Annotated in this window: 101 protein-coding genes and 1 pseudogene (2 of these 102 only partly in view); 14 read left to right on the top strand and 88 right to left on the bottom strand. The window is 41.7% G+C overall.

Annotation, left to right across the window (positions count from 1 at the left end):
- From IGI96_RS16030 to istA, 15 genes are all read right to left on the bottom strand, one after another.
- A protein-coding gene (locus IGI96_RS16030) for a conjugal transfer protein (protein ID WP_438785357.1) crosses the window boundary here: on the bottom strand, window positions 1-418 show its start. Its footprint begins 494 nt before the window's first position; the window shows 418 of its 912 coding nt (coding positions 1-418); it begins with the start codon at window positions 416-418; its stop codon lies beyond the left edge, outside the window.
- A gap of 18 nt (window positions 419-436) precedes the next feature.
- On the bottom strand, window positions 437-1,441 hold the full coding sequence (locus IGI96_RS16025) for a bifunctional lytic transglycosylase/C40 family peptidase (protein ID WP_438785356.1): 1,005 nt from the start codon (window positions 1,439-1,441) through the stop codon (window positions 437-439).
- Complete coding sequence (locus IGI96_RS16020) at window positions 1,438-3,561, bottom strand: CD3337/EF1877 family mobilome membrane protein (RefSeq protein ID WP_438785355.1); 2,124 nt, start codon at window positions 3,559-3,561, stop codon at window positions 1,438-1,440. The genes IGI96_RS16025 and IGI96_RS16020 overlap by 4 nt, the downstream gene beginning before the upstream one ends.
- A 4-nt stretch (window positions 3,562-3,565) precedes the next feature.
- Window positions 3,566-6,013 carry an ATP-binding protein gene (locus tag IGI96_RS16015; protein ID WP_231419133.1) on the bottom strand — a complete coding sequence of 816 codons (2,448 nt, stop codon included), beginning with the start codon at window positions 6,011-6,013 and terminating at the stop codon, window positions 3,566-3,568.
- A complete protein-coding gene (locus IGI96_RS16010; protein ID WP_231419136.1) occupies window positions 6,000-6,389 on the bottom strand; it encodes a conjugal transfer protein in 390 nt (129 codons plus the stop codon). The genes IGI96_RS16015 and IGI96_RS16010 overlap by 14 nt, the downstream gene beginning before the upstream one ends.
- Before the next feature lie 65 nt (window positions 6,390-6,454).
- Complete coding sequence (locus IGI96_RS16005) at window positions 6,455-7,558, bottom strand: UvrD-helicase domain-containing protein (protein WP_178982633.1); 1,104 nt, start codon at window positions 7,556-7,558, stop codon at window positions 6,455-6,457.
- The gene (locus tag IGI96_RS16000; RefSeq protein WP_311894505.1) at window positions 7,555-9,198 is read right to left on the bottom strand and encodes an ATP-dependent nuclease; all 1,644 of its coding nucleotides are present in this window, start codon (window positions 9,196-9,198) and stop codon (window positions 7,555-7,557) included. Before IGI96_RS16000 ends, IGI96_RS16005 begins: the two co-directional genes overlap by 4 nt.
- A 79-nt stretch (window positions 9,199-9,277) precedes the next feature.
- The gene (locus IGI96_RS15995; protein ID WP_178982635.1) at window positions 9,278-9,781 is read right to left on the bottom strand and encodes an antirestriction protein ArdA; all 504 of its coding nucleotides are present in this window, start codon (window positions 9,779-9,781) and stop codon (window positions 9,278-9,280) included.
- Between the two features lie 11 nt (window positions 9,782-9,792).
- Window positions 9,793-10,014, bottom strand: coding sequence for a hypothetical protein (locus IGI96_RS15990; protein ID WP_002298822.1), 222 nt, complete (start codon window positions 10,012-10,014; stop codon window positions 9,793-9,795).
- Window positions 10,015-10,018: 4 nt separating this feature from the next.
- On the bottom strand, window positions 10,019-10,156 hold the full coding sequence (locus IGI96_RS15985; RefSeq protein ID WP_104681195.1) for a DUF3789 domain-containing protein: 138 nt from the start codon (window positions 10,154-10,156) through the stop codon (window positions 10,019-10,021).
- Window positions 10,153-11,337: a MobT family relaxase gene (mobT, locus tag IGI96_RS15980; protein ID WP_438785354.1), complete on the bottom strand. Its 1,185-nt coding sequence runs from the start codon at window positions 11,335-11,337 to the stop codon at window positions 10,153-10,155. Before mobT ends, IGI96_RS15985 begins: the two co-directional genes overlap by 4 nt.
- A gap of 255 nt (window positions 11,338-11,592) precedes the next feature.
- Complete coding sequence (locus IGI96_RS15975; RefSeq protein WP_231419148.1) at window positions 11,593-11,883, bottom strand: hypothetical protein; 291 nt, start codon at window positions 11,881-11,883, stop codon at window positions 11,593-11,595.
- Window positions 11,873-12,931 (bottom strand): DNA (cytosine-5-)-methyltransferase, encoded by a 1,059-nt coding sequence (gene dcm / locus IGI96_RS15970; RefSeq protein ID WP_438785463.1) that lies wholly within the window; start codon window positions 12,929-12,931, stop codon window positions 11,873-11,875. The genes IGI96_RS15975 and dcm overlap by 11 nt, the downstream gene beginning before the upstream one ends.
- A 220-nt stretch (window positions 12,932-13,151) precedes the next feature.
- On the bottom strand, window positions 13,152-13,880 hold the full coding sequence (gene istB, locus IGI96_RS15965) for an IS21-like element helper ATPase IstB (protein WP_195958049.1): 729 nt from the start codon (window positions 13,878-13,880) through the stop codon (window positions 13,152-13,154).
- Complete coding sequence (istA, locus tag IGI96_RS15960; protein WP_438785462.1) at window positions 13,877-15,286, bottom strand: IS21 family transposase; 1,410 nt, start codon at window positions 15,284-15,286, stop codon at window positions 13,877-13,879. Before istA ends, istB begins: the two co-directional genes overlap by 4 nt.
- Before the next feature lie 249 nt (window positions 15,287-15,535).
- Here istA and IGI96_RS15955 point away from each other — a divergent pair, with 249 nt between their 5' ends.
- Entirely contained in the window at window positions 15,536-16,723 is a 1,188-nt protein-coding gene (locus tag IGI96_RS15955) for an IS110 family transposase (protein ID WP_438785353.1), read from the top strand.
- A 123-nt stretch (window positions 16,724-16,846) separates the two neighbouring features.
- Here IGI96_RS15955 and IGI96_RS15950 read toward each other — a convergent pair.
- From IGI96_RS15950 to lepA, 10 genes and pseudogenes are all read right to left on the bottom strand, one after another.
- Window positions 16,847-16,984: pseudogene (locus IGI96_RS15950) on the bottom strand (DNA cytosine methyltransferase); the annotation flags it as partial.
- 78 nt (window positions 16,985-17,062) lie between these two features.
- On the bottom strand, window positions 17,063-17,230 hold the full coding sequence (locus IGI96_RS15945; protein WP_002298811.1) for a hypothetical protein: 168 nt from the start codon (window positions 17,228-17,230) through the stop codon (window positions 17,063-17,065).
- Window positions 17,223-17,897: a zeta toxin family protein gene (locus IGI96_RS15940; RefSeq protein WP_438785352.1), complete on the bottom strand. Its 675-nt coding sequence runs from the start codon at window positions 17,895-17,897 to the stop codon at window positions 17,223-17,225. The genes IGI96_RS15945 and IGI96_RS15940 overlap by 8 nt, the downstream gene beginning before the upstream one ends.
- 85 nt (window positions 17,898-17,982) lie before the next feature.
- Complete coding sequence (locus IGI96_RS15935) at window positions 17,983-19,326, bottom strand: FtsK/SpoIIIE domain-containing protein (protein ID WP_231419151.1); 1,344 nt, start codon at window positions 19,324-19,326, stop codon at window positions 17,983-17,985.
- A gap of 69 nt (window positions 19,327-19,395) precedes the next feature.
- Complete coding sequence (locus IGI96_RS15930) at window positions 19,396-19,740, bottom strand: damage-inducible protein J (protein WP_231419161.1); 345 nt, start codon at window positions 19,738-19,740, stop codon at window positions 19,396-19,398.
- Window positions 19,741-19,749: 9 nt separating this feature from the next.
- Window positions 19,750-20,124: a YdcP family protein gene (locus IGI96_RS15925; protein WP_231419153.1), complete on the bottom strand. Its 375-nt coding sequence runs from the start codon at window positions 20,122-20,124 to the stop codon at window positions 19,750-19,752.
- A 12-nt stretch (window positions 20,125-20,136) separates the two neighbouring features.
- Window positions 20,137-20,451 carry a YdcP family protein gene (locus IGI96_RS15920; protein ID WP_081118559.1) on the bottom strand — a complete coding sequence of 105 codons (315 nt, stop codon included), beginning with the start codon at window positions 20,449-20,451 and terminating at the stop codon, window positions 20,137-20,139.
- A 112-nt stretch (window positions 20,452-20,563) separates the two neighbouring features.
- A complete protein-coding gene (gene fss3, locus IGI96_RS15915) occupies window positions 20,564-23,791 on the bottom strand; it encodes a fibrinogen-binding MSCRAMM adhesin Fss3 (RefSeq protein ID WP_438785351.1) in 3,228 nt (1,075 codons plus the stop codon).
- 90 nt (window positions 23,792-23,881) lie between these two features.
- Window positions 23,882-24,793, bottom strand: coding sequence for a helix-turn-helix domain-containing protein (locus tag IGI96_RS15910; RefSeq protein WP_438785350.1), 912 nt, complete (start codon window positions 24,791-24,793; stop codon window positions 23,882-23,884).
- A gap of 195 nt (window positions 24,794-24,988) precedes the next feature.
- Window positions 24,989-26,824 carry a translation elongation factor 4 gene (gene lepA / locus IGI96_RS15905; protein WP_154694447.1) on the bottom strand — a complete coding sequence of 612 codons (1,836 nt, stop codon included), beginning with the start codon at window positions 26,822-26,824 and terminating at the stop codon, window positions 24,989-24,991.
- A 145-nt stretch (window positions 26,825-26,969) separates the two neighbouring features.
- On the opposite strand from lepA, the gene IGI96_RS15900 reads away from it, so the two are divergent.
- The 4 genes from IGI96_RS15900 to IGI96_RS15885 all read left to right on the top strand — a co-directional run bounded on the left by IGI96_RS15900 (window position 26,970) and on the right by IGI96_RS15885 (window position 29,849).
- Entirely contained in the window at window positions 26,970-28,184 is a 1,215-nt protein-coding gene (locus tag IGI96_RS15900; RefSeq protein WP_438785349.1) for a GNAT family N-acetyltransferase, read from the top strand.
- 51 nt (window positions 28,185-28,235) lie between these two features.
- On the top strand, window positions 28,236-28,721 hold the full coding sequence (locus tag IGI96_RS15895) for a nucleoside 2-deoxyribosyltransferase (RefSeq protein WP_010748216.1): 486 nt from the start codon (window positions 28,236-28,238) through the stop codon (window positions 28,719-28,721).
- On the top strand, window positions 28,722-29,387 hold the full coding sequence (locus tag IGI96_RS15890) for a hypothetical protein (protein ID WP_016609503.1): 666 nt from the start codon (window positions 28,722-28,724) through the stop codon (window positions 29,385-29,387).
- Window positions 29,388-29,663: 276 nt separating this feature from the next.
- Window positions 29,664-29,849, top strand: a complete 186-nt coding sequence (locus IGI96_RS15885; RefSeq protein ID WP_005226019.1) for a hypothetical protein — start codon at window positions 29,664-29,666, stop codon at window positions 29,847-29,849.
- 61 nt (window positions 29,850-29,910) lie between these two features.
- On the opposite strand, the gene lepB is transcribed toward IGI96_RS15885, so the two are convergent.
- The 4 genes from lepB to clpB form a co-directional block, all read right to left on the bottom strand.
- Entirely contained in the window at window positions 29,911-30,480 is a 570-nt protein-coding gene (gene lepB / locus IGI96_RS15880) for a signal peptidase I (protein ID WP_005226018.1), read from the bottom strand.
- 166 nt (window positions 30,481-30,646) lie between these two features.
- Window positions 30,647-31,600 carry an ABC transporter ATP-binding protein gene (locus IGI96_RS15875; protein ID WP_005226017.1) on the bottom strand — a complete coding sequence of 318 codons (954 nt, stop codon included), beginning with the start codon at window positions 31,598-31,600 and terminating at the stop codon, window positions 30,647-30,649.
- A complete protein-coding gene (locus tag IGI96_RS15870) occupies window positions 31,597-33,138 on the bottom strand; it encodes an ABC transporter permease/substrate-binding protein (RefSeq protein ID WP_438785348.1) in 1,542 nt (513 codons plus the stop codon). The genes IGI96_RS15875 and IGI96_RS15870 overlap by 4 nt, the downstream gene beginning before the upstream one ends.
- Window positions 33,139-33,305: 167 nt before the next feature.
- Window positions 33,306-35,909, bottom strand: a complete 2,604-nt coding sequence (gene clpB / locus IGI96_RS15865) for an ATP-dependent chaperone ClpB (protein WP_438785347.1) — start codon at window positions 35,907-35,909, stop codon at window positions 33,306-33,308.
- Window positions 35,910-36,218: 309 nt separating this feature from the next.
- On the opposite strand from clpB, the gene IGI96_RS15860 reads away from it, so the two are divergent.
- A complete protein-coding gene (locus IGI96_RS15860) occupies window positions 36,219-37,745 on the top strand; it encodes an ABC-F family ATP-binding cassette domain-containing protein (RefSeq protein ID WP_010748209.1) in 1,527 nt (508 codons plus the stop codon).
- A gap of 38 nt (window positions 37,746-37,783) precedes the next feature.
- On the opposite strand, the gene IGI96_RS15855 is transcribed toward IGI96_RS15860, so the two are convergent.
- The 12 genes from IGI96_RS15855 to IGI96_RS15800 all read right to left on the bottom strand — a co-directional run bounded on the left by IGI96_RS15855 (window position 37,784) and on the right by IGI96_RS15800 (window position 48,013).
- Window positions 37,784-38,815 (bottom strand): lysylphosphatidylglycerol synthase transmembrane domain-containing protein, encoded by a 1,032-nt coding sequence (locus IGI96_RS15855; RefSeq protein ID WP_438785346.1) that lies wholly within the window; start codon window positions 38,813-38,815, stop codon window positions 37,784-37,786.
- Window positions 38,816-38,842: 27 nt separating this feature from the next.
- The gene (locus IGI96_RS15850) at window positions 38,843-39,115 is read right to left on the bottom strand and encodes a DUF1294 domain-containing protein (protein WP_010748207.1); all 273 of its coding nucleotides are present in this window, start codon (window positions 39,113-39,115) and stop codon (window positions 38,843-38,845) included.
- Between the two features lie 33 nt (window positions 39,116-39,148).
- Window positions 39,149-40,057 carry a diacylglycerol/lipid kinase family protein gene (locus IGI96_RS15845; RefSeq protein WP_010748206.1) on the bottom strand — a complete coding sequence of 303 codons (909 nt, stop codon included), beginning with the start codon at window positions 40,055-40,057 and terminating at the stop codon, window positions 39,149-39,151.
- A 99-nt stretch (window positions 40,058-40,156) separates the two neighbouring features.
- Window positions 40,157-41,389: a peptidase T gene (pepT, locus tag IGI96_RS15840; protein WP_438785345.1), complete on the bottom strand. Its 1,233-nt coding sequence runs from the start codon at window positions 41,387-41,389 to the stop codon at window positions 40,157-40,159.
- Between the two features lie 11 nt (window positions 41,390-41,400).
- On the bottom strand, window positions 41,401-42,519 hold the full coding sequence (locus IGI96_RS15835; protein ID WP_288722814.1) for a Nif3-like dinuclear metal center hexameric protein: 1,119 nt from the start codon (window positions 42,517-42,519) through the stop codon (window positions 41,401-41,403).
- A complete protein-coding gene (locus IGI96_RS15830) occupies window positions 42,516-43,211 on the bottom strand; it encodes a tRNA (adenine(22)-N(1))-methyltransferase (protein WP_430616297.1) in 696 nt (231 codons plus the stop codon). Before IGI96_RS15830 ends, IGI96_RS15835 begins: the two co-directional genes overlap by 4 nt.
- Window positions 43,212-43,306: 95 nt before the next feature.
- Entirely contained in the window at window positions 43,307-43,768 is a 462-nt protein-coding gene (locus IGI96_RS15825) for a hypothetical protein (RefSeq protein WP_430616296.1), read from the bottom strand.
- Window positions 43,769-43,792: 24 nt separating this feature from the next.
- A complete protein-coding gene (gene dnaI / locus IGI96_RS15820; RefSeq protein ID WP_005226006.1) occupies window positions 43,793-44,722 on the bottom strand; it encodes a primosomal protein DnaI in 930 nt (309 codons plus the stop codon).
- A complete protein-coding gene (locus IGI96_RS15815; RefSeq protein WP_438785344.1) occupies window positions 44,722-46,098 on the bottom strand; it encodes a replication initiation and membrane attachment family protein in 1,377 nt (458 codons plus the stop codon). Before IGI96_RS15815 ends, dnaI begins: the two co-directional genes overlap by 1 nt.
- A 13-nt stretch (window positions 46,099-46,111) precedes the next feature.
- Entirely contained in the window at window positions 46,112-46,582 is a 471-nt protein-coding gene (nrdR, locus tag IGI96_RS15810; RefSeq protein WP_005226004.1) for a transcriptional regulator NrdR, read from the bottom strand.
- Window positions 46,583-46,785: 203 nt separating this feature from the next.
- On the bottom strand, window positions 46,786-47,427 hold the full coding sequence (locus IGI96_RS15805) for a FusB/FusC family EF-G-binding protein (protein ID WP_015509634.1): 642 nt from the start codon (window positions 47,425-47,427) through the stop codon (window positions 46,786-46,788).
- 247 nt (window positions 47,428-47,674) lie between these two features.
- Window positions 47,675-48,013, bottom strand: a complete 339-nt coding sequence (locus IGI96_RS15800) for a hypothetical protein (protein WP_016609515.1) — start codon at window positions 48,011-48,013, stop codon at window positions 47,675-47,677.
- 168 nt (window positions 48,014-48,181) lie between these two features.
- On the opposite strand from IGI96_RS15800, the gene IGI96_RS15795 reads away from it, so the two are divergent.
- Complete coding sequence (locus tag IGI96_RS15795; protein WP_438785343.1) at window positions 48,182-48,961, top strand: ABC transporter ATP-binding protein; 780 nt, start codon at window positions 48,182-48,184, stop codon at window positions 48,959-48,961.
- A 174-nt stretch (window positions 48,962-49,135) separates the two neighbouring features.
- On the opposite strand, the gene coaE is transcribed toward IGI96_RS15795, so the two are convergent.
- From coaE to IGI96_RS15660, 27 genes are all read right to left on the bottom strand, one after another.
- Window positions 49,136-49,729 carry a dephospho-CoA kinase gene (gene coaE, locus IGI96_RS15790; RefSeq protein ID WP_438785342.1) on the bottom strand — a complete coding sequence of 198 codons (594 nt, stop codon included), beginning with the start codon at window positions 49,727-49,729 and terminating at the stop codon, window positions 49,136-49,138.
- A complete protein-coding gene (gene mutM, locus IGI96_RS15785; RefSeq protein WP_223597355.1) occupies window positions 49,726-50,568 on the bottom strand; it encodes a DNA-formamidopyrimidine glycosylase in 843 nt (280 codons plus the stop codon). The genes coaE and mutM overlap by 4 nt, the downstream gene beginning before the upstream one ends.
- A gap of 15 nt (window positions 50,569-50,583) precedes the next feature.
- Complete coding sequence (gene polA, locus IGI96_RS15780) at window positions 50,584-53,229, bottom strand: DNA polymerase I (RefSeq protein ID WP_438785341.1); 2,646 nt, start codon at window positions 53,227-53,229, stop codon at window positions 50,584-50,586.
- A 125-nt stretch (window positions 53,230-53,354) separates the two neighbouring features.
- Complete coding sequence (locus tag IGI96_RS15775; protein WP_010748195.1) at window positions 53,355-54,047, bottom strand: Bax inhibitor-1/YccA family protein; 693 nt, start codon at window positions 54,045-54,047, stop codon at window positions 53,355-53,357.
- Window positions 54,040-54,513 (bottom strand): MaoC family dehydratase, encoded by a 474-nt coding sequence (locus tag IGI96_RS15770; protein WP_005225996.1) that lies wholly within the window; start codon window positions 54,511-54,513, stop codon window positions 54,040-54,042. Before IGI96_RS15770 ends, IGI96_RS15775 begins: the two co-directional genes overlap by 8 nt.
- Before the next feature lie 141 nt (window positions 54,514-54,654).
- The gene (gene murC / locus IGI96_RS15765) at window positions 54,655-55,989 is read right to left on the bottom strand and encodes a UDP-N-acetylmuramate--L-alanine ligase (protein ID WP_005225995.1); all 1,335 of its coding nucleotides are present in this window, start codon (window positions 55,987-55,989) and stop codon (window positions 54,655-54,657) included.
- Between the two features lie 114 nt (window positions 55,990-56,103).
- On the bottom strand, window positions 56,104-56,568 hold the full coding sequence (locus IGI96_RS15760; RefSeq protein WP_060792050.1) for a SprT family protein: 465 nt from the start codon (window positions 56,566-56,568) through the stop codon (window positions 56,104-56,106).
- Complete coding sequence (locus tag IGI96_RS15755; RefSeq protein ID WP_438785340.1) at window positions 56,565-58,751, bottom strand: Tex family protein; 2,187 nt, start codon at window positions 58,749-58,751, stop codon at window positions 56,565-56,567. The genes IGI96_RS15760 and IGI96_RS15755 overlap by 4 nt, the downstream gene beginning before the upstream one ends.
- A 137-nt stretch (window positions 58,752-58,888) precedes the next feature.
- On the bottom strand, window positions 58,889-59,623 hold the full coding sequence (locus tag IGI96_RS15750) for a metallophosphoesterase family protein (RefSeq protein ID WP_118215247.1): 735 nt from the start codon (window positions 59,621-59,623) through the stop codon (window positions 58,889-58,891).
- A 165-nt stretch (window positions 59,624-59,788) separates the two neighbouring features.
- A complete protein-coding gene (locus IGI96_RS15745) occupies window positions 59,789-60,160 on the bottom strand; it encodes a VOC family protein (RefSeq protein WP_218212968.1) in 372 nt (123 codons plus the stop codon).
- A 22-nt stretch (window positions 60,161-60,182) separates the two neighbouring features.
- Window positions 60,183-60,596, bottom strand: a complete 414-nt coding sequence (locus IGI96_RS15740; protein WP_005225990.1) for a DUF1149 family protein — start codon at window positions 60,594-60,596, stop codon at window positions 60,183-60,185.
- A 92-nt stretch (window positions 60,597-60,688) separates the two neighbouring features.
- Window positions 60,689-61,741 carry a SepM family pheromone-processing serine protease gene (locus IGI96_RS15735; RefSeq protein ID WP_142972960.1) on the bottom strand — a complete coding sequence of 351 codons (1,053 nt, stop codon included), beginning with the start codon at window positions 61,739-61,741 and terminating at the stop codon, window positions 60,689-60,691.
- A complete protein-coding gene (gene coaD / locus IGI96_RS15730) occupies window positions 61,731-62,225 on the bottom strand; it encodes a pantetheine-phosphate adenylyltransferase (protein ID WP_005231326.1) in 495 nt (164 codons plus the stop codon). The genes IGI96_RS15735 and coaD overlap by 11 nt, the downstream gene beginning before the upstream one ends.
- A 1-nt stretch (window position 62,226) precedes the next feature.
- Window positions 62,227-62,781 (bottom strand): 16S rRNA (guanine(966)-N(2))-methyltransferase RsmD, encoded by a 555-nt coding sequence (gene rsmD, locus IGI96_RS15725; protein WP_005225987.1) that lies wholly within the window; start codon window positions 62,779-62,781, stop codon window positions 62,227-62,229.
- 100 nt (window positions 62,782-62,881) lie between these two features.
- Window positions 62,882-63,226, bottom strand: coding sequence for a YlbG family protein (locus IGI96_RS15720; RefSeq protein WP_005225986.1), 345 nt, complete (start codon window positions 63,224-63,226; stop codon window positions 62,882-62,884).
- Entirely contained in the window at window positions 63,213-63,641 is a 429-nt protein-coding gene (locus IGI96_RS15715; protein ID WP_005225985.1) for a YlbF family regulator, read from the bottom strand. Before IGI96_RS15715 ends, IGI96_RS15720 begins: the two co-directional genes overlap by 14 nt.
- Window positions 63,628-64,758, bottom strand: a complete 1,131-nt coding sequence (locus IGI96_RS15710) for a CAP-associated domain-containing protein (RefSeq protein WP_438785339.1) — start codon at window positions 64,756-64,758, stop codon at window positions 63,628-63,630. The genes IGI96_RS15715 and IGI96_RS15710 overlap by 14 nt, the downstream gene beginning before the upstream one ends.
- Window positions 64,759-64,773: 15 nt before the next feature.
- Window positions 64,774-68,202: a pyruvate carboxylase gene (locus IGI96_RS15705; protein ID WP_115232269.1), complete on the bottom strand. Its 3,429-nt coding sequence runs from the start codon at window positions 68,200-68,202 to the stop codon at window positions 64,774-64,776.
- Between the two features lie 22 nt (window positions 68,203-68,224).
- Entirely contained in the window at window positions 68,225-69,388 is a 1,164-nt protein-coding gene (locus IGI96_RS15700) for an FtsW/RodA/SpoVE family cell cycle protein (protein WP_005225982.1), read from the bottom strand.
- 2 nt (window positions 69,389-69,390) lie between these two features.
- Entirely contained in the window at window positions 69,391-69,690 is a 300-nt protein-coding gene (locus tag IGI96_RS15695) for a YlaN family protein (protein ID WP_010748186.1), read from the bottom strand.
- Between the two features lie 371 nt (window positions 69,691-70,061).
- On the bottom strand, window positions 70,062-71,096 hold the full coding sequence (locus IGI96_RS15690; RefSeq protein ID WP_010748185.1) for a diacylglycerol kinase: 1,035 nt from the start codon (window positions 71,094-71,096) through the stop codon (window positions 70,062-70,064).
- A gap of 10 nt (window positions 71,097-71,106) precedes the next feature.
- The gene (gene gatB / locus IGI96_RS15685) at window positions 71,107-72,537 is read right to left on the bottom strand and encodes an Asp-tRNA(Asn)/Glu-tRNA(Gln) amidotransferase subunit GatB (RefSeq protein ID WP_005225979.1); all 1,431 of its coding nucleotides are present in this window, start codon (window positions 72,535-72,537) and stop codon (window positions 71,107-71,109) included.
- Complete coding sequence (gatA, locus tag IGI96_RS15680; protein ID WP_010748184.1) at window positions 72,534-74,006, bottom strand: Asp-tRNA(Asn)/Glu-tRNA(Gln) amidotransferase subunit GatA; 1,473 nt, start codon at window positions 74,004-74,006, stop codon at window positions 72,534-72,536. Before gatA ends, gatB begins: the two co-directional genes overlap by 4 nt.
- A complete protein-coding gene (gatC, locus tag IGI96_RS15675; RefSeq protein WP_005225977.1) occupies window positions 74,006-74,311 on the bottom strand; it encodes an Asp-tRNA(Asn)/Glu-tRNA(Gln) amidotransferase subunit GatC in 306 nt (101 codons plus the stop codon). Before gatC ends, gatA begins: the two co-directional genes overlap by 1 nt.
- 215 nt (window positions 74,312-74,526) lie before the next feature.
- Window positions 74,527-76,557: an NAD-dependent DNA ligase LigA gene (gene ligA, locus IGI96_RS15670; RefSeq protein ID WP_438785338.1), complete on the bottom strand. Its 2,031-nt coding sequence runs from the start codon at window positions 76,555-76,557 to the stop codon at window positions 74,527-74,529.
- 13 nt (window positions 76,558-76,570) lie between these two features.
- Entirely contained in the window at window positions 76,571-78,814 is a 2,244-nt protein-coding gene (gene pcrA, locus IGI96_RS15665; protein ID WP_438785337.1) for a DNA helicase PcrA, read from the bottom strand.
- A gap of 211 nt (window positions 78,815-79,025) precedes the next feature.
- Window positions 79,026-80,492: an alpha-amylase gene (locus tag IGI96_RS15660; RefSeq protein ID WP_015509620.1), complete on the bottom strand. Its 1,467-nt coding sequence runs from the start codon at window positions 80,490-80,492 to the stop codon at window positions 79,026-79,028.
- A gap of 205 nt (window positions 80,493-80,697) precedes the next feature.
- Here IGI96_RS15660 and IGI96_RS15655 point away from each other — a divergent pair, with 205 nt between their 5' ends.
- The 3 genes from IGI96_RS15655 to IGI96_RS15645 are packed head-to-tail and all read left to right on the top strand — an operon-like array spanning window position 80,698 to window position 84,306.
- Window positions 80,698-81,453, top strand: a complete 756-nt coding sequence (locus IGI96_RS15655; protein WP_005225973.1) for a DeoR/GlpR family DNA-binding transcription regulator — start codon at window positions 80,698-80,700, stop codon at window positions 81,451-81,453.
- A complete protein-coding gene (gene pfkB, locus IGI96_RS15650) occupies window positions 81,450-82,367 on the top strand; it encodes a 1-phosphofructokinase (RefSeq protein WP_271773341.1) in 918 nt (305 codons plus the stop codon). The genes IGI96_RS15655 and pfkB overlap by 4 nt, the downstream gene beginning before the upstream one ends.
- 13 nt (window positions 82,368-82,380) lie before the next feature.
- Window positions 82,381-84,306: a PTS fructose transporter subunit IIABC gene (locus IGI96_RS15645; protein ID WP_010748178.1), complete on the top strand. Its 1,926-nt coding sequence runs from the start codon at window positions 82,381-82,383 to the stop codon at window positions 84,304-84,306.
- A 42-nt stretch (window positions 84,307-84,348) separates the two neighbouring features.
- On the opposite strand, the gene IGI96_RS15640 is transcribed toward IGI96_RS15645, so the two are convergent.
- Complete coding sequence (locus tag IGI96_RS15640; protein ID WP_060792063.1) at window positions 84,349-85,680, bottom strand: hypothetical protein; 1,332 nt, start codon at window positions 85,678-85,680, stop codon at window positions 84,349-84,351.
- 128 nt (window positions 85,681-85,808) lie between these two features.
- Between IGI96_RS15640 and IGI96_RS15635 the strand changes: the two genes are divergently transcribed.
- The gene (locus tag IGI96_RS15635; protein ID WP_015509616.1) at window positions 85,809-85,985 is read left to right on the top strand and encodes an SPJ_0845 family protein; all 177 of its coding nucleotides are present in this window, start codon (window positions 85,809-85,811) and stop codon (window positions 85,983-85,985) included.
- A 113-nt stretch (window positions 85,986-86,098) separates the two neighbouring features.
- Here the strand turns inward: IGI96_RS15635 and IGI96_RS15630 are convergent, their stop codons facing one another.
- From IGI96_RS15630 to IGI96_RS15595, 8 genes are all read right to left on the bottom strand, one after another.
- Window positions 86,099-86,980, bottom strand: coding sequence for a helix-turn-helix transcriptional regulator (locus tag IGI96_RS15630; RefSeq protein WP_074934001.1), 882 nt, complete (start codon window positions 86,978-86,980; stop codon window positions 86,099-86,101).
- A 171-nt stretch (window positions 86,981-87,151) separates the two neighbouring features.
- Window positions 87,152-87,736 (bottom strand): ribosome biogenesis GTP-binding protein YihA/YsxC, encoded by a 585-nt coding sequence (gene yihA / locus IGI96_RS15625; RefSeq protein ID WP_153883147.1) that lies wholly within the window; start codon window positions 87,734-87,736, stop codon window positions 87,152-87,154.
- Window positions 87,737-87,805: 69 nt separating this feature from the next.
- A complete protein-coding gene (gene clpX, locus IGI96_RS15620; RefSeq protein WP_010748174.1) occupies window positions 87,806-89,050 on the bottom strand; it encodes an ATP-dependent Clp protease ATP-binding subunit ClpX in 1,245 nt (414 codons plus the stop codon).
- A 226-nt stretch (window positions 89,051-89,276) separates the two neighbouring features.
- Window positions 89,277-90,560 carry a trigger factor gene (tig, locus tag IGI96_RS15615; RefSeq protein ID WP_438785336.1) on the bottom strand — a complete coding sequence of 428 codons (1,284 nt, stop codon included), beginning with the start codon at window positions 90,558-90,560 and terminating at the stop codon, window positions 89,277-89,279.
- 119 nt (window positions 90,561-90,679) lie between these two features.
- On the bottom strand, window positions 90,680-91,627 hold the full coding sequence (locus tag IGI96_RS15610) for a hypothetical protein (RefSeq protein ID WP_015509612.1): 948 nt from the start codon (window positions 91,625-91,627) through the stop codon (window positions 90,680-90,682).
- Between the two features lie 37 nt (window positions 91,628-91,664).
- Window positions 91,665-92,495 carry an RDD family protein gene (locus IGI96_RS15605; RefSeq protein WP_086295249.1) on the bottom strand — a complete coding sequence of 277 codons (831 nt, stop codon included), beginning with the start codon at window positions 92,493-92,495 and terminating at the stop codon, window positions 91,665-91,667.
- Between the two features lie 2 nt (window positions 92,496-92,497).
- Window positions 92,498-93,529: a signal peptide peptidase SppA gene (sppA, locus tag IGI96_RS15600; RefSeq protein ID WP_005235703.1), complete on the bottom strand. Its 1,032-nt coding sequence runs from the start codon at window positions 93,527-93,529 to the stop codon at window positions 92,498-92,500.
- A gap of 31 nt (window positions 93,530-93,560) precedes the next feature.
- Window positions 93,561-93,851, bottom strand: a complete 291-nt coding sequence (locus IGI96_RS15595) for a hypothetical protein (protein ID WP_005225961.1) — start codon at window positions 93,849-93,851, stop codon at window positions 93,561-93,563.
- Between the two features lie 445 nt (window positions 93,852-94,296).
- Here IGI96_RS15595 and glmS point away from each other — a divergent pair, with 445 nt between their 5' ends.
- A complete protein-coding gene (glmS, locus tag IGI96_RS15590; protein ID WP_438785335.1) occupies window positions 94,297-96,108 on the top strand; it encodes a glutamine--fructose-6-phosphate transaminase (isomerizing) in 1,812 nt (603 codons plus the stop codon).
- Between the two features lie 294 nt (window positions 96,109-96,402).
- Here glmS and glmM read toward each other — a convergent pair whose 3' ends face one another.
- The 4 genes from glmM to nifJ form a co-directional block, all read right to left on the bottom strand.
- On the bottom strand, window positions 96,403-97,758 hold the full coding sequence (glmM, locus tag IGI96_RS15585) for a phosphoglucosamine mutase (protein WP_005225959.1): 1,356 nt from the start codon (window positions 97,756-97,758) through the stop codon (window positions 96,403-96,405).
- A gap of 39 nt (window positions 97,759-97,797) precedes the next feature.
- Entirely contained in the window at window positions 97,798-98,889 is a 1,092-nt protein-coding gene (locus IGI96_RS15580) for a CdaR family protein (protein ID WP_438785334.1), read from the bottom strand.
- The gene (cdaA, locus tag IGI96_RS15575; RefSeq protein WP_005235688.1) at window positions 98,886-99,767 is read right to left on the bottom strand and encodes a diadenylate cyclase CdaA; all 882 of its coding nucleotides are present in this window, start codon (window positions 99,765-99,767) and stop codon (window positions 98,886-98,888) included. The genes IGI96_RS15580 and cdaA overlap by 4 nt, the downstream gene beginning before the upstream one ends.
- Before the next feature lie 268 nt (window positions 99,768-100,035).
- Entirely contained in the window at window positions 100,036-103,719 is a 3,684-nt protein-coding gene (nifJ, locus tag IGI96_RS15570) for a pyruvate:ferredoxin (flavodoxin) oxidoreductase (protein WP_438785333.1), read from the bottom strand.
- Window positions 103,720-103,946: 227 nt separating this feature from the next.
- On the opposite strand from nifJ, the gene IGI96_RS15565 reads away from it, so the two are divergent.
- The gene (locus IGI96_RS15565) at window positions 103,947-104,462 is read left to right on the top strand and encodes a DsbA family protein (RefSeq protein WP_016610143.1); all 516 of its coding nucleotides are present in this window, start codon (window positions 103,947-103,949) and stop codon (window positions 104,460-104,462) included.
- Window positions 104,463-104,548: 86 nt separating this feature from the next.
- On the opposite strand, the gene whiA is transcribed toward IGI96_RS15565, so the two are convergent.
- The 7 genes from whiA to uvrB form a co-directional block, all read right to left on the bottom strand.
- A complete protein-coding gene (gene whiA / locus IGI96_RS15560; RefSeq protein ID WP_005225954.1) occupies window positions 104,549-105,484 on the bottom strand; it encodes a DNA-binding protein WhiA in 936 nt (311 codons plus the stop codon).
- A gap of 18 nt (window positions 105,485-105,502) precedes the next feature.
- Entirely contained in the window at window positions 105,503-106,504 is a 1,002-nt protein-coding gene (locus tag IGI96_RS15555) for a gluconeogenesis factor YvcK family protein (protein WP_010748165.1), read from the bottom strand.
- Window positions 106,501-107,391 carry an RNase adapter RapZ gene (gene rapZ, locus IGI96_RS15550; protein ID WP_005225952.1) on the bottom strand — a complete coding sequence of 297 codons (891 nt, stop codon included), beginning with the start codon at window positions 107,389-107,391 and terminating at the stop codon, window positions 106,501-106,503. Before rapZ ends, IGI96_RS15555 begins: the two co-directional genes overlap by 4 nt.
- Window positions 107,392-107,504: 113 nt before the next feature.
- Window positions 107,505-108,215 (bottom strand): amino acid racemase, encoded by a 711-nt coding sequence (locus IGI96_RS15545; RefSeq protein ID WP_005225951.1) that lies wholly within the window; start codon window positions 108,213-108,215, stop codon window positions 107,505-107,507.
- A 3-nt stretch (window positions 108,216-108,218) separates the two neighbouring features.
- Window positions 108,219-109,472: a carboxylate--amine ligase gene (locus IGI96_RS15540; protein ID WP_016610145.1), complete on the bottom strand. Its 1,254-nt coding sequence runs from the start codon at window positions 109,470-109,472 to the stop codon at window positions 108,219-108,221.
- Window positions 109,473-109,780: 308 nt separating this feature from the next.
- Window positions 109,781-112,597: an excinuclease ABC subunit UvrA gene (uvrA, locus tag IGI96_RS15535; RefSeq protein ID WP_060792071.1), complete on the bottom strand. Its 2,817-nt coding sequence runs from the start codon at window positions 112,595-112,597 to the stop codon at window positions 109,781-109,783.
- 13 nt (window positions 112,598-112,610) lie between these two features.
- Window positions 112,611-114,602: an excinuclease ABC subunit UvrB gene (gene uvrB / locus IGI96_RS15530; RefSeq protein ID WP_015509603.1), complete on the bottom strand. Its 1,992-nt coding sequence runs from the start codon at window positions 114,600-114,602 to the stop codon at window positions 112,611-112,613.
- Window positions 114,603-114,872: 270 nt separating this feature from the next.
- Here uvrB and IGI96_RS15525 point away from each other — a divergent pair, with 270 nt between their 5' ends.
- A protein-coding gene (locus IGI96_RS15525; protein WP_010748161.1) for an amino acid ABC transporter substrate-binding protein/permease crosses the window boundary here: on the top strand, window positions 114,873-115,343 show its 5' end (the start). Its footprint extends 1,683 nt past the window's final position; 471 of the gene's 2,154 nt are visible here — the first part of the coding sequence; the start codon lies at window positions 114,873-114,875; its stop codon lies off the right edge, out of view.

Below are 115,343 nucleotides of genomic sequence, written 5' to 3'. Positions count from 1 at the left end.
AGAGTTTCTGAACATCTAAAATTTTTACTGATTGAACGTCGGAACTAGTGGGAATATCTACTCGAACCATATCTTGGCTCAAAGCGAGTCCTTCTTCTGTAAGGTATTGTCCAAGAGTTGTCATTCTCTTTTCAATTGCTTCTTTATTATTCCTCCATGAGAAATATTCTTTCACAAAATCCTTCGTAAAACTTTCAACGCCAGAAGTGTTTACTACCTTCTCTTTTACAACCACTTTTTCATGAGTTGTATGCTGATCAATGGCCGTGAAATTTTTGTAGATTCCAAAAGCAAGACTGCAAGACAGTAAAAGCCAAAGGGCGAGCACCATTTTCCGATGCTTGCCCACTGAAACTACTCGTTCTTTTTTCTTTTTCGGTGTCTTTTCCTTTTGACTCCGTTCAATTTTTAACTTCATTCTTTTTCCTCTTTTCTCTTATTTATATCGGCCAGCTCCGATAAGATGCTGCTGCCAATAGGATTCGGTTAGATTGGTCCATCCCACTGGATCGCCCGCATGAAACATTCTGTTCTCTCCAGCATAAATCCCTACATGAGTCACATAAGTACCGGCATCATAAGTTGAATGAAAGAAAATCAAATCACCTGGTTTGGCATCCTTTAAATCAATATGTGTCATGGCATCATACTGATCCTGAGCTACTCGGGGAAGTGTTAAGCCAACTTTGGCATAACACCATTGGGTTAAGCCACTACAATCAAACCCTGTTTTGGGACTTGATCCACCAAATACATAAGCCGTTCCTTCATACTTAAACGCCTCGTTAAAAATCCCTTGGACGGTTTTAGCATCAAACTGTGTCGTGGTTAGGTATTGCTTCACTAATAGGCAATAAAACATATTGCCATAGTTATAGCGCCACCCACCATTTTCCTTAATCGCGATTGGATTGGGGTAATCGACTTTTTGGCCGCCCGACTTTTCCTTTGAAAATGATTTCGCCAAAGCAAAACTATGCTTCTTCCCATTTTTTGCGACGTGATCCAAATAACCACCGCCGTAGTTATAGGCCTGAATGATACTATCTTGATCACATCCTAGTTCTTTGGAACGCTTAACCAAAGACGCAAAATAGAGACACCCTTGTTTAATGGATGCCTCGGTACTTAATGAATTCGGTGATAAACCGGCTGACTCAGAACTCTGCATAACGTCTTCCATTGTGCCACCAGATTCTACTTGAATAATGGCCAAAAGAATTGGAACGTACTCTAATATGTCTGATTCTTTGGCATATTTTTCCACCATTGAGCGGTGCTTTAAGACTTCCTCTGAAACACTATTTCCTCCTGGTGATGTCCCAGAACTACTACTTCCTTCACTGTCCTCTCCAAACAACAAACCCACACACATCAAGATGCCCATAAAGGAGATTGTCAGAAAGGTTAACGAAATGATACTCAATTTCTTTAAGTTCATTTTTTCTCACCTGACCTTGGTTTTGGACGAGGGTTCATTCTTTTTTGTACTTTTTGATTGGTTCGCTTGGACAGAGTAGACCTCTGCTTCACTTGTTGAAAGGAATTGCTTTTGCTTAATGGTTTAGTTCTTCCGTTTGGAATGACTTCTTGACTAGAAAGTTTCCGTTTGATTTCAGGATTCGAATGTACTGGTACCCTTGGTTTTAAAGACCTATTTTCTGACATTTCTTTTTTCTGTGGTTTTATCTCCTCCTTTATCAGAACATTTCCTCTTCTTTTTCCATGACGATTTCCTGATTCACTCAATACTTTGCGCTTTTCGTCCATTTTTGCATCTCTTCGTTGCCGTTGCTTTTCACGCAACTTCGCCCTGTCTGCTTTTTCTTGGACAAGTCCGCGCTTAAATTCTTCTGGTGCTTTTTTCGTCTTTTCTACACCTTTATGGAGATTGTATTTCAAATTCGTTGGCGTATTCCTTACCTGATCCTTTACTTGTTTAGTCTTATCTTTCACCAAAGCTTGGGTGTCTAGAACTTTACCGATTTTTCTTCCGGCCAAATTCATTCGAGATTGTTTCTTATTATTTGAAATTAGATTTTCCTTATTCAAGTCAGATGGTACCTCGTGATCGTTAGGTAATCGTGAATCCTTTCGTAGAGAAGAACCGGATGGCCTAAATTTGGATTTTGATTGTTCCTTTGCCAATTTATTTCCGACTGCTGCACCGCCGCCAAAAGCCAAGGTTCGTCCAACATTTCGATTAAGTTGCCGTAGTTTTCGATTCATTAACATCTGTGGTTTTCGCATGACTCGCCTTCCCATTGACTGGCTATCATTACTTTGGAGATTGAACATACTCACAATGTCACCCAATTTGAAATAGATGCCAGCAAAGGTCACAATTTGTAGAAAAGCTACCATAAAGAAGGGATAGGTGGCCGAAATATTGAAAAACATGGTAGAAATACTAAATGCAGTCGTGATGACTAATGTAATTCCCGCTCGCATCATAATCGTATTAAACAAGCGAATAATCGCCTTCTTACCCAAACTTTCATATGTCGGCAACATGGACAATAAGAAGCTAATGGGCAGAAACATCGCAAAGATAATAAACAGAATTTGCGAGAATAACATAATCCCTGTCAGTAAAAATACAAAGAAGGAGATACCAATATTGAACAACACCAAAAAAACCACGGTTCCTAATCGGTTCATGGTCTTGGTAATACTTAGATTCGCATTGTCATTGTCTTCAATCTCGGCTTTAACTGCTTCTTCTCGATCCTTCCCCTTATTTTCATCAGGACTTACAGATAAAATCTTATTGACTCGCTCTTCTCCTATTTCTTCTAGATTGGAATCATCGAATTGCAACAGTAGCCATGGTTGTTGGACTTGGATGGAAAACAAACTATCTCGAATCAAATCCACGCTATCCTTTCCTTGGCTTTCCGAATTTGGTACCACAATCTCAGTTCCAAGGCTAAGTGCCGCCTCGCTAACATCTGAGCTAAAGTCATTGATTTTCGTAATATAGGTAGGTGCATAAGCAATAAAGGAACCTGATAATAGAAAGATTATCACAAAATTGATCACAGACCGGACTGCTTTGGTAGTTTCTCGTTTGAGTAGACCTGTATAGGCAACGTAAACTCCTAATACCAAAACCATCAATAACAGAAACCCAAAGTAGAAACCAGAAGTTTGAAGTCCATTTTCGTTTATACCAGCGAGTGTTTGAATATTCTTCCCGATACTTTCCGCCGTATCCGAAATGAAATCTAACTTGTAAGCCTCTTGAACCACATAACCAGTGGCATTCGACAGATAGAGACTAACCGTCCAAATAAAATTGGTAATGGCATAAAGACCATACATTACGCTCTTTCCTAAGCCATCCCCCCAATTCCAAGGTAGCCAATCCCAAGAACTATCAACAAAGAAATCTAATTGGTAGTTGTTTAGAGAATATTGGGAATAAAGATTTCCGGCTTTCACTGTATCATCAACAAGTCCTGTTGCCTCGGCTACCGTACCGACTAAACTCAATAGGACTGTCAGAGTGACGATGCTAATAAAAACAATTCCCACAATCCGAAAAAGTTTCTTTTTCATCCCCTCACTCCATTCTCTTTTGAACCGGCGGGCGGGTATCAAAGGCATGGAAGAGTTCTTCAAAGACTGGATGAACCTGAACCACACCTACTCGACCATACAAATCTTGCATCAAGCATTGACCGTTTTCCAAATCTCTCAGGCGTTTTTGATTGCTTTCATCTTCTTGATCTAAACCAAAGAATTCCAATGTTTTCTTGATTTCATGAATATCGGTACTACGAAAAGCAAACTTCAACCCGATATTATTCTTCAAGCGCTCATCCAGTAAATCGTCACTGTTTTGCGTAACAAAATAAACCCCGGCATTCATGGCCCGACCAGCACGAACGAGCTTATTTGATAACGTCTTTCCTTGCGCTACTTGAAGAAATGACCAAGCCTCATCCAGGTCCACAATCTTGAAAATTTCTCGGTTGCTATGGATAAAGTCCAAGGCAAAAGTCGAAATGACGATTAACATCGAAACACTAAGCAATTCCATGGTGGTATATTCTTCAAAAGTCGTTTCTGCATCTGGTAAAACCAAATCCGCTACTTGAATGATATTTAACTGCTTGTCTAAACTAATCGATTGGGTAATCGAACCATCTGAGAAAAGCAAATGGGCAAAATCATAATCGGTAAAGGATTCGATATGATCGGCGATATTTTCCGCAACTGGTGAGCCCTCTTTACGCAATTCAACGATTACTTGTAATAATCCTCGTTGATTGCTTTGGGTAACGGTTCGAATGGCCTTGCGTAAAACGGGGAACTTCTCCCCATCTCGACTAGAAATGCCTGTTAAAAAGGTCAGAATATCAATTGCTAGACTTTCCGAGTCTTTCTTTTTCTTCATAATCACATACGGATCAAGCAGGCCTTGATTTTCTGGTTTACTAGTTAAGTTGAGGATATTGATTTCATCCGCGATTTCTGGCAAAGTTTCTTTCCAGCCGCCTCGTTCGCCTTTTGGATCGACAATCACAGCTTGCCCACCAAAAAGGACGGCATAATAGACTAAAAGATTATTACTGAAAGATTTTCCACCACCTAGTGAACCAAGGAAAGCCGCGGCTAGCGCATTGGTAACTGAGCCTTTCACGCCTTGTGAAGCCAAGGCCGGTTTCAGGTAAACATTGCGGCCAGTATCTACGTTATAGCCAAAGTAAATGCCTTCTAACTCTCCTAGCATCTGAGTGGCCCCAAAGCCAAGTCCGGCGAGAAAATCAGAGGTAACATACTGGATATAGTCGTTCATATATCGTTTACTTGAGGGTAAGAATTCTTCATGTAAGCCCATCATATCGCCAAAAGGCCGGACTAGTTTTACATTGGTATCATCATAAAAATCTAAGACCTCATCACAGCGACGCTTTAGTTCATCCACTGACTCCGCACTCACCCGAACTACATAACTCAGTTTGTACATGGATTCTTTTGACTGATCCAAGGTGGTTTCCAATTCATCCACTGAATCCAAGGCATCTAAGACATTGGAGTTGGTTTCGTTATCGGATTGATAGGCATGATTGTCCAAGTCTTTTAGTTCTTTTTTCTTATTACGAACTGTCGCTAAGGCCTTTTTATTCGTCACGATTTCCACATTCATTGAAGTATCAATGGGGAACGTGAATTGTTGTTGCTGGTAATAGAAAAGTTCCGAGGAAGGAAATTCCATCTCTCCTACAATTGTATTGATTGTCAAGTATGCTACATACGATTCATGATTTTCATGTTCCATGTGTAAGTACCGCGGTTTTTCTTCAATCAAACAACGACTGGGACGTAATAAGTCATAACGCTTCACCAAAGTTTCTGATTTCAGCTTTTTCTTTGGTAACTGAAATTCATACTCTTCAAATGGTGTGCCCTTTTCCCCATAGATATGTTCAATCAAATACGTCAGATTACTCGGTGTTACCCGTCTAACTTTAAATCTGCGGGCTAATTTACTTTCCATTAGTTTTTCAAGCTTAGAATAACGGTGAATTTCTTCATTGGACAAGGAAACGAAATCCCCCATCAAATGATGATTCACCCCATAGACAAATTCTTGAAGCCCAGATAAGAAAGACTTTTTGAGACTCTTTAGATTCACTTCTTCATCTGTGGCAATTAATTTGAAGCCAATAAAAAAGCGATAATCAATCTGACTATCGCCAATCATAGATACTAATGCATCTGTCTGTAGGTCAATCCGTTGTTCAGCTATTTCTTTTAATCGACCTGTGATTTCCTTTTTTGAACGTTCTTGCGTGGCTCGAATACTACTTTCTGTGGCAATTTGTAATGCATGGATCTTGCCCTCACGATTCTGGGCAATCAACTGCCGAAAGTTATCATGCACTTGATACTTCTGTTCAGGTGACAAAAAGGAGTAATTGTAAGGCACTAATTCATAGTAGGCAAAACATTCCCCTTCTTGGTTAAAGACGAGATTATTTTCAATATACTTAATCGGGTACATAGTTCACACTCCTTACAAGAGTAATGGGTTCAATCCATCGTTTCTTTTGTTCTTTGACTTTTTTCCCTGCAAAAGTGACCTTAAACCGTAAGTGATAACTGATAAAGGATCGTAAAAATCCCAGTGGTTTCTTGCCGTCAAAGGTCTTTTGCGACATAAACCAAGTGATAGCCACCGGTATGCCTAAGTATTTTAAAAAGGCCCCCTCTATCATAGATAGTGGAGGCACATGGGCAAATACGATGACAATCAGCAAGGATAAAACAAACCAAGCCATCTGGTTAAAAGTCACAGGAAATGGCAACTGAAAGTCATTGATTGCATAGATAACTTTTTCAACTGCCCAGATACTGGTATAGCTTTTTATTTTTTTCATTCCTTCACTCCTTATAAAACTAAAAAAGAGTATCGTATACCGACACTCTCTAAGTAACTTGACTATTATTGATACATAGGTAACACCTCTGTATCAAGATTATCTTTACATACAATTGCAACACTGAACTTTGCTCTAGTGATTGCTACATAAAACTTACACTTTATTTCAAAAGAGCTTATTAGTTTACCTGACAACATCCATTCCAACATTTTTTTTGTTGGGTAAATTATGACTCTATCATAGGTGGCACCTTTTGATTCGCCAAAGTTTTTAATATCATAACCCGAATGGATACCTTTAGTTCTTCTGTCATAGCGTAATTGCAACGGTTTATACTTTTCAAGGTATTTATCTACATCCTTTTCTTTTACGAAAAATACACCGTCATGCTCAGTTGTTTCCTCTTGAAGCGATTCACATTGTGGATGATTAGGGAACAACTTGTTAGCAAACTCACATATTTTTTGATTGTTACGCCAACTTCCCTTAAGAGTATCTGTATCAACAAAACAGTCTATTTTTTTACATTCTGCTGAAATAAACTCTTGAATTTTACCGTCTTTATATTTTTTATACTTGGAAGAAAAATGAGTGTGATAAGTTACTTGCCTCGGATCACCAGCCATTTTTACAAGGGAACTTGAGTCAAGAAGTAATTTAATAAACTCTAGATCATATCCCGCCATATCCTGTACTTCGTCAATAAAAATAGTTGAATACAACGATGAAATTCGTTCAACTACATATCCATTACTTTTTTCATTGCACTTAACCACAAATTTTGACAGCTTATCTGAATATATTTGATAATCTTTTGTAAAGTAATGATTATCTACATCATCTTCGGGATAGTACCGTGGAAACTTCCCTCTAAACATTAATCCTGACTTTTGGTTAACAAGAAGTAGACCCGTAATTTTTTTGTCAGTCATTTTGCCTTGATATGGTTTTGCCCCATGTTCAATCAAAAAAGAGAACCAAGTTTGAATAGTAACATTGGCAGGAATAATTCCATTATTTAATTTCATAAATTTTTTACGAATTTCTTTTTCATTTTCTTCCGTAAAAGTAGTGATAAGAACTTCATTCGAACAAGCTAGTGCTTCTTTTACAAAATAAGTTGTCTTTCCAGCACCCGCTGCGGCAATCAATAGTTGGTTTTTCATTGTACTGCCCTCATAATATATTCTGGATACTTAATATTTGAATGATAGTTGAAAATTTTCAAAGCGCATTCTGTTTTATGTGTTTTCATATATTTGTGAAGGTCCTCTTCAGAGTAATTTGTTTCAAATATCTGATTAAATAACTCTACCGTATTACTCTTGAGTAAAAGCGGTTCTAATGTATTGTAATTAAATGATTTAGGATCTTTTGTACCAATTTTCAAAGTACCAGTAGTTTCGTTTTTATCAAAACAAATTTCTATATTTTTCTTTTTATTTGAACCAATATAATCTTTGTATTTTTTTTCTAACGCGGCTACATTTCCATCGTTATCAGTTACAACCCGAACCGTGGTCTCTAGGTTTTCAGCAATCTCTAAAAATCGTAAGAATGAAGTTCCAACAGATATCACATCAACATTATCTTCAATTGGTAATCGACCATTATGTGTATCCATATATGCTCTTTGTATCACCAACTCATCAGAATCGCCTTCTACCAAAATAGCCTTATCACAAAGTATCAATCGTAAAGTATCATATCCAGCAACTTTCTCAAAAAAATCTTTTGATTTTAGATAATCAAATCGTACAGTCTTCTGCTGATTCAATAATATTAGATTGTTTAAACCGAGCTTATTAGCCACAAAACTACTATGTGTAGATATAATAATTTGCTTATCACCATAATTTGATTTTATACTTTCGAGCAATTGGTTTAGTCGAGCATGGCTTATGTGGCATTCTGGCTCTTCAATCAGGATAACTGATGATGCTTCGGATTTTTTGTTTGATAATGCTAAATCTGTTTTTACGACTGCTTGTTCACCCTTGCCAATATAATCAAAGGGAATCTTATTTAATTGTGTAATAAGACTCCCATCCCAAGTAGAACGGGAGCCCAAATCGACAGTCAACTCAATTTCCTTTTTACTTAATTTTGAAATTCCTGTTATTTTCGTATTGATATTAGCAATAGCGGGATCTTTGGAGAAAAATTCCTTTGCCTTTCGGAAAGCTTGGGCCACTTTTGTTTTTTCATCCATTTCCAAAGTATTTTGTACAATTCTCGATATATAGATATCTGAACCATTTTGGAATTTACTAGAACCAACATCAATGAAGGACGATTTTATCGGAATGCTTCTGGAAGTTAAAGGCTTTCTTGAAAAAGCATACCATTCAACATCATAGTATTCTATTGGTAGACTTACCAATTCGGCACTTTCCAGCAATGATTCATACTCTTCCTTATATTTTTCATCAAAGGCAATTTTTAAAGCAATTCCATTCGTTCTACCCAACCTGCTTTTATCACTAAATCTATCCCCCTCTAATATAGGAAATGTTCCCTCTGATAAGTAAAGCTCTATGAGAATATAGGGAGCCTCATTTATTATTCCTTGCTTAATATCTTTCAGATACTCATCTACAACTTCGTAATTAAATAAATATTGAGATAAGTTTCCCTTAATTGTCTTTCCCCTAAAGACACCACACAAAGCCATATGAATCGCTTCTAGTATTGTAGATTTTCCTGCTTCATTATTACCAACAAGAATATTAATTCCTTGCTTCAAATCTAACTCAAAAGTTCCCTTTATACACTTAAAATTCTCGATCCGTACCTTCTCTATCACTAACCTGTCCCCCTTGTAGAAAGTCATGACTACATTATCCTTCAATTCTTATTTTTCTACAAGATAAGGGAAATATTAATTAACCTAAGAATTCAAAAACCCCACGACTCGTAACCAAATAATTTCCTCCAATCTCCAAGTCTCGACCACAAGCATCAAAATCAATATACGTCTTCAAATGTTCCGGTACTTCGCCAAAATCACCAGCTTCTACAATCAAGTAATACGCTACATCACTCATATCATCGCAGTCCGGATAATAAACAATATCATCCATATGCTCTACCATTTCCTCGAAAGAATTGAAGAAAGCGTGTTGAATCTCAGAAGCAACTTCACCAATCGGCGTTCCTTCAAGCTCCTTCGCTAAGCTACACAACCGATTAATTTCCTCAATTGGTGTATACTCATCAATCTCAAAGGGCAACTCATAATCATGAATTGCATATTCCTCATATTCGTCATTTAACCCAATCCGTTCTTTCACTTCATCAAAATCGACAGGCGGGGTAAACCACGCCCCCACCAACTCGCCCTCGTTGTATCGACCTAAGTTCGCAATATAAATACGCATCTGTTCCATCGTGATACCCCCTAAGCCCCAACAATTCGGTTAAACAAATTGAGTAAGACATCTTTCACACCAGAAGCGTTGAAGACCAGTCCAACCGCAATTAAGGCAATCACCAAAAAGCCAATCAGTTTGGAAAACTCCCGCTTAAATCCTAAAAATAAACCAATGACCACAATTGCCAGTAAGACTAAGGATTGGGCATTGGTTAAAAACCATTGATACAAATTTTGTCCGAAATTCATTTCATCACTTTCCTTTCTTTTCCATTGCTCGATCCGCCGCTGCACTTGCATGCATCAAGCACATCACAGTAACGCCAAGGAGACTGCCACCAAATACCAATAAAATATCTTTTACAATTCCCATCACAATTCCTCTTTTCATATAATCAAGTTTTCAATTGCCATACTTTGTTGCTCCAAAATCTTTTTGTGCCGGTCTGATAAGCGTGCATTCTGTACCATATCCTGGATATACGTTGTCTGATTCAAACGATCCAACTCCTTGGCCATCTTCCACGTAGGCGCAACTTGTCGGCCTAGCCAATTCAAGGTTCGTTCAATGGTATAAGGTTTCGGCTCAGAAGTTAGTTGAATTTCCTTCCGATTCCGTCCAATAAAACGACCCCATTGTTCATTCAACGGCCAGTTGGTTCTTCTTTTCCCTTCCAGCTTATCCGCAAACCGCACATAACGATTGATAATCGAAAACGTGGTACTCTCAATACTGCGATCTTTTAACAAATCTTGAATCGCATGATAGGCACGATCATTTTTTAACCGGATTTCAAAACGATTTTTCGTTTCGGTCTGGTCTAAAGGAATCCCTAACTTGATATATTGTTCATAATCTTTTTCGTACAAACAAAAATAGACCTCGCTTTTGAGACTGCCGATATATAAGGTATTGCCCATGCCGTCCTTTTCATCGGCTTTCAACAACTCCCCGGAACGATAGCTCTTAAAGGTACGGAACAAGGAGATACATTCTTGCTTCTGACATTTTTTCGTTAGCTCAGGAATATCCAATAAGCCAACTCGATCATTGATTGCTAAATCCAAGCGTTTCATCACGCCGCTAGCTTTTAGGCAATCTTCGAAAAAGTCGTACCAACTACGCTTTTGAGCGAGTAAAAAAGTTTCAAATTGGCGACAACCACGCCCTTTAAGTTCTAAAAGTACTCCTTTATCTTTTTCATGAGAAAGCATCACCACAATATCCCCCATGACATATTGTTCTTGATAGGAGTAAAACGCGTAATCCTCATGAAGCATATAATCAAATTTCAAATGAAGAATCTCTTGAATGATTTTCCTCGCATCCGTTGTGGGAAAGCGAATCCTTACATAGTCAAACAGTAACGTTAGAGGTAACTCGGGATTGAAACTTTCCAGTTGGTCAAAAATTTTTCTCATGGTCTTTGCGGATGGTGTTACGCCACCGTTTTCTATCTGATTTAAGTACGGGCGACTAAGTCCGCAAGCCGTAGCCAATTTATTTTGCGAAACACCATATTCGTTGCGTCGGTCTTTTAATAGCCGATAATCTAAATTCCGTTGTGCCAAGTTCTCACCTCCAAATTTAAGGTGTTAACTTTTTCAAATCAGTTAACACCTATATAAGTTGCTTATTATCCTTGATAGGACAGCCATTCCTCATTGTTGCTTGCTTATTTCTTGTGTTTTTGTACCCCCCTGTTAGATACGGGGGGTAAGACATCATGGCCGGCTGGCGCCGTCCATGAACAGGCACAGCACCACGGAGGATTTCTGCTTCGCAAATCCTCCGCGGTCCGCGCCTATCAGTGGTTTATTTGGTTGTTACTCCGCAGTAATACCCTCAATTTCTAGTTCTGCTTTTATCTCGAACAAGTATTGCCGGATATTCGGTTCTTTGGCAAGGTCCGCAATCCGTTCAAACTCTGCAATTACTTGATTCACTTCGATTCGCGCATCTGTCTCCTCGTCCATTACATACGGCTCATCAGGGACTTTCATCCCATTTTTGCGAATATCAAAATTGAGCCGTCGTAGTTCTTCTACCAATTCTGGATCTGTCTGGATTTTTTCAATTATCCAATAGATTTCCCCAATCAATTCATCATAAATCATGTATTTCTACCTCCTTTAACCTTCTGGCAATATCAAAAATGACCGGAACTGTCACTGAGTTTCCAGCCTGTTTATACAATTGACTATCTGAATTTACTTTAGCGGCTCGATCAAAAGCCCAATCGGGAAAACCTTGAAGTCGCCAGCATTCCCTAGGTGTAAGTTTTCGAATCTGATACTGATCTGTGACGACCGCTTGTTGGTCTCCTGTTAGTAAGGTATGCACACTTTGTTTTCCCAGACGTCCTCGACGACTTGTGGAATTAGGAAAAGCCAGGTTCACACTGTCCCCTGGCTTCACCTCTTGATATTCTGTTCCATTTTTCCGAATCATGATCTTCGTTCCCCCTTGTTTCGTTGACAAGGTGGGCGCTGTTCCAGTTACTTCGTAAACTCGATTACCTTGTTCGAAATTTCCCGGCAATAGTCCCGCCACCGAAATCCCATCACTTCCCGGTAGTGCGATTTTGATTCCTTCATTACCGGTTAAGATCGGGGCAACCCCATCTGAACCATAGACTTGTCCACCCATTCCTCGATTGGAAGGATTGATATTTAACAAGTTTCGGATTTTTTGATCAGATGTTGGAGACGATCCAATGATAGGAAATACTTGTTTGGTACATGCGTCTCGAGAATGTCCGATAAGGAAGACCCGCTCGCGGCTTTGGGGAACGTAGGCCTTTGAGTTAAGCACTTGCCATTCCACACCATACCCCAATCCATCCAGCGTTCGGAGGATCGTCTCGAACGTAGCCCCTCCTTCGTGATTGAGCAATCCCCGGACGTTCTCAAGGAATAAAAACTTAGGTCGGAGAAGAGTGGCGAACCGAGCGATTTCAAAGAATAAAGTACCTCGAGTATCGGAAAATCCTTGCCGCTTTCCCGCAATTGAAAAAGCTTGGCACGGAAAGCCACCGCAAAGGATGTCCACTGGTCCGAGGGATTGAACAAACTCGTCTGATACACTTGTGATATCATGCATTTCCACCTCCTTGTATATTAGAGTTAGGGTTTTAACCTTCCGGTTTTGATTGGATAACCCTATGAACCATCGTTATTTTAATTTGGTATTAACTCATTCATTTTGAGATAATATATTTATTGGATTGAGAGGCTATGCCGTTGCCTCCTTGAGTTTTGAAGCTCGTAATCGAAAGACTGGCACCTCTCTCTGATAAGTGGATTACGTATGTGTGTTGTGCAATAGCTTTTAAAAAAAAAATGCAGCCGAAAGTGCAGAGTTTTGCTGCAACTAGTTTTTTCCTTCAATATGATTTAGATAATGAATTTTTCAACCTGAAACTTTCGCCTTTAAAGCTGATAATGTGAGCGTGATGGATTAGCCGATCAACGAGAGCAGCTGTTAAGCGAGAATCCATAAACACTCGATTCCATTGACTGAATTCTAAATTAGAGGTAATAATAATGCTCTTTTGCTCATACCAATCTGAAATCAGTTGAAAGAGCAGTTCAGCTCCTTCTTTCGTCAATGGTAAGTACCCCATTTCATCAAGAATAATTAATTCTGTTGTTTCGAATCGCTTCTTGAAACTGGCTAGCTGTTGTTTTTTTAAGGCACTCTCTAATTGTTCAACGAGATTGTTTACTCGGAAAAATTTGGTTGAAACACCTTCACTACAGGCTTTTCTCCCTAATGCGATCGCTAGATGCGTTTTCCCTGTACCAGGAGAGCCAACACAAACAATGTTTTCTTGCCTTTTTAGAAAATCAAGAGAGACAAGGGTCGCCTTATCTAGATGGGCTGGTAGAAAAATATCTTCGTGCCATTCATAGTTCTTTAGCGATTTTGGTACAGGAAATTTGGCTAATTTTTCCATCCGTTCTAATTTGATCTGCTGTCTGGTCTCAAGCTCTAAACGGAATAAATCGGTAATAAATTGTTCTGGAGCTTCGAAAGAAGCTCTTGGTAAGTTCGTGATGATATGGCTTAATCGAAGCTTTTTGCAATAATCTTCTAGCGTCTGTCCAGTCATTTTTGCACGCCTCCTGATTTTGTTAATGCATCATAGTTTGACCAATTCACATCAAAGTCAGAGGGGGCATCTTCTTGAACAACTAATTCGTAAAATTGTTCATTAATTTGTTGGATATCATAGGTCGCTAATAAACTTAGTAATTGTTTTATCCGTCTGTATTTAAGGTGATTATTATCAATTGCTAGATAATTTTGAAGGCGTGCAGGCAAGTACTTCCAATACCTCGAATAACTAACGACATTCAATTTATTACTCCATTGTTTCAAGATATCACTCCATGGGATCAATCGTTTTTTGTTCATATAGGGGCGATATTCGTTCATTAAGAGGTCTCCATGAGGCGTAAGAACTTTGAATTTATTCCAAGTCAAAACAACGGTCAATTGAGAATATCCATATGCTTTAGGAATATGAATAACCGTTTGATCCAATTTCATTTCGTGATAACGATTTAGTTTAGCTTCTACTTCTTTAAAAATTGGGTAATCCTCTTGGGGAAGAGAATGTAACGCCTTGTTTTCTTTCTTCCACAAATCTTCGATTAATTGATGTTTCGAATAATGCGTCCTTTTTCGATCTGTTTTCAATTGTTCTTCAAGCTGCTTATTTAGGGACTCAAAAGAGTTCATGATTGGCGAAGTCGAGAAGAAATTGTATCGGACATAACCCACTTTATTTTCGACATGTCCTTTTTCATGCCCACTACGTGGGTTACAGACTTGAACATCACAACCATAATGAATGGTGAAACGTAAGAATTCATCGGTTAGTTGTGCTTCTTCAAATTTTGATTTTGTTTTTTTCACCGCTGGAGTTAAGTTATCTATTCTGATCTTTTTTGGAACACCGCCGCATTGATCAAATAGTTGCTTTAATGCTTCCAGGAAACACTCTTGGTTTTGAGCTGGCATGGCACTTGCGAACGTCGCATTACTATAGGGAAATGACATGATAAGAAGTTGTATGTCTTTCATGTGATCTTCGTGCATGACTTCCATTGTTCCAAAATCGACCTGTGCTTCTCCGATCGGATGATCAAGGCGATCGACAGCTTTGTAATTCGTTTCGTCGTACCGCTGTTTTTTCCATTGAGAAATATAGACGCAAACTGTTCGATAGGAGCCAGGGAAACCCAAAGGTTTCAATTGTTCATAGATAGCTTTGGCAGTTCTACGGAGTTTTCTACGTAAGCGTAGGTCTTCTTCTAGCCAACTACCGATAATTTCTCCCCAGCCATCATCCATCATGGATTTATTTTTTCGAGTAGGATCCGTAATGAATAGCTGATCACTGTCGGCGTATTTTTTCGCTGTTCGCCAATTGATATTCATTGCTTTTCTTATCTGATCAATTGACTGATCACGATTATTTCTCAAATGTTTTATCGTTTTAATATCATCCAAAGTTAACAACCTTTCTGTACCTCCATCACTAAGTCACTAAAACTTATGATGGAAGGAAACTAGTTCGCAGTCAAACTACTGCATAGTTGTGTACTTTCGGCTGCATTAGTGTGTAGTTAAATTCTGCCACAAACACGTATGAGTTAGATGTTGAAAGTTTTTGCTTTACTCCGTATCTCGTACAAGGTAGTGACGCTTTTCAGTTGAGCGGGTTTCAATCCAAAATATTTTTTTAGAAAGGTCAAATGTATGTACTTCTTAGGAATTGATATCGGCAAGCGAACTCACGTGGCTTCTTTAATGAGTGAAGAAGGTAAAGTGATCCTAAAAGGTTTTTCTTTCCCTAACACTACTGAAGGAGCTGATTCCCTGATTGAGCGGCTTTCAAAATATTCAGAGACTCCCGCTGACTTTATTGTCGGAATGGAAGCTACGGGTCATTATTGGCTCTCCATCTTTTCATACCTCCACGAATCAGACTTTTTGATTCACGTTGTGAATCCTCTTCAAACCGATGGCTGGCGCAAAGGAACAGAAATCAGAAAACGAAAAAATGATATTATTGATTCTGTTTTGATTGCTGACTTGATGCGTTATGGTTCCTTTGTAGAAACAGTATTGTCTGATGAAAATGTTTTTTCGTTAAAACAACTTTCACGTTACCGAACCTATTTAGTAGGTACCGCAAGCGACTTCAAACGAAAAATCATAGCTGTACTAGATCAAGTGTTTCCTGAATATGCATCAATTTTTTCTAAACAAGGTATTTTCGGAAAAGCGTCTAAAGAGTTATTGCTTGAGTTTAGTTCTCCTATAGAGCTAGAAGAAATTTCGGCAGAAACGTTGGCTCAATACTTAGCTGAGTTAAGCAGGAACCGAATAAAGCCAGAGAAAGCAGATCAATTGAAGCAAGCAGCTTCTAACTCCTTTGGAGTGAAATTTGCTCAAGAAGCTTTTACATTTCAATTACACTCCATGATTGAACAATTGAAATTCATCGAAAGCCAAGTAAAAGAAACTGAAAAAGAAATTAAGCGCATAATGAGTAATTTAGACTCTGTTATTCTCACAATCCCTGGAATCGGCCCTATAAATGGCGCGACAATTCTTGGTGAAATTGGAGACATTCGCAAATTTTCTAATCCGAAAAAACTGGTTGCTTATGCTGGCATAGACGCGTCTGTGTCCCAATCTGGGCAATACGAAGCAACACATAATGTTATGAGCAAGCGTGGATCTCCATACTTACGAAAAACCTTGTTTTCAGCTGCTCTAGTTGCTTCTCGATGTGATCCTGTTTTTCGCGCGTTTTATCAGAAAAAAATTTCTGAGGGAAAGCATCATCTGACGGCCTTAGGTGCTGTTTCTCGTAAGCTTTGTTATGTGATTCATGCTATTTTAACTAAAAATGAACCTTATAAGATTGTTTCCGATTAGCTATTGAACAATCAAAAAAATCTAATAGTGAAAGGTCTATTTGTTGTACTCATTTTTTGGACTTAACTGTTATAAAATATTTTTTTGATTTAGCTAATTTTCACTTGACTCTATATAGTTAGTCTTTCTTGTATCATGGATTGCCTTATAACTCCTCCGAGCAAATTCATCAATTTCACAAAAGCCGATACACTGGTGACCCGCTTGTTCCATGCCTAAGCGAAAACCACCAATCCCGGCGAATAAATCTAAAAATGTCATACATCACCTCATTCATTGCAAAGAAAAAAGCCAAGAACATTTTTGCTCTTGGCTCTTAAAACTATTTCGATTTCAAATTTATTTTTCTTTATCCAACCCAATCAATTCCCGTTGTTTTCGATTGGATTCATCTGCTACAAATTTAAAGACTGTCTTCAGCTCTTTCGCAGAGGCATTCTTTTGTAGTGTAGAAAAGTTACGGTTATACTTCTCCATAATTTCTTCAACTTTTTCTTTCTCAGTCATGTAGCTCTTCCTCCAATCTTTCTTTCGTATAACTGATTGGTAATGCTAGTTCAACATTATCAATATCCATTAGAAAATCAGAAATCGTATTTTGAAAATCCTTCACTAAAATATTGACAGTTACTTTCTCTTGAAATTGTTTTTTCACCTGCATCAAATTTTTTCTCGATTGGAAAAAAGCATTGATAAAACGTTCTTTAGGAACAAAACGGCCTTCAACTTCTTCTCGCTTTTTAGTAAAGTCCCAAGCAATAAATGGATCTTGATAAACATAATAGACAAGCACATTATAATTCTTTTTGAGTGCCCGTTCAATATTTTGATTTACCTTAAAAGTCGCAAAAGTCCCATCAAGAATAAAACTATAACCCTTTTTAAGAACTAAATCGAGAGCCGCATCTACCAAAAGTGCTGATCCTCGCTGAAATTCATCTGAATTATTCCCAACATAGCCTGGGAATAATTCACGAAATTTATCAGCATCGATTACACAAAGATTACTATTCAATGCCGTCAAAGTTTGTGTAGCCTCAGTCTTTCCAGCCCCAGGACTTCCAGCCATAAAAATGGCAGTCTTTTCTTCCTCTTTTTCTTTCCCATCAGTAATAGAAGAAATTAATACTTTTTTGTTCTCTTTAGCATACTGTAAAGAATAATCTTCTGTCATTTTTATTGCACCTCCTGACGCTTTCATCCCTAGTTTATCATACTTTTAGTCCGATACCCTAGAAGACTAAATTTCTCTGTAGCTGTCATTTTTCTTTTGATTGCGCTACTTGTTTGATGGATTCCAAGAAATCATACCCTTTTGGTACAAGTGGCGTATAAAACTCACTAATCACACTGCCCCCTGTATCCACATAGCCTCGCCCCTTAATTCGTTTCATAAAGAAATTTTTATCAACTTCTCCATACATCATGGAATACCCGAGTTCACTCATACGGCCCAAAGCCACACGAAAATTAAACTGATCGCGAATCCCATCTCCTAAATATTTCGCATCGGGTCTTTGACAAGCTAGAATCAGAAAGAAACCCGACTGACGACCTAACATCACGATTTGTTTGAGCTTATTCAAAATCACCGCACTTTCTTTCGTCGTTAACATTTCCATATAAGCCACGTATTCATCAAAGATTAAAAAGTTTGGTGGAAGTCCTAGGTAGGCATAATTCTCTCCTGTTTTGTAGTTGGGCATTTCTTTCATCGCCCTACTACGAGCCATCATGCGCTCATAAAAATCTTCCACACATGAAGAAATCTCTTCTTTTTGGGAATAAACATGAGGCATCACTGTACTTAAATCGGCCAGATCCGCATTTTTTGGATCGAGGATAAACAATTCTGAGTCTGACTTCAATAGTGCTTGGGTAATGGTGAGTAAAAAATAGGTCTTGCCTCCACCGGTACCGCCAGCGATTAACATATGAGGCAAGGAATCATACGCCCATACTTGATTTTTCATCAATCGCAAAGCCCCATTTTCTGCCACTACTTCTTCTATCCCAATTCGATTAGCAATCATATCGTATAACAAGGTGTATTCCACATAGGAGTCTTTGAGTTCCTTTTCTACTAACTCACAATACAGTCCGCTTTCTAACTTCTTTTCCAACTTTAAAAGCTGATCTTGGTATTTCCCAAGTGAAATTTGAACGCGAATAGACAGTAAGCCATCTTTCATTCGATAATAAATTTTGGGGAAGTAACTGATACTCTCTCTGGTCCGACTACTATTCAAATCTTTGAAAAAGCCTTCACTTTGAGTTTGCTTCACTTCATACCAATGATTTTCTAGAATCATCCGAGACAGCTTTTGTCGATGCCATAAACTTCGCCAATGGTCCTGAAAAAAGTGAATATAAAGCAATATCATGCTTCCCGAAAGAGCGAGACTTCCTAATAAGCAAATTAGGTCTGTCATGGACCAAGTAAGCTCAATTTTAGAAAGGGATAGCTTAGAAAGCTCAACTTGTCTAAGCTCTTGAAAATAAAAGACGCCCATCCAAACGATGAACAAAGCAATGATCCAGCCAAGAACAAAGTGATAAACCAAGTGCTGATCTCCTGCGCGTATACGATGCCCTTTGTACATTTTGATGGTTTCCTCCTCCAATAGAAAAAAGGCCAATGTGATTTATTGGGCTAAATTCAAGTATTATTTCTAATCTTCTGTCACAATGGGAAACTGTTTCGTTTTAACCAATTGCTTTAAAAAGGCTCCGATGTCATCTGGCATCTCCACACCGATTTCTTCCAAGACAGATTCTGCTTCTCGACACAGAATTTCATCAATTTCTACAACCATAAAGAAGGAGTCTTCTTCCCCTAACCAATTTAGTACATCGAAATCTTCACCGTCTTCTTCATCTATTTCAAAAAAATCCTGATGCATGAGTAGAAACATTTTTTCATCTGCCGTTAGAGCTTCATTGACTTGTTCTCCAGTCAATTCTCCTTTTCCGTAGCGATTAAAACAATCTAAAATATGTTCCACATCAATTTCCATACTTTTCACCTATTTCTTCCCTTCATTTTGGTTGGTCAGATTCCCTTGATTTGATTGTCGTTTCAAGACTAAATCATCCGCCTTAATAAACCAATTAACGGTAGTTCCTTCTCGGAAAACATAATTGGCGACTGTATCCACAATTGGATTGACCAACTCTACCTCTGCATCATAGGCAAACTCGCGCAAGGGTACATTTGCCGGGATACTAACTTGGATCATTCGACCTTGCGCCGAAGATTTCAAATTGTAGGTCCGTTCTTTTACCTCATTACTAACCGTTCCGTCCTCGTTTTGCTTGCGTACTTCTCGACGTAATGCGGAAAAACGCAACTTGCCAAATGTTAATCCTGAATCTACAACAATACCTTCTGTTAATCTCATCTTCTTTTCCTCCTATGCTTTCACTAAATCATCGACATACAACACGTAATCGGTAAAACCACGATTCTCAATCTCATAGCCTTTGGCAACCAAATGGGGATTCACGGCTTTTAGCGGTTGGTCTTGGTCAAAATCCTTTTCACCGGCTTCCGCAGCTACTACCACCTCAATATCATCGGCCCGTTGCTTACTGGAGTATAGATGATAACTGCGGCCAATCACCGTAGTATTCCGACCATATCCTTCTGTCAAAATTTCGCCTTCTCCGGCATAACTAATCTTTCCGAACGTTTCGGCCATATCTGGCACGACAAATTTCAATTCCATATTTTTTTCCTCTTTTCATTGTTGGTTTTGGATACAAAAATAGCGCGACCACTTTTTTAGGAGGCGGTCGCGCACGTTGGTTCTTCCTATTTACTTGTTTCATCTCATCACCTTAGTTCCGGCGATTCCAGAAATAATAGCCAGCCGTCGCAAAAATCAAGGTAAAGCCAATGAACAGTAGCACATTGGAATTTTTCTCCCCGGTTTGAGGGAATGTCTTCACTGTAGGGCTAGATTCTTGAGAGCCACTTGGAACAGTTGGTGTTTCCGGTTGTTCCCGCGTACTAGGTGTGGTTGGCACTTCTTTTGGTGTTAAGGTTTGAGATTTTTCTTTCAAATCTTCATTGTGTTTCCCATTGATATTTCCATCTTTATCATAGTTAATTTCTTTGAAGGTAAAACTTGTGCCTTCTGGATATTTACTCGTGTCTACTTTTTCCGCAAGCACAGTTTTGGTGAATTCTTTGTCATTCACTTCATACTCAATTTTGCCAGATTTCCAAATTTCTTTGTTCGTACCATCTGGAAGTAATGCATACAGAATTGTTTCAAAAGCTTCTTTTGATCCATCCAGTACATCATGGGTAATCGAGACATCATCAAACATATCCACTACATCACCATGAGTAAAGGTCTGAGAACCGTCTTCTAGATGTGCTTTTGTTTGGATGGAAACATGACGTTCCACCGTACAATTGACAGTTTGGGCTTGATTGTTCAAACTAGCATCTTTCGCCACTGGCTCATCGCCTGCTTCATAGGCTCCCTTGTTTTCATACACATAGTTGAACAAGACGATGGTTTTATCCAAAACTTGTTCGGCGGTTAATTTATGCAGAATTTCCCAAGTTCCTGTTTTCTCTTTGTTCGCCACCGTTTCGCTTATTTCGGAAATTACCACTGGATTGGCTTTTTCATCTTTTTCTTGAGCAGCTTTTGTGACTTCCACATCAATGGCTTGCGCTACGATATACCAGTCTTCTTTGATTCCATGAAGATTGTAACTCAATTTATCAACTAGCTCGGTAGAATCCAGAGTGGTTAATTCTTTGTCTCCATCTTTCCAAGTCGCAAGGGAAGTCAAACTATCTTCTTCCTCAGGTAAATCATAAAGCATCAAACGGTTCAAACTAACGGAGAATTCTTTGTTCGTCAGCTTCTCATAAGGAAAAGTCACCGTCTTAATCGGTTGTTTTTGGCCTTGTTCGGTAATGGTAAAGACATACTCACTCTTGGTGTAATCTTCTTTATTTTCTTTAAAAGTAGAACGGATTTCCAATGGTGTAATCTTTTGAAATCCTTCTGGCGCTTCTACTTCTTCAAGTAAATAATCCCCATAAGGTAAATTTTCAAACTTGCCATAGCCATCAAAGCCTAATTGCTCGTTATAAGCTGTGATCGCTTCATCTTTGGCACCGGTGATTTCATTGGTTCCTTCCAATGGCGACATTTTAAAGGTCAAATCATTGAAGCCAGTTTCGGCAGTGCCCTCAGCTGATCCAGCAAACTTAAAGAAATCAAAGCCAAAGCGAATGACTTGTTCCTTTGCCGTAACATCTCTGGTAATGACCGCATTTTTTTCGTTATCATCAATCTTTTTAATAGATACAGGGTATTTGGTTTGGTCTAAACTATACCCTTCTGGCGCCTTAGTTTCTTGCCAGTAATACTCATTAACCGCTAAATGCTTAACCGCAACTTGATTCTTTTCATCTAAAGCCAAAGTCACTGTTTCATCAGAAGCTTTCGTTCCTTTCACTAATTCTGGTTTAAAAGCCTCACTCCATTTTACTGCCTGACCGTCTTTTGCAGTAAAAAGAGTGTATTTGGCTCCTTTAAACTCAGCTTTCCCTTGAGTTTTATTACCGGTATCTTTGTCTTTTTTCGTCAAAGTAGTTTCACCAGTGATTTCTTGATTTTGACCTTTCACATTACTCGTAACAAGGGCTACGGTTTGATTGGCATACTTCAATTCGACTTTTACTGGTTTGAAAGTATTCACGAAACCATTAGATGCTTTGGTTTCGGTCACGTAATAGGTTCCCAATTCCAGCGCATCGGCAATCTCTTTTGGTGTTTCCGCATGACCGTTTTCATCCGTGGTCATTTCTTGAACGATTTCACCAGTTGGACTGTCTTTGCGAATGGCAAACGTATTGTCAGCTAAAGAGTAATTGTCATTCCAAAGATTACTCCCTGTTTCAATCCCGGTTTTATCCAGAATAATTTGACCTTTTTCTCTCGTATTTTTTGAAGTCACAGAAATGGTTTCACCTGCTTTAATCGTGGTTGTCATCGGAGTAGTATCAATCGTATAAGGCGCCGGTACTGATTTTTCAGTAATGGTTACTTTTGTATCATGAGGAATCCCATCCAATATCGCAATGCCTTCTTTATCGGTAGTCACGTCTTTTGCAGGTAAGTTTTTTCCAAAGCCTAAATGGAAAACTGTTCCTGGTACAATAGCACCCGATTCTTTATCAACTTTCTTGATTTTTAAAGAACCCTCAGTTTCCACATCAATTTTTATCGTGTAAGTGTTCGGTTTATCAATCGCCCCGGCCATTAAGGTCTGTTGCCCGGCTTTTTTATAGGCCACTGGCGTTCCGGTACCAGCAGATTTCTTAAGCATCAACACACCACTTTCTTTTGAATTGGTATTTGGTGTGATGACCAATTGATTTCCATTTACACGATAATCAATGTTTGCGGTATTTTCCACAACTTCATCGAATTCTGACAAGTTTAAATTATTCGTATCCGTTACGGTTGTCGATTGACCTAAAACTGTTTTCACTGTGGAATTATGAAAGCTTGGTTTCTTCTGATAGTCCGCAATCGCTTGATTGATTTTTGCCTCAATGGCTGCGATATTTACGGCACTTCCATCCGATCGTTTGATTGAATAAAGCGTGTAGCCATTGACTTCTTGCCAAATCATCTTCTGTGCCACAATATGAGTATCTACATCTGTGCCGGCTTCCTTCCATAAAACGGAAACTAGTTTCGCTTTCTCCGGCATATCTGGCAATGGATTTTTCTCATAACCTGGAGTAAATTGATTATCAATCGGGACTCCTGGTTCAATACAGAAAATATCTTGTTTCACCCCATTGTACGTAGCATAGTGAGGAACGGTGACTTCTGACATAGGGCGGCCGTCACTAAAAGTTCCTTCGACAGCATATTGATGCGCTAAATCCAATTCCACTGTCACGGTTTGTGGATGAGTAATTTCCTCGGCAAAGGCAATCGTAGAACCAATCACACCACCAAGTGTTTGACCTAATAGAGCCAAAGTCGCAAATAATCGCCAATTTTTAAATCTCGGCTTTTCCATATAATTAATCTCCTTTCCCATTTGGGTAATAAAAAAGAGACATCCCTCTTTGAATGTCTCTAGTGTTTAAAACTATTCTTTTCAAAAATATCAGATACCATATATCAAAAACTCCAAAGAGACTTTTCCTATATAGGCATACTGAATAATGCGATCAGTATTTGGGATATCTTTACCATTCTCGTATTTATCCATCGACCATTTTGTAATCGAAGGTGAAAAAAACTTTCCAAAGTCTTCTCTTTCTAAACGATAATCCCTTCGAATCTTCCTGAATCTTAGTCCCATTCGGAAAGGATCCAACTTTTCAAATTGGTTAATCGTATTTCCCCTTTTCAACATCTTGCTAAAAGTCTCCCCATACAAAATATAAGGAACAGTCACTTTTCCAAGATAGGCAACATGCATTAATCTTTCGATATCAGGAATATTCGTACCCTTTTCCCACCTATTCACAACATTCTTACCCGCTGGTCGAGTAAAGTTCTTACCAAATTTTTCCAGTGTCTCACCTCGATTTTTCCGAATCTCTTGGATTCGTTTTCCCATCGCTATTTTATCGACGATGGGTAATTTAAAAGAACCATCATCTTGTTTTATATCCATCAAAATTTCTTTACCATCGTTAAAGAGAAACACAGCAATTTTTTGCTGCATTTCCTTCGATGGTTTTCTCTTTCCGTTTAAAACATAACTAAGTGATACTTCACTAGTCCCTACTTTAGTAGCCAACTCTTTATTGAGTAACTTGTTCATGTCTCTGTATGCAATAAGTTGATCAATAAGAAGCCCAACTCTATCCTTCTCATCTTTTAATAGAGTTTCTACATTCAGAATTTTACTTAGTGTATCATCTACATCTTTTGGAATTTTCCTTGTTCCTTTTTCATACTTGACTAAAGCACTTTGCGAAATCCCCGCTAAGTCGGCTAGCTTCTTTTGAGACATTTTTTTCTCTTTCCTTAAAGATTTAAGAAATTCACCACTTATATTTTCAGACATGAAAAAAGCACCTCCTATGAGATGCTTTCATCATACGCTGACGGTTAAAAACCTTCAAGGAAAATATTCCATTTTTGTTAATTTTAATACTGCCGTGACAACCGTATGACAGTTTAAACTTTTTTAAACGGGTAAATCACGAATTTTATGCCACTCAAAAAGATTGATTCAATAGGGTTTTCAGTTGATAAAAAGCTATTTCGCGTTATCTTGGTCATCCATCTTCAGAACGGCCATGAAGGCTTCTTGCGGTACTTCGACGGAGCCGATTTGTTTCATCCGCTTCTTCCCTTCTTTTTGTTTCTCTAGGAGTTTGCGTTTTCGAGAAACGTCACCGCCGTAACATTTCGCCAATACGTTTTTACGCAAGGCTTTGATATCGGAACGCGCAACGATTTTTTGTCCGATGGCTGCTTGGATCGGTACTTCAAATTGTTGTCGTGGGATCAATTTTTTCAGTTTTTCAACGATGGCTTTACCGCGTTCATAAGCAAAGTCACGGTGAACGATAAAGCTTAACGCATCTACTTTTTCAGTATTCAGCAAGATGTCCATCTTCACTAGCTTGCTAGTTCGGTAACCAGACATTTCATAATCCAGTGATGCGTACCCTTTGGTGCTGGATTTCAATTTATCAAAGAAATCAAAGACGATTTCCGATAGTGGGATCTCATAAACGACGTTTACACGATAATCATCCAAGTAATCCATCGTGACAAAGTCTCCCCGTTTGCGTTGGGACAATTCCATTACAGCACCGACGTAATCATTAGGCACCATGATTTGTGCTTTGACGTAAGGTTCTTGTACGTTTTCAATCGTGACTGGTTCAGGAAATTCTGCTGGGTTATCAACGACGACCATTGAGCCATCTGTCTTGTTGACATGATAGATTACGGATGGTGCAGTCGTAATCAACTCAAGGTTAAATTCACGTTCTAGCCGTTCTTGCACGACATCCATGTGTAATAGGCCTAAGAAGCCGCAACGGAACCCAAATCCTAATGCTTGAGAGGTTTCTGGTTCAAATTGCAATGCTGCATCATTCAATTGTAATTTTTCCAATGCTTCTCGAAGGTCGTTGTAGCGTGAAGTATCGATTGGGTACAATCCGCAATAAACCATCGGATTCATTTGACGATAACCAGCTAAGGCTTCTTCTGCTGGATTGTTGGCTAATGTCACCGTATCCCCGACTTGGGTATCTTTAACGGTCTTGATGGCAGCAGTGATATACCCAACATCGCCCACCATCAACGCATCTCGTTGAATGGCTTTTGGTGAAAAGACACCCACTTCCGTAACATCAAAGGTCTTGCCATTGCTCATCATTTTGATTTTATCTCCAGGTTTGACCATCCCGTCCATGATGCGGACGTTTAAGACCACCCCACGATAGGAATCGTACACGGAGTCAAAGATCAACGCTTTTAGAGGTGCTTCAATATCACCTGCTGGAGCTGGGACATACTCAACAATTTGTTCCAAAATGTCTTCGATCCCAATACCTGCTTTGGCACTTGCTAAAACAGCTTCACTGGCATCGATACCGATCACATCTTCGATCTCTGTTCGTACTCGCTCAGGATCGGCAGCTGGCAAGTCTATTTTATTAATGACTGGTAGGATCTCTAAATCATTGTCTAACGCCAAGTAGACGTTTGCCAATGTCTGTGCTTCGATCCCTTGAGCTGCATCAACGACGAGCACGGCGCCTTCACAAGCAGCCAAACTGCGGGAAACTTCATAGGTGAAATCGACGTGCCCTGGGGTGTCGATCAAATGGAAGATGTAGGTTTCGCCGTCTTTGGCGGTATAGTTAAGTTCCACGGCATTTAATTTGATTGTGATTCCTCGTTCACGTTCAAGATCCATGGAGTCTAATAGTTGGTTTTGCATTTCTCGTGACGTCACCGTATGGGTTTGTTCCAAAATACGGTCCGCCAATGTTGATTTCCCATGGTCGATATGGGCGATAATGGAGAAATTACGAATCTTCTCCTGTCGTTTTTTCATTTCTTCTATGTTCATGGATACGTTCCTCATTTCTTTTAGTCAGCTTTTCTATTATACCAACGAAACGCCAATAGATAAAGTATTTTTCTTAACCGTTATTTAGACATATTCATTCAGGTTTTGCTATACTAGAGCTAGCAAATAAATTGGAGTTGAAAGAATGGACAATAATTTTCATCAAAATCTACATATTCGAGCGGTGGAAGAAAAAGACGTTGATCAGTTCAACGAACTGTTAAGCTATGTTTTTCAGATCACTGAATCGGATATTGAAGAAAGCGGCTATGAGAGCAAACGGGAAATGATCAAATCTAAGCGCCCGATCTTAGAGCTTTCCAAAGTCTTTGGCTGGTTCAATGAAGACAAGTTGATCTCGCAAATCGCCGTTTATCCTTGTGAAGTCAATATACACGGCAAATTGATCAAAATGGGCGGAGTGACCGGTGTTGGGACCTACCCAGAATATGCCGGACATGGCCTGATGAAAGACTTGATCAAGCTTGCCTTAGAAACGATGCGGGAAGATCAGCAATGGATCTCCTACCTTTATCCATACAATGTGCCCTACTATCGTCGCAAGGGCTGGGAGATCATGTCCGACAAGCTGACCTTCAAAATTCGTGATACCCAGCTTCCGAAAACCAAAGAAGTCCCTGGGATCTTAGAGCGCAAAGAAGTGGATGATCCTGATGTCTTTACTGTCTACAACCAATTCTCCCGCGACAACCATGGTGCCTTGCAGCGGACCTCTTTTCACTGGGAAGAGTATTGGCGCTATGAAAATGAAGAAGAGCGCACCGCGGCTGTTTATTACAATGCCAGTGGTCATCCGACTGGTGTACTTTTTTATTGGGTAGCCGAAGAAGTCTTCCATGTAAAGGAAATGTTCTACTTGAATCAAGAAGCCCGCAATGGTCTTTGGAATTTTATCTCTGCCCATTTCTCAATGGTTTATTGGGTCAAAGGAGACATATATTCAAACGAACCCCTGTCCTTCTACTTGGACGATAGCCAAATCAAAGAAACCATCGAGCCTTATTACATGGCGCGGATCGTCGATGTTGAACAGTTTTTGAAAAACTTCCCATTTGAAGCCTTCCAAACACCCTTTCACTTTGTTGTTTCCGACCCAGTTGCCGATTGGAACAACGGGATCTTCGGTGTCCAATACAATCACGGGGAGATCGTGGTTTCAAGAGAAGCTATCGGAAAAGCGGTCCAACTGGATATTCAGACATTGTCGTGTCTGTTGATGAATTACCGCCGTCCGGCTTACTTAGAGCGTGTGGAACGGCTAAATACCGATTCAGAAACACTGGCATTACTGGAATCGATCATCCCTGATATGGAAGCCTATTTTAGTGATTATTTCTAAACAACGAATCAACAAAACGTACAACTATGAATGATTAAGGAGTGTTTTTGAATGAAACTATATTTTGCTGCTCCCCTGTTTGCTGCTAGTGACCTGCGCTACAACGCCGAACTTGTTGCGTCGATTCGTCAGCAGTATCCGCAGCTGGAGATTTATTTACCTCAAGAAAATGCCGCGATCAATGATAAATCTGCCTATGCGGATAGCAAAATGATCGCTTTGGCAGATACCGAAAAAGTGCTGGAAAGTGATTTGATGATCGCATTGCTGGATGGTTTGACCATCGATGCTGGGGTTGCCTCTGAGATCGGTGTCGCCTATGCAAAAGGCATTCCTGTTTTAGGGCTTTATACGGATAGTCGCCAACAAGGTGCCGACAATCAGCAAAAGCTGGCAGCATTACAAACCGTTGCGGAAAACCAATTCCACTATGTCAATCTTTATACGGTGGGTTTGATCAAGCTAAACGGGGAGATTTACTCCTCTGAAGCAGCCCTTTTAGCTGGCTTAGCCGACTATCTTTCGGAGGACAACTAAATGGGGCAAAATTATCAGCGACTGCAAAAGGTATTCACTATTTTCGGTGTTCTCGTGTTTTGTTTTTCTTTGTGGGAATTCTTCCGTGGGGTCTATCCGCAAACACAAGGATTGATTTTCCTCGCCCAAGCCTTGCTTGGGATTTTATTGATCTTTGTCCCAGAAATGAGTAAAAAGTTCTTGAAAATCCAGCTACCAAATGCCACCGTCTACTTTTATTGGTTTTTCTTGCTGATCTCTGTATTTATGGGGACGATCTTACATTTGATCGAAACCATTGCTTTCTGGGATAAAATTCTGCATGCGGTAAGTCCAATGGTCTTGACGGCTGTCGGCTATGGATTGATCTGTCTGCTACTGAAAGAAGTCAAAGTTTCAAACGTCTCTCCCTGGTTATTCTTATTGATGGGCTTTGCTTTTGCCGGCTTGTGTGGTATCTTCTGGGAGTTTTGGGAGTTTATCTGCGATTCTGTTGGTGGAATGAACCTCCAACGTTATGCAACCTTAGATGGTACTCCGTTTATCGGTCGTGAAGCATTGATGGATACGATGGGTGATTTACTGACCAACACGATTGGTGCTGCCTTAATGGGCGTGATCGCGTATGTGCAAGGTCGAGGCAAACCTGATTACTTTGAAAGTTATCGGATTAAAAAATTATCATAAACGACCTTTAAAAGCTTGTTGAAACCATCGTTTTTCAACAAGCTTTTTTCTTTTGTTCTTTTATTCATAAAGAAAAATTTATAAAAATACTTAAATAACACATCTTATTTTTATAGATTCGCTGTCTATCAAGGTTTGACCTTTCTTACACTTCCCTATAAAACGATTACAACCACAAAAAAATTCCCTCGTTTAATCATTTTTATTTCCCCAAAAAACCATGGTCTGTTATAATTACATTATTCATTTGACGTTGCGTCAGTAAAGGAGAGGCTTATGGTTCTAACAGTGTTTTTTATTTTATGCTGCTTGATTTTTTCATCGATCACCTATGCGTTCTCTAAAGATGCTCGAAAATTTGTCCAACCTTTATCAATCAAAATTATTTTTATTGCATCAGCTATTATTGCGGTTTGGACAATGTTCTTTTCAATGGTTGCATTTGTCGCTTGGGTCATCTAAAAAACATTCTTGTCAGTTGCGATCGTTTTCGCTGCACTGGCAAGAATGTTTTTTCTTTTGATTAAAATAGTTTGATTTGATTCAATGGCCAAAAGCGCAGCAGCACTTTCCCTTCCATTTGATCTTCCGTTACAACCCCGAAACTGCGACTGTCTCTAGAGATCAAACGATTGTCTCCCATCACAAAATAGCTGCCTTCAGGCACCGTTTCTGAGAAATCTTCCGTAAACTGTTCCGCACCAGCGGCGATTTGCTGAAACATTTCACGATAAGAATATTCGTCTTGTAATTGATCGTCTGCAAATTTCTCTTTAAACTCATCTAAATAGGGTTCTTCGTATACTTCTCCATTGATCGTTAGGACATCATCTTTCATCTCGATGGTATCACCGGGTAAACCAATCAACCGCTTGACAGCGATTTTACTTGGATCATCTGGTTCAACACATATCACGATGTCTTGTCGGTCATAGGAGGAGATTTTTGATGCAATCAAACGCTGTTTATCTGCCAACGTTGGGTCCATAGAATGGCCACTGACTTGAACTGGGGTCAGGACAAACAGACGGATGAGAACCACGGCGACGATAAAGAAAAGCAGTAACCAATTTTCTTTGAGGATTTTTACCATAGCTGCTCTTTCGCTCCTTTACTGCATCTTTTGTCATCGGCGAAAGCTTGTTCTGCCATTTTGACAAAAGATATCTTCCTCAATCTTACGTGGAATTTTTGCTTTGAGCAAGAGAAATCATCGATTTTAAAAAAATTATGATATTTCTCGTTGCGAAAAGAATCGTTTACGTTCGATCACGACTCAAGAAAGCAAACACATCTTTTCGACGTAGACTCCCTATCAGTTGGTGATTTTCTTCGATCACCAACGTCTCATGACTCGCAAATAAAGTATACAACTCATTTAATGGCGTAGATGCTGCAATTTTCGGGTCAGCTTGATTGATGTCATTGCTGAAAAAGTTCATCCGTATCAAATCTCCTGCTGTGACCAGTTTCGCTTCATCTTCCCCGGTTTCTTCAAAGAAGCTTTTCACAAAAGCGGTTTTTGGTTGTGAAACAATGACTTCTGGTGTATCGCATTGAACGATCTTCCCTTGATTCATCACAGCGATGCGCGTCCCTAATTTTACCGCTTCTTTCATGTTATGCGTGACAAAAATAATCGTCGTCCCAAGCTCTTGGTGCAGATCGAGGACTAGCTCCTGTAAGGAATTACGAGAAATTGGATCAAGGGCACTAAAGGGTTCGTCCATCAGAATGATTTCGGGATTGGCAGCTAATGCGCGCAAGATCCCTATCCGTTGCTGTTCTCCACCAGACAATTCTTTCGGCATTCGATGACGGTACTGCTCTGGGTCAAGTTTGACCTGTGTCAGCAAACGATCCACGGCTTCTGAGCGATCTTTTTTTGACCACCCTAACATCTCTGGGATCACTTCGATATTTTGTTTGACATCCATCGTCGGAAACAGAGCGATTTGTTGGAGAACATACCCCATTTGCCAACGCATCTTTTGAATATTGTATTCTTTGATGCGTTTTTCTTTGAAGTAAATATCACCATCTGTCGGTTCTGACAACGCGTTGATCATCTTCAAAGTCGTTGTTTTCCCACTCCCAGAAGGACCGACCAAAACAAAGATTTCTCCTTTATTGATACTCAGATCTAATTGATCGATCACTAGTTTTTGATCAAACTTTTTACTGACGTTTTTAAATTCAATAATTGGTGTCATTCTTGTCCCTCCTTAATTAATCCTTCGTCTATCAGGAAGGTACGTGCGACTTCTGCTGGATTTTTTCCTTCGACATTGACCTGATAATTCATTTTACTCATTTGTTCTTCGGTGATTTTCCCTGCCAACTTTTCCAATGCACGGACGACTTCTGGATGTTCCTTGGCAAAGGCTTCTTTCATCAAAGGCGCTCCTTGATAAGGTGGAAATAGTTCCTGATCGTCTTCTAGAATAACTAAGCCATATTGACGCAATTCACTGTCCGTGGAATAGGCATCCAGTAGATTGATATCGCCATTATTGATGGCTTGGTAACGCAATGCTGGTTCCATACTTTGGACACTTGGAAAATCTAGCTCATAAAGTTCTTGGATCCCCGCATATCCGTCCGTCCGATCAATGAATTCGAGAGTGAAGCCAGCTTTGATTTGATTTTCGATTTTCTTCAAATCAGAGATCGTGGTTAGTCCATTTTCCTCAGCAAATTCTTTTTTGACAGCCAACGCATAGGTATTTTGATACGCCATCGGCTGAAGCAAGGTCATCTCAAACTGATCCTTCAATAGATTGACTGCTTCGGTATAGGTTTCGTCGGAGTCAAGTTTTTGACTCGCAAGCTCTTCTGGTACCTCAACTAAGCTCTCCAACACGGTACCAGTAAACTCTGGATATATATCAACTTGACTATTGTCCAATGCGCTGAATAAGAAAGAGGTTTTTCCAAAATTTGGCTCTAGTTCAACTTGGGCATCAGGGTCTTCTTGTTCAATCAATTCTTTGTACATGTTGATCAAGATATCAGGTTCAGACCCTAGTTTCCCTGCGATCGTAATGGTTTTGGGAGCAAAAAATCCGCTTTGTGAGAAGGAAACCCCACCAATCAGCAAGATGATTGCTGCCAACGTGATCAAGATATAGCGCGGTTTTAAATGTTGCAGGTAACGGATCAGGGTACTGAAAACAATCGCCAACAAAGCAGACCCGATCGCACCAATCAACGTTAACTCAGGCGCATTTCGATCGATCCCTAACAAAATAAAGGAACCTAACCCGCCAGCGCCAATCAAAGCGGCTAAGGTCGCTGTTCCGATGATCAAGACCAGCGCCGTGCGAATCCCAGAAATTATGACAGGCAAAGCAATCGGCAACTCGACTTTGATCAATCGGCGCATCCGAGACATACCAAATGCCGCAGCAGCTTCTTCGATTGATGGATCGATCTCCGAAAGGCCAATATAGGTATTTTGAAAGATCGGCAATAACGCATAAATAACTAATGCGATCAATGCAGGTGGCGTTCCGATCCCCACGAATGGGATCAATAAACCTAACAGTGCCAGTGATGGAATCGTCTGTAACACACTCGTTATTTGTAGGCCGACTTCCGCTGCCCGTTTATGATTAACCAGCCAAATAGCTAAAGGAACAGCAATAACGATCGCCACGAGCAGCGCAATGATCGACAATGACAAATGTTCAAAGACAGCTGTCAGCAATTCCCCTTTTCGCTCATTCAACGTTTCAAAAAAAGTATTCATCTTTTCATTCCTCTCCTACTCCATAAGAACAGTATAATCGAAGTGCGAATTTCCTCCAAACAACAAGCAAGGAGAACTTTTTTGTCATATGTTGAGAGACAAAAAAACGATGGCTGCCAATGAAATGGCAACCATCGTTTTGTATTTATTCATTTGTTCTCTTTTTATTACTCGGTCATTGGCGTATTTTCAAAAACCAGCTGATCGTTCAATAATTCGATCGTGACTTGGGTCTTTGGTAAGACTCTGCCAGCAACGATTTCTTTTGCCAATGGGGTTTCGACTTCTCTTGTGATAAACCGACGGAGAGGTCGCGCACCATACGCTGGCTCATAAGCATTTTCAGCGATCCAGCGTTTGGCTTCTTCAGTGATCGTCAACAGTATATCTTGGACTTCCAGTCGTTGTGAAAGCTGTGCGATGATCTTGTCGACGATGCCTGTCACATCGCTTAGACTAAGCGGTGTGAATAAAATCGTATCGTCGATCCGATTTAAGAATTCTGGTTTGAAATGGCCTCTCAAGAGATTACGGACAGTTTCTGCGACAGATTCTGGGATCGTCCCTTCTGCAGTCACGCCATCTAGCAAGACTTGAGAGCCGATGTTGCTAGTCATGATCAAGACGGTATTTTTGAAATCAACGACGCGTCCTTTTGAGTCTGTCAAACGGCCATCATCAAGCACTTGCAATAAGATATTGAAGACATCTGGATGGGCTTTTTCGATCTCATCCAATAAGACGATCGTGTATGGATTGCGTCGAACGGCTTCGGTCAATTGTCCGCCTTCTTCAAATCCAACATAGCCTGGAGGGGCACCGACCAAACGAGACACCGAATGTTTTTCCATATATTCGCTCATATCGATCCGAACCATATGCTCTTCAGAGTCAAAGAGGTTGACCGCTAACGCTTTCGCTAATTCGGTCTTACCGACGCCGGTCGGTCCTAAGAACAAAAAGGAACCTAATGGTCGATTTGGATCTTGCAGACCAGCTCGGGAACGAATGACTGCGTCACTGACGGCATCGACTGCCTCGTCTTGTCCAATCACTCGTTGATGCAAGGTCTCATTTAATTTCAACAGTTTTTCTCGTTCGCCCTCCACTAATTTCACAACAGGGATTCCTGTCAAGCGGCCCACGACTAAGGCGATCTCATTTTCTGTCACTGACTCTTGAACCATCCGAATGCCTTCGTCTTGGTTTTTTTCTTCCAATTCAGCGAGTTCTTTTTCCAGTTGGGGAATCGTCCCATGACGAAGAACAGCTGCCCGTTCCAAATCATAGTTATTTTCAGCATCTTCCAACTCATGCTTGGCTTTATCGATCTCTGCCCGTTTATTTGAAACTGCATTGACTTCTTCTTTTTCCGTTTCCCACTGCATTTTCATGGTATTGACTTCTTCACGCAATTCCGCCAATTCTTCTTGTAAAATGCCTAAACGTTTTTTCGATGCATCATCAGATTCTTTTTTCAGTGCGGCTTCTTCGATCTCCAATTGCATCAAACGTCGAGTGACCTGATCGAGCTCGGTAGGCATCGAATTCATTTCCACCCGAATCGTGGCACTTGCTTCGTCGATCAAATCGATGGCTTTGTCTGGTAAAAAGCGGTCCGTGATATACCGATCAGATAAGGTCGCAGCAGCAACAAGCGCATTGTCATGGATATTGACGCCATGATGGATCTCGAACCGTTCTTTCAAGCCACGTAAAATCGAAATCGTATCTTGAACGGTTGGTTCCTGTACCAGCACTTTTTGGAAACGACGTTCCAAGGCTTTGTCCTTTTCCATGTATTGACGGTATTCATCAAGGGTGGTTGCGCCAATCGTATGCAATTCTCCCCGTGCCAGCATTGGTTTTAGTAAGTTTCCAGCATCCATGCTGCCTTCCGTCTTACCAGCACCTACAATATTGTGGATCTCATCGATAAAGAGAATGATCCGTCCATCGGCTTTTTTCACTTCTTGTAAGACGGCTTTCAAACGCTCTTCAAATTCACCTCGGAACTTGGCACCTGCGATCAAGGCACCCATATCCAGAGAAAAGATCGTTTTGTCTTTTAGGTTTTCTGGGACGTCTTTTCGCACGATCCGTTGAGCCAATCCTTCAACAATGGCTGTTTTACCAACCCCCGGTTCACCAATCAAAACGGGATTGTTTTTTGTTTTCCGAGAAAGGATGCGAATCACGTCGCGAATTTCTTCGTCTCGTCCGATAATGGGGTCCATTTTTCCGCTGCGGACTTGTTGGACCAAGTCAACGCCGTATTTTTCTAATGCTTTGTATTGTTCTTCTTGATTTTGTGAGGTCACACGATCCCCTCCTCTTAATGTTTCGATCGTTTGCTTGATTTCTTTCGCGGTGATTCCTTGTTTCTTTAAATACACCGTCAATGGATGATTTTTCAATTTCATCAACGCATAAAGGACGATTTCTGTGGAAAGATACTCGTCTTGAAATTCATTTTTTAATTGATCTGCCTCAGACAAAAGATGAAACAGATTTTGACTCATGGATTGACCATAACGAACATTTCCTCCTTCAACCGAAGGCAGTTCATCTAGTAGCTGGTCGACTTCCTTTTCAAATGCATCGACATCAAGGCCTGTATCCGTATAAAAATTGCGGCCGAATTGATTGGCTTGCAATAAAATCTTCCATAAATGCGGAATATCGATTTCTTGGTGGTGACGCGTCATGGCAATCTGCTGTGCTTCCGCGATGGCACTCTGTAATGTAGTCGTCATTTTTTCTGGGTTCATACTTTTCCCTCCCAAAATGGTAGTCAGAAAAATTAGTACACTGCAAGCAGCATCCTTTTTTCTACTCTTCTATTATACAATATTGGTCAGTAATGGTCAAAAGATTTCCCTCGAAGATCAAGATTTTTTTCAGTATTCTTTCATGAAAATTGACATATAGGAAGCCGCAATGGTATGCTAGGTCTTGATTGGTCAGGAACAATCGATTTTCCTGATCCTTTTGATCGCTCTTTGGCGATAGTTATTCAGTAAGATTATCTACTTAGCTGTAACGTCTACTGTTTACAGCTTTTTTATATGGAGGAAACGATGTTAACATTAACAAATATTAGCCAACAATTTGGCGACAAATTGCTTTACGAAGATGTTTCCGTTCAAATCAACCGTGGGGAAAAAGTCGGGTTGATTGGACGGAATGGCGCCGGCAAAAGTACTTTAATCAAAATCATTACAGGAGAAATTCTCCCAGACGATGGCTTTGTTCAATTTCCGAAAAATTTGAAAATGGGCTATTTGGATCAATATGTCAATGTTGATGAAACGCAATCGATCCGTGATTTTTTGCGCTCTGCCTTTGCAGAAGACTTCGAAAAAGAACAACAGATCGCAGATCTTTATACTGCTTATGGCGAAAGTCTTGACGATAAGCTTTTAGAAAAAGCCGGCGAATTGCAAAATCAATTGGATCAAGGAAATTTCTACCAAATGGATACATTGATCGATGATTTAGCAGAAGGATTAGGTATTTCGGTTCTCGGCATGGATACCCCCCTTGCTTCCTTAAGTGGTGGTCAACGCTCAAAATTGATTTTAGCAAAAATGCTGCTAGAAAAACCTGACATGCTGATTTTAGATGAACCGACCAACCACTTAGATGATGAGCATATCAAATGGCTGGTTGAGTTTTTACAGGACTTTACTGGTACCTACTTAGTCGTTTCTCATGATCGACAATTTTTGAATGAAATCACGACCCATATCATTGATATCGAATTTGGCAAGCTTTCTAAGTATACGGGGAATTTAGACAAAGCATTAAAGCTAAAAACGCTGCAAAATGAAAGTTATATGAAGCAATACGAAGCACAACAAGAGCATATCAAGAAAACCGAAAGCTATATCCGTAAATACAAAGCTGGTTCTCGTTCAACAATGGCAAAGAGTCGTGAAAAACAATTGGCAAAAATCGAACGTTTGACCCCACCCCAAGATGTCCCTAAACCGCATCTAGGATTTGATTTGGCACCGATCGTTACGACCTTGGCATTAGAGACGACCAATCTAGTGATCGGTTATGACCAAAAGCCTTTACTATCGCCAATCAACCTAACGATCCGCTATGGCGAAAAAATTGCGATTCGGGGATTTAATGGGATCGGTAAATCGACGTTGATCAAAACAATACTTGGTGTGATCCCTGCAATTGAAGGAACCGTTTCTTACCCACAGCATACAAAGTTTAATTACTTTTCTCAAGATCTTGACTGGGAGTATCCATTACAGACGCCTCTGCAATACCTCGAGGATCTTTTCCCAAAGGCAACCAACAAAGAATTGCGACGACAACTTTCTCGTGCGGGATTACCTAGCCAGCTTGCTCAAGAGGAATTGAAATTATTAAGTGGTGGCGAGCAGACAAAAGTGAAGTTAGCTGAAATGATGTTGATCAAAAGCAACTTTTTGATTCTTGATGAACCGACCAACCATATCGATCAAGACACGAAAAACAATTTGGAAGAAACCCTGGCAGCTTTTCCCGGAACCGTTCTGATCGTTTCCCATGAAGCTGAATTCTATGAATCCTTTGTTGATCGGATCATTGATTTGAAAGACTAAAAAAAACGCTTATCCTCTACTCGAAGATAAGCGTTTTTTTAACTTTCCACTTTTTCTTTTCTAAGCTCTGTCAGCTCTTGGCTAATGTCTTTGCGCTTTTCTTTCATTACATATGCAAAGCCAATAATGAATGGCCAAATGAATGTCGCTAAGCGATACAGCAGCATAGAAGATGCTGCATCGACTGTGCCGACTAATGGACCAAAAAGCAGCATATAAATAAATTCAAAGGAACCGATCCCTGCCGGTGTTGGAATCACTCCGGACAAGACGACGGCAAAGCTGATGAAGGATAACGTCAACAAGAAATCGATCTCTGGGTGCTGCACGACAAGAATCACATAAGGGATCACGTACCAAGGCAGCATCTTCAAAAGATTCCAAAGATAGATGCGTAAAAAAGCGGTCCGGTCGGTAATGATTGCATTGACCGTTTCTCGCAAAGAATAGATCTGGGTGTTGCATTTGTCAACGATTCCTCTTAATGTCGCACTTTTGAACAGCTTATTACTGACGATCACAAAAAAGACTTGAATGTTGATACTGACAGAAAGTGCCAATAAAGCGGCAATGATCAAAAAGACGAGTACGATCCCCGCCAATATCACCCAAATCATATTCGGCGCATTGTCATAGAATAACGAGAATTGAATGATCAACCCAGCGATCGCATAAGTCAATATGGCAAACTTATACATCACCATGTGTAAAGTGGTGACCCCAACCCCTTGTGACAACTGCAAACCATTTTTACGATAAAAATTCACCTCTGAGATCAAGGTGCCCGCGCCAAACGTCACGATCCGATAAAACCCACTGTAACAGACGGTTATAAACCCCGCCTTGGTGGTGAATTCCGGTTGAAAAGTCACTGCGATCTCTTTAACTGTTCGTCCTTCAATCACTAGGTACAATGTGCCAAGCCCCATAACCAGTAAGACGACGAGAAAGCTGGTCTCTCTTAGCCCCGCTAAAATTTCCATCATCGAGTTACGGACAAAAAAATACATCACACCCAGAATGCCTACTAGTAAAAGTAAATTAAGGGCGAACTTCACTTTAGTTTTCATATTAACTCCTTGCTTGTTAAACCGAATTTATGCAAAAAAGACCATCAGCAGGATAGCAAAAACGGTGCCGAAAGCAAAAAAGAAATAAAACTTCTTCTTTCTTGTTTTGTGGCGAAACACGCGTTGCGCGATCAAACCGCCTAATCCGCCGCCAATCGCCCCCATAAAAAGGAGATTTGCTTCGGGAACCCGCCAACCTTGTTTTACTGCCTGATATTTATCATAACCCATCAGACAGAAAAGATAAAGATTGACTGCAATTAAATAAAACCACAATGGATTGTAAATCAGTGCATCCATCCATTTCCTCCATATGATTGATCGTAGGGACCATTATTTTGATTCTTGTGCTTCCTCAGGTACCAACATCGTCAACCCGTGCTTGATGACTTTCATCTCTATTGGCAGATCATCCGTTGGATCGCCGTCGGTCCGAGTATGAACCGTTTTTTCTTTCGCTTTGATCGAGACCTTTGCGGCAGTGAAGTATTCAACACTTGGTACTTTGGCAATTCTACCCCGAATAATTCTTGGCAAATACAAAATAAACCGTAAAATGTTCAATTTTGGCAAAAGAATAACATGGAACAAGCCATCGTCAGGTTTTGCTTCTTCATCAAAGTTCTTAAACCCACCTGCTGAATTCGACATAACGATCGTCAGTAATTGACTTTTCCCCTGCCATTTCCGTTCGTCAGCGATGACTTCCAATTTGTATTGTTTCTTTTTGATCAACAGATGAATGAACCGTTTCATAAACGCCAACGGACCGTACTGTTGTTTTTCTTCTTGGGAAGTTGCTGCTGCAGTATCTGCTAAAAGACCAATGGTCATCGTCGAGATCATTACTTGATCATTGACCATCCCATAATCGATCGGACGTTCAACCCCTGTTAAAATATTCTCAAACGCTTCTTCTGGCTTGACTGGAATACCTAACATTCGAGCGAAGTTATTTACCGTTCCTCCAGGAATGATCCCGATCTTCAGCTCATCCAGCTTTTCTTTGAATGTTTGCAGCCCATGATGGATCGTTCCATCCCCACCAATAATAACAATCGTATCGACCGCATGTTTCTTGGCTGCCTCTTTAACATCCTCAGGGTCAACATCGGGATTTGATGCTTGTAAAAACACTTGATGCTCATCGCCTTGTTCGTTCACATAGGCTTGGAATTTTTCTGCTGTTTCTTTTGCTTCACTTTTCCCCGCTGTATCGTTGTATAATACGAGAATTTTCATCCTATTCACATCCTAATAAAAGGCCGGGCCTTACGCAAGACCTGCGTGAAGAGTTCCCAGCCCTAAAGTTGTTCTTTTCTTTCAATGAAGAAGCTGCTGCTATGCTTGCGCATTCAGTTCGGCGATTTTCACGATCACATCGGTCGCTTTCATCATTGATTGTAGTGAGACGAACTCATAACGTCCATGCATATTTTCTCCACCAGCAAAGATATTCGGGGTTGGAATCCCTAGATAGGAGATTTTCGAGCCATCGGTCCCACCACGGACAGGTTCTGTCATCGGTGTGATTCCAACTGCTTTCATCGCATCTTTCGCTAAATCAATGATGCTCATATCTTTTTCGATGATTTCTTTCATGTTGTAGTATTGATCATATAGATGTACGTGCACTCGTGGTTCATCAAAGCGGGCATTCAAGCTTTCTTGAACCGCTAATAATTGTGCTTTTCTTTCTTCGAAACGACTCCGGTCATGATCTCGAATAATGTATGCCATTTTCGCTTCTTCTACTGAACCACTAAGGCTCATCAAATGGAAGAACCCTTCTGTCCCTTCGGTTTTCTCAGGAACTTCATCAGCAGGTAGCGCATTTTGAAAATCGACTGCTAGTTGCAAGGCGTTGATCATGGTGTCTTTGGCTGTTCCAGGGTGGACATTCTTTCCTTGGATCGTAATTTCAGCTTGCGCCGCATTGAAGGTTTCGTATTGCAATTCTCCTACTGGACCGCCATCCATTGTATAGGCAAAATCAACATTGAAATCTTCCACATCGAACTTATCTGCACCAACACCAATTTCTTCATCAGGGCCAAAAGCGACTTTGATTTCCCCATGCTTGATCGTTGAGTTTTTCAGTAAAATTTCCATGGCCGTCATGATTTCTGCAATACCCGACTTATCATCAGAACCTAATAAAGTGGTACCATCGGTAGTGATCAAGGTTTCGCCAGCATAATTTTTTAAATTCGGAAAATCTTTTGTGTTTAATGTGTATTTTCCTTCTTTATCTAATTTAATGGTCGATTCGCCATCGTAATTTTCGATGATCTGCGGATCAACATTTTCTGCATTAAAATCGGCGGTATCCATATGGGCGATAAAACCGATGGAGCGCACGTCATGATCGACGTTACTTGGTAATGTTGCGATCACGAAACCATTTGATTCATTGTAATGAACATCGCTTAACCCTAGTTCTTCAAGTTCTTTTTGCAGTTCTTTAGCAAACGCGACTTGTGTTTGGGTGGAAGGGGTTGTGGTGCTTGTTGCATCCGAACGTGTTTCTGTTTTGACATATTTTAAAAAGCGAGGCAATAAATTTTCGTACATAAAAGATTCTCCTATCTATAGTCAAATGGATTTGTTGAAGTGGTGGAAGGAACAAAGGTCACAGCCCAGTTCTCTTCTGCTTTCCACTGATTGAATTTCTCAATAAACCGAGGAATACATTCCTTTTCGATGTTGTGCCCTGGATCGATCGCGATCAACCCATTGGCTTGCATGTCATGGGCGAAATGGTAACTGATATCGCCAGTGATGTACACATCCGCTTGATGGCGTAAGGCATCGGAATAAAACGATTGACCACTGCCGCCACAAATGGCGATTCGCTGAATTTTTTCAGGTGCATTAGGAAAACTGACAACCCGTAAAGCAGTCAAACCAAACCGCTCTTTGACACGTGCGACAAACTGATCAATGGAAAGAGGCTCAGCGAGGTTGCCAACCCGTCCGATTCCATAGGTCTTCGGCAAATTGTCTAAGGCATACAGATCATAAGCTGGCTCTTCGTAAGGATGAGCAGCGATCATTGCCGAAAGGACCTTTTTCTCGATCGTTTCTGGAAAAATGACTTCGATTTTCGCTTCTTGCACCTGTTCTTCTTTTCCGATCTCACCGATGGCAGGATGCGCCGCTTGCTGTGGTGTAAAGCGACCGGTGCCAATCAATGAATAGCTGGTGTTCTGGTAATTGCCTTGCTGACCAGCACCAGCTTTTCCTAATGCCTTTCGCAATGCTGGTGCCGATTCAACAGGTGTAAATACAGCTAGTTTCTTCATTTTTACTTGATGGGTTTGCTTCAAGTACGTATCTGGTTCAACTTCTAGCAGTTCACAAAACCAATCGTTCAAACCGTCTTCAATAATATCCATATTGGTGTGGGCGGCGTAAACGGCGATATCATGCTTGACGAGATCCATCAACATCTTTTGTTGCGGATCATCGGTCAGCAAGCGGTTCAAAGGGCGAAAGATCGGTGGATGTTTCGCGATGATCAAGTCGATCTTTTTCTCGATGGCTTCGGTTACCACTTCTGGACGGACATCAAGGGTCATCATGACTCGCTCGAGGGGTTTGTTTAATGTACCAACATGCAGACCAACAGGATCGCCTTCTTCTGCCAACCATAACGGGCAGTATGCTTCAAAGCGTTTGATAAATTCTTGACCAGAAATCATGCCAGTACCTCCTTGATCCATTCGATTTGTTCTTTCAATTCATTCATTTTCTCAGCAGGTGGTTCTTTGGCTTTCTCTAACTCTTTGACCACTCGTTGACGCTGCTTCAATTCATGCTGCCATTTTTTATAAAAAACTGGATTTTTTTCTTTTAATAAAAAGGGACCAAAAAATAATTGCTGGGTCGTGTACGTCGCTTTTCCAGTTTCCGCAACGATGACTTCATAATTTTTGTCATTTTCTTCTAACAGCACTTCATGAATGATCGTAAAATTGTGATCAACGAGCCATTCCCGCAAGGTCCTTTCGCCAACATTCGGTTGTAAGACCAAACGTTTGACCCCCGCTAAGCGATTTTTTTTGCTGCCTTCTTCTAAAATAGAGCGAATCAAAGTCCCCCCCATTCCAGCAACAACAACCGTGTCGATCTTATCTGCTGGCTGAATAGCGTCCAATCCGTCTGCTAAGCGCACCACGATCTTCTCTGTTAGCCCGTTTTTACGTACTTGTTTACTGGCAGAATCATAAGGTCCTTGAACGACTTCTCCAGCTACAGCATAAGTGATTTTGTTCTGCAGCATCAATGCCACAGGTAAATAAGCATGGTCGGAGCCGATGTCGGCGATACGTGCTTGGTCGGGAATTTGTTCGCCCACGCAAGCCAAACGATCCGATAATGCATGTTCGTTCATATTGTCACTCCTTCTTTCGTAGTATAACACGCTTTCCATAAATAGAAAAAAATGTGCGTCTTGACTGTGGTGCCATTGCCAAGGCGCACATTGCATTAATCCTTCACTAATTCAACCTTTTGAATCGAGTTACCGGGAATTTGCGGTGGGATCGACATCGTCATGATCGGGACGCCTTGCAGCGACACTTGGACCTTGTCTCCTTCAGCTAACTCCTCGATCTCTCCTGAATAGGCCTCAACAGGGACGTGGAGAATGACCCCATCATTTTGAAAACTTTGGACGACTTGATCCTCATCTTCAACTGCCGCTACGTCTTTCAAAAATAATTGAAAGGTATCATCTGAACCTGCTCGGGCATCTTCTTGAATAATGCCAGTAAAAACCGTCGCTGTTTTGCTCTCTGAAGAACTATTGGCAACGGAACTAGCATTCTCACTTGATTCAGAAGGCGTGTTATCGCCACTTGATGCATTGTTGTTTTCGGGACTGCCACAAGCCGTTAACAGCAGCACTGCTGCTAAGGACAAGCCTAGAATCACTTGTTTTTTCATCATCTTCTTCCTCCAGTAATGGTTTTTTTAGGCATCATTTCGTCGATTTTTGCCCGTCATTTGGATTTCTTGTGTCAAGTAACGAATACGCTCCATAATACGTTTGGCTTTTAATGGTTCGGATTCGCCGCGTTGCGTTACTGAAAGATGCTGCTCCAACTCATGCATAGTAAAATTCGAGGTGAAGAACGTCGGGAGTTGCTCTTGCATTCGGTATTGTAGAATCACACCGAAGACTTCATCACGAATCCAACTGCTCATCGCATCCGCACCGATATCGTCCATCATTAAGATTGGGGCTTTTTTCACTGCGTTCAGCTTATCCCCCACCTGATCTTTGCCGATTGCTTGCTTCATCTCTACTGCAAATGTCGGGAAGTGAACCAATGTCGTCGTGTAGCCTGCCTCCGCTAAATCTCTGGCGATCGCGCCAAGCAGATAGGTTTTTCCGATCCCAAAACTCCCCACAAAGTATAGTCCTTTATGAAACTCCTGTGGATTGGCTGTCAACTCACTAATAAAATCAACGGCAGCTGCGATGGCCTCCATTCGGCCAGGCGTTTGCTGATAATCTGCAAAACTTGCTTCTTGTATATCTTTAGGCATATCCATCGCTTTGATGCGACTGCGGATCTCTTCTTGTTTCTGATATGCCAGTAGTTCTTTCGTTGGTACATAGGTGACGTCAATAAAATGAAAATTTAACGCTAAGCGCGGCTCATAACCCGGTGCGATCATGGATGGATCATTGATGCGGAATTTCCGCTTTTCTTGGACGAACTCATACAGTTTCGCATAGCTTTTTTGAATATCTGCTTCGGTCAATACCTCTTCATTTTCGGCAATAAACGCTTTGACATCAGGATCTTGTAAAACCTCTGCCATCATTGCTGAAAACTGATCACGGTAATTGCGTTTATCCAATAGTTTTCCTAAGTTTTTCCCTACATCTTCCATTACTTGTCACCAGCTTTCTTATGCAAGTAGTTTTGCAGTTTTTTATCTAATTCTGCTTGTCGCTCTGGCGTTAATGCTGTCTCTTCCACTGGTTTTTCAGCCCAAGAAGGCAGCTTTTCTTCGCGAATGAGTTTTTTGCCGCTGGTTTGTGGTCGGCTGCGTTTTTCCTTGGCACTTCGAACAAGGCTCCGAACATGTTTGATGGCATCTTCTGCCGTGCCAATTTTTAATTCTGACCACTGGGCGGCGATATTGTTCACATAATTTCCTGACAAAGCGGCATTGTTTTGGACCACCAAGACATAATGAACCAGCACATTGATCACACTATTTGGCAATGGTGACCGTTCGACAAGGCTCTTGATCAGCCATTGTTCTGAATCGGTCATAAAACTGTTTTTCTCCGCTTTGATCGCCTTGAGAAAAGCGATCGGTGCATTGTTCTCACTTTCTTGAATCAATAATACATCATTTTCTGAAAAACCATTCTGTTTTAAGGTATTGAAGCGGCGCAACTGACTTTCCGCTTGGGGATCTTCTCTTTTTGATGTTTTCGTGAATGTTTGTCGTGATTTCTTCATGATGGCTTGTTCCAGCTTCTTCTGGTCGACCTCGCCTGTTGTCAAAGAAACATTATCCGCCATCAAATCCAACAATTCCAACACATCATAGCCATATAAAGAATGGTATAGAACTAACTTTTGTCGAAAACTTGGCGTGAAATTAGCGGCACGGATATACCGACGCTGCGCTTCATATAAAAGAAAGTCCCAATCCAACTGCTTTTCGTCAAGCATCAAGTTCGCTTTGGTTTCTTGAAAAGAATCACTGACTGTCTGTAACGTTTCTTCATGTGAAGCAAAACGTGCGGTATTTAACCCATAGGCGGCTGAGAAGGATTGAGTCACTTCCTGATAATCGGTCAAGGAACACTGCTTTGGTTGATACAGCTTGACCAGCTGATTAAATTTACGCTCCCCGACTCTTTCCAACAACAGATAAGTATACAATTCATCTTGAAAAAACGCTGCTGGATGGACCGGTTCTTGCAACCAATACAGATACGAGCTCCCGTTTTGTGCATCTGCTTTCTCATAAGACTTTAGCAAGCCGATGCCCTCTAAGTTTTGCTTGGCTTTTATGAAGCGAGGCATTCCCGCATTCATGGCATTCAAGATATCTAGATGCACGGTCGTCATCGACTCCTCGCCAGAAAAGCTTTGGGCTTGGACATCACTTGCGAGTGTCAAATACAACGCTAAAGCATCACTTTCAATAATTGGTTGATACAAATAAATGAGGGCGTCTTTCCCTTCCGTTGTAAGTGGACGGCTTTTGAACACTTTGTACGATTGATTCGGTAAACTATTGCCCACTTGTTGTCCCCCTCTATTCTTGTGGTTCTTTCGCTTTTTCGACGATGTCTTGTAGTTCTTTCAAGAAAACTGACATGTCTTTAAACTGGCGATAGACACTGGCAAAACGGATATAAGCGATCTCGTCTAAATCAACTAAATCTTCCATCACATACTCACCAATCTGTGTTGTAGAAATTTCATTTTCACCAAGAGCACGAACACGACTTTCCACATGATCGACGATCGTTTCCATTTGATCCATTGTCACTGGTCGTTTTTCAGCAGAACGAATCAAACCCCGTAGGATTTTTTCGCGATTGAATTCTTCACGGGCACCATTCTTCTTAATCACAAGTAGGGGTGCCTCTTCGATACGTTCAAATGTTGTAAAGCGATAGCCGCAATTTTCGCATTCACGACGGCGGCGAATCACACGTCCATCATCGGCTTGTCGACTATCAACTACCCTAGAATTGTTATGATGACATTTTGGACATTGCATAGTTCCACCTCATTTTCTCTCTTATGCGCTTACGTATTTACGTAAAGTCATCGGTTTCTATGATTAATTATAACATGAAATCCGTTGGTACAATAGCCAAAGTGGTTTATTCTGTTCATTTAATACAAAATTTAAATAATGTTATAACTACTGTTTTTTTGAATTTGAAAAAACGGCAGAAATCTTTCTGCCGTTTCATTTCGTTATTTATCTTTCATTTGCAGCAAAGAAACAAAGTCATGCAAATTTGCTGGCTGTTCCATCTGCTGATTGCACCGTTGGCTATCACGACAAATATAGTTCCCCCGTTTGGTATACGTTCCATCGCCATTGCTTTTCGTCAGAGAAAGAAACATCGAGACATTCCCTTCATGCTGACACAAGGGACAGATTCCTTTCTTGACCTCGGTTGAGACATGACCGTGAAGTCCTGTAAACCCTTGTTCAGTGGCAATGATCATAAACTTGCTTTGACTACCGATATCATCCCAAGAAAGATAGGTGGTCTCTTTTAAATCAACGGAAGCAAAATCAGGTATTTTCAGTTTTTTTACTTTCCGAAACATTTTTTCAATTTGTTTTGTTGTCGGTACCTGAAAGGGTCGGACGTACTCTTTGAGCTCTGTTAACAGCTCATTGCTGCGACTGATCGTCATCCCCGGTTGAAAGAAAGCAGCTAAAATTTCTCGTGGTGCTGTTTCTTCTTCAGGAAAAAATTGTTCTATGGCGTCTTTTGTCATCGTTTCAACCGTTTTGATCGTTCGAGGATCATTGACCGATTGATACGTTCGTACTAATTGGTATACTTGATGTTTAATTGAATGAAATTGGTAAGGTTCGATCATAAAAAAGCCTTCTTTCTAATTTTCCGTTTCCTATTGCGGCTGTTCTACTTTCTTGACAGTCGTACACAATGCATAAATAAGCATTTGATGACCACCTCCCAATTTCTTTGCTGCTTTCCATGCGATCTTAATGGATTATAATGAGAGGTTGAGAAATTGTCAACTGTGTAGGTGGTTGTCTTTCAACCTCTCTTGTCTCATTAACCCAAAAATGCCTCGTCTAGAAGACGAAGGCATCCATGTTTGTTTATAATTTATCTTCAATTCCTGTGTAATGCTTCAGCTGGTCTGCATCCCGTCGATCATTCGAAGAAATTTTATTTGCATCGGGATTTTCAGCTCGCAATAGTTCTTCGCTGCTGACATTTTCAGGGGTGGTTCGATCATTGCGGGCATCACGCTCATCATTTTGATCATCTAGTTCATTGACTCGTTTTTGATCGTGCTCTTTCTTGATTTGACCTTCTTGTGCTTGTTCTTTTCCAGAGTGGGCAAGTTCTTCATTGTTGGTCCACTCACCGATTTTTTCTTTGGCTTTGCCAACGATCACATCTTTTTCATCTTTAAAAGTACCCATAGTTATCATCCCTCCTGTATAGTTTCATCATAACAAGCATTCTGTTTTCTGACAAAAGATATGAATGCGATACCAAACAGTCAGCAAAATGTTTTTCTTTATGCTATAATATGAGCGATTATTTTCTGAATTTTCTTACAACTGGAGGTGAAGAACCTGTTTAAGGTTCGACAATAGATGACAATCCTCGATTTCCAACAGGTTTCATTCGTTCGCAACAATAACTATTTATTAAAAGCGATCAATTGGCAAGTGAAAAAAAATGAGCATTGGGCGATTTTAGGACTGAATGGTGCTGGCAAAAGTTTATTACTCCAAATGATCACGGGAAGTTTATGGCCTTCTTCTGGTCAACGAACGGTCTTAGGGGAGCGTTACGGAAAAACGTCTGTGCCCGATCTTCAACGGCGCATAGGTTGGGTCAGTTCAGCGCTGCAAAGCAAGTTTTATGGTCGCGATCTTGCCGAAGAGATCGTTCTTTCGGGGCTTTATTCCAGTATTGGTCTTTATGAGTCCTACGAAGAAGAGCAGCTGATCCAAGCAAAAGAGCTTTTGGCTGACTTAGGTTTGTCGCATCTGATCCATCGTTCCTATCACGTCCTTTCGCAAGGGGAAAAACAATTTGTCATGATCGCACGTGCCATGATGGCACAACCAGAGATCCTCATTTTGGACGAACCATGTACGGGCCTTGATTTATTTGCGCGAGAAGAACTGCTAACCCGTCTGCAGGCTTTTTCACATCTGCCGAATACGCCGACTCTTCTTTACGTTACCCATCATACGGAAGAGCTACTACCGATTTTCACTCATTTGCTGATGTTAAAAAACGGCAAAGTCCACGCCGCTGGTCAACGAGAGACGATTTTTACTGAGGAGGTTCTCACCTCTTTTTATGATCAGCCGATCATTCTTCACCCCTTTTCCAGCAATCGCGTAATCGTGACCCCAAAATAAATCAGGGCTGGTACTTTGATATTTAACCATTCATACACGATCGTCTTACTTTCCAAACCAAACAGTTTCCGACATGTTTCAGCGCCAGTTGTTTTTGGAAATGATAGGGCTAGGTTTGCTATTGAAAGATAAAATAGCAGGTTCCCTTTTACTGAAGGGAACCTGCTGTCTTATCTATTTGTTTAAGGATGCTAACCATTCATCGATCTGCTGATTGAGTTGAGCGATCGTTCCTTGATTATCAAAGACAATATCGGCCCGTTGTTTCTTTTTCTCAATTGAAAGCTGACTGTCGATTCGTTGTTGCGCGTCTTGCTCACTCAATTGATTACGTGCCATCAACCGCTCTTTTTGAAGCGCTTCTGGCACATAAACGACTGCGGTTTGATCCATGTATTGGTCGTAGTCGGCTTCATAAAGCAAAGGAATGTCAACGATCAACAAGGGCACTTGCTGCCTTTTTTCTTCGATCTGAGACAAAATCTCTTGTCGAATAAATGGCGACAGCGTCTGATTCAGCAAGCGACGTTTTTCTGGATCATTAAATATCAGGGCACCGAGGGTTTGCCGATCCAGGTGCCCGTCATCGGTCAAAATCTGCGGACCAAAGGCTTGCGTCACCGCCTGCAAGCCCTCCGTATTCGGTTCAACGACTTCTCTAGCGATGATATCGGCATCAATAATCGGTAAGCCCAGTGAGCGAAAATGTGCGACTACGGTACTTTTCCCAGTGGCGATCCCGCCAGTGACCCCTAAGACAAAACTCATTTGCTGGACCTCACATGCAATTTTTGGCACTGAGGACAAAAGTGCGTCCCCCGTTGGGCAACTTTGGTCTTGACGATTGGTGTCCCGCATCGCCTGCAAGGATTGCCCGTCTGGCCATAGACATTTAATGACATTTGGAATTTTCCTGCTTCGCCCAATGCATTGAGATAGGTCCGAATGGTTGTCCCCCCTGCTTCAACGGCGCGTTCCAAGACATCGATGATCGCTTGATGCAACACGTTGGCTTCTGCTGGGGTGAGCGAATCTGCTGGTTGTTCGGGATGGATCTTCGCTTGCCATAGCGCCTCATCCACATAAATATTGCCCAAACCAGTCACAAGCTTTTGATCTAATAAAAGGGGTTTGATGGCTTTTTTGGACCGCTTTAAGCCTTGCTCAAATGCTTCCAATAAAAACAATTCAGGCTTAGGCTCAGGACCTAATTGCATGATGCCTTTATAGGCTGCGCTTTGGTCTTTGTCCACTAAAGTCATACGACCAAATTTTCTTACATCGTGGTAATTTAACTGACTGCCATCCGTAAAATGGAAAATGACATGTGTATGTTTATCGACAATCGGGTCTGACTCAAAATACTCGTACTTGCCTTCCATTCGTAGATGAGAGATCAGATCATAATCTGTCAATTTAAAAATCAAAAATTTTCCACGTCGTTCAAATTTTTCAAACCGTTGCCCTTTCAACAGTGCCGAAAAGATCGGCACTTCAGGACTTTCGATGATTCGCGGCCAAAGGATCTCGACCGATTCGATCGTTTTATTTAAAACAAGTTTTTCAAGTCCTTTGCGGACCGTTTCAACTTCTGGTAATTCAGGCACCTCTGTTCACCTCATTTATTTTGCATCGTACCATGTTTTGCCCCAATTGCTGTCTGTCAGTAAAGGGACATGCAATGCAACGGCTTGCTCCATCACTTCTTTCACTAAAGCGTCAAGACGAGGCAATTCAGATTCAGGTACTTCAAAGACTAGTTCATCGTGTACTTGCAGCAGCATCGTTGCTGCTAATTTTTCTTCTTTCAAACGTTTCGCCAAATCGATCATGGCAATTTTTAAGATATCCGCCGCACTGCCTTGGATCGGTGTATTGATGGCGGTTCTTTCGGCAAAAGTCCGAATATTGAAATTGCGCGAATTGATATCAGGTAGGTAACGACGGCGATGATACAAGGTTTCAACGTACCCTTTGTCCTTCGCCTCACGAACCACATCCTCCATATACGTTTTCACACCAGGATATTTTTCAAAATACGTATCAATGTATTGTTGGGCGGCTTTTCTGGTGATTCCTAGATTCTGGGATAAGCCATAATCGGAAATACCATAAACGATACCGAAGTTGACCGCTTTGGCTTGACGACGCATATTTGGTGTCACATCTTCTGCTTTTTCGATACCAAAGACTCGCATCGCTGTGCTTGAGTGGATATCTTGACCTTCGATAAAGGCTTCTTTCAAATGGGTATCATCTGAAATATGTGCCAACACTCGTAATTCGATTTGAGAGTAGTCAGAAGAATAGATCACCCAATCAGCTTCTCGTGGCACAAAGGCTTCACGGATCTTTCGACCTTCTTCTAAACGAATCGGAATGTTTTGCAGGTTCGGATCGACAGAACTTAATCGACCAGTTTGGGTCAAGGTTTGTACATATCGTGTATGGACTTTGCCATCCCCTTGGATCACTTTTAATAAGCCTTCTACATAGGTTGATTGGATCTTAGCGATTTGACGATAAGTCAAAATGTCTTCAACGATCGGTGCTTGCTCTTTTAGTTGTTCTAACACATCGACTGCTGTCGAATAGCCAGTTTTGGTTTTTTTGATGACTGGTAAGCCCATTTTTTCAAATAAGATCACACCCAATTGTTTCGGTGAGTTTAAATTGAAGGTTTCACCAGCTTCGGCATAGATTTTTTCTTCAATTTCATGCAACCGTTGCGCAAATTCGCCCTTCATCTGATGCAAGCGAGACGCATCCACTTTGATTCCAGTAATCTCCATATCAGCTAAAATCATTGATAAAGGCAATTCCATTTCTTCAAATAGCGCTGTTTGATTCTTCGCTGCCAATTCTTCCGTAAGCTTTGGTGTTAGGTTCGTAATCGCTGCTACTTTACGGGCTAAATGAGCAAAGAAGTCTTCCTCGTCCGCCGGCAGACCTTTTTTCGCACCTTTTCCATAAATCGCTTCATCCGATTGGATCGCATCATAGCCATAGTGAGCGGCAACACCTGCGATGTCATTATTCGTATCATTCGTGTCTAAAAGATAAGCTGCCAATAAAACATCAAAAGCGATTCCTTTTGGTGCGGTCGTGTACCGGTTTAACGCCACGTACGTGCGTTTGGCATCATAGACGAATTTTTTACGTTTCTCGTCTTTTAACCAATCGGTAAAGACTGGACTTTCAAACAATTCTTCACGATTGCTGACATAAATTTTTTCTTGATTGCCCCAAGCAACACCGACGATGTCTTCCAAATGATAGTTATCCCCCAACATCTCGACATACAATGCCGTGTCTCCTTGGAACATATCTTCTGTTACTTCTTCAACGACCGAAAATAAAATGTCTTCCATCTCAACTGGTTCAGCTGTAATCTGCAACTTCTCTAAGAAGCTATTAAAGTTCATTTCTTGGTAGAATGGCACCAATTTCTCTAAGTCTTTGCCTTCATATTTCAGTTTGTCGACATCGACCTCAATGGGCGCATCCACATCGATGGTTGCTAATTGTTTTGAAAGAAAGGCGATCTCACGGTCATTGATCAGGTTTTCTTTCATCTTGCTTTTTTTCATTTCATCGATGTGTTCATAGATCCCCTCAACGGAGCCATATTCCTTCAATAGCTTGATGGCTGTCTTCTCACCAATTTTGGTGACACCAGGAATATTATCGGAAGCATCGCCGGCTAGTCCTTTCATGTCGATGATTTGTAAGGGCGTTAGGCCGTCATATTTTTCAGCCACATGAGCGGGCGTATAACTTTCAATTTCGCTAACTCCTTTGACCGTAATGTCAACTTTCACGTGCTCCGTTGCCAGCTGGGTCAAATCGCGATCGCCAGATAAAACGACAACGTCAAACAGCTCTTTGTCGACTTTATTTGCCAATGTGCCAATGATATCATCGGCTTCGTAATTATCTAATTCGTAATATTGAACACCTACCGCGTTGATCAATTCGCGAATGTAAGGCATTTGTTCTTTAAATTCCCCAGGGGTTTTTGAACGTCCGCCTTTATAGTCTTCATACATCGCTGTCCTGAAGGTGGTTTTTCCAGCATCAAAAGCCACTAAAACATGTGTTGGCTGTTCTTTTGCCATCACATTTTCAAACATAGTATGAAACGCATAGATGGCATTTGTGTGCAGCCCATTGGCATTTTTAAACCGTTCTAATGAATTATGCAACGCAAAAAACGCGCGAAAAGCCACACTATTTCCATCAACGAGTAGTAATTTATTTTTTGGCATTTGATTACTCCTTTTCTCAAAAAGTTCCTCTTTATTCTATCAAAGAACGGGCACAAAAGCGATGAATTGCTTTGTTTTCTCTCTCATTTTATACAAAAAAAAAGGCGAGTTTCCTCGCACTTTTTTTAGTTGTTTTTTCCAAAGATTCGCAATAACGCAAGGAATAAGTTGATAAAGTCCAAATACAGTTGTAATGCCATGAAAACGGCCACTCCTGTATTTGCGCCACCATTCGTTGCGAAGTATACATTGCGGATTTGCTGATTGTCATAAGCGGTGATCCCCATAAAGACAAAGACGGTCACGATCGATAAGAAAAAGTCAACCGGTTGACTGCGTAAAATAAATACATTCAAGAGCGTCGAGATGATGATCCCGATCAACAGACCATAGCCGATACGACCAACCACACTTAGATCCCGTTTGGTCATGATCCCAAATGCTGACATGACACCAAAAGTGACAGCTGCTGAAACAAATGCTCCCACGATCGATCCAAAGTCATAGATCATCAGTGTCACAGACAAGGTCAATCCATTCAAGAGCGAATAGACTAAAAAGCCAGCAACGGTCAAGGACGGATTTTTCTGCGCCTTCACCCCTAATACAATAACTAGAATGATCTGTAAGATCCAAAGACCAGTAAATCCTAGCGGAAAGTTGTCAATAAATTGCAGGGTTTGCGCTTGAAAGACTTCCCCAAATATATAGGCTGAGATCGCACTGATCGCAAGCCCAACGCCGAAGAATAAATACACTTTTGAATAAAAGCGATTTAAGCCTTGGGCTTGGACGGTTTCATTATTTAAATTATTCATCTTGTTGTTCCTCCTCATTTTCTGCTACTGCTTTTGGCGGCTGGACCATGACCACAGCATCTAAAATACGATGATCTTCTGTGTTGATCGCTTCAACTGAAATAGTTACCACGTCTTTCATTTTATCCACTTTGATCACTTCGAATTCAAAGGTCAACGTTTCATAATGATATACAGGTTCAATAAAGTTTACCGAAAAATTGACTACATGAGAGCCAGGACCAGGCAAATGTTTCGATACGGCACTGGTAATGATCCCCATCAACATAATGGATGGTACGATGGGACGCTGGTACTCAGTTTTTTGTGTGTAGTCATGTTGTATATACAAAGGATTGGCATCATTAGTCAGCCCTAAATATAACAGCAGTTGATTGTCTTCGATCGATTCTGTTAAGGATAACGAATCGCCTTCCTCGATATCTTCAATACTTTTTCCTATTTTTCGCGGTTTCCCTATATTCAAAATTTAATTCCTCCAAAAAGAATAGTTTCATCTGAGTATATTCTATCAGATGCCGACAAAAGTGCAAGTTCGCGGTGCTGCTTTTGCAAAAACTTCAGATGTAAAAAACTCTTGCAGCAAACACGCCACAAGAGTCTTTGATTACAATACGTTACGAGTTGTATTGCTTAATAGTTTTTCATAGGCTGTTTCAAATTTTTGCACATCGCCTGCTCCCATGAAAATCACGACAGCATTTTGATGATCCAACAGCGGAGATACGTTCTCTTCTTTGATCACAGTTCCGCCTTTTTGAATTTTCTTGCCTAGATCTTCAATTTTAACATCTCCTCGTGATTCACGAGCAGATCCAAAAATGTCACATAGATAGACATGGTCTGCAAGATCCAATGCTTCCGCAAATTCATCCATCAAAGCGATCGTGCGGGTAAAAGTATGTGGCTGGAAGACAGCAATAATTTCTTTCTCTGGATATTTTTGACGAGCGCCATCGATCGTTGCTTTGATTTCTGCAGGATGGTGGGCGTAGTCGTCCACGATCGTCATATCCGCCACGATTTTTTCGCTAAAGCGGCGTTTCACTCCAGGAAATGAAATCATCTCAGCAGCAACTTCTTTCATATCCAATCCTTCTTTGTAAGCCACAGCGATCACACTTAATGCGTTGTTGATGTTGTGCTGACCAAACGCTGGCAAGACAAAATGGCCAATATTTTCACCATGGATAAAGACGTCGAACTCTGAACCTTGGGTGGTGCGTTCAATATTTTTTGCTTGGACATCGTCGTTATCGTTGACGCCGTAGTAGTAGATTGGGACATCGGCTTCAAGTTTACGCAAGTATTCATCATCACCAAAAGCAAAGATGCCTTTTTTCACTTGACTTGCCATCGATTGAAAGGCTGAGAAGACATCCTCGATCGAGTGGAAGTAGTCTGGGTGATCAAAATCGATGTTGGTCATGATTGCATAATCCGGTGAATACGCTAAGAAATGACGACGGTATTCACAGGCTTCAAATGAAAAGAATTCCGCATCAGGTTCCCCATGACCAGTCCCATCGCCAATCAAGAAACTTGTTGGACGGATGCCGCTTAAGACATGAGAAAGCAATCCTGTCGTACTGGTTTTCCCGTGAGAACCGGTCACCGCAATACTCGTATAGGGCTGAATGAATTGGCCAATAAAGTCATGATAACGAGTAACTTCTAAACCAAGTTCTTTTGCCCGTACGATTTCTTCGTGGGTGTCAGGGAAAGCATTCCCTTGGATAATGACCATTTCTGGTTGAATGTTTGCTTTATCGAAAGGCAACAATTTGATCGCTGCTTTTTCTAGATCACGTTGAGTGAAGAAATATTCTTCCACATCAGAGCCTTGTACTTGGTAGCCTTTTTCGTGCAGAATCAAAGCCAATGAACTCATACCGGAACCTTTGATTCCAACAAAATGATGTATTTTGTTTTGATTTTCCATTATTATAATCCTCTTTTCTCAAATCCGCGTCGTAAAAAAACGCGTGTATTGACAAATATCAGGTTGTCACACGACCTACATTATCATACAAAATGAAAAAAATAGCAACGAGTTTTATTTTTCGACTTGACTTTTCTCATCATTTCCTATTTCTAGCAAACGTCCACGACATTTTCCACAAACATATTTTTTGATATCCACCCGTCGCTGCCGCCGAATCTCGCAGCCGCAATTTTGGCATCGATAGCGATGTTTCGCTGACCTTTTGGCAGGAGGTGCATAACGCAAGCCTCCCGTTCTTGCCAGCAATGCTTTAAAAGCAGGATCTTGGTGACGGTGACCAAGACCTGCTAAGTGCAAATGATAGTGACACAATTCATGCTTGATAATGCCGATAAAAACCTCCATCCCGTGTTCTGTGAGCATCGCTGGATTGAAATCCAAGTGGTGATCACTTAGATGGTAGCGGCCACCGGTTGTTTTTAAGCGAGAATTAAACACCGCTCGATGCGTGAATGGTTTGTTGAAAACAGACAGCGACAGCTCTTCCACCAAATGCTGCAATTCTTGTTGGGTCATTTTGCATTTCCCGGATCGACCATGGTTAAACTGATACGGCCTTTTTTGACATCAACTTGCTCGATCCAAACGGTTACGACATCACCGACGGAAACAACGTCTTTCGGATGCTTTACAAACGAACGGCTCAGCTTCGATAAATGCACCAGTCCATCTTGTTTGACACCGATATCAACGAAAGCACCAAAGTCGATCACATTTCGAACCGTTCCCTTCAGTTCCATTCCCGGTTTTAGATCCTCCATACTAAACACATCTTTACGCAATAATGGCGCTGGCATTTCATCACGCATATCGCGTCCAGGCTGCATTAACGCCTTTAGGATATCCGTGATGGTTTCTTTGCCGACTGACAATTTTGCGGAAAGCTCCGCTGGGCGTAGTTGGGCAAGTTTCGCTTTATTTTCTTCCATTTGCTCTTTCCCTAGCTCTGCTAAAGAAATACCCGCGATCGCCAAAATTTCTTTGGCAGTGTCATAGCTTTCTGGATGGATACCGGTATTGTCCAAAATGACTTTTCCGCCAGGTATCCGCATAAAGCCGATCGCCTGTTCATAAGCTTTTGGTCCTAAGCGAGGGACTTTTTTCAGTTGATTCCGCTGCGTAAATACACCATTTTCTTCTCGATAAGTCACGATATTTTGAGCAGTGGTTTTATTTAAACCAGCTACATGCTGCAAGAGTGCCGCACTTGCGGTATTGACGTCAACGCCAACTTGGTTGACAACAGTCTCAACAACAAAATCCAATTGTTCAGCGAGGCGTTTTTGCGAAACGTCATGCTGGTATTGTCCGACGCCCACGGATTGTGGATCAATTTTGACTAATTCTGCCAAGGGATCTTGCAGACGGCGACCAATACTGATGGCGCTGCGTTCTTCCACTTGCAGATCAGGGAATTCTTGACGAGCGATCGGACTGGCAGAATAAACAGAAGCGCCTGCCTCATTCACGATCACATAATATACTTCTTGATCGATCAATTTTAATTGTTCAGCGACGAATTGCTCTGATTCCCGACTCGCAGTCCCATTACCGATTGCGACCATCTCGACTTTATAGGTTTGTAATAAGCGACGAAACGCTGGTCCAGCAGCTTCTCGCTTATTCATAGGCGCTGGTTTATGAGGATAGATCACTTCGATCGCTAGTACTTTTCCAGTCTCATCAATGACGGCTAGTTTACAGCCTGTACGATACGCTGGATCAAAACCTAAAACGACTTTGCCCTTCAATGGCGGCTGCAGCAACAGATTGCGAAGATTTTCTCCAAAAATCGCAATTGCTTGTTCGTCAGCTTTTTCTGTCAATTCATTGCGGATCTCTCGTTCGATGGCTGGTGAAATAAACCGTTTCAGCGCATCAGCAGCTGCAGCTTCAACAAAACCGGCTGCGGGTGAATCCCTATTCGTGATCAATTTGCGACGTAGGTAATCCATGATTTTTTCTTCATCTGCCACAAGGGCGACCTTCAAGATGTCTTCTTGTTCCCCACGATTAGTGGCTAAAATTCGGTGGGATACCATCTTATTGATAGGATGCTGGAAATCGTAATACATTTCATAAACGCCTTTTTCATCTTTTTCAGCATTTTTGACCGTGCTTTGATACAGTCCTTTGTTTGCGTAATAGCTGCGGATCCAACTACGAAACTCTGCAGTATCACCAACGCCTTCTGCAATGATCTCGTGCGCGCCTGCTAAGGCATCTTCTACAGTAGGAACAGCATCACTGATAAATTCGGCCGCTTTTTCTTGAACGTCACCTGCTTTTGGGAAGCTTAACAGCCACTGAGCAAATGGTTCCAAGCCGTTCTCTTTGGCGATCGTCGCTTTGGTGCGTCGTTTTTGTTTATAAGGACGATACAGGTCTTCGACGGCCTGCATTTTTGTCGCAGCTAAAATCGCCTGTGATAGTTCAGGCGTTAGCTTTTCTTGTTCTTCTATCAAACGCAAAACCTCTTGCTTGCGTTTCTCTAAGTTTTCTAAGTACTGGTATCGCTCTTCAATTTCTCGAATCTGAACTTCGTCAAGTCCATTCGTCATTTCTTTACGGTAGCGGGCAATAAAGGGGACGGTATTTCCTTCTTGCAATAACTGCAACACCGTACTGATTTGTTTTTGGGTAAAAGCGGTTAATTCTTGTTTCACTAAATCAAGTACCTCTTGATTCATTTCTGCCATTTGTTCTCACCTTTCCTTTGTTGCTTTTGCTATTTTAACATAAAAAAGACAGCCATTGAGCGAACAAGATTGCACGAAAACAATGTTGCTTTCGCGACTCTTGTTATGGCTGCTTTTGTCTTTTCTCAAAAAGACTTTTAAAAGTCTGGTTGCCAAGGACCTGCTAAATTTTGGTATTCGATGTCCTGAACGATCCCTTTGTCATCAAAAATCACGCCATGCACCGATCCACCAAATACTGCCCCGCCGTCGATGCCGATTTTGTCGTCTTGTTGCCATAGATCCGTCGTCTGCATATCGCCATGCAGCATGGGCGTGATGGTATGGCCAAAAACGATCGTTTTTCCTGTACAGTTTTTTCCTTTATGAAACGGCTCGCGAATCCAGATAAAATCATGGTCGGCGGTCTTACGCCAATCTTTTTTACTTAAATCCACGCCCGCATGAACAAAGAGATACTTTCCCCATTCGTAATAAAGCGGTCGCTCCATCAAAAACTCTATTAAGTCTCGATAGCTACTGCGGATCATTAAGGCGATCTCCGTCGGCGAATACTCCTCAGTAGCGCCTGTATGCAAAAGACTTTCAATCGTTTCTTTGCCGCCATTGCGTACGTAAGCGGCAAACCAATCCTCAGGAGCATTTAGAAATTGCAGAAAATACTCCTCGTGATTGCCGCGTAAATAAATCGCTTGGTATTCTTCGACTAACTTTTTTCCCAGAAAAAAACACTCTTTTGACTTCGGCCCCCGATCATTTAAGTCTCCAATCAAAAGCAGCTGATGGAGCTTAGGGTCATAATCGGTAAGAAGTTTTTTAAACAGATCGGCCATTCCATGAATATCACTGATTGCATATAGATAGTTTTGCATAGTCATTTCCTCCTTAAAGGCAATTGATTCTCTTGTTATCAATTTTAGACCTTTGCCTGTAAAATGTCTTGCAATAAAACGAAAAAACCAACCATTTGTCCTGAACAGTACGACAACATAAAGTCGGGTTCAAAAGGACGAATGATTGGTTACGATCGACAAAAGCTATTTTCCTGAAACAGCAAAATAATTGCCATCCGGATCGGCAAAATTGAAAACCAGTTGTTCCTCCATCTGAATCAATTCACCCACTTCTGCTTCCATCTCTAAAAGCTTTTGATAAAGTGTCGTAATATCTTCTGCAAAAAACATGATCGATGGGGAATTCAAAGCGACTTCAGGTGAATGTGTTTCGATAAACTCACGGTCATATAAGACAAAATGTGTCTCCGCCTCTTTTGATGGCGCGATTTCAACGACGGATGTTCCATCAACGGTTTGTTGCTCAATGATCACAAACCCTAGTTCTTGCCAAAACTCAACTGCTTTCGTCACATCGTCGACGTATAGCATCACTTGCATTTGATTGGAAAACAATGGGCATCCCTCCTATTTCTCGTTATTCGTCTGCTTCCTTCGCTTCTTGCGCAGCGTTCGAATTGGTATTAAAGTTCAATTGTAAACCTGGTTTGTCGGTCACGATCTCTGTCACTTCATAAGTCAAGCGTTTGACGATATCAAACAAGGGCTCAACCAAGCGATCAGTTTCGGCTTTCGTCAAATCCTCTCCAGAATTGACTTTACGATTCAAAATATGATTGACTTGTCCGACACGTCCTGACAAAACGTAATCAGGGAACACCAATTGGAACTCTAAGCGGGCCCCAATAATACTGTTTTTTTCCATATATTCTTCATCTTTGACTTTTAACGGCGCAAAGCCGACATTCAATTTTGTTTCCATTTCTTTGTCTTTCGGTTTCATATCGAAATGATATGCTTCAACGATCGGTTGTTGTCTTTTTAATTCCACTAGATTCACACTCCTTATCTAAAAGTATAGCATAACCTTTTCTTTGAGCCTACTGTATTCTTTAGACAATAAAAAAAACGGCAAGAGCCGTTTTAATTTGCTTCTTTTAGTGTTGCTAGGTAGTCCAATGCATCTTGGACATCGGCGATCGGAACGATTTTCATGTCTGTGTCTAACTTCTTCGCTGCTGCCACTGCCTCTTCGTAATTCGTTTTAATGGAAGGATCTATTTCACGCTCTTCGTCAGTGATTTCATCGTCCGGAGCAAAAAAGATTTCTGCACCACTTTCGCTGGCACTCGCTACTTTTTTGTCAATCCCACCGATTCGACCAACCGTCCCATCAGCTGAGATCGTTCCGGTTCCAGCAATATTATGGCCTTTACGCAAGTTATCTCCAGTTAGCTGTTCATAGATTTCAAGGGTGAACATCAACCCAGCTGAAGGCCCACCGATATTGCCAGAATCGATCACGATCTCTTCATCAGAAGTGATCTCTGTATGATCGACGAGTGAGATACCGATCCCAGCTTTTTGATTGCTTTCCAGTTCAATTAATTTGCCTGTTGCTTCTTTTTCTTCGCCATCTTGCAAGTAAGTCACGGTGATCTCATCACCAATGGTTTGACTTTGTACATAGTCGATAAAGTCTTGGCTACTTTTAAACTCTTTGCCATTGACAGCGGTGACGGTATCTCCAACGGATATTTTCCCCGCAAAGCTGGAATTTGGATCAATCCCCATGACATAGACCCCTTTATAGGTCATTTCATAAGGCAAGTCTGCCAGCTTTAATGCTTGCTCAATCGCACTATTTTGCGAGGATTCCATATAATAGCGCTGGATGCGATTGTACTCCTCATCTGTCGCACCGCCTAAAAGTTCTTCCTCACTGATCAAGTCTTGAAATTCATTGAATTTCGTTCCAATCGCCGTAAACACGGTAGCCTGTCGAATCCCGACACTGGTTAAAGAAAAGGAGCCGGCTGAGGTGTCTTCTTTTTGATTGACGGTAATCAATTCTTTTAAATCGATCGTTGCACCAGGTTGCTCGATATAATAAGGAATCGGCAAAAAGGCACAGGCTGCGATGATCAGTGCTAAAACAAACAAGAGAACATATTTGATCGTTGATTTAAGATTCATTGGTATCACGCTTCTTTACTATAGCATCGTAGATATTTTGTGGTAAATATTCCGCCACATCGCCGTTAAAGGTTAAGATTTCTTTCAACAAACTGGAGCTGATGAAACTATGCTTTGCATCTGCTAAAAGAAAGACGGTCTCCAGGGAAGGTTCTAAGTGATGATTCATTTCCATGATGTCCCGCTCATACTCATAATCTTTCACACTGCGAATACCTCTAAGCAGAAACTGGGCGCCTAGTTTTTTCGCGATCGTGACCGTCAGCTCCGTTTCTTGCGCCAGAATCTTGACGTTTGGAATATGAGCGAGGGCTTCTTCAATTAGATGAACTTTTTCTTCACTTGTAAAAAAACTTTTTTTATTGGTATTTGTAAAAACACCCACGATCAGTTCATCAAAAAGCGTTGCGCCTCGCTCAATCAGATCCACATGACCTGACGTCAGCGGATCAAAACTTCCTGGAAATAAAGCAATCTTTTTCATGTTATCCCTCATTTCTATAGATCGTCACCGCAGATATGCCATAGGTTTGGGCGCGCATCAAATGCAAAGAACCAATCTTTTCTGGCAAGACGATGGACTTATCTGTTTCGCAAACCACATAAGCAAACGGACGAATCAATTCATCCTTCAGCATAGCTTCTAGCTGTTGCAGGATCTCTTGCTTTGCGTAAGGTGGATCTAAAAATAGATAGTCAAAACTTTGTCCCTCAGCTGCAAACTGGCGTAAGGCTTGATTGGCATCCATTTTTAGTACCGTGAACTTTTCTGGTTCTTTGGTTATTGCAATATTTTCACGGATCACTTTAATAGCTGGAAAACTACGGTCAACACAAACGGCATGCTCCGCACCACGAGAGACCGCTTCGATCGCTAAGCCCCCGCTCCCACTAAACAGATCCAGTACAACTCCTCCATCTAAATATTGCCCTAACATGTTAAAGATCGCCCCTTTTACTTTGTCTGTCGTGGGGCGAGTGTTATCTCCAGCAAGACTTTTTAATCTGCGGCCACCATATTCTCCGGCTACTACACGCATGCGTTTTTCCCTCCAAGATCTTCGTAAATACAAATATAGCACTGTTTCTATAAATAGCAATAAAAAAATGGCGGTGACTCAAGGCACCCCCACTTTTCTATTACACGTTTTCTGCCAATCGAATCATCGTATTTTTTTCTTCGATATCAAACCCTTCATCTTTCACTGGATAGGCTGCTGATGTACCAATTTTTTCAGCAAAATCCATTTCGACATCTGGTCGATAGGAAGCTTCAACTTGTCGAACAAAGTGAAACTGCTCGATTTTTGTTTTTTTGCTTTCGTATTCTTCTTCGTTCAAATACATGACCACGTATTTCATTTTGCGTGACACATAATGAACGAAGCCAAAACGACGCAAATTTTTTAGTTGACGTAGGCTGTAGACCCATACGATCAATCCTCGACGCTTCTGCATCGTAAAAGGCGTTTTATCCTCGTGCATGACAATTTCCTCCACAACTTGATTTTGATTGAAAAAAAGGACTTCCAGCATCCACTTTGACAGTTGGTGAAAAACACGTAGAAATCGCTACGGTCAGTTCATCCAGCAAACGCTGCAGCTGCGTTTCACTCCAGCGGTACTCGCTCACTTGCTCATTGAGATCCAGCTGTCGCTTAGCTGTGCGCATCGCACGCTTTTTCTCTTTGAAATCAGGGGCATATGCGCCGTACGCTTCAATTCTTTCAAAATCCAGCTTTTTTTCTAAAAACGTTCGCATCAATTCCTGAGCAACAGGATCTTGATGCATGGTTTGTTTCGCTATTTGATAGTTTCTACACGTTTCACTCGCTTTGATTGCCGTCACAAGTGAATCGATTTGATCTTCAATCTCGAAAAAGGCTTCATCGTAAATCATCTGATGTACTATCCTCGGTCCCTTCTACATCTTCTTGCACTAAGACTACCATATTTGCTTCAGAAAAAGCAATTCCTATCTTTTCTGATTGTTCATGGGTCAAACGTTCAGTAAATCTTAGGTTACTGAACCAAGATAAAATAGTAAAGGTTGGATCATAGACAGGCGCTTCAAAAATCGAAGCAGAAGCCTCTAACTCCTTCGCTGCTAATAACTCCTGCCACTCATCGTTCGTCAAAACAAAATTACTCGTTTTTTCCGAAGAAAGAGCACGTTGATAGGAATGGATGCGTTGAGAGGTCAAATGATCCGATAGATTATTCGTCAAATCCGCTAAAAGTCCGACCGCATCTTGATGCGTCTGGGTATCTTGTACAAAGCTTTCCAAACCGATTTGATTACGAAGCTTATCAATAATGACAAAGGCTAACGTCTCTTTTTCAAGATCAGCTTGTGCTTGGTCAATCGTTTGCGAAACTTGAAACAGCGGTCGTTCTCCTTCTGTCAAGGGATAGGGCGCTAACTTAAGCAGGGTCGTCTGATCCAAATAAGTGATCGCCTGCAGTTGAGCCGTCTCTTGATCAAAGAATAAAACAGCAAATGTCCCATTATCAAACGCTACTAAGGGTCGGTAGTTCATATCTTCTTCCATCAATTCAAAACTGATGGTGCGATCATTTTGTGTCAAGGTAAAATTTGGATAAATCATGGTCAGCTCAGTCAAGTCAGTCAAGGTCATGCCCATTGCAAAGGGCGCTAGGGAAGATCCCCCGGCGCCGATCACTTTGATTGCCTGCACACTCTCACCATCAGTATTGATCTCAACATATTGCTGATCGTCTAATTGATTGTAGACCCGAATTTCAAACTCGTAGCCCGAGCGATACGTTTGAACTGGAAGCCCGTAGATTTCTTCAAAATCAGAAACAGGCTCCCCAATCAATTCAGCTAATCCTTGGGCTGCGATTGGTTCATAATTCATGGTCGTTGGTGCTTTGATTGGGTTCTCGATCGTCATTCTTGAATCTGAAGCGTTTTGCATGAATACTGGCTGCAAATACACGATTATCAGGGCTAGGACAAATAAGCCGCAAAATAATAATCCCCTTCGCTTCATCTGCTGATCGACTCCTTATTTTTCTTTGACTTCAATCAGAAGGTCTCCTGACTGGATTGGTTCCCCATCGGTTACGTAAACATGCTCAACTACACCAGAGAAGCGAGCTTCGACGGAAGTTTCCATCTTCATCGCTTCAGTGACCATCAACGTCTGTCCACGTGCCACTCGATCACCTTTTTTGACTAATACTTCTAAAACTGAACCACTCATGGAGGCACCGATTTGTTCTTTGTTCGTTGGCTCTGCTTTGCGTTTTGTTTGAACAGAACTGATGATCGAACTATCTTTCACAACGATTTCTCGTCGTTGACCGTTTAAGTTAAAGAAGAGGGTCCGATTGCCTTCGATATCTGGTTCACCGATTTCATCGAGACGAATGATCAAGATTTTGCCTTTTTCTAATTCGACATTGATCGTTTCGCCTAAGCGCATACCATTAAAGAAGGTTGGTGTATCAAGGACTTTTACATCGGCAAACTGCTCATACGCTTTTCGATAATCAAGGAAGACTTGCGGATACATCAAGTAGCTCAAGACTTCTTCGTGTTTTGGTTCATAGCCGATTTTTTCGGCTAGTTCTTGTTTCACTACGGCAAAATCAACTGGTTTGGCAAAGGCTCCTGGACGTTCCGTAAAGGCTGGGCGTCCTTTTAAGATAATGCGTTGCAATTCTTTCGGGAAACCACCGACTGGCTGACCTAACTCGCCTTGGAAGAAGGTGATCACTGATTCTGGGAAACTCAATGTATCGCCTTTTTCAAAAATATCTTTTTCTGACAAGCCATTTTGTACCATGAAGAGCGCCATATCGCCCACGACTTTCGAAGAAGGTGTCACTTTCACGATGTCTCCAAACATCATATTGACTTCATGATACATTTCTTTGATTTCATCCCATTTTTCGCCTAAACCAACGGCTTTGGCTTGTTGCTGGAGATTGGTATATTGTCCTCCTGGCATCTCATGCTTGTACACTTCCGTTTGAGGGGCGTTCAAGCCATTTTCAAAGGAATGATAGTACATGCGGACATCTTCCCAATAGTGATTCAATTGTTGGATATTATCCACATTGATCTCTGGGCAACGCTCGCCGTTTAAAAGAGCATAATACAAACTACTCATACTTGGCTGACTCGTTGCGCCACTGATAGCTGACATAGCGACATCCACGATATCAACGCCAGCTTTGGTAGCTGCTGAGTAAGTGATAATCCCATTCCCGCTGGTATCATGCGTGTGCAGATGGATCGGTACATCGATCGTATCTTTTAACTCACTGATCAAACGATAAGCCGCTTGCGGTTTTAATAATCCAGCCATATCCTTGATCGCAATAATATGGGCACCAAGATTTTGCAATTCTTTTGCCATATCTTTGTAATATTGTACCGAATATTTTTGGCGGGATGGATCATTGATATCCCCTGTATAACAAATCGTCGCTTCTGCAATTTTCCCCGTATCACGAACAGCTTGGATACTTTTCTCCATTTGTGGGACCCAGTTCAAACTATCAAAGATTCGGAATACATCGATTCCTTGTGCCGCAGATTCTTTGATGAATTCTTCCAAAACATTGTCTGGATAATTGGAATACCCGACAGCGTTGGAGCCTCTAAACAACATTTGTAAGAGTGTATTCGGCATTTTTTTCCTGAACATCCGCAATCTTTCCCATGGATCTTCTGTTAAGAAACGGTACGCAACGTCAAAGGTTGCCCCACCCCACATTTCACTTGAGAACAATTGTGGTAGGCCAGCTTCCGTCATCGCGGCAATTTTCTTAAAGTCATGGGTTCTTACACGAGTTGCCAACAAACTTTGATGGGCATCTCGGAAGGTTGTATCCGTCAGTAAGACATTCTTTTGTTGACCGATCCATTCAACGACACCCTCGGCACCTTTCGTATCTAAAATATTTTTGGCGCTGACAAAATCAGGCGTTGCTTGGATGTGTTGTGGCATCCGTGGTTCATTGTAGAAAGGTTTCTTTTGTTTTTCGATTCCCGGGAATCCATTGATCGTGATTTCACCGATATACTTCATGGTTTTGTTTCCACGGTCACGAATCCGAGGGAAATTGAATAGTTCTGGCGTATTGTCGATAAAGGTGGTTTTGGCTTCCCCTGAACGAAAGGCTGGATGAGAAACAACATTACGCATAAAGAGAATGTTTGTTTTCACACCACGTATTCGGAATTCTTTCAGACAGCGCATCATTTTTTGAATTGCTTGGTCGAACGAAGCAGCATGCGTACAGACTTTTACAAGTAGCGAGTCGAAATAAGGGGTTACCACTGCACCGGCATAAGCATTTCCGACATCTAAACGAACCCCAAACCCACCTGGAGAGCGGTAGGTATCGATCTTACCAGTATCTGGCATAAAATTATTCGCTGGATCTTCTGTCGTCACGCGACATTGGATCGCAACACCCTCAAAGCGAATGTCTTTTTGTTCAGGAATTCCGATTTCTTTATGCAAGTCTTTGCCTTGTGCAATCAAAATTTGTGTCGTCACGATGTCTAAATTGGTGATCATTTCAGTGATCGTATGTTCCACTTGGACCCGTGGGTTTACTTCGATAAAGTAGAATTTGTCGCCCTCTACTAAAAATTCCACGGTTCCAGCATTGATATAGCCGACATGCTTCATTAGTTGAACGGCTGCTTGGCATATTTTTTCCCGTTGTTCATCAGTCATTGACACACAAGGTGCCACCTCGACTACTTTTTGGTGGCGGCGCTGAACCGAGCAATCACGTTCAAATAAGTGAACGACGTTTCCGTGCGTATCTCCTAAAATTTGGACTTCAATATGTTTTGGATTACTAATGTATTTTTCAACGTAGACTTCATCGCTACCAAATGCCGCTTTGGCTTCACTTTTGGCACGTTCGTAGCCGTCTCTTGCTTCTTTTTCATCATGAGCGACACGCATGCCTCGCCCACCGCCCCCAAGGGCTGCTTTGATCATGATTGGATAATCATGTTCGTTTGCAAAAGCTAAAACGTCATCGATCGATGCAACTGGACCGTCAGAGCCAGGAATCGATTGAATCCCTGCCTCGATCGCTGCTGCTTTTGCTTTGATCTTGTCGCCAAAAATATCTAAATGATGGGTGGATGGTCCGATGAAAATCAAACCTTCTTCTTCACAGCGTTGAGCAAATCCCAGATTTTCTGATAAAAAGCCGTATCCAGGATGGATTCCTTCGGCACCGGCCTTTTTCGCCGTGCGAATGATATCTTCAATGTCTAAATACGCATCGATCGGACGTTTGCCTTTCCCTACTAAATACGCTTCGTCTGCTTTAAAGCGATGGACGGAGTATTCATCCTCCGCAGCATAAATTCCGACAGTTTTGATCCCAAGTTCTGCACATGCGCGGAAGACACGGATCGCGATTTCTCCACGATTGGCAACAAGAATTTTCTTCATCTAATCCACTCCATTCAATTGATCAATAATTCAAATAAACCTGTTTCCTCTTTTCTTCGGCACTGATATTTAACACAAAACCGATACAAATCGATAGCATCAGCAAGCTTGATCCACCTTGACTTAGAAATGGGAAAGTAATTCCCGTCAACGGGATCAAACCAGTGATTCCACCTAAGTTGATAAAAATCTGAGACATAAATAATGTCCCTATCCCTATACACATCATGGAATTAAAGGGATCTCTTGAACGGATACCGACAAGAAAGATCCGTCCCACCATATAGAACAAAACACCTAAAATGATGATCGATGGAATCAGCCCTAATTCTTCCATAACGATCGAAAATATATAATCGGTGTGCGCTTCGTTTAAGAAGCCACGTTTTTGGATACTATTTCCAAGCCCGCGCCCGAACAGCCCACCGTTGAACATTGCGTAATACCCATTCACCATTTGATGACCTGTATTGTATTCATCAGCAAACGGGTTCAAAAAAGATGAAAAACGACTATAGACATAGTCGGGTAAAAGCTTACCACCGGTTAGATTCACAAACAAGACGATCAACATACTACCGATAATACCTGCCACACCTAATATTAAGGTATACAGGTAATTCAATCCGCTAGACAATAACACGACAAATGCCAGCAACATAACGATTACAGCATTCCCTAAGTCGGGATAAAGTGCCATGATCCCGGTGTAGACAAAAACGATTCCGATTGGACGCCAAACCGTTTTCCAAAATTCTTGTTGGATACCTTTTTGACGATAAGATAGCGTCACCGATAAAAACCAAATCACAATAAACTTTAAATACTCTGCTGGTTGAATGGAAAAGCCAGCAATCGATAACCAACCGAGTGCCCCATTTCTTCTTGGGAAAAAGAAGGCAGCGATCAATAAGAACAAGATGACGATCATGGCGATCTGGACAAATTTTTTGTTCCGAAAAACATCCGTTTTCATTTTATACATGACAGTGATCGCTATTAGGCTCACCAACCAAAATAATGTTTGATTGATGACGTAAGAAGCAGCTGTGGTCGGTTGTGTGGCGGTCATCGCAACGTAAGATGTGGAACTATAAACCATCATCAAGCCCGTGACACACATAACAATATATGGTAATAAAATACTATAATCTAATAAATGTCTTTTCTTTACTTTCTCTGGCAAGTTTATGCCTCCTTGCCGATGTCAGGTGTCCGCTGGTCCTCGTAGACCTCGCTATACAATTGGTTCAAATCTTTTTCAAGATCCGCCATCAATTGCTGTCCTGTTTGATTATCAACGATCCCCAAGCGGATCGCAAATGCCACTTGTCGTGATAGACCATACATCTGGGTATCAACCACTTCTTCAAATGCTTTGCATTGTGCGATACATAAACTATTTTCTTGGTTTCGGATCAGCTTTTTGATTCGTTCTGCGTCATCTCTCAGCAGATCAAGCGCTTTTGTAGAATCGATTTGCTCCATTCCGGTCCCCCCCATTTCTTCGTTTCACCATTATAGCATATTCTTATTCGCTTTTGCATCCATAGATTGGATAGAAATACGGAAATAACGAACTTTAATGAGCATATATTCGAAAAGTTCGCTTTTTGATGATTATCATTCGTGTTTTGGAAATTTTATTCGTTTTATTTATATGATCCGCGCCCGATCTCGTGAAACAAAGGCAGACCGTGAAACACTTTATAAAAAACGTCCTTTACTAAAATTTAAGAAAAGCTATTCTATCAAGTATTCGAAAAAAAATCGGTGCCTGCTTTTCCACAATTACGTTTTAAAAAAAGAACAGGTCCAAAAGTCCCTGTTCTTTCAACTCGCATGAAAAGAAAAATCGTTTACTTTGTTTCGTCGCCGATCTTGCCATCCCCATTTATGTCCTCATCGGAAAGACGTTCGACTTCTTTAATAAAACCTTCGCTCATCTCTTGATAATTTTGCTCACCAACGACCGCATCGTCAGGGATTTGATCGACATTTGCAAAAAACTCAATATGATTGTGTAGGTTTTCAAAGCGCATAGGAGCATCTCCGCCGTATTCGCCATCAAGGTTGATCATTAAACGATTGACCTGTTCTGGTGCGTCTACTTCAAGAAAAGATGTTTTCGTATAAATCAGACGACGATCGTTGATGTGTTTTCCACCATTCATCATTAAAGCAACTAAGTGGACGATCTCAAAAATATTGGCCGTTTTGACAATGATCAACGAAAATTTCCCATCGTCAAGCTTTGCATCAGGCGCAATCTGTTCAAAGCCCCCCACTGAATTCGTCAGCCCTAAAAAGAACATCGACGCTCCGCCAATGTATTCTCCGTCTTCATACTTTAGATGCATTTTGATTGGTTTGACACGAGGGAGTAATTCCGCTCCTTTTGCTAGATAAGCTAAGTAGCCAAAAACACTTTTCAGTTCAGAAGGAACATCGTAGGTCAATTCCGTTAAGTGCCCACCAGCAGCAATGTTGATAAAATACGTGTTGGGTGTTTTTCCGACATCCATTTTCACTGTCTGCTGCTTCAAAATCACTTCCGCAGCTGCTTTGATATCCGTACGGGGAATCTTTAGTGCTCGTGCGTAGTCATTGGTCGTGCCTCCAGGAATGATCGCCATTTTTGGTCGCTTTTCTAAAGGAGCGATCCCATTGACGACTTCATTGATCGTGCCATCCCCACCGGCAGCTACCACCAAATCAAAACCAGCTTCGCCGGCTCTTCTTGCTTCATCACGAGCGGAAAATGGCGCAGCGGTCGTGGCAAATGCACTCGCCTCATAACCGCCAGTTTCCAAAACATCTAAAATATCTGCTAAGTTTTTTCGAATCAATTCTTTCCCAGATGTCGGGTTGTAGATTACTCTTGCTCTTTTCATCGCTTGCCTCTTATCGCTTTGCTAGTTCTTCTTGCAACAGCTTGTTCACAACACCTGGATTCGCTTGTCCTTTGGTTGCTTTCATGATTTGACCAACTAAGAAACCGACTGCGCGGTCTTTTCCGTTTTTGAAGTCATCGACGGATTGTTGGTTGTTATCTAATACTTCATTGATCATTGGTAGTAATTGCGCAGGATCTGATAATTGGATCAATCCTTTGGCTTTTACGACTTCTTCAGCGTCACCGCCGTTTGTGATCAACTCTTTGAAGACTTTTTTCGCAATCTTCGAACTGATCGTGCCATCGGCGATCAAACGAATCATTCCCGCTAAATTGTCTGGGGTTAATTTCGTTTCTGGCAGTTCCAATTTCTCGCTGTTCAGATACGCTGAAACTTCACCCATCAACCAGTTAGAAGCTTGTTTAGGATCAGCACCAGCATCGATGGTTTTTTCAAAGAAATCGGACATTTCTTTTGATAAAGTCAAGACCATTGCATCATATTCTGGTAAGCCCAATTCAGAGATGTAACGGGCACGACGTTTTTGCGGCATTTCTGGCAAGCTTTGACGTACACGTTCGATCCATTCATCATCGATCACAAACCGTGGGATATCTGGTTCTGGGAAGTAACGATAATCAGAAGAACCTTCTTTGACACGCATCAATAAGGTTTTGCTGGTTGCTTCATCAAAACGTCGAGTTTCTTGTTGGATCTCGCCTCCAGAAAGCAATACTTTGGCTTGGCGTTTTTCTTCAAATGCCAACCCTTTTTTCACGAAGGACATAGAGTTTAAGTTTTTCAGTTCTGTTTTTGTTCCGAATTGTTCTTGGCCGTAAGGTCGCAACGAAATATTCGCATCACAACGCATGGAACCTTCTTCCATCTTCACATCGGATACTTCTGTAAACAAGATGATTGAACGCAACGCTTCTAGATACGCATATGCTTCTTCTGGTGAACGCATATCCGCTTCGGAAACGATCTCGATCAAAGGGGTTCCTTGACGATTTAGATCAACATAAGAATAACCTCCTTTGCCGTGCATGTTTTTCCCAGCATCTTCTTCCAAATGAACTCGCTCGATGCGAATCTTTTTCTTTTTGCCTTCCACTTCGATCTCGATCCACCCATCATGACCGATCGGTTGATCGAATTGCGAAATTTGATACGCTTTTGGATTGTCGGGATAGAAATAGTTTTTGCGGTCGAAATGCGTTTCTTTTGAGATTTCACAATTCAGCGCAAGCGCAGCTTTCATCCCAAATTCGATAGCCGCTTTGTTCATTACTGGTAAAACACCTGGATAGCCCCAGTCGATCACATTCGTGTTGCTATTTGGTTCAGCGCCAAAGTGAGCAGGTGCTGGAGAAAAAATCTTTGATTCTGTTTTTAATTCTACGTGGACTTCAAGCCCAATGACTGTTTCGAAGTTCATGCCTTATCCCCTCCTAAAATCACTGGTTTTTTCGTGTGGAAATCAGTTGCTTGTTCAAAGGCATACGCCGCTTTATACATGGTTGCTTCATCAAAATGTTTCCCAATGATCTGCAAGCCGACTGGCAGTCCTTCAGAAAAACCTGCTGGGATCGACATCCCTGGCAGTCCTGCTAAGTTCACAGGAATGGTTAAAATATCATTCAAGTACATGGTGATCGGATCATTGATGTTTTCTCCAATACCAAATGCTACCGTTGGGGAAGCTGGGCCAATGATCAAGTCGTATTGGCTGAAGACCTTATCGAAATCTTGTTTGATCAACGTCCGTACTTGACCGGCTTTTTTGAAGTAGGCATCGTAGTAGCCAGCACTTAGTGAAAACGTACCTAACATGATCCGGCGTTTTACTTCTTCCCCGAATCCTTCACTGCGAGAATTGACATAGACATCTTCTAGATTGCTGACATTTTCTGAACGGAAACCATAACGAATACCGTCAAAACGTTGCAAATTAGAACTTGCTTCAGAAGAAGCGATGATATAGTAAACGGCTACCCCGTATTTTGAGTGTGGCAAGCTGACTTCTTCCACAGTCGCTCCTAACGCACGGAAAGTGTCCGCTGCTTTTAAGATTGCTTCTCGAACGCCTGCTTGGATCCCTTCACCTAAGTATTCTTTTGGCAAAGCGACTTTCATACCTTTGATATCACCCGTCAAACCTGCTGTAAAATCAGGAACAGCAGCGCCTGCTGACGTACTATCTTTCGCATCAAACCCACTGATGGCATTTAATGCAAAGGCATTGTCTTTCACACCACGCGTCATCGGACCAATTTGATCTAAAGATGATGCAAACGCGATCAGACCAAAACGAGAAACCCGTCCGTAGGTTGGCTTCATCCCGACGATCCCATTGAAAGCTGCTGGTTGACGAATCGAACCACCCGTATCGCTACCTAATGATAGGGGGACTTGTCCAGCTGCAACGGCAGCTGCCGAGCCACCTGATGAACCACCAGGTACTTTTGTTTCGTCCCAAGCGTTTTTCGTTTTCTTAAAGAACGACGTTTCGGTACTTGCGCCCATGGCAAATTCATCCATATTTAACTTACCAACTGGAATCATGTCCGCTTGGTAAACTTTGTCCATAACGGTCGCATCGTAAATTGGATCAAAATTACCTAAGATTTTTGAAGCAGCTGTTGTCCGCAAATCTTTGGTAACGATGTTGTCTTTGATTCCAATTGGAATTCCCGCCAACACATTGCTTTCAGTGATGCCTTTTTGATCGATGGCTTGTGCCAATTCCTGCGCTTTTTCTTCATTCAACGCTAGAAACGCATCGACTTTCGGCTCTGTTTCTTTAATGCGAGCAAAGGTTTCGCTCGTTAAGTCTGTTGCAGTAATTTCCTTTGACACTAATAAGCTGTGTAATTCTTCTAAGCTTTTTTTATATAATTCAGTCATTAGGCACCCGCCTCCCCATTATCAATGATTGCAGGCACTTTGATAAAGCCTTCTTCGGATTCTGGAACATTTTTCATTAATTCATCACGGTCCCAGCCGCCGGTCGTTACATCTTCACGCATCACGTTAATCGTTTCTGCGACATTCGATGTGAATGGTACTCCTGTGGTGTCCACTTCTTCAAGTGTTTCAACCATATCAATAATTTTCCCTAGCTGAGAGGTAAACTCATGTAATTCATCGTCTGAGAATGAAAGTTTTGCTAGTTTGGCAACATGTTTGACTTGTTCTTCGCTGATCGCCATAAAATCCTCCTCTTTCTCGTATCCGTAATCTACGTTTACGTTTTTCCAATGTATTGTATCATTTTTTTAACAAATCATGAAATAGAATTTGAAAATTATCAAATATAATTGCAAATAAAAGCAGAAATCATTTCTTTCCTCGTAGTGCAGGGAAGAAATGATTTCAATTAGACAAGAAAAAACAACTGCTTCTCGTCTTTGACAATGCTTAAAGGTTATTGATCTGCCGAATGACTGCCTTCGATCGCAGCCACCATTTGAGCTTCATCCCAAACGGTGACACCTAGGGATTGTGCTTTGGTCAGTTTGCTGCCTGCCTCTTCCCCAGCAACAACGATATCGGTCTTTTTCGATACACTCCCTGTTACCTTCCCACCGAGATTTTCAATTCGTTCCTTGGCTTCTTCACGAGTGAAGTGACTTAATTTTCCTGTTAAAACGACGGTTTTCTCTTTAAATGGTGATTCGACGTCTTCCAACTGTTCATTTCTAAGCCCCAAATAAGCAAAGTTGACACCCGCTCTTTCAAGTTCATCTAACAGGTCGTGAACTTCTTGATTGTCAAAATACGTGACGACACTTTCAGCAATCGTTGCGCCGATAGCTTCTAGCGAAATGATTTCTTCTTCCTTGGCTTTGCTGAGCGCCCGCAGATCACCGAAATGTTCTGCTAAAATCCGAGCCGCTTTCGCACCGACATGACGGATGCCTAGCCCAAAAATCAAACGTTCAACCGAATTTCCTTTACTTTGATGAATCGCCCGCAACAGGTTATTGGCTGATTTCTCTTTGATTTTATCAAGGGTCAACAATTGTTCTTCTGTTAAAAAGTACAAGTCGGCCACATCTTTAACTAAGGATTTATCGAACATTTGCTCTAAAACACGGGGCCCTAAACCGTCAATGTTCATAGCATTCCGTGAAACGAAATGGCTGAGTCCTTCTTTGATCTGTGCTAGACACTTTGGATTGATACAACGCAAGGCAACTTCTTCATCTAAATGGATCAGCTCACTCCCACATTCGGGACAATGTGTAGGCGATTCAAAGGGTTGACTTGCTTCTGTTCGTTTTTCTTCCAAGACTTTCGCAACCTCTGGAATAATGTCCCCCGCCTTATAGATGATGACCGAATCGCCAATGCGGATGTCTTTCATTTTAATGAAATCTACATTATGGAGACTGGCACGGCTGACCGTCGTTCCAGCAACACGAACAGGGGTCATCACAGCGGTCGGTGTCACAACACCCGTCCGTCCCACGGTCCATTCGATCGTTTCGATCACTGTTTCCGCTTCTTCCGGTGGAAACTTATATGCTGCCGCCCATCGGGGTGCTTTTACGGTAAAGCCTAGCGCATCTTGATCTTTGAAATTATTGACTTTGATGACTACGCCGTCAATCTCATAGGGAAGCTCACTGCGCTTGTCATGAAACTCTTCGATATATGCCCAAACCTCATCGATGGTGTGACACACTCTGCGTTCGTGATTTGTACGAAAGCCTAATTGATCCAGTTCATTCAATGCTGAAAATTGATCATTGGCTTCAATTGGTCCAAAGTCAGCTAGTGTGTACAAGAAGGTGCTTAAGTTTCTTTGGGCTGCGATCCGTGTGTCTAATTGTCGCAAGCTTCCAGCCGCTGCGTTTCTAGGATTGGCAAAAACTTCCGCCCCTTCTTCTTCTCGCTGTTGATTCAATTTCAAAAACGAAGCCTTTGGCATATAGCATTCGCCACGAACTTCCAACGAGATCGGTTCTTTTAATTTCAGTGGAATCGATTTGACGGTCTTTAGGTTTTCTGTAATGTTTTCACCTACCGTACCATCTCCTCGAGTTGCTCCACGAACAAAGCGCCCTTCTTCATATTTCAAGGAAATTGACAATCCATCGATCTTTAACTCGCAGACATAATCTACCGCTTTCCCCAGTGCTTTTTGAACACGGGCATCAAAAGCCACGATTCCTTCTTTGTCAAAGACATCGTTCAGGCTATACAGCGGAATATCATGCGTGACCTTTTCAAAGCCAGGTAAAATGATACCGCCTACTCGTTGGGTGGGTGAGTCTTCGGTTACTAGCTGCGGATAATTGGTTTCAATTTCAACCAGTTCTGCATATAGCTGATCATAGTGATAATCTTCCACGGAAGGCTGATCTTTTACATAGTATTCGTAAGCATACTGATTTAATTGTGTGCGCAGCTCTTCTGCTCGTGATTGGATTTCTTTTGAAGGGACATCCATCCTAATATCCTCCTTATTTTTCAACTTTTTCAATCGGCGCAAAGGCCACCAACAATCGTTTGACGCCTTGTTGTGGGAACGCCACATCTAATTCAACATCTTGCGCGCTGCCAGTCGTCCGAACGACGGTACCGATTCCCCATTTTTTATGTTGAACTTTCTCGCCTACTTGCCAAGTATTACCAGCTGCAGAAGTCTGTTGTTTAGAAGCGACGGTCGTTTGACGCGGTTGTGTATAGCTCGGTTTGAACACTTTTGGTTGAAACGGTGCAGCAGCTTTCGGCTGTGAACGCTCGCCTAATGATTGCAGCAGATCTTGTTCGATCTCTTCGATAAACCGAGACGGACGATTGTATTGGGTCCGACCGTATAATGTTCTGGAAAAAGCGTTGGTCATAAAGAGCTCTTCCTCGGCACGAGTGATTCCCACGTAAGCAAGGCGCCGTTCTTCTTCGAGCTCGCTTTCTTCCATTAAGGCACGAGAAAGCGGGAAGATATTTTCTTCCAACCCAATCAAAAATACCACTGGAAACTCTAGTCCTTTTGCAGCATGCAAGGTCATCAAAGTCACTTGACTACTTTCTTCTTCATAACTATCGACGTCTGACAATAAAGCTAAGTCATTTAAGAAAACACTCAACTTCTCATCTGGTGCATCTGCATCGTCTTCGTTTTGCGCCTCAAATCGTTTGTCGAATTCTTGGGTAACCGATAAAAATTCTTCCAAGTTTTCAAGTCTAGCTTGTGCTTCTAAATTATTCTGGTTGACTAACTCTTGACGATAACCCGTTTTTTCTAATATTTCTTTCGTCAGTTCGGTTACTGATAGGTAAGGAACCATCTGGGCGAAGCCATCCATCATCATCCCAAAGCTCCCTAATTCTTTGCCAGCCTTTCCAGAAATATTCGCTAACTCGACGTTCATGGCTGCTTCTAACAATGACCATTCATGAAGATTCGCAAACGCTCGTAGTTTCTCGACGGATGTCGCACCGATCCCACGTTTCGGTACATTGATGATACGCTCTAAGCTGATGGAATCTCGCGGATTGGCGATCGCCGATAAATAGGCCAAAATATCACGGATTTCTTTGCGGTCATAGAATTTTCTGCCGCCGACCATCGTATAAGGAACGTTGGCTTTTAAAAGCATTTCTTCAATGATCCGTGACTGGGCATTGGTCCGATACAATATCGCAAAATCACCGAATTTACGGTTCTTTTCTGCAATTTGTTTTTGCATTTCACTGACGATAAATCGCGCTTCATCTCGTTCACTATCCCCGCGATAATAAGTGATCTTTTCCCCATCATGATTTTCTGTCCATAGATTTTTATCTGGACGGTTGCGGTTATTTTTGATTACTTGGTTTGCCGCATTTAAAATCGTTTGCGTTGAACGATAGTTTTGCTCTAACAAAATCGTTGCGGCATCTGGATAGTCCTTTTCAAAGTCTAAAATATTTTGCATGTTGGCACCACGCCAACCGTAAATACTTTGGTCCGCATCCCCAACAACACAAAGATTTCGAAAACGAGCGGCCAATAAATTGACCAGCGTGTATTGGGCGTGGTTGGTATCTTGGTATTCATCGACATGGATATAGTGGAATTTCCGTTGATAAAATTGCAGCGCATCTTCATTGTCTTGGAAGAGGCGGATCGTATTCATGATTAAATCATCGAAGTCCATGCATTGATTATTGCGCAGCTCTTTTTGATATTTTTCATAACAACGACCTACGATCTGCTCAAATAGACTACCTTCCATGGCTTGGTAAACTTCAGGTGTCAACAGCTCGTTCTTGGCATGAGAGATCGTTCCCAAAATAGAACGAGGATCATATTTTTTGGGATCGATATTCAATTCTTTTAATACCCGTTTCATCAGTGTATTTTGCTCAGAAGAGTCAATGATGGTAAAATTCTTCGAATAGCCAATACGATCAACGTCCCTGCGCAAGATTCTGACACACATCGAGTGGAAGGTTGAAACCCAAACGTCTTCTCCACCCGATCCTAATAGTTGACTGACCCGTTCCTTCATTTCACGTGCCGCTTTATTGGTAAATGTGATGGCTAAAATATTCCATGGATTCACATTTTTTTCTTCTATTAAATAGGCGATTCGGTGGGTTAGGACACGGGTCTTCCCGCTTCCTGCACCTGCCATCAGCAGCAACGGTCCTTCCGTATGCATAACGGCTTCTTTTTGCCGTGGGTTCATGCGTTCAAGTAATTCACTTTTGGATGACATGATTTTAAACATCCTTTCTTTCTCAATCTTCTCAATTATAGCATTATCCGGGAAAGGGGAAAACCGAACGCTTTGAAAACTTTTAATTAAAAGCGCTTTGATTTTTTCCCTTACGATTCATGCGATTTTTTCAAGAGAAAGCAGGCTTGATTTGTTTACATAATAAAAAGGCTGTAAACCTACCAGCCTTTTTATTCGTTGAAGATTTTGGTTAACTAAAGTACTTCTCCACTAGTTTTTCATTTACATAAATCGAGACTTGCCCATCATTGACCGGGAAAACACCTTTTCCGGTATCATCTAAAACAACTTTTGCTTCATTGTTTCTCAATATATCCACGAATGTCTCTCCACCATGGATCGCACTGATAGTCATTTCTTTTTCCGCTCCTTGGGCATTGGTCATCACGACCGCTAATCCAGAAAGCTCATGTTCATAATCGCCAGTTAATACCCAGCCAATGCAATTAGGATCATCGAAATAATCGACTTGATTCCCGAATGCAAGCTTCTCCCGAAGTTTCAGCATATGGACCAGCGCATCCCCGACAGGGGCGATTTCTTGCGCGGGAATCCCAAATAAATCCCCCCAGAAAACTACTGGTACGCCAGCTTTACGTAAAAGGATCAATGAATAGGCATGGACTTTGAACCATCCGTCTATCCAAGATTGTAAACTTTGCCCAACCTGCGTGTCATGATTATCCACAAAAGTCACTGCATAATCTTCGCGAGCGGCGGTCAACGTCCCTGCAAAAATTTGGCTCATATCGTATTCGCCATTTGAGTGAGATGCTTCATATAAATTGTAGTGCAATGGCACATCAAATAAATAAATCAAATTTCCTGAAGAATCTAAATACTCTTCTAATTTTGGCAGATCCCCTGACCAATATTCTCCGACAACAAATAGCGGTTTGCCTTTTTCCTCGCGTCGGTTTAAGATCCAATCCGCGTAATAGTTAAACTCAATGTGTTTGACCGCATCTAGTCGATACCCGTCAACGCCGGTCAGTTCTTGGTACCATTGGCCCCATTTATTGAGTTGTTCCACTGTTTCGGGATTTTCCATGTCCAAATCACAACCCATTAAGTAGTCGTAATTGCCCATCTCATCATCCACTTGGTTTTCCCAGCCCTTATCAGCGAAGTTAAAAATCCCGTGGTCTTTGTTGCGGTCATCATAATCGACACCAGAAAAATTATGCCACGTCCAAACGTAATCATTGTACGTCCCCTGACGTCCTGGGAATGTGAACTTGGTCCAAGCTTCGATTTCTTCCTCATCACTGATCGGTTCATTACGGTTTTCGGTATTGTATTTAACCGCTGGAACGACTTCTTTTTCATCGGCACCAATCAAGTGATTGAAAACGATGTCGGCATAAACCTCTATTCCTTGTTCTTGCAGTGCTTTGATGGCTTCTAGGTATTCATCCTTTGTCCCATATTTTGTTGGCACCGACCCCTTTTGATCGAATTCGCCTAGATCATAATAATCATAGACACCATACCCAACGTCTTCGGACCCAGCTGTCCCTTTATAGGCAGGCGGCAGCCAAATTGCGGTAAATCCATACTCTTTGATTTCTTTACTCATTTCTTTCAATTTGTTCCAGTGCTGGCTATCTGCCGGCAGGTCCCATTCGAACCCTTGTAAAATGACTTTGTTATTCATTTATTTATCCCCCCTTACTTCAATTAAGCCAAATAATAGTAAAAATTGTCAAATATAAGGATAGCTATTAAATCAAAATGACGGTTATCACGACCGTTTATGACCGATTCCATTTATTCACGCTTTCATTTTGAATGTTTTTTACTGTTTATGATTGATTTTGAACGAATCATATGGTATCATGGCAGGTGAAGAGGTGATGAAAATGCTTACAGAGGAGCGTCATCAAGCGATTTTGGCACGATTGGAACAAGAAGAGATCGTCAAGGTCAGTGAACTGATTCAACTGTTGGATGCTTCAGAATCAACGATCCGTCGAGACCTGCAAGAGTTGGAAGACAAAGGATTTTTAGTCAGAATTCACGGTGGAGCCAAGAAAAGTCAGCAATTAGGCTTCGAACCAAACATGTCAGAAAAAACGGCGAAGTTTCAAACGGAAAAACAAAAGATAGCAAGAGCAGCTGCCCAGACGATCAAAAATGGTGAAGTCATTTACTTAGATGCTGGCACAACGACCCTCGAAATGATTCCTTTCCTATCGGCTATCACAGGCCTTAAGGTGGTCACAAACTCCGTCAAACACGCTTCCCTATTGATCGATCACGGGATCGACACCATGATTTTAGGGGGAACCATTAAGATATCGACGAACGCTGTGTTAGGGATCAATGCTGGTGAGCAACTGCGAAAACTACGCTTTAATCGTTGCTTTATGGGCATGAACGGGGCTCATTCTGAGGCTGGATTCACAACACCTGATCCTGAAGAAGCCCTGATCAAGCAGATCGCTTTAGAGCACAGTCAACAAGCCTATGTCTTGCTAGACCATTCCAAATTTCAGCAAACGACTTTTGCTCAAGTTGCTTTTATCGAAGGTGCGACGATCATCACCGATTATTGCCCGAAAAACTATTTAGCGAAATTCAGAGCAAAAACAACCATTATGGAGGTAATACAATGATTTACACAGTAACACTCAATCCATCGATCGACTTTATCGTCCATGTCGATCATTTGGAAATCGGCGCCCTTAATCGAATGAAACAAGACTTTAAACTACCTGGCGGCAAAGGAATCAATGTCTCACGGATTTTGAAACGCATCGGCATCGCCTCGACTGCCCTTGGTTTCGTTGGCGGATTTACTGGTCGTTTTATTGAAGAGTGGCTGACCAAAGAGGAAATCAACAGCAACTTTACCCAAGTCGCTGCGGACACACGAATCAATATCAAACTAAAATCCGGCGAAGAAACAGAAATCAACGGTCTAGGTCCAGTTATTCGCCAGCAAGAAATTGCTGAATTGAAACACCAATTAGCCACTCTTTCTGCCGAAGACATCGTCATCCTATCAGGAAGTAAACCAGCTGGTCTTCCAACCGACTTTTATAAAGAATTGATCAAAATCGTTAAAGAAGCGGGTGCGGAATTTGTCATTGATACGACCGGCGCGGAACTTTTTGATGCTTTATCCGATCAGCCTTTGCTGATCAAACCAAATAATCATGAATTAGCCGAACTTTATGAAACTTCTTTTTCAACAATCGAAGATATTTTGCCTTATGGTCAAAGAATGCTAAAGGATGGCGCTAAAAATGTCATTGTCTCTCTAGGCGGCGATGGCGCCCTGCTCTTTACTGGCAATGAGATCTATCGATCCAATGTGTTGAAACGACCTTTGAAAAATTCAGTCGGCGCTGGAGATTCCATGATTGCTGGATTCATTGGGCGTTATGCAAAGACCAAAGATGTGATTGAAGCATTCAAATGGGGAGTCGCTTGTGGCAGTGCCACTGCGTTTTCAGATGATTTAGCTGAGGCGTCATTTATCGAAGAATTACTACCGGAAGTCATAATTGAACAAGTGAATCTATAGGAGGATGGAAAAAATGAAAATCAATGAGTTGATGCTGAAAGATGCCATGATCATGGACTTACAAGCAACAGACAAAAAAGGTGCCATTGATGAAATGGTAGCAAAATTATATGCTGTCGGACGAATTTCAGATATCGAGGTCTACAAAGAAGGAATTCTTGCCCGAGAAGCTCAAACATCAACAGGGCTAGGTGACGGCATCGCAATGCCTCATGCCAAAAACAGTGCGGTCAAAGAAGCGACGGTCTTATTCGCAAAAAGTAATGCGGGTGTTGACTATGAGGCGTTAGATGGACAACCAACGTACCTCTTCTTTATGATCGCAGCACCAGAAGGAGCAAATGATACTCATTTACAAGCATTAGCAGCGCTATCTCGCTTGTTGATCGATCCAGATTTTGTTGCTAAATTAAAAACAGCGACGACTGCTGATCAAGTACAGCAACTTTTCTCAGAAGCTGAGGCACAGCAAGAAGCCGATGCTTTAGCAGAAGAAGCGGCAAACCAAGAAGCAGCACCTGCTAGCGAACGTCCCTATATCGTCGCAGTTACAGCTTGCCCGACAGGAATCGCCCATACCTACATGGCAGAAGATGCTTTGAAAAAGAAAGCCAAAGAGCTGGGTGTTGACATCAAAGTCGAAACAAATGGTTCAGAAGGAATCAAAAATCGTCTAACAGAAGCTGATATCGCCCGAGCTACTGGTGTAATCGTAGCTGCTGATAAAAAAGTAGAAATGGATCGCTTTGACGGCAAACATTTAGTAAACCGTCCTGTCAGTGATGGTATCCGTAAAACCGAGCAACTAATCAATGAAGCAATGAGCGGTACTGCTCCTGTTTTTCATGGTAGCGGCCAAGCTTCTGATAAAGAGGACGCTTCTGCTGATGGTTCAGTCGGTCAACGAATCTATAAAGATTTGATGAATGGTGTTTCTCATATGCTGCCATTTGTTATTGCCGGTGGAATCATGATCGCTATTTCCTTCATGGTGGACCAGTTCATGGGTGTCCCTCAAGATGCCTTGAGTCAATTAGGAAACTACAACCAAGCAGCTTCTTGGTTCAATCAAATCGGTAGCGCGGCATTTGGTTTTATGCTACCTGTCTTAGCTGGATTTATCGCTTCAAGTATCAGTGACCGACCTGGATTGATCGTCGGTTTTGCAGCAGGTGCGTTAGCAAATACAGGTGGTGCTGGTTTCTTAGGTGCCTTGATCGGCGGTTTCTTAGCTGGTTACGTCATCAAGTTCTTACGTTCATTATTCAAAGGCTTACCAAAATCATTAGAAGGAATCAAAACGATCCTCTTCTACCCTGTTTTCGGCCTATTGATCACTGGCTTCTTGATGTTACTGATCAACGTGCCAATGAAAGCTATCAACGACGGTTTGAACAGCTTCTTGACTGGCTTAAGTGGTACCAACGCAGCTTTACTTGGCGCTTTGTTAGCAGCGATGATGGCAGCCGATCTAGGCGGCCCAATCAACAAAGCCGCTTATGTTTTTGGTACTGCAACATTGGCAACGACCGTTGCTGAAGGTGGTAGCGTCGTGATGGCATCTGTAATGGCGGGCGGAATGGTTCCTCCATTAGCAATCTTTGTCGCAACGTTATTGTTCAAAAATAAATTTACAAAAGACCAAAAAGAAGCAGGTTTGACAAATATCGTCATGGGGCTGTCCTTCGTCACAGAAGGTGCGATTCCATTTGCAGCAGCAGATCCACTGCGAGCGATCCCAAGCTTTATCGTCGGTTCTGCCCTGACTGGTGCACTTGTCGGTGCCTTTGATATCCAATTGATGGCGCCACATGGTGGGATCTTCGTTGTCCTATTATTATCTAAACCAATTTTGTTCTTGCTATTCATCTTGATCGGTGCGATCGTTTCTGGCGTCGTATTCGGTTTGTTGAAAAAAGCGCCTGAGCAAACAGCTTAATTGAAAAGACCCACAAGATCCTCGTGATCTTGCGGGTCTTTTTCATTCTTGATTGGTAAAAAGCTGCTGCTCGACTAGCTTTTGGGTGTTCATAAAATACACTCGTAGTTTTTTCCCATCCTTCTTTAGATTGACCCATGTATATTTGCGCGTGCGGTGCAGATAGCCAAAATGAACATCAGGCATGGCCGCTTTCAAAGCATCTAGCGGTAAGTGCTTCAAAGCAGTCTCCGGCAAATAAAATTGCAGGCAAGCAGTATAGTCTTTAAAACGATCCTCTGAATATTCAATCTCAAGATGGCTACGAATATAGAATGAATAAGCCTCTACTCCATCGTCTATCGTTAGTTCTGGCTTTAATACGATATAATCCATCATGCGCAACCGCTCTTGATCCACCCAAGGAAAATACGCTTGTGCATTCAAATACCCTTTCACTCGCCGCTCTTGATACTCTTCGTTCACGAGGTCGAAGCTTCTGGTGACAAAATGTGTCGCGCTTCGTTTTGTTGTTGGCTGCAGTCGATCATTTTGGTATTGGATGGTTTGGATCAAGTGATCGCCAAAGGCATATTCAATATATGGTTCTCTCAAAATACCGACCCCGTTATCCCAAGTCAATTGATCGATTCCAGTTTGATCGCGAAACAATCGCTGGTAGGATAGATTCAATTCGTGATCCCACTGGAAAGGATCTCGATACAATTCCACCATCACAACCCCTTGGTCTCTTACCTGCACTTGCTCCACCTGCTGCGCATCAGTAATGATCACCTGAGGAATGATATGCGCGTAGAATGCCGAAAAGTACATGCGCCAGCAAGAAGTCAGTGTATAGCCATTGTAAAAGACGTCGTAACCAGAAAACTGATTGCAGTCGATGACGATTTCTTGTTCAAAATTTTTCCGCTTCGGTAACGCGTTGATTTCAGCAATCGATTGAAAATTTTGCCTTTTCTCGATTCCCTCGACGTTATGCATCAAGTACTCATCATATGAACGCAAATAGCCGAACAAGCCCTCTCTTTGCATCGTTTCATCGAAGTAACTTAAAATCACTGGTTTTTGTGTGGAAAATACGTCTTTCGTAAACAGGTGCCGTTGTAAAACAGCCTCTTGAATGATATGGATACTGGACTCATTTTTGCCGTCCGTCACAATCAATTCCGTATTGATTTCTTCAGGGGCGCTATGCAGCAGTTGACTAACCTCATCCAAATCATAAGGTTTCTTTGCTTGCTGATTGTAGTAGTATTCCGTCGGCTGATAGCTAAGACGAACCAAAGCGAACCAATTTTCAATCAACAAACGCAATTGTGCTGCTTCCATTTGGGTTGATTGTAGAAAGCCATAGATTTTTTCAGTTTTGATCATCGCTATCCCTCTTTTCTATCCCCTTTCTTTAATTATAGTAAAGGGGGAAACGATTGAACACTATTTCGCTTTTTTTGATGAAATCTACCACCGTTCGTGGTAAACTTAAGGCGCTTGGAGGTGAACCTATGGGCTTAAAATTCCAACGAGAAGACTCGCTAGATAAAATGTTTGATGATTTTGCCTTTCTTCCCGATAACGACAAAGACAAGAAAAAGCAGGAAAACGATATTGAGCGTTTCTTGAAAAACGAATCTGATGAAGAGAAAAAAACACAACCTAAAGATAGTAAGAAAGCAGACTAATAAAAAAGGCAAAGGACGCGTCAGTCCCTTGCCTTTTTTTACTTGCCAAAATAGAAAATGAGCCACTGAAGCTACATATGTTCAACGATCAGAATCATCATCTAGAGGTTTTCTTATAGCTCTTCATACAACATGCTTTGACGTAATCGCACCAAGCCAATGGTCAACAAGCAAAGAATAAAAAAGATGGTTGTTAAGATCGTCATCACGAAGATCACCACAAAAATCGGTGAGCTCGTAAAACGAATCATTGGTTCAAAGATAGTGGTTTTAATCAAGTCAGGGATCTCAGAGACTAAGAGTTGTTGAATCGCTTGGTTAAAATCTTCCGTTGATGAATTTGCGGGCAAAACAGCCATAAAACTCCCTACACCATAATTTGCGACCCCAATCCAAGCAATTGCGACATTTGCTAGAGCGAGCCAGCCAACGCCAAGATTACCGACAACGATCGAACCGATCGCAAGATTGCCAATCCCAACTAATAAGCCAAAGCAGAGATTCCCTATTGCAATGACACCGATACTGACTGTCCCAATTCCCAACATTCCGAAGGACAATAAGCCAATCGATAAAAAGCCTAAACTGACAACCCCCAAAGCAATAATCCCTTTGGCTTTGACACCAAGGCTAAACCAGCCGCTGGCAGTTGGTAGCTCTTTCATCAGCACAAAAAACGCTCGAACACTCGTCACTTGATTCAGTAATAAGAATAAATTGGGAATCAAAATGTGCATCAACGGAAGCCGCAGAACCGTCCGTTCACTTTTGTATTCATAATAGTAGGTTTCTTTCTTTTCTTTTAATAGGTCTTCCACTGGTGTGCCTAATAAATCGGCTAGACGGACCAATGTCTCGATGTCTGGCAACCCATTTCCTCGTTCCCATTTTGAAATGGCCTTATCAGAAACAAATAACCTCGCAGCTAATTCCTTCTGTGTTAAATTATGTCTTGATCGATACTCTTTTAATTTTTTTCTTAATGATTCATGCATTCGACCACACCTCCTTGTTACAAGTTTAACAAATAACAAGGAGATTTTCGCTAAAATGGAGCAAATTCAGCACTCTACGCTGCGTAGAATAGCTTAAATCAGCTGATTTCCACTGTAAAATGAGAAAAACCGAAGCAAAGGACTTTCTTGCTTCGGTTTCCTAAATGATAATTATTTTATTGCTGCTTCAATCGCTTTCCACGCTTCTTCTTTTCCTTGTTTGGTAATGGAAGAAAAGAGGATAAACGTATCTGCTGGATCAAAGGATAATGCTTTTTTGATCATGCTTTCATGCTTGTTCCATTTCCCACGAGGGATTTTGTCTGCTTTGGTGGCGACCACGATCACTGGAATCTCGTAGTATTTCAAAAACTCATACATTTGAATATCTTCTTGTGAGGGGGCATGACGCAAATCAACAAGAGATACGACTGCACGCAGCTGCTCTCTTTGTTCAAGATATGTCTCAATCATTTTCCCCCATTTCGCTCGCTCTGTTTTCGATACTTTTGCATATCCGTAGCCGGGGACATCGACAAAATGCAACGTATTTTCAATCAAATAAAAGTTCAGCGTTTGCGTCTTCCCAGGTTTTGATGAGGTACGGGCTAAATTTTTACGATTGATCAATGTATTGATGAAGGATGACTTTCCGACATTTGAGCGGCCTGCTAAGGCAATCTCCGGTAAAGGTGTAGCTGGATATTGTGTTGGAGAAACGGCACTGATGACGATTTCAGCATCATGTACTTTCATCGAATCGCTCCTTTCTATTTTTTCAAAAAGAAAGCCGGATAGCAATGAAACTATCCGACTTGGTCTCGATTAGACTGCTTTTTTGGTCTCTTCATTGTAAATGATTTTTGGTTCACCAAGTCCTTTTGCCGCTTCTTCCGTGATGGTGACTTTTTGGATCGACTCATCAGAAGGGACATTGAACATGACATCCATCATGATATTCTCGATGATCGAACGCAACCCACGAGCACCGGTATTTCGCTCAATGGCTTGCGCAGCAATGGCACGCAAAGCCTCTGGCTCAAATTCAAGCTCGGTGTCATCTAATGCCATTAACTTTTGGTATTGTTTGACCAGCGCATTTTTTGGTTCAGTCAAAATATGCACTAAATCATCTACTGTTAATTTCTCTAGCGCAGCCATCACTGGCAAGCGGCCAATAAATTCAGGAATCAAACCGAATTTAAGCAAGTCTTCGGGAATGATTTGCTGCATCACACTTTCGCCTTCTTCAAGACGCTTATTGTTCGTGCCAAAACCAATTGTTTTTTCACCTAAACGGTTTTTAACGATGGTTTCGATTCCGTCAAACGCCCCGCCAACGATAAAGAGAATATTGGTGGTATCAATTTGGATCATCTCTTGATGTGGATGTTTCCGTCCACCTTGTGGCGGTACACTAGCAGTCGTTCCTTCTAGGATCTTCAGCAATGCTTGCTGCACGCCTTCACCGGATACGTCACGAGTAATCGATACATTTTCACTCTTACGGGCGATTTTATCGATCTCATCAATATAGATGATTCCTTTTTCTGCCATTTCTACGTTATAATCAGCAGCTTGTAACAGTTTCAAAAGAATGTTTTCCACATCTTCACCGACATAGCCGGCTTCTGTCAAACTGGTTGCATCAGCGATTGCAAAAGGCACGTTTAGTGAACGTGCTAACGTTTGTGCCAAAAATGTTTTCCCAGAACCTGTTGGTCCGATCAAGCAAATATTGCTTTTTTGTAATTCTACATCTTCTGCTGTCGTTTCTACATTGACCCGTTTGTAGTGATTGTAAACCGCTACAGCCAATGTCCGTTTCGCACGATCTTGTCCAATCACATATTCATTGAGAACATTCAATAGTTCTTGCGGTTTCGGCACTTCGGTAAATTCACGAATTGCTTCTTCGTAAAACTCTTCATCAATGATTTCTTTGCACAAATCGATGCATTCATTACAGATATAGACCCCAGGACCTGCAACGATCTTTTTCACCTCTTCTTGCGTTTTGCCACAAAAAGAACAACGAACAGCTTCATTACCGTTTGTATTATCGTACATACTGTTCACCCCTTGAAAATTTTCCAACCTATTTAAAGGAGTGGAATTTTGTTTACTAACTTTGCAGTCTTAAACAATCATATCATAACTTTTTTGAAAGAAAAAGTTCTTTTTACGTTGCCTAACGTTTTCTTATCATTTGTTAGTAATTGTTAAACTAGCCCCTCTTACTCCCAAGAAAAAACGGCAAACACCGCTAGATGTTCGCCGTTTTTAAGCATTTTGCTTACGCTTCTTTTGCAGTACCTGTGACAAGTTCAACTGCTTTCTTCATCGTGATATCATGTTTCAACATGTCTTCTGTTAAGACGCGTTTGATTTGATCCACTGGCATGTTGTAAGCTTCAGAAAGTTCTTTGATTTCGTTTTCGATATCTTCTTCTGTTGCTTCCAAACCTTCTGCTTTAGCGATTGCTTCAATAACAAGGTTTGTTTTCACGCGGGTTTCTGCTTCACCTTCAAATTGTGTGTGCAGATCTGCTTCAGTTGAACCAGTTAATTGATAATACATTTCTGGTGAGATTCCTTGACGTTGCATGTTGTTCAAGAATTCATCCATTGAACGGTGTACTTCATCATGAACCATTGAATGTGGTAATTCAACGATTTCTGCGTTTTCAACTGCTTGACGGATCGCAGCTTCATATTTTGCATCTTCAGCTGCTTTTTCTTTTGTTTCAGTCAATTCAGCACGGTATTTTTCTTTTAATTCAGCTAATGATTCAACGCTGTCATCAACGTCTTTTGCGAATTCATCATCTAATTCAGGAAGTTCTTTTGCTTTTACTTCGTGAACAGTTACTTTGAAGACTGCTTCTTTACCAGCTAAATCTTCTGCTTGATAATCTTCTGGGAAAGTAACGGTAACGTCTTTGCTATCACCAGCTTTTGTTCCTACTAATTGTTCTTCAAAACCAGGGATGAATGAGTTTGAGCCAAGTTCAAGTGAGTAGTTTTCACCTTTGCCGCCTTCAAATGTTTCTTCCCCTAAGAAGCCTTCAAAGTCGATAACGACTGTGTCGCCATTTTCAGCTGCTTCGTCTTCTTTGATAACTAATTCAGCTTGTGCTTCTTGTTCACGTTTGATGCGTGCATCCACGTCTTCTTCTGTTACTTCGCGGTCTTGTTTTTCAACTGTTAATTCTTTGTAATCACCAAGTTTTACTTCAGGTTTTACAGTAACTTCTGCTTTGATAACCCAATCTTGGCCTTTTTCCATGCTGTCAACGTCGATTTTTGGTTGCGCAACAGGATCGATCCCTGCTTCTTTTACAGCAGCTTCATAAGCTTCTGGAAGAACAGCGTTCAATGCATCTTCATACAACGCTTCTTCGCCGTACATACGGTTAAATACTTGGCGTGAAACTTTCCCTTTACGGAAGCCAGGTACGTTAAGATTGCCTTTCACTTTATTGAATGCAGTCGTCAAGCCTTTTTGGATTTCTGCTTGAGCGATCGTAAATGTCAAAACACCATCATTGGTGCCTGTTTTTTCCCATTTTGCAGTCATTTATTTCCCTCCGAATATTAATTGATTTACATATGAAATAGCTTCATGCATACCTTTAAATAGTACACTAACGTTGTTTAATTGTAAACATTTTACCATGAAAGTTGCGAATTTTTCTTTCAGCGAATGCTCAATCGTAGGATATTGCGTAGGTGTCGTTTGCGTTCTTCTATTTCATTCACTGCTTTTGGCTGTTCTTTTTCTTCAAATAACCCACGATAATCTTCAATGTAGCTTGCCACCCATGCTTTTGCCTCCTCTTTTGCAGGTAAAAATGGGTAGCTGATGGCTAAATGATCATTGATCTCTGCTGAGACGCTTTCTGCTAAAATCGGATCTTCTTGGGCGATCGTTTCGTCAATCTCTTTCTGGATCGCTTTAACAGCGGCATCTTCTTGCAAAAGTTTTAACTCTTTCGGAACGATTTGCTGCATATTCCCAAGGTAATCGATCAGTTCAAAAGGTTCGTCCACTTCAAGACGCACGAGCTCATCCACTAATTTGGGCAGCAAATATGGATTTTTGATGGAAGCTAACGTTTCATGCATCAGCGTGACAAATTGTGGTTTGGTAATGGCTTGGGTAAAAACGTGCCATTCTGTTGCACTCACCGGTTGATTGGCTTCATCTAATGCACGTAAATGCTTGCGTTTCCCATGAAAATCTTCCAGCCCTAAAATTTGCTGAACTTCTTCTACCTTTGCTAATTCACTTGCTAACTGTTCCTGATAGCGGCTTGCAATTTTTGTTTTTTTACCTAATGTAAGCCAGCGCCGAGCTTTTAAATACTGACCATCCAAGATCAGCAGATGACCAATTTGTAAATACCCGTCGGTTTCTTTTAGATAATCATCCAAATAGTCTTCCGCCAGATCTAACGCTTTGGCAAAATCATTCAACTGCTGCAGACATTCAACAAGCCATTGATTGATCTCAAAACTGGCATTTTTTTGATAGAGTTCATTGTACAGGCGAAAAGCTTGCAAAAACTCCTTTGACTGGTAGGCTTTTTCTGCCGCCAGCCGAAGCCGTTCATTTGGTCCTGGGAAATCAATCGTCTCACCCATTCTCGATCCCTCCTTTACTACTTGCTTGATCTGCTAGTTAGTTTTGTGCGCCAATCATTACGTGATTGGCATCCACCTGTTTATTGAAAGCTTTGATCAGATTAATGGTCACCACACTGGTTTCTGCAAAATAATCCGCAGCCTGCTGCTTATTTTTATTAAAGACGATTGGCAAATAACCGAGATAAAAGAAAAGATTGAATTGTAATACGTAGCGTCCGCAAAGCTCGCGAATCAACACAGTTTGCCAGCTGAGTTCTTCCTCTACAAAAGAAACCACTCGAATACCAAAGAGCATTTTCCCAATGGTTTGACCATGATTTAGCTTTGTCATTAGAACAAAATAACCTAGATAGATTGCTAAGGCACAGATGTTGTAAAGGCCAAACCGCTGATTGGTTGCCGTTAAATTCGCTAGATTGTAGATACTACCGATCGTTATTTGGGTAATCGCTCGGATCACCAACACATCAACGAGATAAGCAAAGAAACGAATCCAAAACCCAGCAAAAAAGTAGCTAGGAAAATCATTGAAGAACCGTTTGTCTTCTGCCTGTTTTTCAGGTTCTTCGTACCGTTGCCAGGCTTGTTGTTTTTCCTCGATCTCGCTTTGGGTATACTCTTCTTCCTTAAAAGACGTCAAGACTTGTTGGTAAAAATCATCGGGATGATTTACTTGTGTGTTCCTCATCGCTTTGTTGGCAGTTACTGGTTCGGTTGTTTCTGAAACCTGTGCCTCAGTTGGCACATCCATATGATCGGTTGACGGTGTCGAGGTTTCCCGCTGTTCCCTTTGATCGATTGACGTACTTGTGTGATTGTCATCCGTTGACGATGTGCCAGCGGAATACTTGTTTTTCTCTGTCATAGTCATTCACCTCCATAATAATAAAGAGGTTTCGGAGCATCGCTGGTTCCAAGGCTTTCCATCAATTGGATCACCCGCTCTGTGTTTGATTCTTTTAATCCTTGTAGTTCGGCTAAACTTGAACCTAACCAAGTAGAAGCAAATCCAGTAGATGAAACATCATAGCTGAAAATCTCGGCATCTTCCAAGCCTAGATCTGCTTGCATTGCTGCTAATGTATCTTCAGGAAAACCGATTTCATCCACTAAACCAACGGACACTGCTTGCTGCCCATCATAGATACGGCCATCAGCGATCTTTCTAACGGCTTCTTCTGTCATGCCGCGTCCTTCTGCTACGATTTTAACGAACCGACCATAGGCATTGTCGACATAGGTCTGCAAGACTTCTTTGTCGGCTTCTGTTGGTTCTCTCGTTGCTGAACCTACATCTTTTAGCGCGCCACTTTTATACGTATTGTCTTCGATCCCTAGCTTTTCGAATAAGCCAGCATAGTTTAGCCCTGACATGATCACTCCGATTGAACCAGTAATGGTTTCATCCGTTGCAAAAATTTTATCAGCACCTGCCGAGATATAATAACCGCCACTGGCTGCCATGTTTTTCATACTGACATACATCGGAATCCCTAACTCTTTGATTTTTGCTAACTCCCGAGCGATCTCCGCACTTTCATAGACGCCGCCTCCAGGGGTATTAACTTCCATCAAGATGCCCCCAATAGTTGGATCTTCTTGGATCATCCGTAGTTCTTCCAAAAACCGCTGATGATCATAAGATTCCGTTGTGAATAAACCGCCACTGGAGCTGCTGGCGATGGTTCCTTCTAAAGATAAGCGAACGATGCGATTGTCTTGATCTCCGGCAACTAACGTTGTCTCTTCGATCGCATTACTTCCGTAGAACAAAGCATTTAACCCTTGCAGCGTTTGAGTTTCCTCTTGCTCTGGACGATTTGTGATTACTGAAAAAACCCCCGAGCAGATAAATAACCCTGCTGCGATCGCCGCTGCGATCCATCTTCTTTTATTCATTTTCCCACCTAACTTTTCACCTTTCCCATTTTTAGTATAGATTTTTGATGACGATCACTGCTTCTTCGTCTCCAACCGCATCAAATTTCTCGCTTTTTTCAGCTAAGACGTAGCCACCAAAAAACTCCTTTGTCAGTTCATCCTGGACTTCGAATGTTTGCGCGGTTTCCACGGTGACTGATCCAGGCAAAATTTCTTGCAAGCTGTCCCAGCCCGTATCCAACATGACCTTTGTTTCATCTGTGACATTAGGATCTTTTTCTATCGCAGCTACCATTTTCTTTAGCTCTGAAAAAGTCATACAATTTACAAATTCTGGCATTTCATTCCCTCACTTTCTTACTTTTTTATTGTAGCGAACTTAAAAAAAAAAGCATAGCTTTATGAGGAAATTTCTTGGGAATCTTATTCGACAAAGCTATGTCAGCTGTTTTGATTTCCTTCAAACAGGTTCAAATCAACCTTACCAATAACTATACCAATTATTTTTATATAACTTTGAGTTGACAGAAACAGGAATAAATATTATGATATTGCTTGTATTTCTATAAAATATCTCACAGGGAGGATAGATAGACCAATAAGGATAGCGCCTGATCTGGAAACAGATGACGAGGAAAGAGTTTATCGAAACATTCGGCGGATGACTCTAGGGACTGCACTCTACAGGCAAGAACAAATCTCATCGTAAGGTGATGACAAAGACTTGCTACGCAGATAGAAATACATAATGCCAAACTAAATTTTTTGAAAGTAGGATTATCATTATGTGTGGAATTGTAGGAATCGTAGGAAAATCAAATGCAGAACGAATTATTTTGAACGGATTGGAACGCTTAGAGTATCGCGGCTATGACTCAGCAGGTCTTTATGTCGCTGATCGGACTTCGGATCACTTAATTAAAGCCCAAGGAAGAATCAAAAACTTGGAAGAAAAAGTGACTTCTGAAGTAACAGGAACGATCGGTATTGGACATACCCGTTGGGCGACCCACGGCAAGCCATCAGAAATGAACGCTCATCCTCACACTTCAGCAAACCAAGCACTCGTGTTGGTTCATAACGGTGTGATCGAAAACTTTGAAGAGCTTCATCAAGAATATTTAAGCAACCACCAATTTGAAGGTCAAACAGATACGGAAATCGTTGTTCATTTGATTGAAGCATTGAAGGAGCAAGACAATAGCACGACCAAAGTAGCCTTTAAAAAAGCTTTGTCCTTGATTCGCGGCTCTTATGCCTTTGCCTTAGTAGAAAAAAATGATCCAAAAACCATTTATGTTGCCAAAAACAAAAGTCCTTTATTGATCGGTTTGGGAGATGGGTTCAATGTCATCTGCAGCGATGCCTTAGCAATGCTCGATCAAACGACTCATTTTGTTGAGATCGAAGATGGCGAAATGGTGACCGTAACAGCCGATGCGATCGAAATCGAAGATCCAAAAGGAAATCTTGTGTACCGTGAGTCTTATGAAGCACAATTAGATCTGACTGACATCGAAAAAGGAACGTACCCTTACTACATGTTAAAAGAAATCGATGATCAACCAACTGTGATGCGCCGCTTGATTCAAGAATATCAAGGAGAATCTGGTGAAGTAGTGATCGATCCAGCGTTAAAAAACGAACTTTTAGCTAGCGATCGGATCTACATCATTGCTTGTGGTACCAGCAATCATGCTGGCTGGGCAGCAAAAGCCATTTTAGAAAAATTAACACAGATTCCTGTTGAGGTTCATTTATCTAGTGAGTTTGGCTACAACATGCCATTGTTGTCAGCAAACCCCTTCTTCTTGTTCTTATCACAAAGTGGTGAAACGGCAGATAGCCGTCAAGTATTAGTGACGATCAACCAGTTAGGTCTTCCTAGTCTGACGATTACCAACGTTGCTGGTTCTACTCTTTCTCGAGAAGCGAACCATACCTTATTGCTTCATGCTGGTCCAGAAATCGCTGTTGCCTCTACAAAGGCGTATACTGCACAGATCGCAGTGATGACGTTATTAGCAAAAGCCATTGGTGATGAAAAAGCTGTTCCTGAAGCATTGGACTTTGATGTTTTCCATGAACTAAGCATCGTTGCTTCTGCAATGGAGGCTTTAGTGGATGAAAAAGCTGTTATCAGTCAATTTGCTGAGGATTTCCTTTCCGAAACCCGTAATGCGTTTTACATTGGGCGTGGAAATGATTACTATGTATCGATGGAAGCGGCATTGAAATTAAAAGAAATTTCTTATATCCAAGCGGAAGGCTTTGCTGCTGGTGAATTAAAACACGGCACCATCGCGTTGATCGAAGAAGGTACACCAGTGATCGGTGTGATCACGGAAGAAGTGACCGGCTCTCATACGCGAGGCAATTTGAAAGAAGTCGAATCTCGTGGGGCTCATACCCTTGTGATCGTTAGCCAAGAATTAGCAAAAGCGACTGATCAAATCATTTTACCAAACGTTCACCCATTGGTAACAAGCTTAGTGGCAGTTGTTCCAACACAGCTGCTGGCTTACTTTGCCACTTTACAGCGCGGATTCGACGTTGATAAACCAAGAAACTTAGCAAAATCCGTTACCGTTGAATAAGTTTTTTAAAAGATTGAAACCGAATTGGTTATTTTCTGTATAATAAAAAGAACTCCTCGTCTGATGACTCGATCGTTCATAGGGGTTCTTTTTTTTTCTTGTTTTCAGCACAACAAATCCGAAAAGACTTTTAAAAGCAACTATCCTTCGCAAGGCTTGCCCACTGCGTCTCCTCTGTTAAACGTTGCCGACAAATTCGTTGACAAGTTTCTCTAATTCGCAAGTTGGCTTCTTGCTGGTAAGTAGACAAAAGAAGACGACCAAAGGATATCTTTGATCGTCTTACTTCTTCATTTATTCCGCACCGATTTCCTCTCGAACGACCGCTGCGATTTTTTCAACATAGTAATCGACTTTTTCAATGGTTGGCGCTTCTGCCATCACCCGAAGCAATGGTTCTGTTCCTGAAGGACGAACCAAGATACGGCCTTCGCCGTTCATTTCTGCTTCTGTCTCTTCCACGATTTTACGGATAGCTGGAACATCCATCGCGCCATTTTTATCTGTCACTCGAATGTTGACAAGTTTTTGTGGATAGATCGTTACCTCTCCTGCTAATTCCGACAGTTTCTTGCCCGTTTGTTTCATGATATTCAATAGTTGAATTCCTGATAGCAAACCGTCACCTGTCGTATTGAAATCCAAGAAAATCATGTGACCTGATTGCTCGCCACCAAAATTATAATCGTTTTTACGCATTTCTTCGACGACATAACGGTCACCGACTTGTGTGATGACATCTTTCAGTCCAATTGCTTCCACTGCTTTATGGAACCCTAAATTGCTCATGACTGTTGTCACGATCGTTCCTTGGTTCAAGCGCTTTTGCTCCGCTAAATATTTCGCACAGATATACATGATTTTATCGCCATCAACGATGTTTCCTAGTTCATCTACTGCGATGACCCGATCACCATCTCCATCAAACGCAAGACCAGCATCCGCCCCTTTTTCAACGACAAATTCAGCTAACGCTTCAGGGTGAGTCGATCCCACACCATCATTAATGTTCAACCCGTCTGGAGACGTCCCCATTGTGAAGAATTCTGTTTCTAGATCGGCAAACAAACGATTGACACTTGTTGCTGTTGCGCCATTTGCTGCATCAACACACACCGTGATTCCTTCCAAATCATCAGGAATCGTTTGACGTAGAAATTGAGAGTATTTCAACAACCCTTCTGGAAACTCATCCACTGTTCCTAAGCCATCGGCAGAAGGACGTGGAAGCGTATCTTCCGGTGCATCAAGTAATGCTTCAATTTCAGCTTCTTGTTCATCGACTAATTTAAAGCCATCATTCCCGAAAAACTTGATGCCATTGTCTTGTGCAGGATTGTGAGAGGCAGAGATCATTACACCTGCACTCGCTTTTTGCACTTTCGTCAAGTACGCAACACCCGGTGTAGAAATAACACCTAATTGGAATACCTCGATCCCGACAGATAATAGTCCAGCAATCAATGCATTTTCTAGCATCTGTCCAGAAATCCGTGTGTCCCGTCCCACCAAAACGCGGGGACGGCGGTCACCCGTTTCATGTTGACTTAATACATAGCCGCCGTAACGACCTAATTTAAATGCTAATTCAGGTGTCAACTCCTTGTTTGCTTCTCCTCTAACACCATCAGTACCAAAATATTTTCCCATTTTAATAACCTCTCTTATTCATTCTCTACAGTCAAACGACTAAGAACTGCTTGTCGTCGTGCTGCTTGCGGAATTCTCTGTTTGTTCTTGCGTCGTGTCGACTGTCGAAGAATTGGCTTGAGAATTCGCACTGTTCGTTGCTTCATCGCCATCATTGTTTGATTGATTCTCAGTAGTTGTTTCTGCAACCGGAGTGATTTGGATCGTCACTACTGTTGGATTGATCGTTGTTCCCTCTGGTACTGGAATCGTTACTGTCCGTTCGGTCGTGGTTGTGATCTCACTAACATCCACTGGGACACCGATCTGCTGGGTCTCATCCAAAATACTTTGTGGTCCTGTTAGCACCGCACTGATACTACTCATCCGGTAGATGTAATGAGAAATCCCTTCTGGTGTTGTCCCCTGTTGAGTGACAAACAATTCAATTTCTTTGCTTGGTGCTTCCATCATCAATGCCACATCGACCGAATCTGGCTCAGGAATGATCGCTAAAGGATTGTTTTCACTATCCCAAGCCTCGATCGTTCCATCCACCGTGATCGAATCGCCAGTAATATCATCTGGATTCACGATCGCTACCACTCGGTCGATTTCTGCCAGTGTCTTGTCGCCAGTAGTGATCTCTACTTCTTGCGGTTCAACACTCATTGAATCAACGCCGTAACCACTCGTTGCTCCATCAGTCGAGATGACTGGCTCAACGGTAAACGTTTGGGTGACTTTTTTCTCGATCGTCACAGTGACGGTTTTGGATTCGATTTCGGCTGTCACACTTGAGCTAAGATTTTTCACTTCTAAAGGGACCTCATGGGTTCCTTCATCAAGTCCAGTCAAATCAGCAACTACTCGAAAGCTCCGCGTTTCCTCGCTACGTTCAGCATTCAATTGCACCCGATTTCGACTAGACAAAGTCACGTCTACTGTTGTTTCAAATCCTTGGATAAAGTATTCATCTGTGTCATAAGTGGTCTGAATCGGTACATTATCGATCTCTTCCTCATAAGGATTTGAAGTTCCTGCAAGGTTGACTTGCAGGCTTGATCCGCTGGCGATGAAAAACAGAACCAGACTAAAGAACAGCGCTAGTATACCATAAAATACGTTTTGACGACGTTCTTTCTTGATCATTTTCTTCCTCCTTTGTTGACCCCTTCAAAGAAAGATTGCAGCAAGTTGCGTTTACCAGGCTTTTCTTCTGGCACTAATTCGCGATTCAACACGTCGAGATACTCTTGTCGCGAAAGCTCAGTAAGCATCCGATTATTCAGGGTAATACTGACGTCTCCCGTCTCCTCTGAGACGATAATGGTCAACGCATCACTAACTTCTGAAATCCCGACAGCCGCTCGATGGCGCGTCCCAAATTCTTTGGGGATCAGCGGACTTTCTGACAATGGTAAGTAGGCACTAGCAACAGCGATCTTATCATCTCTTAAGATGACTGCACCATCGTGTAGCGGTGTATTGGGAATAAAAATATTGATCAGTAATTCGCCCGTCACGTCCGCATCTAAAGGAATCCCCGTTTCAATATATTCTTCTAACCCCGTCGTCCGTTCGATCGTGATCAATGCACCAATTTTTCGTTTTGCCATATATTGAACAGCTTTGTCCAACGCTTGGACCAACACTTCATCCCGTCGTTTTTCATTCTTAGAAGTCTTGAAGAAAGAGCTACGGCCAAGATGCTCCAGCCCTCGTCGAATTTCTGGTTGGAAAATAACAATCGCGGCGATCACCCCATATGTGATGACTTGATCCATCAACCAAGATAGCGTCTTTAATCCTACGATACCTGCCAAAAACCTTAGAACAATGAATAGGCCGACGCCTTTAAACAACTGGATCGCTTTTGTTCCTCGCACAAGCTGGATCAGCTTATAAACCAAGTACCAAACAACGATCACATCTAAAACATTTACTAAAAATGACCAAGAAAATATATCAAATGAGAGCAATTCTCTCCAATAATCTAAATTAAAAAAATCCCTGAAATTTATCAACATAAACAGCCTTCCTTTATTCTTAAGACTTCAGATAATAGTATAACATAGGACCTCTTCAAAGATTTGAAAAAAAACAAATTTATGAAAAAGTTTTGAAAAAATAAACAGCTCTTTTACTTAGTTTACCATTATCCTGAAATCATTGTTTGTCAAAGGTCTTAGAAGATTTCATCTAAACGAGCTTCTTGCACTCATTTCTTAGGAAAAACAACAAATGACCCTGAAAAACGGGTCAAACCGTTTTTCAGGGTCATTCCTCAGCGAGCGATTACTCTTGCTGACGGCGCTTTGCGCGCGCTGCACGCCGTGCTGCTCTTTCAGCGAGCTGTTCTTCGCTTAACAGCCGTTTTTCTCTTCGTACACGCTCCGTTTTTACTGCCGTTGGTTGTTCTGCATCAGTACTTACCTTTTTTTCAAGCTTTGCTCGTATTTTTTCTTCTTGACCTGCTAAGCGGGCATAGTTGTAGAAACGAGTTTTCGCATCTGAAACGGTTTTTTCAAACAATGCTTGCGCCGCATTCGGATTGGCAGACTGCAAGGATGCAAATCGAACTTGTGTCTGCATAAAGGCAGGCATTTGATCAAATGCTGGCTTTTTGAAGTCGAGTGTCATTGGCTGTTTCCCTTTTTCTGTCAACAGCGGGTTATAGCGGTAGAGACTCCAATACCCCGATGCAACTGCTTCTTGTGCTTCTTTCAAGGATTGACGCATTCCGCCTGCAAGACCGTGGGTGATGCATGGCGTATAGGCAATGATGATTGACGGTCCTGGGAACCGCTCGGCTTCTTCAAAGGCTTTGATCGTTTGCATTTGATTGGCACCAGATGCGATTTGTGCGACATAGACATGTCCGTAGGTCATCGCCATCATTCCTAAATCTTTTTTGGAAACAAACTTGCCACTCGCAGCGAATTTAGCAATGGCCGAAGTCGGTGTCGCTTTAGAGACTTGCCCCCCTGTATTAGAATAGACTTCATTATCTAACACGAGAATATTGACGTCTGCACCAGAAGCGAGAACATGATCGATACCGCCAAACCCAATATCATATGCCCAGCCGTCACCGCCTATCATCCATTGGCTTGGCTTAACAAACAAATCTTTCTCCTGCAAGATTTTGTTCAGCTGAGGTGTTGTGGCAGCTTCAGCTTCTAAGGCGGCGATCAATTTTGCTGCTCGCTGTTGCGTCCCAGCACTTTCTTCTCGATGAAGGTCCCAATCATTAATCAAAGCCTGCAATTCTTCTGATACATTGGCTTTCAACGACTGCAGCTGGGCCGCTAATTTCTCCCGTCGGGTTTGGTTGGCTAAGAACATGCCATAGCCATATTCGGCATTGTCTTCAAACAACGAGTTTGACCAAGCTGGCCCTTGTCCTAAGTGATTGGTTGTATAAGGGGATACTGGTGAGGTTCCACCCCAAATCGAAGAGCAGCCGGTCGCATTGGCGATCATCATGCGATCACCAAACATTTGGGTCAATAGTTTCACATAGGGGGTTTCCCCACAGCCCGCACAAGCACCAGAGAACTCCAACAAAGGTTTATTGAATTGAGAGCCCAAAACAGTTCCTGGTTTTGCTGGATTTTCTTTTTGACGTAAAGTCATCGCAAAAGCCCAATTTAAAGCTTGTTCTTTTTGTTCTTCGTAAGGACGCATCGTCAAAGCTTTCCCTTTGGCGGGACATGCTTCCACACAAAGGCCGCAACCTGTACAATCTTCAACGGAAACTTGAATTCGATATTTTTGCCCATTCGCGCCTCGCATCTCTCTGACGATAAAGCCTTCAGGTGCTTCGGTTAATTCATCTTCATCTGCCAAAAACGGACGGATCGCCGCATGAGGACAGACAAAAGCACACTCATTGCACATGGTACAGCGATCTGATAGCCACTCGGGCACTTCAACAGCGATGCCCCGCTTCTCAACCGCTGTTGTCCCGACAGGGATCACCCCTTCAGTCATTTGATTTCGTACGAGGGTACCCACGCTTAGTTGGTTGCCTTCTTGACGGTTGATGGGTTCCACGATTTCTCGCACAAATTGTGTTGTAGCAGTGGATGTCCTCTTCGGTACTTCGATCGTTGCCCACTTGCTTGGAACAGGGATTTCTTGTAATAATTCGATGGTGCGATCGATGGCTGCTTGGTTCTTTTCAACGATCGCCATCGATTTGTGCCGATAACTTTTCAGCGCCTCTTCTTTTAAAATCGGCAAGATTTCCCCGGTCGGAATGATGTTTGCCAAGTAAAAGAAGGCTGTTTCCATCGCGGTATTGATCCGCCCACCTAAGCCGACTTCCATTGCCAACTGCATGGCATTGATGGTATAAAAGCGGATCTCGTTTTCAGCAAGATAACGTTTCATTTTCTTCGGTAGATTTTTTAAGATTTGCTCCTGTGACCAGGTCGTATTTAATAAAAAGGTTCCGCCTTTTTTGAGTCCTTTCAGCAAATCATACGTATGCAAATACGCAGGCGTATGACATGCAACGAAATCCGCGTGTTCGATCAGATAGGTAGAACGAATGGGGGTATCCCCAAATCGCAGATGGGAAACCGTTAGACCACCAGATTTTTTCGAATCATAATGGAAATAGCCTTGTACATATTTTTCGGTATGGTCACCGATGATTTTGATTGCTGACTTATTTGCCCCGACGGTCCCGTCAGAGCCGAATCCCCAGAATTTCGCTTGGAAGGTGGATGGATCAGTTAGATCTAGCGTGCCCTTTGATGGCAACGACATTTGCGTCACATCATCCGTGATCCCAATGGTGAAGCGTTTCTTTTGGCTCGCTTTTGGCTTGAGCAATTCGTCATAAACGGCAACGATTTGATCAGGTGTCACATCTTTTGACCCAAGACCATAGCGTCCACCAATGATCGACGGCCGAATCGCTGCATCATACATGGCACTTTGCACATCCAAAAGCAAAGACTCGCCATTGGCACCAGGTTCTTTGCTGCGATCCAATACAGCGATACTTTTAACGGTAGCAGGCAGTTTTTCTAAGAAGACTTCTAGTGGGAATGGTCGATACAAATGGATCGACAAGACCCCCACCTTGCGGCCTGAAGCGCATAAATGATCCACCGTCTGCTGGATCGTTTGCGTTGAGGACCCCATCGAAACGATGACTTCTTCGGCGTCCGAAGCACCATAATAATCCACTAAATCATAGTTGGTTCCTCTTAAAGCATTGATTTTTTTCATGTAAAAACGAACGATCTCAGGCAATGTTTGATAATGCTGATTGATCGTTTCCCGCTGTTGAAAATGGATATCAGGATTTTGATTCGTTCCACTCGTCGTCGGGTGATTCGGGTTCATGGCTTTTTGTCGAAAGGTAGCCAATTTTTCATGATTGACCAACTGCGCCAATTCCTCATAATTTAAGACCTCTATTTTTTGAATCTCATGACTGGTTCGAAACCCATCAAAAAAGTTTAAAAATGGGATATTGGCTTCGATAGCTGCTAAATGAGCGACTGGCGCTAAATCCATTACTTCTTGGACACTGCTTTCCGCTAACATAGCAAAGCCTGTTTGTCGGGTGGCCATTACATCGGTATGATCTCCGAAAATATTCAATGCATTGGTGGTCACTGCTCGGCTGGCGACATGAAAGACGCCTGGCAGCATTTCCCCAGCAATCTTGTACATATTTGGTACCATTAATAAAAGTCCCTGGGATGCCGTATAGGTCGTCGTTAAGGCGCCCGTTTTTAATGAGCCGTGAACCACACCGGCCGCCCCTGCTTCAGATTGCATTTCAACCACTTTCACCGGCTGCCCAAAAAGATTATGCTTTCCTTGAGCAGACCACTGATCCACTAATTCAGCCATGGTTGAACTAGGGGTTATCGGATAGATCGCCGCAAGTTCCGTAAAGGCATAGGAAATATAGGCTGCTGCCGTATTGCCATCCATTGTTTTTCTTTTTCTCATCTATATAACTTCCTTTAATCATCATTTTGCACAATAAAACACAATTCATTATAGCTGAAAATCAAGGAATATAAAAGCACAGTCAGGGGATTTTTCACAATTTCGTGAAACGAAATACATAGTATTCAGCTCATTCTCCCCCTCTTTTCACAGACTTAAATCAAAAGACCTGAGGCTTTTCTTTCAGCAGAAACTTCGGTAAACTAAAAGAAAAAGGAGGAATCTTAATGGATATTTCAATCATCAAAGCACAAGAAACAAATGCGGTAACAGGGATACATATCGGAGATCCATCAGCTAAACCGATCGTCGAATTTATGAATTTGCGCTGCCCTTACTGTCGGCAATGGTTTGAAGAATCGTTACCGATCTTAGGTGAAGCTGTCGCAGCTGGGAAACTACGCCGTGTCATCAAACTATTCGACAAAGAAAAAGAATCATTGCAACGAGGCAATGTGATGCACCGATTTGTTTCCAGTACAGATCCTCAGGCAACGATCGCTGAGATCACAAAAATTTATCAAACACAAGACGAATGGGGGCATTTATCTTTACCTGAAGTGGCAGAATATGCGAAAAATACCTTAGGGCTATCTGAACAAGACCATCCTGCGATCGCAGGAGAAATTGTGGAAGAAGCGAAAAACGCCAACATTCAATTTGTGCCAACGATTATCTTAGATGGGCACATTTTTGATGAATCGATCTCTGCTGAGGAATTAACTGCATTGATCAATGAATAACCACTAACAAAAAACAGGAGCCGATTTGACGTGGAAGTTCGCGTCAAATCGGCTCCTGTTTTTTGATTCATTTTTATTCCATTCGACTAGCTGACTTGTTCCCGAAGATGATCCGCAAATTCATTGATTTTGCGAATGCGATGATTGATTCCTGATTTCGAGATCGCTCCTGATGGAATCATTTCTCCTAGCTCTTTCAAGCTGACCTCGGGATGTTCCAAACGTAATTCGGCGATTTCTTGCAGCTTTTCAGGTAAAGCTTGCAAGCCAACTCGATCTTGAATAAATTCGATATTGTCGATCTGCTTCGAAGCAGCGTCGATCGTTTTGTTCATATTGGCGGTTTCGCAATTCACCAAACGGTTGACTGAGTTACGCATATCACGCACGATCCGCACGTCCTCGAATTTCAGCATGGAATTGGTGGCACCGATCAGTGTCAAAAAATCAGCGATTTTCTCAGCGCCTTTCAAGTAAGAGATATACCCATTTCTGCGTTCTAATGCACGGGCATTCAATCCATATGCGTTTAGCATATCGCAAATATCTTGGTTATGCTCCTCGTAGATGGAATAGATCTCTAAATGATAGCGGCTGGTTTCTGGATTGTTGATGGACCCAGATGCCATGAAAGCGCCTCGTAAATAGGAACGCATTTTTTGAGTATTGCCCATGATCTCATCAGAAACATGGCTTTGAAACATCAGCCCGTCCATGATATCTAAGTCCAAAAGCACGCGCTGTGTATCTTGCTTCAAACGAACGATGTAAACGTTGTTCTTTTTTAATTTCATTTTACGACGGACCAGCAATTCGCTGCGCACGTCGTAATGATCTTTTAGTAACGAATAGATGCGTCTGGCAATCGCCGCGTTTTCTGTTTGAACGTTTAAAACAAATTGTTGGTTGTTGATACTTAATGACCCATTCATCCGAATCAAAGCGGCCAATTCTGCCTTGGCATGTTCGCGATGAACTTCTAATGCGGTCAATTCTTTTTTTACTTCTGCTGCAAAGGACATAAAAAAATCCCTCCTTTCTTAGATTTTGGCCCCGTAAACGATACGTAGAAGTTCTTCAATCACTTTATCTCCGTCATGAAAAACTCCGCCATCTCTAAGCTCCAGAAAGTCAGCTGAAATGACACGGCTGGCTTCTTCTCGCAGTCCTTGGAAATCGTGTTTCACTTGTACAAGATATTCATCATAAATCTCTGGGTCCATATACCCTTCTGGAACTTTCTCGGTGTTGACTAACACCGTATCAATAAAGGGTTTGCCTAAATGCTTATGCAGGACCCGCACATGGTCGGCATCACTAAAGTGTTCAGTTTCACCTTTTTGGGTCATGATATTACAAATATAAACCGTTTCAGCTTGTGTTTCCAACATTGCTTGGCCGATCTCGCTAATCATGAGATTGGGCAAAATACTAGTAAAGAGACTACCAGGACCCAAGACGATCATATCTGCCTCCATAATTGAAGAAACAACTTTACGAGCTGCTTTCGGCTCATCATTATTTTCTTGATTACGAACAAAGACCCGATCGATCGTTTTGCGATCAACCGCGATCTTGGACTCTCCTACCGCTTCGGTGCCGTCTTTAAAAACAGCGTGCAACACCAATGGCAGATCTGACGAAGGATAAACTCGTCCATCGATATGCATGATTTTTGACAAAATTTGAATGGCTTCATAGGTACTGCTGCGCATTTCAGCAATCGCCGCAATAATCAAGTTCCCCAGGGCATGATTGGCTAAAAATTTGTCTTCGGCTTTAAAACGGTATTGAAAAATATCATTATACAGTTGCGGCATATCAGATAGAGCCGCCAAAACATTGCGCAGATCCCCTGGTGGCGAGATAGAGGAAACCAAATTGCGAATTTCGCCGCTGCTACCGCCATCATCAGCGACCGTAACGATCGCTGTGATGTCGACACCCTGATTCCGCAAGCTCTTCAGGATGACTGGTAACCCAGTTCCGCCACCTACCACAACGATCTTCGGCTTTCTGATTCGGTACGTTTTCATTTTCATGAACGATTCACCGTCTCTTTACGCTTATCTTTGTCGCGATGAGTAATATTGACGCGATAGTCTTCTGCCAAAACCGCACCGATGCGCTCAGATAATGCAACTGAACGGTGTTGGCCCCCAGTACAGCCGATAGCCACCGTCAAGCTGCTTTTGCCTTCCTTGACATAGCCTGGCATGATCGTTTGCAACAGTGTACTAAATTGCTGATAGAATTCTTCCGTTTCTGGAAAAGACATGACGTACTCATACACGGGTTCATCTTTACCCGTTAAAGGACGCAACTCTGGAATGTAATGGGGATTCGGTAAGAAACGAACATCCATCACAATATCAGCATCGATCGGCAAGCCATACTTGAAGCCAAATGAAAGTATTTCAATACGAAACCCTGTCTCATGAGAAGCACGAAATTCTTGATTGATTTTTTCTCTCAATTGCCGTGGGGTCAGCGTCGTTGTGTCGATAACAATACTGGCACGCGTCTTCAAATCGTTTAAGATCGCTCGCTCTTTGCGAATGCCTTCCGTAACTAAGCCATCCATCGCTAATGGATGTGCTCTTCTCGTTTCTTTGTATCTTGACACCAATTCATTGTCCGATGCATCTAAAAAGAGCATCCGTGTGTCGATAAAATTCGTGTTTTCAATATCGATCAGCATACTTTGGATTTCTTCAAAAAACGATCTTGAACGCAGATCGACAACTAAGGCAATTTTTGTCACTTTTCCTGATTCTTTGATCAGTTCCCAAAATTTAGGGATCAAGCTTGGGGGCATATTATCGATACAAAAGTACCCCATATCTTCAAAACTCTGGATCGCGACCGTTTTGCCGGCTCCGCTCATCCCAGTAATAATGACCAATTCTAAATGATCCACTTCAGTCATAGGTAAAACTCCTTTCTGAAACAACTCTATTATATCATGCCGGGCGTATCATTGGAACACTGGCATAAAAAAAGACGTTAGCTCAAAAAATGCCGCTAACGTCGCTATCAGCTTTAGATTGCTTGGCGATTTGCCAATGCTTTTTCGATCGTCCGATCAACTAAAATCGATTGGGCATCGACGACTGGATACGGATTATCAGTCACAAATTCATCCATCAAGGACAACTCGGTACATCCAAGCACTACGCTTTCACAGCCGATACGTTCGGTGACTTCTTCCAGTATCTCAAAGTAAAGTTCTTGATCCAAATGATCATTTTCTTTGATTCGATCATAGATCAATGTATTGACCTTTTTTTGGATCGTCGGCTCTGGAAGATAGACGTCAAGTCCGAACTTCCGCAATTCTTTCTCATAGATGCCGGCTTTGACACTGCCTTCTGTCCCAAGAAAGGCCACTTTTCCAGTGACGCCTTTTTCAAAAACGACTTTCGCAGCCTCACGAGGCATATGCAAAATCTCGATCTCAGTGGCAGCTTGCAGCTCATCAAAAAAATAATGGGCGGTGTTACAAGTCAACACAATAAAATTTGGCTTTAACAAATTTTGTTTTTCGATGTCGTCCATTAAATATGGAACAGGGTTTTCTAACGTGTTGTCTAAAATATATGCCGTCCGATCTGGAACTGTCGCATGATTGAATAAAACATAGTTCAAGTAATCTTGGTCTTTATGGGTCTGTGTCCGTCGGTTTAAAATGCGGACAAAACTTTCCGTCGCTAACGTTCCCATGCCGCCTAAAATACTAAAAAAATTCTCCATCTTCTAGCCTTCTTTCGTATGGAAATACGTTTTGAATCGTTTGTTGTACAGATGGAACATTCTCTTTAATAGAATCCAACGCTTTAGAGATAAGTCTTCTTTGTAAAAGACAGTCGTTCCCCAGCGATTTTCTGCTAATAATTTTTTTGCTCGTTCTTTCGCAGGATTTTCTTTTGCATAAGTCAAGAAAATATTTTTTGGTACCCCTAGCCATAATTTCGCTTCAGGTGCGTCAGCTTTGCCATAAACCGTTTCTGTGTATGGTTTTTCGAAGACTAAATCCTCTGTGATGAACTTCGCCAGATTCAATCCGCTTAAGGTAATAAAGAAACTGCTTCTTCCTTGACGCAAGTTGATTTCAAATAATTTATATTGACCGTCTCGAGCATCATATTTCAAGTCAAAATTGGCAAATCCAACATATTCGATCTCTTTTAAAAACTTACGGATCATTTGATAGATTTGATCATTTTCATCTGGAATGATCACGACATAATTCCCAACAGCTCCAGGCGTTGGATCCTCTAATAAAGGATGACCTAAGCCCATCACGCGAACTTCGTGATTCTCATCAACATAGGCATTTAAGACCCGCATGTTGCTGTCATCGCCAGGAATAAAATCTTGGACGATCATTTCATATTGATAACCCGCTTGATAAATGCGAGAAACGATTTCTTCAAATTCTGTTCGATTGTCAATAATGAAGGCTTTCTTGCGCCCTTCAAAATCAACTGACAGCCACGCGACACTATTTGCTGGTTTCAAAGCCACAGGAAAATCAAAAGGCAGCTCTCCTTTGAACGTTCCTTCCGTCAACAGTTCAGGTGTTAAAATGAAGGTCTTAGGATAAGGCAAGCCATATTCCTCGCAAACTTCGTAAAAACTGACTTTATTGATCAACCGTTTTAATAGGGAATAGTCATTGGCAATAAAGGTATAATAAGGCTTCAATTCTTCTTTATGCTTCGCTAACAGTTCTGCATAGCCATCGCCGCAGGGAATCAATAAATATTTCATGGCAGGATCGTTGTAAGTATTTTTTCCTAACTTGATCAACGTCTCAGTGAATCCCGGATCATGGTCAAAACCTTCCACTTGATTGATTGTAACGATTTTACTAAAGCGGGTTGGCGCAAGTTCCGCACCAGCATAAGCAACTGATTGAATGCCATATGCTTCGTGGAATGCTCTGGCCATACCATAAACATTCATATCGCTTCCTAATAATATGGGAAGAAAATTTTCCTGACTCATCAAAAATCACTCTCTCTTTTGAATACGAAAAACGACCTCTCTCGTTTCGTTTAATTACAATAGAATTATAATACCACAAAGAAAAAAGCAATCAAAGTATCTATCTTTGATTGCTTTCTCCCACTTTGAACGGATAGAACTTATAGGCAGTTTATTCAATGCGAATATACGTATACCTATTGCTATTCTATCAAATAAAATTTTGATTTCAAGCCCTTATCATGAAATTTGCAGATATTTCACGCTTCCTTAAACTTTAGCGAAACCTATTGACAGACAAGTAAAAAAGTGAGTGCTCTTTTCCTTGCTTAAAGGACTTTTTTCAAATAATGACCGGTGTAGCTTTCAGAAACCGCAGCAATTTCTTCTGGTGTACCAGTTGCAATGATCGTTCCACCGCCTTCGCCACCTTCTGGACCTAGATCAATCACATGGTCCGCTGATTTGATGACATCCAAGTTGTGTTCGATCACTAAAACGGTATTGCCAGCGTCGACAAATCGTTCCAAAACTTTCAACAAACGGGCAATATCATCCGTGTGCAGACCAGTCGTTGGTTCATCTAAGATATAAAAACTCTTGCCATTGGAATTTTTGTGCAGTTCACTGGCAAGCTTCATCCGTTGCGCTTCCCCACCAGACAAAGTAGTCGCTGGTTGTCCCATCGTGACATAACCTAGACCGACATCGACGATCGTTTGCAATTTTCGATGGATTTTAGGAATATGTTGGAAAAATTCCACTGCATCTTCCACGGTCATATCTAAGATTTCCGAAATATTTTTTCCTTTGTAATGAACTTCTAACGTTTCTGAGTTATAACGTTTGCCATGACAAACCTCACAAGGTACGTAGACATCAGGTAAGAAGTGCATCTCGATCTTGATGATTCCGTCCCCTTTACATGCTTCACAGCGTCCACCTTTTACATTAAAACTAAAGCGGCCTTTTTTATAACCACGGACTTTCGCCTCATTGGTTTTAGCAAATAAATCGCGGATGTCATCAAAGACACTGGTATACGTTGCTGGATTGCTTCGAGGCGTCCGACCGATAGGGCTTTGATCGATATCGATTAATTTCTCAATAGCTTCATAACCAGTAATGGTTTTAAAGCGACCAGGCTTGTTCGAATTCCGATTGATTTTTTGCGCCAAGGCTTTTTTCAAAATTTCGTTGACTAATGTCGATTTACCAGAGCCAGAGACCCCAGTAACGGCGACGAACTTTCCTAATGGAAAATCGACCGAAATGTTTTTCAAGTTATTCTCAGAAGCACCGGTCACACGAATCTTTTCACCATTGCCTTTGCGGCGTTGCGTTGGTGTCGGGATTTGTCGTTTTCCTGATAAGTATTGACCTGTTAAGGAAGACGCATTGGCTGCGACTTCATCAGGAGTGCCTGCAGCGACGATCTCGCCACCTGCGTGTCCTGCACCTGGACCGACATCGATCAAGTAGTCCGCTGCCCGCATCGTGTCTTCGTCATGCTCAACGACGATCAGGGTATTCCCAAGATCACGCATTTTCCGCAATGAATCTAGTAAGCGATCGTTATCCCGTTGGTGAAGACCGATCGATGGCTCGTCAAGAATGTAGAGCACCCCAGACAAATTGGAGCCGATTTGTGTTGCCAAACGAATCCGTTGCGCTTCCCCACCAGAGAGTGTGCCTGATGCACGACTCAAGGTCAAATAGTCCAATCCGACATTTTTCAAGAAACTTAAACGATCATCGACTTCTTTCACGATCGGACGTGCGATCATTTGCTCTTGTTCCGATAGTTTCAATTCTTCGACAAAGTTCAACGCATTGTTGATTGCCATCTCGCTCATTTCACCAATGTGTTTTCCGTTGACTTGCACGCACAGCGCTTGAGGGTTCAAACGATAGCCATGACAAGTTTTACAAGTCAATTCCGTCATATACAAACGCATTTGATCACGGGTGAAATCAGAGTTGGTTTCATGATAACGGCGCTTAATATTTGGTAAGATTCCTTCAAAAGCTACCTCAACATCACGCACGCCACCGAAATCATTCTCATAATGGAAATGGAAAATTTCGCCATTCGAACCATTCAAAATAATGTCTTTGTGTTCTTCTGGCAGCTCTTCAAAGGGTGTGTCCATATCGATATTGAACTCTTGACAGGCTTGTTCCAGCATTTGCGGATAGTACTGTGAACTGATTGGGTTCCAAGGTAATAGTGCGCCTTCACGCAACGTTTTGCTTTGATCGGGAATCACTAGGTCGACATCGACTTCTAGCTTCACACCAAGACCATCACAGTCTGGACAAGCACCAAAAGGCGCATTGAATGAAAAGAGCCGTGGCTCTAATTCACCAACTGTAAAGCCACAATACGGGCAAGAATAATGTTCACTGAAAAGCATCTCTTCTTGACCAATCACATCGACTACCGCATAGCCATCAGCTAAACGTAATGCCGCTTCAAAGGAATCAAACAGACGAGAACGGATGCCTTCCTTTACAACGATTCGGTCAATGATGATGGCAATATCATGCTTTTTATTTTTTTCTAATTCAGGCGCTTCGGAGACATCATAGACTTCGCCATCCACCCGCATCCGAACATAACCTTCTCTTTGGATACGTTCGAAGACTTTTTTGTGCTGCCCTTTCTTTTGATAAACGATAGGTGCCAACAATTGGATCTTGGTGCGTTCTGGTAATGCCAAAACTTCATCCACCATCTGCTCAACCGACTGACTAGTAATCTCAATATGATCATTGGGACAGATTGGGTGACCGATTCTGGCGTAAAGAAGCCGCAGATAATCATTGATTTCAGTAACCGTCCCCACTGTTGATCGCGGGTTCTTGCTGGTGGTTTTTTGATCGATAGAAATCGCTGGACTAAGTCCATCAATGCTATCTACGTCGGGTTTATCCATTTGCCCTAAAAACTGACGGGCATACGCCGATAGACTTTCGACATACCGGCGCTGTCCTTCGGCATACAACGTATCAAATGCTAAGGAGCTTTTCCCTGAACCCGAAAGACCAGTTACAACAACGAGCTGGTCTCTGGGAATCGTCACATCGATATTTTTTAAATTATGGGCCCGTGCCCCATGGATCACGATTTTATCATTTGCCATATTGTTTCTCCTTCTAATCAGCAGCTTTTAGCTCAAGAATAGTATCTCTCAAGGTAGCAGCCGTTTCAAAATCCAGTGCTTTCGCAGCATCTTTCATTTCTTTTTCTAATTTCAACAACAAGGTTGCTTTTTCTTCACGACTCAATTCTTCATAAGAAGTCGCGGTGTATTCGCCAGTTTCTTCCGCCACTTTCGTGATCGCGATCAGATCGCGAATCTCTTTGATGATGGTTTTCGGTACGATTCCATGTTCTTCGTTATAGGCTTCTTGAATACTTCGGCGTCGCGCTGTTTCGTCGATCGCTCGCTGCATCGAATCGGTCATTTTATCGGCGTACATAATTACTTTTCCTTCTGAGTTACGAGCTGCTCGTCCGATGGTTTGGACTAATGAACGCTCGCTGCGCAAGAAGCCTTCCTTATCGGCATCAAGGATCGCAACCAGGGAAACTTCTGGGACGTCTAACCCTTCTCGCAGTAAGTTGATTCCGACCAGTACATCAAATTCACCGAGCCGCAGGTCGCGAATGATCTCTGTTCGTTCCAATGTTTTGATGTCACTGTGCAAGTATTTGACTTTGATCCCTAATTCTTTAAAGTAATCCGTCAAATCTTCAGACATTTTTTTCGTCAAGGTCGTGACAAAGACCCGTTCATTTCGCTCAACTCGCTCATTGATTTCTCCTACTAGGTCGTCAATTTGACCCATGATCGGTCGTACTTCGATCACCGGATCTAACAGACCAGTCGGACGAATGATTTGTTGAATGACGGTATCGGTTTGATCGTATTCATATGGTCCAGGTGTTGCTGAAACATAGACGATTTGATTGACATGCTTCTCAAATTCTTCCAAGCGTAACGGACGGTTATCCAGTGCAGAAGGCAAACGGAAGCCATAATCCACTAACATTTGTTTTCTAGCACGGTCACCATTATACATCCCACGAACTTGCGGCATGGTCACGTGGGATTCATCAATAACGATCAGAAAGTCATCAGGAAAGAAATCTAATAACGTATAAGGCGGTTCGCCTTCTTTTCGTCCATCCATGTGGCGAGAGTAGTTTTCGATTCCTGAGGTATACCCCATTTCTCGCATCATTTCAATATCATAGTTGGTTCGCTGCTCTAAACGCTGTGCTTCCAGCAGCTTATTTTCTGCTCGCAAAACTTTCAGTCGTTCATCGAGTTCACTTTGTATCGAAGCGATCGCATGTTCCATATGGTCTTCATTGGTCACAAAGTGAGTTGCCGGAAAGATCGACACATGTTCGGTGTCACTCATGATCTCGCCCGTCAAGGCATCGACTTCACGAATCCGATCGATTTCATCGCCAAAAAACTCAATGCGTAACGCTCGCTCATCACGAGAAGCTGGGAAAATCTCCACAACATCGCCACGTACGCGAAAACGTCCCCGTTGAAAATCGATGTCGTTTCGTTCAAATTGGATCTCGATCAATTCTTTTAATAGTTGATCGCGAGACTTTTCCATCCCTACTCGTAAAGAAACAACCTGTCTGGCATACTCGATCGGCGAACCTAAACCGAAAATACAAGAGACAGAAGCTACAACGATCACATCGTTTCTCTCTAATAAAGAACTTGTGGCCGAGTGACGCAACTTATCGATTTCATCGTTGACACTGGAGTCTTTTTCGATGTATGTATCACTGGAAGGAACATACGCTTCTGGTTGATAGTAATCATAGTAACTGACAAAGTACTCGACCGCATTATTTGGGAAAAAGTCCTTGAACTCGCCATATAATTGTCCAGCCAGTGTTTTATTATGGGCAATGATCAATGTCGGTTTATTGACTTCCTTAATTAGATTAGAAATCGTATAAGTCTTACCGGTCCCAGTGGCTCCCAACAAAATCTGTGCTTTTTTTCCACCGACCACCCCGTCAACCAATTGATGGATCGCTTCTGGTTGATCCCCAGCTGGTTGATATTTTGATACTAAGTCAAATTCATGGGAAGTTGTTCTTTCGATCATCTTCATTCCCCCTCGATTATTCTAAACGACAACAAAAAAAGAAAAACTCGCTGCCGCTTTTCCATAAATAAGTATATCATAGCGAACATACTTTCGCCATCATTTGCTATGAAAGTTTCATGCGATTAAGCATAACTTAACATGTTTGATTTTCTAACATCTGATGTGAGGTTTAAGCAATTTTGTCATATTTTTAAAGAGAAAGACTTGTGTGTTGAAGAAAAAATCCATATAATCTATAAATACGTTATATCTAAAGGGGGAATTTTCTTGAAAAGAAAACACATGTCCTTCGCTTTAATCGCGCTGATTATCAGCATTTTTACGCTATCAGTAAAGTCAGCAAGTGCGGAGGAAACTACGTATAAGATAGGAACAGATTTAACATTTGCTCCTTTCGAATTCCAAAATGAAAATAATGAATACGTTGGGATCGATATAGATTTATTAAACGCGATCGCTGAAGATCAAGGTTTTGCAGTTGATTTACGTCCTTTAGGTTTTGACGCCTCCATTCAAGGCGTGCAATCAAATCAGTTAGATGGCATGATTGCTGGGATGAGCATCACTGATGAACGTAAAGAAACGTTTGATTTCTCAGATCCTTATTTTGATAGTGGGATTCAAATGGCGGTAGCTGCGGACAATGACAGCATTACTAGCTACGAAGATCTTGAGGGCGAAACGGTCGGTGCAAAGGTTGGTACCGAAAGTGCCCGCTTTTTAGAAGAAAATAAAGAC

The organism is Enterococcus sp. DIV0421 (genome assembly GCF_051713745.1).
Lineage (GTDB): Bacteria > Bacillota > Bacilli > Lactobacillales > Enterococcaceae > Enterococcus_D > Enterococcus_D casseliflavus.
Note: the sequence above shows the minus strand (reverse complement) of the source record. Positions and strands in the feature narration are given on the sequence as shown.

Coding starts and splice junctions, on each gene's coding strand:
- IGI96_RS16025 (WP_438785356.1), bottom strand. CDS start 1,441: ATGAACTTAAAGAAATTGAGTATCATTTCGTTAACCTTTCTGACAATC.
- IGI96_RS16020 (WP_438785355.1), bottom strand. CDS start 3,561: ATGAAAAAGAAACTTTTTCGGATTGTGGGAATTGTTTTTATTAGCATC.
- IGI96_RS16015 (WP_231419133.1), bottom strand. CDS start 6,013: ATGTACCCGATTAAGTATATTGAAAATAATCTCGTCTTTAACCAAGAA.
- IGI96_RS16010 (WP_231419136.1), bottom strand. CDS start 6,389: ATGAAAAAAATAAAAAGCTATACCAGTATCTGGGCAGTTGAAAAAGTT.
- IGI96_RS16005 (WP_178982633.1), bottom strand. CDS start 7,558: ATGAAAAACCAACTATTGATTGCCGCAGCGGGTGCTGGAAAGACAACT.
- IGI96_RS15995 (WP_178982635.1), bottom strand. CDS start 9,781: ATGGAACAGATGCGTATTTATATTGCGAACTTAGGTCGATACAACGAG.
- IGI96_RS15990 (WP_002298822.1), bottom strand. CDS start 10,014: ATGAATTTCGGACAAAATTTGTATCAATGGTTTTTAACCAATGCCCAA.
- IGI96_RS15985 (WP_104681195.1), bottom strand. CDS start 10,156: ATGAAAAGAGGAATTGTGATGGGAATTGTAAAAGATATTTTATTGGTA.
- IGI96_RS15975 (WP_231419148.1), bottom strand. CDS start 11,883: ATGATTTATGATGAATTGATTGGGGAAATCTATTGGATAATTGAAAAA.
- istB (WP_195958049.1), bottom strand. CDS start 13,880: ATGACTGGACAGACGCTAGAAGATTATTGCAAAAAGCTTCGATTAAGC.
- IGI96_RS15955 (WP_438785353.1), top strand. CDS start 15,536: ATGTACTTCTTAGGAATTGATATCGGCAAGCGAACTCACGTGGCTTCT.
- IGI96_RS15945 (WP_002298811.1), bottom strand. CDS start 17,230: ATGACTGAGAAAGAAAAAGTTGAAGAAATTATGGAGAAGTATAACCGT.
- IGI96_RS15940 (WP_438785352.1), bottom strand. CDS start 17,897: ATGACAGAAGATTATTCTTTACAGTATGCTAAAGAGAACAAAAAAGTA.
- IGI96_RS15935 (WP_231419151.1), bottom strand. CDS start 19,326: ATGTACAAAGGGCATCGTATACGCGCAGGAGATCAGCACTTGGTTTAT.
- IGI96_RS15930 (WP_231419161.1), bottom strand. CDS start 19,740: ATGGAAATTGATGTGGAACATATTTTAGATTGTTTTAATCGCTACGGA.
- IGI96_RS15925 (WP_231419153.1), bottom strand. CDS start 20,124: ATGAGATTAACAGAAGGTATTGTTGTAGATTCAGGATTAACATTTGGC.
- IGI96_RS15920 (WP_081118559.1), bottom strand. CDS start 20,451: ATGGAATTGAAATTTGTCGTGCCAGATATGGCCGAAACGTTCGGAAAG.
- fss3 (WP_438785351.1), bottom strand. CDS start 23,791: ATGGAAAAGCCGAGATTTAAAAATTGGCGATTATTTGCGACTTTGGCT.
- IGI96_RS15910 (WP_438785350.1), bottom strand. CDS start 24,793: ATGTCTGAAAATATAAGTGGTGAATTTCTTAAATCTTTAAGGAAAGAG.
- lepA (WP_154694447.1), bottom strand. CDS start 26,824: ATGAACATAGAAGAAATGAAAAAACGACAGGAGAAGATTCGTAATTTC.
- IGI96_RS15900 (WP_438785349.1), top strand. CDS start 26,970: ATGGACAATAATTTTCATCAAAATCTACATATTCGAGCGGTGGAAGAA.
- IGI96_RS15895 (WP_010748216.1), top strand. CDS start 28,236: ATGAAACTATATTTTGCTGCTCCCCTGTTTGCTGCTAGTGACCTGCGC.
- IGI96_RS15890 (WP_016609503.1), top strand. CDS start 28,722: ATGGGGCAAAATTATCAGCGACTGCAAAAGGTATTCACTATTTTCGGT.
- IGI96_RS15885 (WP_005226019.1), top strand. CDS start 29,664: ATGGTTCTAACAGTGTTTTTTATTTTATGCTGCTTGATTTTTTCATCG.
- lepB (WP_005226018.1), bottom strand. CDS start 30,480: ATGGTAAAAATCCTCAAAGAAAATTGGTTACTGCTTTTCTTTATCGTC.
- IGI96_RS15875 (WP_005226017.1), bottom strand. CDS start 31,600: ATGACACCAATTATTGAATTTAAAAACGTCAGTAAAAAGTTTGATCAA.
- IGI96_RS15870 (WP_438785348.1), bottom strand. CDS start 33,138: ATGAATACTTTTTTTGAAACGTTGAATGAGCGAAAAGGGGAATTGCTG.
- clpB (WP_438785347.1), bottom strand. CDS start 35,909: ATGAACCCAGAAAAAATGACGACTACATTACAGAGTGCCATCGCGGAA.
- IGI96_RS15860 (WP_010748209.1), top strand. CDS start 36,219: ATGTTAACATTAACAAATATTAGCCAACAATTTGGCGACAAATTGCTT.
- IGI96_RS15855 (WP_438785346.1), bottom strand. CDS start 38,815: ATGAAAACTAAAGTGAAGTTCGCCCTTAATTTACTTTTACTAGTAGGC.
- IGI96_RS15850 (WP_010748207.1), bottom strand. CDS start 39,115: ATGGATGCACTGATTTACAATCCATTGTGGTTTTATTTAATTGCAGTC.
- IGI96_RS15845 (WP_010748206.1), bottom strand. CDS start 40,057: ATGAAAATTCTCGTATTATACAACGATACAGCGGGGAAAAGTGAAGCA.
- pepT (WP_438785345.1), bottom strand. CDS start 41,389: ATGTACGAAAATTTATTGCCTCGCTTTTTAAAATATGTCAAAACAGAA.
- IGI96_RS15835 (WP_288722814.1), bottom strand. CDS start 42,519: ATGATTTCTGGTCAAGAATTTATCAAACGCTTTGAAGCATACTGCCCG.
- IGI96_RS15830 (WP_430616297.1), bottom strand. CDS start 43,211: ATGAACGAACATGCATTATCGGATCGTTTGGCTTGCGTGGGCGAACAA.
- IGI96_RS15825 (WP_430616296.1), bottom strand. CDS start 43,768: ATGATGAAAAAACAAGTGATTCTAGGCTTGTCCTTAGCAGCAGTGCTG.
- dnaI (WP_005226006.1), bottom strand. CDS start 44,722: ATGGAAGATGTAGGGAAAAACTTAGGAAAACTATTGGATAAACGCAAT.
- nrdR (WP_005226004.1), bottom strand. CDS start 46,582: ATGCAATGTCCAAAATGTCATCATAACAATTCTAGGGTAGTTGATAGT.
- IGI96_RS15805 (WP_015509634.1), bottom strand. CDS start 47,427: ATGATCGAACCTTACCAATTTCATTCAATTAAACATCAAGTATACCAA.
- IGI96_RS15800 (WP_016609515.1), bottom strand. CDS start 48,013: ATGATAACTATGGGTACTTTTAAAGATGAAAAAGATGTGATCGTTGGC.
- IGI96_RS15795 (WP_438785343.1), top strand. CDS start 48,182: ATGACAATCCTCGATTTCCAACAGGTTTCATTCGTTCGCAACAATAAC.
- coaE (WP_438785342.1), bottom strand. CDS start 49,729: ATGAGTTTTGTCTTAGGGGTCACTGGCGGGATCGCCACTGGGAAAAGT.
- polA (WP_438785341.1), bottom strand. CDS start 53,229: ATGCCAAAAAATAAATTACTACTCGTTGATGGAAATAGTGTGGCTTTT.
- IGI96_RS15775 (WP_010748195.1), bottom strand. CDS start 54,047: ATGAATAATTTAAATAATGAAACCGTCCAAGCCCAAGGCTTAAATCGC.
- murC (WP_005225995.1), bottom strand. CDS start 55,989: ATGGAAAATCAAAACAAAATACATCATTTTGTTGGAATCAAAGGTTCC.
- IGI96_RS15760 (WP_060792050.1), bottom strand. CDS start 56,568: ATGACCCAACAAGAATTGCAGCATTTGGTGGAAGAGCTGTCGCTGTCT.
- IGI96_RS15755 (WP_438785340.1), bottom strand. CDS start 58,751: ATGGCAGAAATGAATCAAGAGGTACTTGATTTAGTGAAACAAGAATTA.
- IGI96_RS15750 (WP_118215247.1), bottom strand. CDS start 59,623: ATGCAAAACTATCTATATGCAATCAGTGATATTCATGGAATGGCCGAT.
- IGI96_RS15735 (WP_142972960.1), bottom strand. CDS start 61,741: ATGAATCTTAAATCAACGATCAAATATGTTCTCTTGTTTGTTTTAGCA.
- coaD (WP_005231326.1), bottom strand. CDS start 62,225: ATGAAAAAGATTGCTTTATTTCCAGGAAGTTTTGATCCGCTGACGTCA.
- rsmD (WP_005225987.1), bottom strand. CDS start 62,781: ATGCGTGTAGTAGCCGGAGAATATGGTGGCCGCAGATTAAAAAGTCTT.
- IGI96_RS15720 (WP_005225986.1), bottom strand. CDS start 63,226: ATGCACGAGGATAAAACGCCTTTTACGATGCAGAAGCGTCGAGGATTG.
- IGI96_RS15715 (WP_005225985.1), bottom strand. CDS start 63,641: ATGATTTACGATGAAGCCTTTTTCGAGATTGAAGATCAAATCGATTCA.
- IGI96_RS15710 (WP_438785339.1), bottom strand. CDS start 64,758: ATGAAGCGAAGGGGATTATTATTTTGCGGCTTATTTGTCCTAGCCCTG.
- IGI96_RS15705 (WP_115232269.1), bottom strand. CDS start 68,202: ATGAAGAAAATTCTTGTTGCCAATCGTGGAGAAATCGCGATCCGTGTC.
- IGI96_RS15695 (WP_010748186.1), bottom strand. CDS start 69,690: ATGGAGCAAATCGATTCTACAAAAGCGCTTGATCTGCTGAGAGATGAC.
- IGI96_RS15690 (WP_010748185.1), bottom strand. CDS start 71,096: ATGAAAAGAGCAAGAGTAATCTACAACCCGACATCTGGGAAAGAATTG.
- gatB (WP_005225979.1), bottom strand. CDS start 72,537: ATGAACTTCGAAACAGTCATTGGGCTTGAAGTCCACGTAGAATTAAAA.
- gatA (WP_010748184.1), bottom strand. CDS start 74,006: ATGACTGAATTATATAAAAAAAGCTTAGAAGAATTACACAGCTTATTA.
- gatC (WP_005225977.1), bottom strand. CDS start 74,311: ATGGCGATCAGCGAAGAACAAGTCAAACATGTTGCCAAACTAGCAAAA.
- ligA (WP_438785338.1), bottom strand. CDS start 76,557: ATGGATGTCCCTTCAAAAGAAATCCAATCACGAGCAGAAGAGCTGCGC.
- pcrA (WP_438785337.1), bottom strand. CDS start 78,814: ATGTCATCCAAAAGTGAATTACTTGAACGCATGAACCCACGGCAAAAA.
- IGI96_RS15660 (WP_015509620.1), bottom strand. CDS start 80,492: ATGAATAACAAAGTCATTTTACAAGGGTTCGAATGGGACCTGCCGGCA.
- IGI96_RS15655 (WP_005225973.1), top strand. CDS start 80,698: ATGCTTACAGAGGAGCGTCATCAAGCGATTTTGGCACGATTGGAACAA.
- pfkB (WP_271773341.1), top strand. CDS start 81,450: ATGATTTACACAGTAACACTCAATCCATCGATCGACTTTATCGTCCAT.
- IGI96_RS15645 (WP_010748178.1), top strand. CDS start 82,381: ATGAAAATCAATGAGTTGATGCTGAAAGATGCCATGATCATGGACTTA.
- IGI96_RS15640 (WP_060792063.1), bottom strand. CDS start 85,680: ATGATCAAAACTGAAAAAATCTATGGCTTTCTACAATCAACCCAAATG.
- IGI96_RS15635 (WP_015509616.1), top strand. CDS start 85,809: ATGGGCTTAAAATTCCAACGAGAAGACTCGCTAGATAAAATGTTTGAT.
- IGI96_RS15630 (WP_074934001.1), bottom strand. CDS start 86,980: ATGCATGAATCATTAAGAAAAAAATTAAAAGAGTATCGATCAAGACAT.
- yihA (WP_153883147.1), bottom strand. CDS start 87,736: ATGAAAGTACATGATGCTGAAATCGTCATCAGTGCCGTTTCTCCAACA.
- clpX (WP_010748174.1), bottom strand. CDS start 89,050: ATGTACGATAATACAAACGGTAATGAAGCTGTTCGTTGTTCTTTTTGT.
- tig (WP_438785336.1), bottom strand. CDS start 90,560: ATGACTGCAAAATGGGAAAAAACAGGCACCAATGATGGTGTTTTGACA.
- IGI96_RS15610 (WP_015509612.1), bottom strand. CDS start 91,627: ATGGGTGAGACGATTGATTTCCCAGGACCAAATGAACGGCTTCGGCTG.
- IGI96_RS15605 (WP_086295249.1), bottom strand. CDS start 92,495: ATGACAGAGAAAAACAAGTATTCCGCTGGCACATCGTCAACGGATGAC.
- sppA (WP_005235703.1), bottom strand. CDS start 93,529: ATGAATAAAAGAAGATGGATCGCAGCGGCGATCGCAGCAGGGTTATTT.
- IGI96_RS15595 (WP_005225961.1), bottom strand. CDS start 93,851: ATGCCAGAATTTGTAAATTGTATGACTTTTTCAGAGCTAAAGAAAATG.
- glmS (WP_438785335.1), top strand. CDS start 94,297: ATGTGTGGAATTGTAGGAATCGTAGGAAAATCAAATGCAGAACGAATT.
- glmM (WP_005225959.1), bottom strand. CDS start 97,758: ATGGGAAAATATTTTGGTACTGATGGTGTTAGAGGAGAAGCAAACAAG.
- IGI96_RS15580 (WP_438785334.1), bottom strand. CDS start 98,889: ATGATCAAGAAAGAACGTCGTCAAAACGTATTTTATGGTATACTAGCG.
- cdaA (WP_005235688.1), bottom strand. CDS start 99,767: ATGTTGATAAATTTCAGGGATTTTTTTAATTTAGATTATTGGAGAGAA.
- nifJ (WP_438785333.1), bottom strand. CDS start 103,719: ATGAGAAAAAGAAAAACAATGGATGGCAATACGGCAGCAGCCTATATT.
- IGI96_RS15565 (WP_016610143.1), top strand. CDS start 103,947: ATGGATATTTCAATCATCAAAGCACAAGAAACAAATGCGGTAACAGGG.
- whiA (WP_005225954.1), bottom strand. CDS start 105,484: ATGTCCTTTGCAGCAGAAGTAAAAAAAGAATTGACCGCATTAGAAGTT.
- IGI96_RS15555 (WP_010748165.1), bottom strand. CDS start 106,504: ATGAAAATGAAAACGTACCGAATCAGAAAGCCGAAGATCGTTGTGGTA.
- rapZ (WP_005225952.1), bottom strand. CDS start 107,391: ATGACTGAAGTGGATCATTTAGAATTGGTCATTATTACTGGGATGAGC.
- IGI96_RS15545 (WP_005225951.1), bottom strand. CDS start 108,215: ATGGAGAATTTTTTTAGTATTTTAGGCGGCATGGGAACGTTAGCGACG.
- IGI96_RS15540 (WP_016610145.1), bottom strand. CDS start 109,472: ATGAGTCAGGAAAATTTTCTTCCCATATTATTAGGAAGCGATATGAAT.
- uvrA (WP_060792071.1), bottom strand. CDS start 112,597: ATGGCAAATGATAAAATCGTGATCCATGGGGCACGGGCCCATAATTTA.
- uvrB (WP_015509603.1), bottom strand. CDS start 114,602: ATGATCGAAAGAACAACTTCCCATGAATTTGACTTAGTATCAAAATAT.